Consider the following 109,985-nt stretch of genomic DNA (forward strand, 5'->3'; position numbering starts at 1 on the left):
TTTATACTGGAGTGATTTGATGCATATTGTTTTAGTTGAACCGGAGATACCGGGGAATACGGGGAATATAGCCAGATTGTGCGCGGCTACCGGTTGTGAGCTGCATTTGGTCAAACCACTGGGCTTTTCCGTGGATGACCGGTATCTTAAACGGGCCGGTCTGGATTACTGGCATTTGGTAACCATCCATTATTATGAAAGCTTTTCGGAAGTTGCCGCCCAATATGCCGGGCGTAATTTTTATTTTAACACCACAAAAACCAGGCAGCCTTATACTTCTGTGCAGTATACTGCTGATGATCTGTTGGTATTTGGCAAGGAAACTGCCGGACTGCCGGCGGAAATTCTGGATAGTAACCGGGCAAATTGCGTGCGCATTCCCATGCTGGATGACGCCAGATCGCTGAACCTGTCCAATGCGGCGGCCATTGTGGTGTATGAGGCGCTCCGGCAGGTTGGCTTTCCTGATTTAAGATAAATTATTGTAATAGAAGTTGGTGATTTGGTTAATGTCGGCAATATTTGGTCCGGCTGGCAATCCGGAAGCTTTCTATGAAAGCGGCAAAAAGGCATCGGTTGAGATGCCGGCCTGGCTGGCGGATTTAAACTTGTCCGCCTATGAGTATCAATGCAGCCGCGGGGTTCATGTCCGGGAAGAAACGGCCCGGGCCATTGGTCTTAAAGCAGCGCAATACGGCATAAGCTTAAGTATTCATGCGCCTTACTTTATCAGTCTGGCTACTGAGGATGAAAAAATTGCCGCCAATACACAAAATCATTTTTTGAAGGCGTTAACGGCTGCCAGCTGGATGGGCGCTGACCGGATTGTCTTTCATATCGGCGGTCCCGGCAAACAGGAGCGCAAAGCAGCGATGGCAAGGGCCCAGCGGGCATTTGCCGCTATTTTGGAGCTGGCTGAAAAGCGCGGCCTTACCGGTATTTATTTGCTGCCGGAAACAATGGGCAAACAAAATCAGCTGGGCAATCTAGCCGAGGTTCTGGCTATATGCAAGCTGTCTAAATGGGTGATACCGGCAATCGATTTTGGCCATTTACATGCCGTAACCGGCGGGGCTTATACCAGCCGCGCCGAATTTGCCGCAGTCTTTGAACAGGTGGGCGAGGAACTGGGCGCGGACGTTGCCGGGAATTTGCATATCCATTTTAGCAAAATTGAATTTACTAAGGCCGGTGAGCGCCGGCACTGGACTTTTGCCGATGTGTACGGCCCGCCGTATGAACCGCTGATGGAGGTTTGCGCCGAACAGGGCTATACACCGCGGGTGATTTGTGAGTCCGCCGGCACGCAGGCGCTTGACGCCAAAACCATGCAGGATTTCTATTGGTCGCTGCGGGGCGGCAGGGCTTAACCACGCGGCGGTCGGGCTCCATACTTTTAGTATTAAATTTGCACCAGCGGCATAGGATAATTGGTGAAATGCAGGCAGTTTTTAAAATATATGGTGACATTTTCACCAAAGGAATGAAATTTTTGCGAAAAAATAGCGAGTTTTTAACAAAAATTGAACAGGTAATTCCCCCGGAACGATTGCTGTTGGATGAACCGTTAGCCAATCATACCACGTTTTGCATTGGCGGGCCGGCGGATTACTTTGTACTGCCGGAAACGACAGCTGAAGTAACTGCGGTATTTAAACTGGCGAAACTGTATGACATACCGGTTACCGTACTGGGCAACGGCTCTAATGTTTTGGTGCTCGATAACGGCATTCGCGGACTGGTTTTAAAATTCGGCGAACAAATGTCCCGCTTAAGCCATGCCGGCAACCGGGTCGCAGCCGGCGCCGGCGCCCTGCTGCGGGATGTATCGCGGTATGCCGCCGAGCAGGGACTGTCCGGCATGGAATTTGCTATTGGCATTCCCGGTAGTATTGGCGGGGCTGTTTTTATGAATGCCGGAGCCTATGAAGGCGAGATGAGCCATATCGTGACGGCGGTGACCGCCGTTTGCCCGGATGGCGCGGTAAAACGGTTTACAAAACCGGAGCTTAAGTTTTCTTACCGGCACAGCGTTTTTCAAGAAAACCACTGTACCATCTGTGAAGTTGAACTGATGTTTCAAAATGGCGAGCAGAATTTAATCAGAAGCAGGATGGGCGATTACACGACTAAGCGCGAGATCAAACAGCCGTTGGAAGTGCCCAGTGCAGGCAGTACCTTTAAGCGCCCGCCCGGACACTTTGCCGGAACGTTAATTGAACAGACCGGTTTAAAGGGCTTGACCATCGGCGGCGCTCAGGTTTCTCCCAAGCATGCCGGCTTTATTATTAACGCCGGCGGCGCGACCGCTAAAGATGTGCTGAATCTGATTAAAGAAGTGCAGCGGCGGGTTTATCGCCAGCATGGCGTTATGCTGTATCCGGAAGTGCGGACCCTGGGGGAGCAATAGTGACAGGCCAAGGGGATGTCTTTGTGCAAAGCAGGACGAAGACATCTCTTCAATTTTCCTGAATGAAACAAACAAGGGGGCGGTCCCCTTGTTTGTGCAGGTAAATGGCTGCAAATTGTGGAATATATCCACATAAACTGTCAAAGAATAACAGGGAGGGCTAGCTATGAGGTTAAGTTTTCTCGGAGCGGCCAGAATGGTCACCGGCTCATCCTTTTTACTGGAGACCGGGGCACACAAAATACTGGTGGATTGCGGCATGTTTCAGGGTTCTAAGCCGGTGCGGGCTTTGAATTACCGCGATTTTTCCTTTGACCCGGCCTCGCTGGACTGCGTTTTACTCACGCATGCCCATATCGATCATAGCGGCTTGCTGCCTAAATTATGCAAGCAGGGCTTTAAAGGACCTATTTATGCGACTAAAGTTACGGCGGAGCTATGTAATATTATGCTGCCCGACAGCGCGCATATCCAGGAGTTTGATGCCGAAATCGCCAACCGTAAGGGGCGGCGGGCCGGGAAAAAGGCTGTTGAACCATTATACACGGTTGCGGAGGCCTTCGCTAGCCTGCAGCAGTTTTCACCTGTTGCGTATGATCAGCAGCTGGATCTGGCTGACGAAATACGCGTCGTTTTTCATGACGCCGGCCATATCCTGGGTTCTTCCATCGTTGAGCTTAACGTCACCGAAGGAGCCGAAACAGTTAAACTGTTGTTTTCCGGTGATTTGGGCCAGCCCGATCAGCCGATCCTCAGAGACCCGACGTTTATTTCCAGGGCCGATTATATTATTACTGAGGCTACCTATGGCAACCGGACCCATGAGCAATATGACAAAGAGGAAAAACTGGCTGAAATTATCAATGCCACGGTAGACCGGGGCGGCAATATTATTATTCCGTCTTTTGCCGTAGGACGCACCCAGGCTTTGCTTTACCATTTGCACAGCTTGCTGAAAGCCGGAAAAATCCCTGATATCCCAGTGATTATTGACAGCCCGCTGGCCATTTCGGCCACTGATATATTCCTGCATAATACCCAGGAGTATGACAGTGAGGCTTATGCAATGATCCTGCAGTATCAACAAAATCCTTTGAAGCTGCCGCAGCTGAAATTTACCAAAACGGCGGAAGAATCAAAGGCGCTGAATTATCTGGATACTCCGGCAATTATTATATCGGCCAGCGGGATGGCTGACGCCGGGCGGATTTTGCATCATTTAAAGCATAATCTCTGGCGGCCGGAGAGCAGTGTGCTGTTTGTCGGCTATCAGGCGGAAGGGAGTCTGGGGCGGCGTTTAATTGAAGGCGTTAAGCGGGTAAAAATCATGGGTGAGGAAATTGGCGTAAAAGCAGCCATTTATAATCTGGACGGTTTTTCCGCGCATGCCGACCAGGCCCAGCTGCTGGAATGGTTAAAGTACTTTGCCGAGCCCAAGCCGGCCAATATATTTCTGGTGCATGGCGAATCAACGGCCGCTGAGCCGTTAGCCGCGCTGATTCGGGAACAGCTGGAGCTGTCGAGCTATATTCCGCGTTATGGCGAGGTTGCGGTTATTACCGGCCGTAAGTGGCATATTGAGCAGACGGAGCTGGCGGCTTTGGTGCCGGAGGTTAAAGAACTGGAAGACTATTTAAATCAGGCTGAGGCCGATTACCAGCTGCAGCGCCGGCAGTTGATCGAGCTAGTGGCCGAACACCCCGGCAAATTGTCCGAGGCAATCATTCGAATGGAAAAAGTGTTGAAATACCTAAAAAAATTAGTCAAAGATTTATAAAAAACTGTTGTTTATAATTGACAGTCAGCCGGTAGTATAATATAGTGGTCTGTATATGTACACTAAAAAGGATGTATGTAAAAACGACGACATCCTTTTTCTTATTTATTTAGGAGGGCTTATGAAACGGGACGATTTACGAAATATAGCAATTATTGCTCATGTTGACCACGGCAAGACTACCTTAGTTGATGCAATGCTCAGGCAAAGCGGTATATTCCGCGCCAATGAGCTGGTAGCTGAACGGGTGATGGACTCAAATGACCTGGAGCGCGAGCGCGGGATAACCATTTTATCAAAAAATACGGCGGTGATGTACGGCGATGTCAAAATTAATATTGTTGACACTCCGGGACACGCCGATTTTGGCGGTGAAGTGGAACGGGTGCTCAATATGGTGGATGGCGTTTTGCTGCTGGTAGATGCTTTTGAGGGGCCGATGCCGCAGACGAAATACGTGCTGCGTAAAGCCTTGGAGCAAAAGTTAAAACCCATTGTGGTTATTAATAAAATAGACCGGCCTGACGAGCGGGTGGAAGATGTCGCAGATGAGGTTCTGGAACTGTTTATTGAGCTGGAAGCCGATGACGACCAGCTGGATTTTCCGGTGGTGTATGCCGCCGCCCGTGACGGGTACGCTAAGCTGAACATGGCGGATGAAGCAACGGATTTAAAACCTTTGTTTGATTTATTGATCAAAGAAATTCCAGCGCCGGAAGGCGACTTGGATGGCCCGCTGCAAATTATGGTGACTACGCTGGATTACGATGACTATGTGGGCCGGATCGCGATCGGCCGGATTATTCGCGGCCGGGTTTTTAACGGACAAAATGTGCTGGTATTAAACGGCGATTTGGAAACCAGGGCTAAAATCGGCCGGCTCTACGGTTATCAGGGTTTAAAGCGGGTAGAAGTAAAAGAGGCCGGCCTGGGTGATATTATTGCCGTAACCGGCCTGGATAATGTCAGTATCGGTCAGACCATTGCGGACACTGAGCACCCTGAAGCGCTGCCCGCCATTAATATCGACGAACCGACGCTGGCCATGACTTTTGGCGTCAACACCAGCCCGTTTGCCGGCCGTGAGGGTACTCTGGTTACTTCCAGGCATGTACGGGACCGTTTGTTTAAGGAAGTTGAAACAAATGTCAGCTTAAGGGTTGAGGAAACCGACAATGCCGATACCTTTAAAGTGTCAGGCCGGGGTGAACTGCATTTATCCATATTAATTGAGACCATGCGACGGGAAGGGTTTGAACTGCAGGTCGGCAAGCCTGAGGTTATTTACAAAACTATTAACGGTCAGCGTTGTGAGCCGATGGAGGCTTTAACCATTGATGTTCCGCAGGAATTCATGGGGGCGGTGATGGAATCCCTGGGAACCCGCAAAGCCGAATTGGTCAATATGACCGAACTGGCCGGCTATCTGCGCATGGAATTTGTCATTCCGGCCCGGGGGTTGATCGGTTTCAGATCCGAATTTCTGACCAATACCAAGGGCAATGGCATTATGCATCATATTTTTCATGGCTATGTACCGTTTAAAGGTGAGATTCCGGGCCGCAGCCGCGGGGTGCTCATCGCCTTTGAGGATGGAGAAACAACGGCTTATGGCATCAATACTGTTCAGGACCGCGGCGTTATGTTCGTCGTACCGGGTCAGGCTGTCTATACCGGTATGATTGTCGGGGAAAATGCCCGGGAACTGGATATGGATGTAAATCCCTGCAAGAAAAAGCATGTGACCAATATGCGGTCCAGCGCCTCCGATGATTCGATCCGTTTGACTCCGCCGCGCATTCTCAGTCTGGAGCAGGCGCTGGAGTATATTAATAAGGATGAATTGGTAGAAGTAACGCCGCACAGTATCCGTTTGCGCAAAACCATTCTGGATCGCGCCGCCCGTAACCGAGACCGGAAGAACAACCAATAGCTTAAGCAGTAGGTTAACACTGTCACTATACTGCAAGGCAACTGCACGGGGCCGGACCGGGCATGAAGGAGGCTTTTTCTATGCTTTCACCGGAAGCTTCGGCGATTCTCAAAGCCCGCTATTTGCTGGACGGGGAAACGCCGACGGAAATGTTTATGCGGGCGGCAAAACATGTTGCTCAGGCTGAAACGCTGTATGGGGCCGACGCTCAGGCTGCAGCCAAAGCGTATTATCAGTTGATGGCGAATCTGGAGTTTTTACCGAATTCCCCAACGCTGATAAATGCCGGAAAACCAGGCGCGCAATTGGCGGCCTGCTTTGTCCTGCCCATTGAGGATTCACTGGCCGGCATTTTTGAGACGCTGAAGGAGGCCGCTTTGATTCAGCAAAGCGGCGGCGGCACCGGGTTTTCCTTTTCGCGTCTCAGACCCAGGGGCGATCTGGTAGCGGCAACCGGCAATTCGGCCGGCGGGCCGGTTTCGTTTATGCAAGTATATAATGCGGCGACAGAGGCGGTAAAACAGGGGGCTGTCCGCAGCGGCGCCAATATGGCGGTACTGCGGGTGGATCATCCTGATATCCGGGAGTTCATTGAAGTCAAGCGGCAGCGGGATGTTCTGAACAATTTTAATTTATCGGTGGCTATTACCGATAAATTTATGGCTGCCGTGGCTGACGGCGGCCTCTTTGACCTGATTAATCCCCGTACCGGGGTCGTTGCGGCAACCGTGGAGGCCCGGGAGATTTATGGACGTCTGGTTGCAATGGCCTGGGAAAACGGCGAGCCGGGCTTGTTTTTCATTGACACCGTCAACAAAGCCAACCCCACGCCTGCATTAGGAAGCTTCGAAAGCCCTAACCCCTGCGCCGAGCAGCCGTTACTGCCTTATGAGTCCTGCAATTTGGGGTCAATTAACCTGGCCCGGATGGTCAGAGTTATGGCAAAACAGCGCATCAGTCTGGATTATGATAAACTGCGCCAGGTTGTGCGAACAGCCGTCCGGTTTTTAGATAATGTAATCGATGTCAATCATTTTCCGCTGCCGGCGGTTGGCTGTCAAACCGGGCTGACCCGTAAGATCGGGCTGGGTATTATGGGACTGGCTGATTTATTGATCCTGCTTGATCTGCCTTATGCCAGCAAAGAGGCAGTACGGCTGACGGCGGGGGTGATGGAGTTTGTCACTGCGGAAGCCCGGCAAATGTCGCTGGAACTGGGCGTTCAGCGAGGCAGTTTTCCAGCGTTTGACGCCAGTATTTATGCCGGGCGCTATACGGCAATGCGCAATGCCACCGTAACCACCATTGCCCCTACCGGCGGCATCAGCTTAATCGGCCAGTGCTCGAGCGGCATTGAGCCGCTGTTTGCCCTGGCGGTAACGCGCCGGGTGCTGGACGGCCGGATGCTTACCGGCGCCAATCCTGTCGTCTGGCGGTATTTGGCTGCCCGGGGTCTGCTAAATGATGCGAATGCCGCCGTGAAAAATTCCGGCAGCGTAGCGGCCGCCGATTTGCCGGCAGAGATCAAAGCCGTGCTGGCTACCGCTCATGAAATTGAACCGCGCTGGCATGTCGCCCATCTGGCGGCAGCTCAGCGGCATACCGACAATGGCGTATCAAAAACGGTTAATTTGCCCCGGAATACGCCTCTGGAAACTGTTGACAGGATTTTTTGGGAAGCTTATCAGGCCGGCTGCAAAGGGGTAACTGTATACCGCGATGCCAGCAGAAGCGGCCAGGTTCTGACCCATGGTACGACAGAGTGTGCTAAGTGTGAGCAATAAAGTGAAATTATTTTTCCGCGCCTGCAGGAATAAAGCTTAAATTGTCGAATATTTACCAAAAAATGGTGACTAAAATGAAGCATGTAATGGAGGCGAAAAAAATGACTGGCGGCCTAATTTATAAGCTGACGAATTTTTTGATGCCAGTGGAAGAAGCTGAAGAACATAAAACTGAACTGCCGCGCCCTAATCTTACTGTTCACAGCAGTACTGCCACCGAGTTAAAGCTGTTGATTGCCATACCGCATAGTTTTGATGATGTCCGGGACTTTGCCGATCATTTAAAAGCAAAAGAGGCAATTATTGTCAATTTTGAGCATGTTGATCAGGATACCAGGCAGCGCATTGGCGATTTTCTTAATGGAGTCTGCTATACCTTAGCCGGAGCAGTGCAAAAACTGACCGAAACAAGCATGATCTATGTACCGGAAAATGTCGATATCAGCAAAGAGTTATATGCCTACGCCATTCCTACCTATATCAAACAATAACCGGCAGGCCGATCAGAGTCCGGCAGTTCTAACCGGCATACAGTTAGAACTGTTTTTTTGCGCGGCAACAGTTTTTGACATTGCTTCAACTTTACTAAGACCGGTGTCAGCCTTACAGCGAAATTTCCGGCGGCAAAACACCTTGACAAATGGAAAAAAAGATGTTTTAATAACGATAAATAATTTCATTGAGCTGATCAGAAAACCTGAAGGCTAAAAGTTTTTTTCTTAAATTTTAAGAAAAAGCTTTTAGCCTTTTTTCAAGCTGACTGGTATAACCAGAGGCCGGCATGTCATCATTTTATTGGTAGGCATAGTCCGGCTATTTTTATTTAAAAAAACTTACTGGTTGTTCCCGAAGAAACCGAATCCTATTAAAGCAGAGGGGGATGAAAATGTCAGTAATGCTAGTTGGTGCGGATCATTTGGGAAATATCGAAAAAAATTTACAATTGCTGGGCATCAATGCTGTTGAACATGTTACCGGGCGCAAAGCCGCCAACCGGAGAAAAACGAAAATACCAATTTCCATTGCTTTAATTGTGGTATTCATCGATTATGTCAATCATATTACAACAAACAATATCAAGCAGGTTGCTAAAGCCCAGGGAGTACCGCTGATTTTTGCCAATCGCTCCTGGAGTTCATTGCAAGAGAAGCTGGCGAATTATCATTTCAAGGAGCGGGGTGATTGCAGGCTGCAGTAGAAGAGCGGTTTCGCACCGTAAGCCGCTGGCTGCACTGACTGCTGTCAGCCTTGTGTCATAAAAGGACACAGCAAACAGAATCAGGTAGCTGGCTGATCAGTAAACACTGAAGGCAAAGGGGTTCCCGGTGAACTAGTCCTTTGCCATTTTTTGATTTTGAGAAAGGATGATACCGATGACAGAAGTTTTTGCGGCAAGCAAGAAAACCGCAGCGGCAATCCGCGGACGGAACGAGAGCAGAGTAAGCCAAATCAGGCCGGTACCGCTGCAGGTATTGGATATTATTATTCATTTTCTACATACCGTTAAAAACGGCTATTTAATATTAACCATTCAGGATGGGCATGTGGTCAAAATTGAAAAAACGGAAAAATTCATTATTTCGGCTAAGACCAGGGAAGCAGGCTGTATCAGTTATGATAAACCGCAGAAAAAGCACCCGCTGCAAGGCAAAATTACAGCTGAACTACAAGCAATTCAATATGGTCAGCTGGTTATCCGGCTGGATAACGGCCAAGTGGAACAAATTGAAAAGACAGAAAAGCGCCGTGTGCATGAACTGGAAGGAATTCACGGAGATGGTATATAAAATAAATTGTTTTAGGCTTTGTACTTATCTTGTTCATCATAAACGGTGTAGATAGTGATCCGGTTTGGCCTGCGCCGTTACCGGCGGGCGTATTTTGTCTTTAAGTACCATTGACAGATGAAAGGTCATACAGTATCATAGCAATAAAAATAATTGAGCTGATTAGGAAAACTAAAGGCTGGAACTCATTCTGCGGAATGGTTCCGGCTTTATTATTTCCCGGCAATAGCAAGGCTGGGCAGGAGCTCAAATATTTGACCGTTGCAGGCGGCTGCGGTGATAAACAGCTTTGCTGGTATGCTGTTAGTGCCTGTACTAATGAGGCATCAAATTAAGGAGGGTCTGAAATGACAATTTATAAATTTTTACTGGCGGCGCTGCTGTTCTTTTTTCTTGGCACTGCGGTGCTTTATGCCGGGGCAAACCGGGCGCCGTTCAAAGCTGCGCCGTCTGAGCATAAACATCATTCCGGAACAAGTTTGGGGCGGCCGGGGATTCAGGCTTGCCCGGTGAGTGATGTTTTTAAGGAGGTGGCACTGTGAATCTAAATAAAGGAATCGCCTGGTTTGCCGTAATCATCAGTATCAGTCTCTTGTTTTTACCGCGTCTTGTTCCGATTTGCACAGGACACGCCAAGGTGGGCGGGCAATCGCTGCCAATGGCCTGCCACTATGCTTATCAGGCCGAATTTATCATTGGGCTGCTGGCGGTAATTGTTGCGGCAAGCTTATTTGTATTGCGTACTGCTGAGGGGAAACTGTTCGCCAGTCTGCTGATTTTACTGCTGGGACTTGTTGTTGTCATTATTCCGCAGCCTTGGGTGATCGGCATCTGCCCGGAAGGGGGCTGCCAGAAAACGACCTTTTTCGTAACCATTGGCGGTATTTTATACAGTCTGGCCGGTTTGAGCAATATCTGGCTGATTCGCCGGGCGGAACAGGGGGAGGCGGAATGACTTTTCTGGTCTGGAAAAGTATTTTGCACCGTAAGCTGCCCAGCCTGGCGATTGTTGTCACCATTGCCATCGGGGTTGCAATTGTTTTTTGCGCGGCCAATATTTATCGCGGCGTGTCTTCCGGAATCGAAATAGCCAGACAACGCCTGGGCGCTGACATCGTCGTTGTTCCCGATACGGTTACGCTGGAGCCCAGTCTGGTATTGTTTGGCGGGGCTACAACCCATACTTATATGCCGCAAAGCCTGCTTGGCGAGGTCCTGGCCATACCCGGCGTACACCGGGCTACGCCGCAGTTTTTTACTCAATCGTTAAGCGCTGATTGCCATGATATCGGTACGCAGAACCGGATGCTGGGCTATGACCCGCAAAGCGACTGGATCATTACTCCGTGGCTGAAGAAACTTCAGAAAGACGTTCTTAAGGATGATGAAGTTATTCTTGGCGCTAAAATTCCAATCTGGAATCAAAACAGAATTTCGATCCTGGGCAAGTGGTATAATATTGTAGCCATTGCCGAGGAAACAGGTACAACGCTTGATTATTCCTTGTTTGTCAGCATGGAGGAGGCGCGCCGTGTTGCGGCTAAAGATGTTCTACTGGGCGACGTATGGGCTGAGCAGGGGCCGCCGGACGGACTTATTTCAGCAATCTTGATCCAGACAGGAGAAACTGCCCGGGTTGAGATGATTGCGGGCGATATACAGCGTCTGGGCGGTGTGAGGGCCATTGTGGCCGCAGATATTAAAAACCGGATTAACAGTCAGTTTACCGTACTGCTGCTCTTGCTGGGCGGTATCGGTTTGCTGACTGTCCTGGCCTCACTGCTGCAGCTGTTCGCCCGGTTTTATAGCTTGACCTGGGAGCGTCAGGCTGAGTGGGGCCTGTATTTGGCCCTGGGCGCTTCAGGCCGTGATATTGCTTTTATCATTCTGGGCGAAACCGTGGCGGTATCGCTGGCCGGATCGGTCGCCGGCCTGATCCTGGGCGGTATTCTTTATTGGCTTACGCTGCTGCTTCTGACCGCAAATCAGTCCTTTCCCTTTATTGCGCCAGGTTGGCCGTATCGGATCGTATTGTCGCTGGCGCTGATCGCCTCCTTCACCAGTCTGGGCGCTTTAGCCGCCTGGCTGCCGGCCCGTCAGGGCAGTAAGACCGATCCGGGCACTGTGATGACCAGAGGCGAATTTGACTGACAGGAGGATGAGCATGTCCAATTTATTGGAGTTAATCAGCATTAGTAAATATTACGAAAAGCAGTTGATTTTATCGGAAATATCGCTGACGTTAGAGGCGGGAACGGCTGTAGCCGTTACCGGCAATTCCGGCGGCGGTAAAACCACCCTGTTATCGATTGTCGGCTTGCTGCAGTCGGCAACCTCAGGGCAAATTCTGGTTGATGACGTTAATGTCACTGCGTTTAATCGGCAGCAGCAGGCGGCAATAAGAGGCAGATCTTTTGGTTTTGTTTTTCAACGGGCCAGGCTGATCAATTCGCTTACTGTTCTGGAGAATGTTATCCTGCCTGCTATATTTTCCCGGCCTAAGCAAGAAGCATCCAAACGGGCCCAAGCTCTGCTGACTGACTTCGGTTTGGCGGAGCGGCTCGATTATAAGCCGCAGCAGCTCAGTCTGGGTCAACTGCGCAGAGTGTCGCTGGCCAGGGCTTTGCTGCTTAAGCCCCCGATATTGCTGGCAGATGAGCCGACAAATGATCTTGATCCCGCCTTGGCCCGAACTGTGGTTGACGCTTTGTTTCAGGCCAGGAATGAAGGGGCCGGCGTTATTATTGTCACCCATGATCCGGCTCTGGCCAGACAGGCGGATATAGCTTTCCGTCTGGAGAGCGGCCGGCTGATCAGACAATAAAAATATCTTTTCCAAAATCACTTGCACGATTATACTACCTGGAGTATAATGCTAAATAAGACATTTCAATAGGTGGCTGATTAGTGAACAAACTAAAGGCCGGAGATTTTTTCAACTGAAAAAATCCCCGGCCTTTTCGTCTATCATTTTAAAATTTCAATAGATGATAGGCTCAGCAATGTGAGCATAGGCATTATCGTAAAAATTTTACGAAACAATTTCAGGAGGGGTTATACGATGAGTAAAAAAATCAAGCAAATCGCCATTTACGGCAAAGGCGGAATTGGCAAGTCAACGACGACCTCAAATATCAGCGCCGCTCTATCCCAGCAAGGGTATAAGGTCATGCAGTTCGGCTGTGATCCCAAAGCCGATTCCACCAATACGCTGCGGGACGGCACTTATATTCCGACGGTTTTAGATACCTTGCGGGAAAAAAGTCAGGTTAAGCCGGAGGATGTCATTTTTAAAGGCTTTAACGGAATTTATTGCGTGGAAGCCGGCGGACCGGCGCCAGGCGTTGGCTGCGCCGGGCGCGGCATTATTACCGCCGTTCAGCTGTTAAAACAGCTGAAAGTGTATGATGAGCTGGATATTGATGTAGTCATCTACGATGTATTGGGCGATGTTGTGTGCGGCGGGTTTGCCGTACCGATCCGGGAAGGCATTGCGGAACATGTTTTTACCGTTTCTTCCGCTGACTTTATGGCTGTATATGCCGCCAATAACCTGTTCAAGGGCATTCAGAAATACTCTAATTCAGGCGGGGCGCTGCTGGGCGGCTTGATTGCCAATTCCATCAACGCGCCATATGCCAAGGATATTGTTGATGATTTTGTCGCCAGGACGAAAACCAGAGTTGTGGAATATGTTCCCCGTTCGGTAACGGTTACCCAATCCGAACTGCAGGGCAAAACCTCGGTGGAAGCGGCGCCCACCTCAGAGCAGGCGAAAATTTACGCCAAACTGGCTACCAAAGTCATTGAGACTACTGAATCGAAAGTTCCCTCACCTCTGACTACCTCCGAATTAAGAGAATGGGCCGCCCAGTGGGCCGATCATTTGCTGGCGATGGAAACCGGTGAAGTTCGCAGCCAGGCTGCGGCGATTTAATTATCTTACATTATCCTGTTATTAAGCTGATCAGGTAAAAGCTGAAGGCTGCAGAAGTTTTTTTCTGCAGCCTTTGCTTATTTCATACCGCTAATGTTAAGGCGAGAGAGAAGAGGTGAGGATGATGAGCAATTTTTGCCCTGGCAGCATACCTGCTCACATTTTAGAACAAACCCGCAAGCATCCCTGTTATTCAGTTGAAGTGCACCATCAGTTTGCCCGCATGCATTTGCCGGTGGCGCCCGGCTGTAATATCCAGTGCAATTACTGCAACCGTAAATTTGACTGCGTAAACGAGAGTCGTCCGGGGGTGACGAGTGAAGTGTTAACCCCGGCGCTGGCTTTTGAAAAGTTCCGCTGGGTTAAGGAGAAAATCGGGGAATTAACGGTAGTTGGAATAGCCGGACCCGGAGACGCGCTGGCTGACTGGCAATATACCAGGCAGACAATTGAGCGAATTAAGGCTGTGGATGACAGCATTGTGTTCTGCTTATCCACCAATGGTTTGCTCTTGCCCGAGTACGCTCAGGAAATTGTCGATGTAGGCATCCATCATGTTACGGTTACCATGAATGCGCTGGATCCTGAAATCGGGGCTCAAATATACAAGTTTGTTTCTTATCAGGGCAAGCGCTATCAAGGCGTTGCAGCGGCTGAACTGCTTTGCCGGAATCAACTGGCCGGCATTCAATATTTAACTGAGCGCAATGTGCTGGTTAAAGTCAATATTGTTATGGTTAAAGGCATTAACGACCGCCATATCCCGGATGTAGTCAAAAAAGTTAAAGCACTGGGGGTGTTTATTACCAATATCATGCCCCTCATTCCGGCTCCGGGCAGCGCATTTGAGCATTTTGCGCAAACCAGCATGAAGGAAATCAACGAAATGCGTAATTTATGCGAGCTGGATATTCAGCAGATGCGGCATTGTAAACAATGCCGGGCTGATGCTGTTGGATTGCTGAATGAAGACCGCTCTTCTGAGTTTAGAATGTGCAACAATCCGGACAATCAAGCCCCGGAGCCGCCAGTGCCCCGCCGGCAGTACCGGATTGCCGTAACCTCCAAATATGGCAGGCTGGTTGATCAGCATTTCGGGCATGCCGCCGAATTTATCATTTATCAGGGCGATGGCCGTGAATTTAAATTATTGGAACGACGGTCGGTACATAAGTATTGTTCGGGTATGGAAGAATGCGGCGAAGAAGAAGCCAAGCGGGAAAGCACGATTCGTACGGTCAAGGATTGTCAGGCTGTGCTGACGATGAGGATTGGCCAGCATGCAAAAGAAAAGCTGGCCGAGCAGGGAACCCAGAGTATTGAATATTGCGACAGTGTGGAAAATGGCTTGCGGCAGGCGGTAAAAACGCTGGTGGAACAGGACGCTGCCGTCAGGAAAGGAGAGAAGGCGGGATGAGAGCATATGTGGATGATTTCTTCGGGCGGCTGATTAATATTTCCGGTTTGGTTACTTTATTTCTGTTATGGGAGATTTTACCGCGTACAGGAATCATTAACGGCCAATTTATTCCGCCTTTATCAGTGGTGTGCTGGGAAATTGCCAAAATGGCCAATGACGGTTCCTTGTTTCTGCATGTCACCGCAAGCCTGCAAAGAACCATTGTGGGACTATTATTGGCAGTCGGTCTGGCTGTGCCGATGGGATTTCTGCTGGGCGGCGTTTTTCCAGCTTTGTCCAAGCAGCTGAGACCTTTATTTCGGCTATTCGGTCAAATCAATGCCTTCTCGCTGTTCCCGATTTTTATCCTGTTTTTCGGTATTGGTGAGATTGCTAAGCTGGCCATTATTTTTTGGTCAACCGTTTGGCCGGTACTGTTTACCACCATTGTCGGAGTGAGAAATATCGACCCGCTTTATATTAAAAGCGCCCGCTCAATGGGCGCGGATAAAGCGACCATTTTCAATAAAGTTGTGCTGCCAGGCGCTGCGCCTGTTATTTTTACCGGCGTGCGTACCGGGGCGTCACATGCTTTCCTGATGCTGATTGCCGCTGAGATGATTGGCGCGCATGCCGGGCTGGGCTGGGTCATTCATAATTCGGAAGTGAATGCAATTATGCCCAGATTGTTTGCCGGAATGATCATTATTGCGATTCTGGGGACTGCGTTGAATTATGTGCTGTATATGCTTGAGGAAAGTCTTGTTGACTGGAAACAGGCGGTTGAACGGATTGAATAAATTACACTGCCAGATGAAGGTGATCAAAAGGAGGGGGTTTCAATGGAGGCGTTATTCAAAAAAGCGTCAAGCGGCAATGTCGGAGAAAATACCGTCCGTCAACAGCGGGCAGCGGGCAATGTCATTAAGCAACTGGCTGGGATCGTGTTTGACCGCGTGGCAATCATTATTTTCCTGGCGCTCTGGGAGCTTGCGCCAAGAGCTGGCTGGGTTCCCCAGACATTTATCTCTCCCCCGTCGCTCATACTGGAGACGCTGGTTGATTTAATCCTTAGCGGTGTGTTATTTGTTCATATTAAAACCAGTTTGCTGAGATCGGTTTTTGGCTTTATTTTGGCGGTTATGATTGGCATTCCTCTGGGACTGTTTCTGGGCGGGTGGTTTCCGCTGTTTGAGCGGGTGATGAACCCGGTACTGCGTTTGTTGTCGGCAATTAACCCTTTTTCGCTGTTTCCGGTTTTTATTTTGATTTTTGGCATTGGGGAAGTATCCAAGGTGGCCATGATATTTTGGGTATGCCTCTGGCCGGTGGTGATTAATACAACTACAGGCATCCAAAGTGTGGATGGCCTGCTGATTAAATCGGCAAGGTCAATGGGGGTCGTCGGTTCGAACCTGTTTATTAAAGTGATTTTCCCGGCATCTTTGCCAAATATATTTCACGGCTTGAGAACTGCCTGCAGTGTGGCCTTCTTTATGCTGATCGCTGCAGAAATGGTCGGCGCAAGCAGCGGCCTGGGCTGGCTGGTGTTTAATGCTCAAAATAATTATCAAATACCCAAATTGTTTGCCACTACGTTTACGATAGCGGCGCTGGGGCTTTCGCTTAACGGGCTGTTTGGCCTGTTGGAGCGCCGGTTGCTTAACTGGAAAGAGACGACAGCAGACTATTAGATAATAATAAATTGATTTTGTAGGGGAGATGTTTTATGGCTAGTAAGGCAAATGTAAAAAAAATTGTCACCGGTATCATTGCGGTAGCAGTGGTGGCTGCTATCGGCTATGGCGCAAGCTTAAGCAGTAAACAGGTAGGCGACGAAGCCGCCAAAGTAAGCGGCGAAGGCTTGATCCCGATTAAAACCTGGTCGCAGACGGCCTGCAGCTCCACGCCTTGGGTTGTGGCCGATCAGAAAGGCTTTTTTAAAGAAGAGGGCCTGCAAATTGTGTATACCGGCGATACCCAGCCCAATCAGCGAATTCCGTCGGTGCTCAACGGCAATAATGACGTGGGCGACGTTCATCCCAACGGCTTGGCTGTGGCCATTGCCGCCGGAGCCAATATTAAAGGGGTGGTGAAGGCCGGAATTGATCCGCTGCCCGAACAGGACCCGAAACTGCGCCACATGAACTGGTACGTCAATCCCCAGGAACATCCTGACATTAAGTCTTTTGCCGATCTGAACAAAATTGCCGGTAAAATCAAGTTTTCTATTATTACAAATAATCAATGCTCTGATTTTCTGGCGAACACGATTGCCGACAGACAGGGGGTCGGACGGGATAAAATAGAATGGGTAACCATGCCTGATATTCAGGCTGTGCAGGCCCTGAAAAAAGGTTTAGTTACCGTATCCGGGGTTCATCCGCCTTTTTATAAATCAATGGAGGACGCCGGTATGGTGAAGATTGCCGATAGTCTGGACGCCGGGCTGGGCCAGGGCGGCGGGATAGGTTATTACTATTTCACCACCGACTATATTCAAAAAAATCCTGAGACTATCGCAAAGTTTTCTCAAGCAATCATAAAAGCGCAAAAATGGGCGAATGAAAATCCGGAAGAAGCCAGAAAGCTAACAGAAGACTGGATTAAGGTGCCGGTGAATGCAACCCACTATTACGCGGCCGATACAGCGATAAGCGCCGATCTAATTACTCCCTGGATTGAAGATTTGGAGAAAGCAGGGGTTATTCCCAAAGGCAAAGTAACAGCATCCGATCTTGTGATTTCAGAAAACGTTAATAGTTCAAAAACTCGCTAGACCGGACGTTTAGCGCGCGGATGCTTGACGATAAAAAGGGGTGCAAATGATTTGCTGATAAGCGAAAGTTTGATGCCAAAGAGATTTCCCTCTACAAATTAACTTTTGGAAGGTGGGTTATGTATGGCTGATAAACAGGCAATCAAGAAAATCATTGCAGGCGTGGTAACGGTAGCGATACTCGCGGTAGTAGGCTATGGCGCAAGCTTAAGCAGTAAACAGGTAGGCGGTGAAGCCACCAAAGCAAGCGGCGAAGGATTAATCCCGATCAAAACCTGGTCGCAGACGGCCTGCAGCTCCACGCCTTGGGTTGTGGCCGATCAGAAAGGCTTTTTTAAAGAAGAGGGCCTGCAAATTGTGTATACCGGCGATACCCAGCCCGGTCAGCAAATCCCGTCGGTGCTTAACGGCAACAACGATGTGGGCAGTGTTCATCCCAACGGCTTGGCTGTGGCCATTGCCGCCGGAGCCAATATTAAAGGGGTAGTGAAGGCCGGGATTGATCCGCTGCCCGAACAGGACCCGAAGCTGCGGCACATGAACTGGTATGTCAATCCCCAGGAGCATCCTGACATTAAGTCTTTTGCCGATCTGAACAAAATTGCCGGTAAAATCAAGTTTTCCATTATTACAAATAATCAGTGCTCTGATTTTCTGGCCAACACGATTGCTGACAGACAGGGGGTCGGACGGGATAAAATAGAATGGGTGACCATGCCTGATATTCAGGCTGTGCAGGCCCTGAAAAAAGGTTTAGTTACCGTATCCGGGGTTCATCCGCCTTTTTATAAATCAATGGAGGATGCCGGTATGGTGAAGATTGCCGATAGTCTGGACGCCGGGCTGGGCCAGGGCGGCGGGATTGGTTATTACTATTTCACCACCGACTATATTCAAAAAAATCCTGAAATTATCACGAAGTTTTCTCAAGCAATTATTAAAGCGCAAAAATGGGCGAATGAAAATCCGGAAGAAGCCAGAAAGCTGACAGAAGACTGGATTAAGGTGCCGGTAAATGCAGTCCACTATTATGCGGCCGATACGACGATAAGCGCCGACCTGGTTACTCCCTGGATTGCAGATCTGGAAAAAGCAGGGGTTATTCCCAAAGGCAAAGTAACAGCAGCTGATTTGGTGATTTCTGAAAATGTTAATAGCCAAAAAATTCGCTAGACCGGATATTTAGCGCGCGGATGCTTGAAGTGAAAAGGTCTGCAAATGGTGTAGCGTCTGATCTGGTAATTTCAGATCGCGCGAATAGCTGAGTGCGGCATAAATCCAATAAAGGAATTTAAGACAAAAAAGGTTTTTCGGCGAACCGCTCTTATGCTTCCAGCTTTTTTTAGGGGAGACTGAGGGCGGTTAAGTCCTTGGAAAGCAATCATATCCTGCGAAAGGGGTTTAAGTGAAATGTCCATTAATTTTAATCATTCGGAAGCCGCCATCCGGGAAAACAGGCTGGGTTCTGTTACCGGTTACCAGGGAACAATTAAGGGGCTGGTTGCCCAGGTTTCAGCCTGCACTTTAAAAAATAAAGAAAGGTGCTTCAGCCAGGCCAGCGCCTGCAGTTCAGGCTGTGCGCAAAGCTATCTTTCCCGGATTGTTGATGCGGTAATGGTCGTTCATGCCCCGGTGGGCTGCGCGGCCGACAGTGTTTACAGCAATACCCAGAATAAGTGGGGCGAAAAAGTACGCAGCTGGAAGCACCGCAACATTAGTGTGGTAAACACCAACATGGTTGAGGAAGATACGGTGTTCGGGGCGGTCAATAAACTGCGGGAGACCATCAGGGAAGCTTACCGGCGGTTTCATCCCAACGCTATTTTTGTAACTACTTCCTGTGTTTCCGGCATTATTGGCGAAGATATTCAAAGTGTGCTGGATGAACTGCAGGAAGAACTGCCCATTCCCCTGGCGCCGGTATTTTGCGAAGGGTTTAAGTCGAAAATATGGGCATCAGGTTTTGATGCGGCCTTTCATGCAATATTAACCAAAATTGTAAAGCCGCCGGAACAAAAAACCAATAAAATTAATATGATCAATTTTAGCGGCAGCGCCCGCAATCAAATTGTCGAGACGCTGGCCCGGTTTGACCTTGAACCGGTATTTGTCGCTCCCTACAGTACGATCGACCAGTTGTCAAGAATGTCGGAGGCAGCTGCGACCATCAGTATTTGCGGCACGCTCGGCAGTTATATCGGCAATGGTTTGGAGCAGAAATTCGGCGTTCCCTATGTTAAAACTCTGCAACCGCACGGCATTGCCGGCATGGACAGCTGGCTGCGGGGATTGGGGGCTGCGGTCGGCAAAGAGCGGGCGGTGGAGGAGTATATTACTGAGCAAAAAGCCCTTATTGCCGATGAACTGGCCGAGATCAAGGCAAAGCTTACCGGTTACCGGGCCGTTGTCGGTATGGGACCAAGCTTTGGACATAATTACATCCGTACACTGCAAGAACTGGGCATTGAAGTTGTCTGGGGGGCAACCTGGCATTTTGATCCGCAATACGATAACGGCGAAGCGCCTGCATCTATTGAAAATCTGGCGCAAGCCGAACGCGATATTCCAATGAGTGTGGGCGATCAACAGAATTATGAGCTGCTGAATTTGTTAAATCGTCTCAAACCGGACTTATATGTGGCCCGTCATGGCGGCTCCACAGTCTGGGCGACCAAACTGGGTATTCCCTCGGTGATGGTTGTGGATGAGTATAGCGCCTTTGGCTATCAGGGCTTAATTGATTTTGGCCATCGGTTAAATGATGCAGTAACCAACCGCAGTTTAGCCAGAAATCTGGCAAAGAGAATTAAGCTGCCTTACACTGACTGGTGGATGCAGCAGAACACGTTTGCGTTTTTGGCAGAAGAGGTGGTATAAATGTCGCAGTATATTGAACAAATCAGACATGTTTGCTCGCTGGGCGCATTGCAGTCGGTTCTGGCGATTGACCGCGCAATTCCCATTCTGCATGCCGGACCGGGGTGCGGCCAGAAGCTGTGGGGGGCGCTGGGATTTCAGAATGGCTGCCAGGGCTCTGGTTACGCCGGAGGGCATACCGTTCCTTGTACCAATATTGGCGAGAAGGAAGTTATTTTTGGCGGTGATGAAAGGCTGCGGGGCATTGTCGGCCATTCTCTTAACGTACTTGATGCCGACTTATTTGTCATTCTTACCGGTTGTACTTCCGACATTGTCGGCGACGATGTCGGAGAGGTCGCCCGCCGGTTTCAGGAAAAGGGCAAGCCGGTCATCTACGCTGAAACCGGCGGCTTTAAAGGCACGAATTTATTCGGTCATGAGCTGGTTATCGATTCGATTATTGATCAGTATTTGCGGCCGGCCGACCATCAGGAGAAAGGTTTGGTCAATATCTGGTCGGTTGTGCCGTTTCATGATCCATTTTGGGTGGGAACGTTTAACGCAATTGAACGCCTGGTTGCCGAGCTGGGACTTCGTCCCAACATTATTTTTGGCCCCGGCAAGGGACTGGATGCGCTCAACAAGGTGCCGGCGGCCCAGTTCAATCTGCTTATCTCGCCATGGGTTGGTCTGAAAAACGTACAGCACTTGGAAGAAAAATTCGGCACACCCTATTTACACTACCCCGTTCTGCCGATAGGCCCGACGGAAACAGCCAAATTTCTCCGCACCGTCGGCGCATATGCCGGTCTGGAGGAAAAGCGGCTTGATAAAATCATTGACCGGCATGAGGCCGATTATTATTACTATATCGAACGTTCAGCCGATGTGCTGCTGGAAACCAGGCTCTTACCCCGGCGGTTTATCACCATTGCCGACAGTTTTTACAGTCTGGGCATAGCGAAGTTTTTAATCAATGACCTGGGGCTGCTGCCTGAAACCCAGTATATCACCGACGGGGTGGCCGAAGAATATCAAGCCGGTATCGCTGCGGAGTTCAACAGCTTTGTTGACGGCATTACTGCTAAGGCCGTCTTCACCAGCGATGGCGGCGCGGTGCACGAGGATATACGGAAATTCAAATTTCGCAGCCGGCCACTGATCCTGGGCAGCGCCTGGGACCGGGTGCTGACCGAAGAAGTTAACGGCTATCCGGTATCGGTGTCGATGCCAGTCAGCGACCGGTTGGTGCTCGACCGCTCCTATGTAGGTTATGAAGGCGCTTTGCGGCTGGTAGAGGACATTTATTCCGTCATCCTGGCTGATTTTCAATAAATCGGTCCTGGCAAGACTGCCTTGGGGTTTGGTAAGCAGCCTTGCGTTTAAACGGGGACACAGGGGGAAAACATATTGACAAATCAATGCTATGATATTATGATAAATAACAAGAAAATATAGCTGTGATGTTAGCTGGTCAGATAAACTGAAGGCTAAAGCGCTGTTCCCTGCCGGGGATGCGCTTTGGCCTTTTTCTTATTCAGCTGACAATATGGATGCTGCTTGACTGATCGGCAAACCTGCCGAAGGCAAAGAAAGCTCTTAAGCGGAGCAATCTTTGCTTTTTTGTTTACTTCAGATCAGGCCTGAACCGTTCAGCCGGAGGGGGAAAGATGCAATGAGGATATTTCGCGATGAGATGACGCCCAAGGAGCGAATAACAGCTGTGCTGGCCGGAAAACCGTATGACCGGGTGCCTTGCAGCATTTATATTACCGGCCAGGCCGGAAAAGCCGCCGGAATTTCTCCCTGGGACTGTTATTATTCAGCTGCTAAAATAGCTCAGATTCAAATTGAAGCTCACCGGATTTTTGGGGTGGAAGCTGTCACAAGCGGCCCGGGCCTGCCAGGAATTGCTGAAGCAATCGGCAGTACGGTATACTACCCCGGTCAGGAAAATACGCCATATATTACTGACTTTGCCGTAAAAGCCTATGCAGATATCCACCGTCTTGAGATACCTGATCCGGGGAAAAAGGGACGTTTGCCCATTCATTTAGAGGCTTTGGAAATTTTAGTAGAACGCTTTCATGATACTGTACCGGTGAATAGCAATATTGCCGGCCCCTTTACCACTGCCGCCAATGTCAGGGGTACGGAGAGCTTTTTACGCGATATTTATCGCAATCCGGAATTTGTCCACCAGTTGCTACGCCTTAGCTTAAACAGTACGTTGTCCTATGTTAAGGCCGCAGCCGGAATCGGGGCTAACATAACGATAGCCGATCCGACAGCCTCGTCGACGCTGATTAGTCCCAGTCAGTTTCGTGAATTTGCTTTGCCTTATTTGCAGGAATTGGCGACAGGCATAGCGGAACTGACCGGCAGCGCTCCGTCCTTACATATTTGCGGCAATACCACGAAGATCTGGCCGGATATGGCCCGGAGCGGCGCCGGCATTCTGAGCCTGGATGATACCGTTGATCTGGAGGCGGCTAAGCTCACGGTAGGAAATCAGGTTGCTTTATTGGGCAATGTAAAACCTACGGCCACTATGTATTTGGGTACGCCGGCAGATGTGACGGCGGAGGTTAAGGAATGCCTGCGAAAGGCTCATGATAATCCTAAAGGCTATATTCTGGCGTTAGGCTGCGGCTTACCCCTTGGAGCTCCGGCTGACAATATTCATGCCTTGTTTGCAGCAGCAAGAGAGTTTGGCAAATATCCTATTGATTCTGAAAGACTGAACTGATTTGCGATAGATGATACGGAGGAAAAATCCATGAACAAATTTATTGAAAGACCCCGCTATCTATGTTCGATGGGGGGAGCGGTAGCTACCCTGAAAGCCCTGCCCAGGGCAATTTCCATTATTCATGCAGCCGCCGGCTGCGGCGGGAATTTCGGCAATGCATTAAACGGTGCAACCGGTTATCTGGGCAGCGGCTATTGCGCCGGCCAAGCTTTGCCCAGCTCCAATGTCTATGAAAGGGATATTGTTTTTGGCGGGGAAGAGCGCCTGGAAGAGCAAATCGCCAATACCCTGGAAATCGTTGACGGCGATTTATATTTTGTCGTCACCGGGTGTATGGTTGATATTATCGGCGATGATGCGGTTGCTGTGGCCAGACGGTTCAAAGACAGCAAAAAACCTGTTCTGGCGGTTGAAACCGGCGGCTTTAAGGGCAATTCTTTCAAAGGATATGATCTGGTTCTGGGTAAGTTGTTTACTGACTTTGTGGAAAAACAAGCGGTTAAAGATAAACAGACGGTTAATATATTCGGCCTTGTGCCCATTCAGGATGTGTTTTGGAAAGGCAATTTAAAGCTATTAAAAGACCTGATTCAAAAGCTGGGCTATCAAGCGAATACTTTCTTTGCCGAAGGCGAAACCATTGAAAATTTAAGGCAGGCCGGCGCGGCCGGTTTAAATATTGTGGTATCCGATGTTTATGGGATTGAACCGGCTAAACTATTTGAGGAAACGCATGGCGTGCCCTATATTACGGCTCCGTTGCCAATTGGCCCCGCCAGTACCCAGGACTTTCTGCGGCAGGTGGGTGCAGCGCTTGCGGTTGACAATAAGCTGGTGGAAGCAGTAATTGCCGCCGAAAAACAGCATTATTACGGTTTTGTGGAACGGTTGGGCGATGTGTATAATGATTTGGATCTTCAGCGGTACAGTATAGTGGTGGCTGACGCCAATTACGGACCGGCGTTAACCCGTTTTCTGGCCGACGACTTAGGCTGGCTGCCTGAGCTGGTAGTCATTACCGACGTTCTAACAGACCAGGAGCAGCAGTTGGTGGCTGCCCGGTTTAACGGTTTTGTCTCGGGAATTCAGCCGAAAGTGGTATTTGACACTGACACCAATAATGTTGGCAAGCATTTTACCAAAGTCTGGCCGCGCAACAACAACGCCCGCTATTTCGACTCGTTCAGTCCGGCCTTTGTATTGGGCAGCAGCCTGGACCGGGATTTTGCCGAAAGCCTGAGTGCGCCGCATTTAAGTGTGACCTATCCCATTTCCAACAGGGTGGTGCTGGACCGGGGCTATCTGGGCTTTGACGGCTCGTTGCGATTAATTGAAGATATATTCGGTTTGCTGGTTGGCAGCCGTTAGGGGGAAATATATAATGGATTATATCAGTGAAAAAACGCCGCCGGTGCGCGAGGAACGGTTACGGGCTTGCAATGCCTATGGCGGTTCCTCCGATAAGCTTGTGGAAAAATCGAAAAAGGGCTGCCTCAACGGGATTAAAAGAAAATTCTCGCAGACGCAGGGATGCCAGCTGAATTTAAGCCTGGCAATTATCAATACCATTCGCGATGCGGTGGTGATTGTTCACGGGCCGATCGGCTGCGGCGGCGGCAGCCTGTCCCAGGCCGGCGTCAACAAAGGCTTCAAGCAATTGCGGGACAGCGGCTCCAAGGGGCTGTTATGGGTAAATACCAATCTAGGTGAAAATGAAGTAATCAACGGCGGCGAAGCCAACTTACGGGAGGCTATTCTCTATGCTGAAAAAGAATTTCGCCCCAGTGCTATTGTCATTGTCAATAGCTGCGTTCCGGCAATTATCGGCGATGATGTGGACAGTGTGGTCGAACAGGCGCAGCAGGAAGTATCCGCCCGGATTGTGCCGGTTCATTGTGAAGGATTTAAAACCAAAATCCAGGCCAGCGCGTATGACGCAGTGTATCACGGCATTTTGCGCAATTTGATGGATAACCGTGAACGGGAAGTACGCAGTGAGGAAGATGAACTGGAATTGCTTAAAGAAAAGTACCGCGCCAGCCGGACGGTTAACGTTTTGAATGTTTCTTCCATGAGCCGGATTGATGAATATGAGCTTGTCCGTATTTTAAAGGCACTGGACCTGAATTTAAATATTTTGCCCTGTTACGCTCACCCCGACGATTTTTATCAGGCTACCCAGGCGGCGCTGAATGTCAGTATTTGTGCAACCCATGATGATTATTTTGTTGAGCATTTAAAAGAAAAGCACAATATCCCGTTCATTTTACGGACCATTCCCATCGGCGTTAAGTACACCAATCGCTGGGTAATGGATATTGCCCGGTTTTTTGGCATCGAAGAGGAAGCCCAGCGTTTTATTGATCAGGAAGTCAAGCTGCTGGAAGAGGCATTGGAGCCTTACCGGGAAATCTTTAAAGGCAAAAAGGTGCTGATCGGCGGCGGTGAGATCCGCGTGGTCGCCAATGCCGAACTTTTGACTTATTTAGGTCTTGAGGTGGTCGGGCTAAGAGCTTACCACTATGATCAGTTTGGTGATGAAATGCTGGGCGAGCAGGAAGTTGTGCAGCAGGTTCCGTTTAATGTGGCTACCGGTCAGCCGTTTGAGCAGGCCAATTTAAACGCCAATCTCAAACCTGATCTGTATATGGGGCATGTCGGAACGAATGTCTGGGCCGCCAAGCAGGGCATCCCGGTGCTGCCATTATTTCAGCCAAGTCAGTTGTTTTTGGGCTATACCGGCATCTTTGAGGTGGCGCGCCGTTTAGCGCGGATTTTGCGCAATCCTTCCTTCAACCGGAATCTGGGGGCCAATGTTAAACTGCCATATTTTGAAAGCTGGTATGAAAAAGACGCCTTTTCTTATATCGATGAAGGAAACGCCTGATCAATGAATTTATAACGGGGAGTGGTTTATATGTCTAAAATTGCCAATAGTATAACCGATTTAATTGGCGGCACCCCTTTGCTCAAGCTGAGCAGAGTCAATGAGGCTGGAAAAGCGAATGTTGTTGTTAAGCTGGAATTGTTTAATCCCGGCGGCAGTGTAAAAGACAGGATTGGCTTTAGCATGATCAAGGCGGCTGAGGAACAGGGCTTAATCGGCAAAGATACGGTCCTAATTGAACCAACCAGCGGCAATACCGGAATCGCTTTGGCTTTTATTGCCGCCGCCCGCGGTTACCGGCTGATTTTGACAATGCCTGATACCATGAGTGTTGAACGGCGCAGTTTGCTGAAAGTATATGGCGCGGAACTGGTACTGACGCCAGGGGCCGAAGGAATGAAAGGCGCTGTACGCAAAGCCGAGGAGCTTGCGGCGCAAACCCCTAATTCATTTATTCCCCAGCAGTTTAATAACGCCGCTAATCCGGCAATTCATCGCGCTACCACTGCCGAGGAAATCTGGGAGGATACCAATGGGCAGGTCGATCTTGTCGTTGGCGGAGTTGGAACGGGAGGAACAATTACCGGAATCGGGGAAATTCTTAAAAGCCGCAATCCGGATATTCAGATTGTTGCGGTCGAGCCGTTTAGCTCGCCGGTGCTTTCAGGCGGACAGCCGGGACCGCATAAGATTCAAGGCATTGGCGCCGGGTTTGTTCCTAATGTGCTGAATTTGGCTATTGTTGATGAAATATTTAAAGTGAAAAATGAAGAAGCAGTGGAAACTGCCCAGCGGCTGGCCAGGGAAGAAGGCATTCTGGTTGGCATTTCGTCCGGGGCGGCGGCTTTTGCAGCACTGCAGATCGCCAAGCGTCCTGAAAATGACGGTAAGCTGATTGTGGCTGTATTGCCTGACACCGGCGAACGCTATATCAGTACGGTTTTATTTCAGGATCATTAATTACCGGGGCAGGTTTCATGAACGCTGAGGCCTGAGCATAAAAAAACAGGAGGTTTTTGGTATGGCTAATCATTCATCTGAGGTTTCGGCAGTGCAGGAAAAAGTGAAAATTGTTGCCCGCAATATCCGCCAGACTTACAAGATAAAACAAACTGACGGCAGCGGCTTTACTGAATTTGTGGCGCTCAAGCAATTTGACTTAACCGTAAGACAAGGTGAGTTTCTGGCAATTGTCGGTCCCAGCGGTTGTGGAAAATCTACTTTTTTGGATATGGTCGCCGGGCTGACCAAGCCGAATGCCGGTGAGATTCTGATTGATGGTAAACTCATTACCGGCCCGGCTTTAGACCGGGGTATTGTTATGCAGGGTTATGCTTTATTTCCCTGGCGGACAGTACAGAAGAATGTCGAGTTCGGTCTGGAAATAAAAAAAATTCCCGCCAGGGAACGAAAGGAAATTAGCAGGCGCTACATTGAATTGGTCGGACTGGAAAAATTTGCCGAACGCTACCCGCATGAGTTATCCGGCGGGATGAAACAGCGGGTAGCAATTGCCCGGGCTCTGGCCTATGATCCGGAGGTGCTGTTGATGGATGAACCCTTTGCCGCTCTTGATGCCCAAACCAGGGAAATACTGCAGGAAGAATTGCTGCGAATCTGGGGTAAAACGGATAAGACGGTAATTTTTGTTACTCATGGAATTGATGAAGCTGTATTTTTAGCGGACAGGGTAGCGGTAATGACCGCTAATCCCGGAACACTTAAGGAGATTGTGGAGATCGACCTGCCGCGGCCCCGGGACAACAGTGTGCGTTCTTCGGCGGAATTCGGCTGGTTCAGGCATAAAATATGGGAATTGCTGCAAGGCGAGCAAATTGTGACAAAGCCTCCCGCCACCGGGGGGAACGTTGCCGATCATATTTCTGCTTCAGCCCAGCTCTGATCTCAAAAGGGAAGATATAAGCACATGTTTTTCAGCCAGTATGAAAAAACATGTTTATCCGTCAGCTGAAGTAATTGCATTGCTGCAAAGGAATTTGTAAACTTCCGGCCGAAAATAAAGAGGAGCCGGAGCGATGAAAAATGTTAACAGGCCATTTGGCGGGCGGCAGACCATTTATCATTTATTGGCATTGCTTTACCGCGGGAAATAGCCAGCGGATTGAATATTTTGCAGGAGTCTGCCTTTTGCTGCCGCTACGTACCGGTGGCTGTTGGCAGAGACGGAGAATTTTGCGTGTCCGTCCGGCAAGCAAAAGAATAACGGCGGTGATCCCGCTGTAAACAAGACAGGCACAGCGGGATGTCCGGCAGCTGAGAGCCAAGTTAATTTAAAGGGGATTTGAGTATTCGTATGAAAGTAACACAGGTTTTCTCCGAGTATAGTTTTGACAACAAGCACTCTGGCAATTTATTTACTTATTGTCCGATGTGCAGGACAAAATGTACTGAAAAAACTGAAGGCGGCCAATTGCGGCCGGTATGTCCGAGATGCGGTTTTGTACAGTACAAAAACCCGTCGCCGGCTGTTTCTGTGCTGATTGTCAATAATAAGCAGGTGCTGCTGGGGCAGCGGGCGGCGAAGGCGCTTAAGGGGGGGTTGTGGTGCCTGCCGGGTGGTTTTATTGAGTTTAATGAAGATTTTCTTACTGCCGCCCGGCGTGAGGTCAGGGAGGAAACCGGGCTGGTTGTCTCCATCCGGGGTATTCTTAGTGTAATCACTAATTTTTTACTGCCTGATTTACATACGCTGGTTATTGTATTACTGGCCGAAATAACCGGAGGAGAATTATGTCCTGGCGACGATATTGCGGCTGTAAGCTGGTTTTCTTTGGCCGGGCCGCTGCCGGAAATGGCCTTTCCGGCGGATAAAGGCATTATTGAACATTATGCTGCAACCGGTTTTACCGGTGCGCCGGTGGAGATGAGCACGCCGCCTCCGGCAAAGCGGGCATAACGGGGGTAACCGGGAAAAATAAACAAAAGTCAGCCGTTTTGCTCATTGCTTAATGGCTGATTTTTTCATTTAGTTGCCTGCCAGGCCATGCTGATACGCAAAAGCAATCAATTGCATCCGGTTTTGCAGATGCAGTTTATCCAGGATATTACGCAGATGGTTTTTAACCGTGCTTTCACTGATGTATAATTTTTCACTGATTTCTTTGTTGCCAAGCCCCTGGCTGATTAGCTGCAAGACCTCTTTTTCCCGTTCAGACAGCCTGCTGTCAAACTCAGCTGCTTTTTGCACCGAAAACTCCTGCAGAATTTTGGCCGCCAGTACCCGCGAAATCGGAGCTTCGCCCTGGGCGATACTGAGGATGTAATCCAGCCAGTATTCCGGCTCCATATTTTTGAGCAAATAGCCCTGTGCCCCCCGTTTGATTGCTTCAAAAAAGTCCTGAACATCATCCGAGACGCTGAGAATAATTATTTTAATATGCGGCATGGCGCTTTTAATCAGACGGGTAGCTTCCAGTCCGTCACCGCCTGGCATGCGAATATCCATGAGGATGAGATCAGGCATCAGGGATTTGGCTTTTTCCAGCGCTTCCGCTCCGCTGGTAGCTTCCCCGGCAATTTCAAAGAGGGCGTTGGCGGAGAGAATACTGGCTATTCCTTTGCGTGACAAAAGGTGGTCGTCAACGATGAGTACTTTGATTGTCATACTATCACCTCACTTCTGCTGTCTTGGAGCAGGACAGTTACTGTGGTTCCAGTTCCCGGAACGCTTGTAAGCTTAAGGTCAGCGCCAATTGACTGTATATCCTGTTCTAAAATTTTGTAACCAAACGATGACTTTTTTTGCTGCAGGTTTTCCGCGGCAAATCCTTTGCCGTTATCGGCAATTTCCATTGAAAATCCTTGGTCATTTTCCTTTAAGCTGATACTTACCTGAGTAGCCTCGGCATGCTTACGGATGTTGAATAACAGTTCCTGAAAGATATGAAAAAGCTGCCGGCGTTCGTAAGGACTGAATTTAGCCAGGCTGCTGCAGTTTTTTGTTAATTTTGTTGTTGCGCCGGTCTGCGCTTCGTATTGCTGTAAATGAACTTGTATGGCTGCTGCAAGATCAAAATTATCATTGGGCTGTGTCACTGCCTGCAAGGAAAAAATATGCTGCCGGATTTCGGTATCGGTCAGTTTAATCGCTTCCTGCAATTCTTTAATTGCCGGCAGAAGCTCCTGACGGTTCTGGCAGGCGGCTGCGATTTCGATGGTTTTGACGTTCATAAAGAATAAAGCCTGGGCTATACTGTCGTGCAAATTCCGGGCGATCCGGTAACGCTCCTGCAAAACCGCTGTCTCTCGTTTTTCCTGCTGCAGTTTTCCGTACAGGTTTTCCATCAAGGCAAAAATACCGTGGGAAAACAGCACAAACAGTAAGCCGGTTAAAGCCGCAACCAGAACATTGCCCCATTCCATTGAAACAACGTGCAAAAATTCATGCCTGGCAAATTCAAACAGGCCGATGCATATTGCCGGGACTAAAGCCGCCAGCCATTTCATTCTGGTGATATTCATTCCCTTTCCCCCCTGACAGGTCAAGCTGATTAATCAATATGACTGTAATATTAAATGGGCGATTTGTCAATATTGATGAATTCGCTGAATAGCAGATGAAGCATAGAGAGCGTTTTAACAGTACTTTGAGCCAGCTAAAATAGTACTGTGAGACGATAGACAAAAAGTTGTTAAATATTGATAATAAGAAGCAGAAATTCTATTCAATTGTCGTAAGGTCAGTTTCGTTAAAAATAGCCAATTTGAATCAGGCTGGTTAGGCAGCTCCCCTAAAGGCCAATATTTCTCTGTTTTTTGAAGTAGAAGAAATATTGGCCTTTTCTTTTTATTTGTTATAAAAATAATAAGGATGATGATCTGATGAATCAAGTACGAACATTTGTTGTTTCCTCGTTAATTCTGTTATCGGCGGCAACAACCGGCGCTCAGTCAGCCTTGGCGGCAGAGGATGAGGACAAGATTACCTTTTGGCTGGACGAAATTGTTGTTACTGCCCCGGTGGTCAGTGAGCCTTTGACGGTGGAAACCGATCCTAAGTCGCCCAGGCTGCCTGTCCCGGCGGCTGACGGCGGCGGGTATTTGAAAAATATTCCCGGGTTTTCAGCAGCGAGGCAGGGGGGAACAGGCGGCGATCCGGTTTTCCGGGGACTGGGTGGAACGCGGCTTAATGTTTTGTTGAATGGCGCGTATCAGTTTGGCGCCTGCCCGGGCCGGATGGACCCGACAACGTCTTATGTTTTTCCTGAGGCTTACAACCGGATTACCGTTCTGAAAGGGCCGGAGACAGTGAAATACGGCGGGGGCAATGTCGCCGGAACAATCTATTTTGCCAGAGACACTCCGCTTTTTGATCAGCCTGAAGTCAGGGTAAGCAGCAGCGTGCTATTAGGCAGCGCCGGCCGTGATGATGAATTGCTGGATGTTACGGCCGGCGATCCCAGGGGTTATGTGCGGATCATCAAAACGAGGTCAAACGCCCATGATTATAATGACGGTAACGGCAATAAGGTTCATTCCTTTTATACAAGGCAAAGCTTGACCGGTATTTTCGGCTGGACGCCTGAACCCGGCACGCTATATGAATTTACCGCAGACACCAGTGATGCCGAAGCTGCTTATAGCGGAAGAGCAATGGACGGCCCCAAATTTGACCGTAACGATTATACCTTTAAATTCAGCAAGAAGAATATATCCCCATTGATTAGCAATTTAGAGTTTCAAGCCTTTCATAATTATGTCGATCATGTGATGGATAACTATTCATTGCGACCTAACTCATCCATGATGAATATGGCAATGGAAGTTGACCGGACAACAAACGGCGGGCGTTTGGCCGCAGATTTAGCTTTAGGAGAAGCGACTACGGCAACGGTCGGAATTGATTATCAGAGAAATAAACACGCCGGACGAATGGCCATGGCGATGATGGGAAAGCCGGCTTATACGGCAGGAATGGCCCGTGATCTAACCTTCACCAATGAAGGGGTGTTCGGCGAGTTTAAACGCCGGTTGGACACCAGCAGCCGGCTGCTGGCGGGAGTAAGAACCGATAGCCTAAGGGTAAAGAATGAAAAAACGGCGGAAAAGGGGCATGACCGGACGTATGGCGCCTTTCTGCGTTATGAATATGATTATGCCAATGCACCGGTTACCTCGTATATCGGCCTAGGGCATGCGCAAAGGCCGGCTGATTATTGGGAACGGAGAGTCAATTTCTATCTGAAACCGGAAAAGAACACCCAGCTTGACACCGGGCTTATTTATCGCTCCGGCAGACTTAGCGCCAGCTTGGCGTTGTTTTACGCCAATATTAATGACTTTATCTTATTTAAAAATCAAAAATCAACGGCGCAAAATATTGATGCATCACTTTATGGGGGAGAAGTCGAGCTGATTTATCCGCTGGATCATCGCTGGACGGCTACAGCTTCACTTGCCTATGTTCGCGGCAATAACCAGACCGAACATAAGCCCTTAGCCCAAATTCCGCCGCTGGAAGGGAGGCTGGGCTTAAAATACAAGCATGAAAAGGTGGAAGCCGGTCTGCTATGGCGCGGCGTTCAGGCGCAAAACCGTTACGACTTAAACAGCGGCAGTGAGATTGGGTATGATCTTGGTGCAAGCAGCGGCTTCGGCATTCTTTCCGCCAGTATTGCTTATCAGGCTGCCAGCCGGGTAACAGTTGCCGCCGGGGTGGACAATATCTTTGATAAAAATTACGCCGAATTTATTAGCCGCTCAGGGGTGGCAATACCGGCGCTGGACATTGCTTCTTCGTTTAGAATTAACGAGCCAGGCCGTACGGTATGGATAAAAGCCAGCTATAATTATTAGGGAGACAGGGCATGTTCATGAAAAAAGCTGAGGATTAAAAAGAACGGATTCCATATAATCGAAATCCAAAGAACAACGGTAGTACTAATTATTGATGATTCGATGTACGAACGTAACCGTAGCAAAAAGGTAGAGATGCTGGCTCGATTTCATGACCATGCACGAAATTGCTTCTATAAGGCGTATCAGACCAAATCGATAAACGAACCTGCGGCTATCGTCGTCGCAAAGAAGCGTTCCTGCCGGCTCCGACTGTGATCGACCGCGCGCTTGCTGCAGGTGTTGAGGCTTCGTATATCCTGATGGATGCTGGTTTACTCATGCTCCGCTGATCAACGCGATTTGTGATCGGGGGCTACATGTCATCGGTATGGTGAAAGCGGGGCGTCAGCGCTATGAATTTGGTGAGCACCGCGTGATCTACACACTCTCTATCAGCAGGCAAAACCCGTTCGCGGCGAATGCAAAGATATTCTCCGCCTATATCCCAGCTTTAGCCGTTTTTTCAAATAGTCATCTTCGTGGAACAAAACTAATTTATAAAAAGCCGGGCGTGTAAGCGCCTGGCTTTTTGCAATGCTTAAATTACAGCAGCCAAGAAATTGACAAAAAGAAGATTTCCTTACTACAGCAATTGATTAGTAATACTAAAGAAAAAAATTATTATTTAATTAATATTTACAATTGTTAGATATTTCATAAACAGTAAATTGTTATAAGTTGGAAAGTATAGTAAATTTGAGTAAGGAAGTAAACAACAGATGATAGAAAGGTTGTTTTTTATCGTCTGTACTTTTGTAAAGCTAAAGGAGGCGAAAATGAGTGAGCCGGCACAAGAAACAGTTTAAACTTATTTGGTTCAGATTCTGCGATGTTGCTGTGGGAGGATGTTTAAGTCGGCGCAGGGTTGAAATTAGGCTTATGTGGAAGTGTTTTTGTTTCAAAAAGCAAGAGTGTCTTATTTTTCATAACTCAACAGTATCACCACTCACTTAGTTCCTGGTATTCGTATAAAATTCGTCTTCGTCAGGCGGCGCGGCACAAAGAAAGAGTGGTTAGCCCTTACTATCAACTGACTGGACATTCAGCGAGGATGAAATCATTTGTATTTATGGGATGCGATGGGAGATCGAGACGTTTTTAAGTGCGCCAAGTCTCTGCTGTGTCTGCAAAAAGAGTTTCAAGGACGTTCTTACGACTTGCTGATAGCCATACCACCATTGTCTTCACCCCCGCTACATCATCCTACTGGCTTGGCAACATTGTCAGAGTACAGACCCGCGATGGTTAGGAGAACTGTTCTTTACTACCTGTGATGAAGTATGTTGCCTTGATTGGACGATTGCCTTGCGGCAGCTACTTACGATTGTCAATAGCGCGTTGAAGTCGGCGAAAGCCTCTCTTGCCAAACTAATAAAAAGTCAACTGACTCACTGGTTTGCAGCTTTGCCCAGTTATATCAGGGCTTTACTGCCTCCTTTGAACTGCGAAAGTTGAGTGAATAATAACAAAGGATGGTGTTGTATTTGACTGCTTCTAGACAACTGGATATGTACCAAAGCAGTAATTTATTCATGTATCTTCTGATGGTGGTTGCGTTGGCAATTTTTGCTAAAGGGGTATATGACCGTTACCGGTTTTGGCAGCTCGGTGTGCCTGAGGATCGGCTAAAACACGGCAAACGCGGACTGATTCGCTTTTTTCTTCAAACCTTTGGCCACCTGCGCATTTTACGGGATACGTATCCCGGAGTCATGCACTGGTTTTTCTTTTGGTCATTTGCTGCGTTTACGCTCGGAACGTTGTCGATTGCGGTTACGACAGATTTAAACATTCCGTTGTTTCAGGGCGCGTATTATCTTTTGCTGTCTTTAATCATGGATTTACTCGGATTGGGCGCGATGATCGCTATCGGCATGGCACTTTGGCGCCGCTATGGCAATAAACCGGAAGGAATCGACAATACGCCTGATGATCTCATCTCATTACTGCTGATTGGCGCCATTTTTGTAACCGGTTTCCTGCTGGAAGGTCTGCGGATTGCCTTTGCCGGCGATCCCTGGCTGGTCTGGAACCCTGTCGGCGCAGCTGTTGCCGCCTTATTTTCCGGTTCAGATGCAGCAGGTCTGCGTACAGCTCACCGCCTTGTCTGGTGGATTCACTTGCTGCTGAGCTTCGGTATGATCGCCTATATTCCTTATTCTAAACTATTTCATCTGATCACCGGTCCGCTGAATCAGATCCTCGCTAAAGGGCGAGCGGCGCAAAGTCTGAGTCCGCTTGACATGGAAGACGAAACTGCGGAACAGTTTGGCGTTAATGAGATTCAGCAATTTACCTGGAAGCAGCTTTTAGATGGCGATGCCTGTATTCGCTGCGGCCGTTGCCAGGACCGCTGTCCCGCCTATCTAACCGGCAAGGCGTTATCACCCAAGAAATTTACCCAAGATCTGAAGAAACATCTTGATGCCAAAGGCCGTCTTTTGTTAAAGGGAGGCGAACAGGATGCAGCGGCGCTGAGTCAGCCGATTGTGCCTGAGGTCATTGCTGAAGAGACGGTATGGGCTTGTACGACCTGCGGCTCTTGCGAGGAACAGTGTCCGGTGTTTGTCGAGCATGTACCGAAAATTGTTGATCTGCGGCGTAATTTGGTGATGCTGGAAAGTAATTTCCCGCATGAACTCGCGTTGACCTTTCGCGGCATGGAAACTAACGGCAATCCCTGGAACATCAGCCGGTCGGCCCGGGCTGACTGGGCCAAGGGGCTGGATGTACCAACCTTAGCGAACAGCGAGCCTGTAGAATACCTGTACTGGCCTGGTTGCAGCGGCGCCTTTGATGAAAGAAATAAAAAGATTTCTATAGTCATTGTCAAGCTGCTGCAAAAAGCCGGTGCTTCATTTGCTATTCTGGGAACAGAAGAAACTTGCTGCGGCGATTCCGCCCGGCGTTTGGGCAACGAATATCTCTACCAGACGTTGGCTGCGCAGAATATCGAGACGATGAATAGCTATGGAGTGAAGAAGATTATCACTGCCTGTCCGCATTGCTTTAATACGTTTAAAAATGAATATCCTCAATTCGGCGGCAACTATGAGGTTATCCACCATTCTGCTTTAATGGCATCACTGGTTCAAGCCGGCAAGCTGAAGCCAGAGACGCCGATTGCCGGCAGCTATACCTACCACGACTCCTGTTATTTGGGGAGATATAACGACATTTATGCTGAACCCCGGGCCGTGCTGGCGGCAATCCCCGGCCTGCAGGGCAAAGAGATGATTGAGAGTAAAGTCAACGGTTTCTGTTGCGGCGGCGGCGGCGGCCGGATGTGGATGGAAGAGGAACCCAACCAGCGCGTCAATGTCAAACGGACCGAACAGGCCATAGCAACCGGAGCGAATTTATTTGTCACTGCTTGTCCCTACTGCCTGACCATGCTGGAAGATGGGACTAAATTGAAAGATGTTGATGAAACCATTAAAACCCAAGATATTGCTGAGATACTTTGGGATAGTGTGAAGTAACAAGAAGGGGCTGTCGCGCTAAGATAGCTCCTTTCTTTTTTTAACTGTTATAAACAATGCAGACAGGTTTCATTGACAGATTAAGCCATCTTTGATAAAATTAAATTGGTTTTAACAACGGAATCAATATTGAGCGGCAGTAGCAATACTCCGCTGGCTGACCAAGTGTACCGGAGGCCAATGTTTTCCATTTATTATGGAAAACATTGGCCTTTTTTTGTACCCATGAAAAGTGTTCGGTATACATTACGAAGCCAGTGCCGTTTTCCGGTTTTGGCAAGCCGTGACTTCCGGCGACGGTACTCAATTTGCTTTTTCGAATCAGGAAGGAACAGGGGGAAGATGAATGAAGATAAACCTTGATACACCGGTGGTGGAAAGCCGTGAGCAGCGTTTAGGTACAATTATTGCCTGGGACGGCAAGGCGTCCGACTTATCCCGGCAATCGGCCTACGCCCGGGCTGAGGGCTGCGGGGCGGGCTGCGGCGATAAAGCCCGCCGGATCTGTGAACTGCAGGGTCCGTTTACGCAGGGGTCGGTTTGCAGCGAGCAAATGGTGGAATGCCAGGCCGGGCATGTAAGGGATGCGGTGCTCATACAGCACTCGCCCATCGGCTGCGGGGCCGGACAGGTAATCTATAATTCCATTTATCGCAATGGACTGGCTATGCGGAATTTACCGGTGGAAAATTTGCATATGATCAATACCAATTTGAAGGAAGAAGATATGATTTTTGGCGGTGAGCAAAAGCTGGAACAGTCGATCCGGGATGCCTGGGAGCGGCACCGCCCCAAAGCGATTTTTATCGGCACTTCCTGTGCAACCGGCATTATCGGCGATGATGTTGACAGTATAGCCGGGCAGCTGACTGCCGAACTGAACATTCCAGTCATTCCGCTGCATTGTGAAGGGTTTAAGTCCAAACACTGGAGCACCGGTTTTGACGCAACCCAGCATGGGATCCTGCGGCAGATTGTCGACCGGCGGCCCCAAAGGCAGGAAGACCTGGTAAATGTGATCAATTTATGGGGAACTGACGTATTTACGCCAATGCTGGCCGAACTGGGGCTGAGGGTAAACTATGTGGTGGATTTGGCTACCGTGGAAGACCTGGCGAAGATGTCCTCAGCCGCGGCCACCGTGGGATTCTGCTATACATTGTCTTCTTATCTGGGCGCGGCCTTGGAGCAGGAGTTTGACGTTCCTGAAATCAAAGCGCCGCAGCCTTATGGCTTTGCCGGAACGGACGCCTGGCTGCGGGAACTGGCCAGAGTTACCGGACGCGAGGAACAGGCGGAAAGCTATATTGCCAGGGAGCATGCCCGGATTGCGCCGCGTCTGGCCGAATTGCGCCAATTGCTGAAAGGCAAAAAAGGCTACGTGGCTACCGGATCGGCTTATGCGCACGGGCTGATTGCCGTATTGCGGGAACTGGGCATTGAAGTAAACGGGTCGCTAGTTTTTCATCATGATCCGGTGTATGACAGTCAGGATACCAAACAGGACTCGCTGGCCTACCTGGTGGACAATTATGGCGATGTGCCTTCGTTCAGTGTAAGCAACCGTCAGCAGTATCAGTTTTACGGTCTGCTGCAAAGAGTCCAGCCCGATTTTATTCTCATTCGCCACAACGGTCTGGCGCCGCTGGCGTCCCGCCTGGGTATTCCGGCAGCGCCGCTGGGTGACGAGCATCATGCGTTAGGCTATCAGGGAATGGTGAATCTCGGTGAATCCATTCTCGATATTCTGGCCCACAAAAAATTTCACCAGAATCTGGCGGCTCATGTCAAGCTGCCGTATAAGAAAGAGTGGCTGGAGTTACAAGATCCCTTTGCCCTGGCCAGGCGGCAACCAGAGTCCGGAGAGGAGAAGCGTTATGCCTGAACAAAATTTCTCAACAACCGCCGCACCGGAGGGTGAATCAGTCAAAACCAATTCCATTCAGCAGATTCGGTATGTTTGCTCCATTGCCGCTATGCACAGCGCCTCGGCCATTCCCGGGGTAATTCCCATTACGCATTGCGGTCCTGGCTGTGCGGATAAGCAATTCATGAATATCGCCTTTTATAACGGCTTTCAGGGCGGCGGATATGGCGGCGGATCGGTCGTGCCAAGCACAAACGCCACCGAGCGCGAGGTGGTGTTCGGCGGCGCTGACCGGCTGCGGGAGCTGATTGAGTCTACCCTTAAAATTCTTGATGCCGATTTGTTTGTTGTCCTGACCGGCTGTATTTCCGACCTGGTAGGCGATGACGTCGGTTCGGTGGTCAGCGAGTTTCGGAGCAAGGGCGTGCCGGTTGTGTATGCTGAAACAGGCGGGTTTAAAGGCAATAATTTTACCGGTCATGAGCTGGTTGCCAGGGCAATTATCGACCAGTATGTCGGCAGTTATGAAGGGCCGTCCGAGCCTGGATTAATCAATGTCTGGTCGCTGCTGCCTTACCACAATACCTTCTGGCGGGGTGATCTTACAGAAATAAAACGGATCTTGGAAGGAGTGGGGTTTAAAGTAAATATATTATTTGGCCCTGAGTCGCAGGGCGTTTCCGAATGGAAAGCTATCCCCAGGGCGCAGTTTAATCTGGTGCTGTCGCCCTGGCTGGGCCTTCAAACGGCGCAGCACCTGGAAGAAAAATATGGACAGCCCTTTTTGCATGTTCCGGTAATTCCAATCGGAGCCATGGAAACCAGCGCTTTTTTGCGCCGGGTCGTTGCATTCGCCGGACTTGACCCTATGGTTGCTGAAGCTTTTATTGCCAGGGAGGAAGCTTCCTATTATCGCTATCTGGAAGATTTCTCTGATTTTTATGCGGAATACTGGTGGGGTCTGCCAGCTAAGTTCAGCGTAATCGGCGACAGCGCCTATAACCTTGCTTTAACAAAATTTTTGGTAAACCAGCTTGGCCTGATTCCCAGCCGACAAATAATTACGGAGAATCCGCCGGAGGAATACCGTCAGCAGATTGCGCTGCAATACCAAAATATTGCGGAGGATGTTTCCGCCAGTGTGGGGTTTGAGGAAGATAGTTACCGCATTCATCAAATCATACGCAATACCAGTTTTGGTCATAAGCCGCCAATTATCTTCGGGACTACCTGGGAACGGGATTTGGCTAAAGAATTAAAAGGAGCGATTGTTGAAGTTGGGTTTCCATCCTCCTATGAAGTGGTTTTATCGCGGGCCTATGTCGGGTATCGCGGCGCGCTTACTCTGTTGGAGAAAATCTACACAACAACCGTAGGGGCCAGTGCGTAATGAAGGTGCTGCCGGGAGCGCCCATCCCGCCAGATGTTGGTATACGATGATAAAAATACTGCTTTTGTGCTGGCTGGTTGAAAAACTGGAGGCTGTATCCCGGTCCGGGATACAGCCTCTTTTTGTCTAAAATTTACCTATAATAAATGGACACAGGAGGAACGATGACATGAGTGAGCAGACAGGTAGAAAACTTGGTTTTGATACATTGGCCTTACATGCCGGGCAGGAGCCTGATCCGGCAACCGGAGCCAGGGCAGTGCCTATTTATCAGACGACTTCTTTTGTCCTGGGCGATACCGATAGAGCGGCAAGACTATTTGCGCTGGATGAGCTCGGTTATGCTTATACCAGGATGATTAATCCGACCCAGTCGGTTTTTGAGGAACGCATTGCCGCGTTGGAAGGCGGCGTCGGCGCATTGGCGGTGGCTTCCGGCCAGGCTGCCATTACTTATTCCATCCTGACCATTGCCCAGGCCGGCGATGAAATTGTTTCATCCTCGACCTTGTACGGCGGCACTTATAATTTGTTTCATCATACCCTGCCCAAGCTGGGGATAAAGGTTCATTTTGTTGATCCGGAAGATCCCGGAAATTTCCGGAAAGCAATTACTCCGGCGACCAAGGCGGTCTATGCGGAAATTATCGGCAACCCCAAAATTGATATTCTGGATGTCGAGGAGGTAGCCAAAGCAGCCCACGAAAATGGTATCCCGCTCATTGTGGACAGCACGTTTGCCACACCTTATTTACACCGTCCATTTGCCTGGGGCGCCGATATTGTGGTTCATTCGGCGACCAAATTTCTGGGGGGACATGGAACCTCAATCGGCGGCGTAATTGTTGATTCAGGGAATTTCAGCTGGGATAACGGCAAGTTTCCCGGACTGGCAGCGCCTGATCCAAGTTATCATGGCCTGTCTTATACCGAAAAATTCGGCAATGCGGCCTACATCTTTAAAGTTCGGGTTAGTCTGCTGCGCGATACCGGGGCTGCAATCAGCCCGTTCAATGCTTTTTTATTTTTGCAGGGACTGGAGACTCTGTCGGTACGCCTGGAACGCCATGTTGCAAATGCCCGGAAAGTCGCCGTATTTTTAGAAAATCATCCCTATGTCAACTGGGTGAACTATCCGGGTTTGGAAAGCAGTCCTTCCTATGCCAAAGCCCGGAAATATTTCGCCAAGGGCGAGGGCGCCATTCTCACCTTTGGTATAAAGGGCGGCTTAAAAGCAGGCGTCAGCTTCATCAATCATCTATCGCTGTTCTCCCACTTAGCCAATGTCGGCGATGCCAAATCGCTGGTTATTCATCCGGCCAGCACCACCCATCAGCAGTTAACGCCTGACGAACAATTGCTGAGCGGCGTTACGGAGGATTTAGTACGGTTATCCATTGGTCTGGAAGATATTGATGATCTTTTATATTATTTGGATCAGGCACTGACGGCAAGTCAGAACTAGTACGGTACCAGGCGTTTTTCCGGACTGGCAGTCTAGAATGAAGCTGCATCCCAGGACACTGACTATATACCGGCGCATATCGCCCTGTATTTGCAGCGGTCTTGGGAAGCTGTCATTTTCCGGGTAAAACGCATATTGACAATGTCAATTCACTCGTGTAGTATATATACAAAATAGTAGTATGCTGCTGACTGATAAAAAATCAGAGGCTGTATTTTCCTATAGCGCTGTCCCTTGCGCTGTAGAAAAATGCAGCCTTTTTTAGTTAGGGCAGTAATGACTGGCGTGAGGAGGGAGGCGTCATTTGGATGGCAGTATTATGCTGCCGGTAGCCGGGCAGGTTGTCCGTCCGGGTTAAAAGCGGGCAGCCGCAGGCAAAAGCGGTTTTAATGATCAGGAAAGAGGGTAAATCGTCATGAGGAAACTAGTTATAACCTGGTTGCCGGTATTATCGGCTATATTTGCCATTGCCGTCGATGTGATTGCCGTTAATGCCGGCAAGCATCCTGCCGCCAAACAGCCATATTTTATTTATCTGCTGGCGATTATTCTGGTGGTTTTTACAGTTGGCGCGGCAGCATCTTACTTCAACGCCAGAGCAAAAGCCTGGATTGAAGAAAAGAGCTTGTTTGTTGCCGTAACGGTTTTATTTCTTAATTTATTGAACCTTGTAACAAAGAAGCTGGCTTTATTGCCGGTCATTTATTTTCCTTCACTTGATAAAGTGATTGGCGTTATTGTTGAGGACCGGGCCTTTCTGGCCCTTTGTCTGGCATCTTCGGGCAAGCTGTTGTTTACCGGTTATGTTTTTGGGGTAATTACCGGAATTGCCACCGGAATTGCCGTAGGCTTCAGCAAAGGGGCCGCTTATTGGATCAACCCGCTGATCCGCACGCTGGGCCCTATTCCTCCCACGGCCTGGATTCCGCTGGTGCTGATTAGTTTTCCCACGACTTTTTCAGCAAGCGCCTTTCTCATTGCCCTGGCCGTATGGTTTCCCACCGCCGTTTTGACCAGCAGCGGCATTTTAAATGTGCAAAATGCCTATTTCGAAGTGTCCAGCACGCTGGGGGCGGGAAAATATTATCAAATTTTCAGAGTTGGCGTACCCGCAGCGATGCCGCATATGTTCATTGGCCTGTTTAACGGTACCTGCGCTTCGTTTATCACTTTAATGACGGCGGAAATGCTGGGCGTGAAAAACGGTATTGGCTGGTATATCAACTGGCAGAAGGAAATGATGGCCTACGCGAACGTATATGCCGGCCTGATTATTATTGCCATTACTTTCTCCGTACTGATTTCATTATTATTTAAAGTGCGCGATCAGCTGCTTGTATGGCAGAAGGGTGTGATCAAATGGTAGGGGAAATAAAAGTTGAGGGAGTGGTTAAACGTTTTCCCCAGCAGGACGCACCGGATGTTGTCGCGCTCAGCGGCATTGACCTCAACATTGCCGCCGGCGAGTTTGTTTCGCTTATTGGCCCTTCCGGCTGCGGAAAATCGACGCTGCTGCGGCTGATTGCCGGCCTGAACGGGGCGGATGAAGGGAAATTGTACATCGATGGCGAGGAAATCCACCAGCCGTCTTATGAGCGGGGCCTGGTGTTTCAAAATCCGATGCTCTTTCCCTGGCTGAATGTCCATGATAATGTTGCTTTTGGTCTGAGAGCGCGCAGTATTTATAAAGACAACAAGCAGGAGGTGGATAAATTTATTGATTTGGTGGGTTTGGCGGCTTTTCACAAGTCGTATCCTCATCAGCTTTCCGGCGGCATGGCCCAGCGCGCATCTCTGGCGCGCGCCCTTGTCAATCATCCCAAAGTGCTGCTGTTGGATGAACCGCTTGGCGCACTTGATGCTTTCACCCGGATGAACATGCAGGATGAATTGATCCGCATCTGGCAGGAACGGCGGACAACCATGATTATGGTGACCCATGATGTTGATGAAGCTATTTATCTGTCAGACCGGGTGATTGTGATGACGCCAAGGCCGGCCAAAATTGAAAGCCACATTGAAGTCAGGCTTTCCAGACCCAGGGCGCGCAACAATCCCGAGTTTCTGGGTTTGCGTTCAAAAATTTTAGAAATCCTGAATTTTGCCGGAAGCGTTAAGGAACCGAATTATTATTTGTAGTGATTAGTTGATTAATGGGGGAGAAGTAAGATGAATTTAAAAAAGAAAATGTCTATTGTTGCCATGACGGTAATAGCTGCCTTGTTACTGACCGCCTGCGGACAAAAGCCGGTAGCCAAGACGGAAGATTATGTCGTGAAAATCGGTTATACCGGCAGCTTGTGCGAAGCTCCGGTCCATATCGCAGTGGAAAAAGGCTTTTTTGCCGAAGAAGGGTTGAAGGTTGATATACTTAAACTGGCGCCGGGAACTGTTTTTGAAGCAATCACTGCCGGAAAGGTCGACGCAAGCTTTGGTCTGCTGGCCAGCCTGATCCAGCCGCTTTCCAACGGCTTGCCCATTAAGGTGACCACCGGGCTGCACACCGGTTGCGACAAAGTGCTTGTGCCCAAAGATTCCGGCATCAGTAAGCTTACCGATTTAAAAGGCAAACGGATTGGCGTGCCCAGCATGACCAGCAGTCCGATTATTTTCGCCAAACGCGCTTTGGCTGACGCCGGTGTCGGCGTGAGCGAAAAAAATATGGAAGTGGAATTCGCTGTATTCAGCGCCAGCGACCTTCCCATTGCTTTACAGAATGGTTCAATTGATGCTATCGCCATGAATGACCCGACTGCGGCTGTGGCTCAAAGAGAATATAATTTAACTAATCTGATCGATTCCGCAGTGGATGAACCATACAAACATCAATATTGCTGCTCAGCTTATGTAAGTGATGCTTTGGCCCAGGAACATCCTGAACTTGCCGCCAAATACACCCGTGCGATGCAAAAGGCCAGTGCCTGGATTCAAAAAAACCAGGACGAAACAGCCAAAATTCAGGTTGAGAAAAAATGGGTTGCCGGCGAGGCCGAGTTTAATGCCGAAATTTTAAAAACATATAACTATATCCCCTCGGTCAAAGGAGCTTACGAGGCGTTTGGCATAACGGCCAAGCAGCTGCAAACAGTTGGTATGCTGGATAGTGGCGTTGATACGGAAGCTTTGCATAAAAACAGCTTTATTTTCCTGGAAAACGTCCAGGATTCGGTTCAATAAATTTGTCGTAAGCCCGAGAGGCGCCTTTAAATGCCATGTGCATTTAAAGGCGCCTTTTTGTGCGCTAAGCCTGCCTGCGCCCGGCGGCAGGAAATCCACCGCTGCGGCTGCGCCCCGCCGAAACAAGTTTGCGGGGTTATTTTCCTTTGACGGTCATTTGGGCTAATGAAGGCATAGGATATGGCGCAAGCCTGATTTACAAACCGAATGAGTACCGGAAGGATGGTTTTGTATGACCCAAAAGATTATGACTGTTTGCGGTCCGATTGAGGGGGATCAACTGGGGGTTACTTCAATGCACGAGCATGTTTTGTCCGATTGTTCAATGTTTCGCAGCCGTCCAAGAAAAGCTTTTATTTCCGCCGGAAGAAGTACGGTAAAGCCGGAAGACAAGCTTACTTTGGCCAACCGGTCTGCGGTACGTCACAATATTGCTCTGTCTCTGGATAATTTAAAGCTGGATGATGAAACGGTGATGAAGAAAGAGGTAGAGTATTTTAAGGATAGCGGCGGCAATGCCATTGTTGAAGTAAGTGCTCCCGGCATTCGAAGTTCGGCGGCTGATTTGACGGCGATTCGACGAATCAGTGAGCAGACAGGCGTTCATATTATCGCTTCTACCGGACTTTATGCCGAATATACCTGGCCGGATGATTTCCGGCAGATGAATTTCACTGCTTTTGTAAAGTTTTTGCGCGACGAAATTGATACCGGCATTGGGGAAAGCGGAATACTGCCCGGGCATATCAAGGCAGCTTATGAGGTTAATAAACAACCGCTGGAGGAATACTTACGGGCGGCAGCCTGTGTTTCGAGGGAAACAGGCTTGTCGCTGCAGGTCCACCTGGGGCCGGATGTTACGCCGGAAGAAGTATGGCGCAATGTAATCCGGCCTTTGCTGGCGGGAGGCTGTATACCTGAAAAAACAATTCTCTGCCATGTTCAATTGCTGATGGGCGTACTTTCCCTGGAGCGCCTGATCAATGCGCCGGGCCAGATACCATTTGATCTCAGCCTGCACCGCCAATTGCTTAAACAGGGATTTATTCTTTCATTTACTCCGTTTGGGCTTGAGGCTGATGATGAACCGCTGGGTATAGCCCATTATTCAGACTGGTATATTTTGTCCGGACTGGCTGCTTTGATCAGGGAAGGTTATGCCGGGCAGCTGGTGATCGGCAATGATGTGTTCACTAAGCTGGCGACCTGTCACGGCGGTGGTGAAGGCTATTGCCGGCTTACGGGATTTGTAGCGCCGACGCTGAAAAAATGCGGAATTTCCGAACAGGATATTGAACAGCTAACCGTACATAATCCCCGGAAAATACTGGCTTATTGATTCAGCGGCTTTTTTAAAAGTTCCGCCAGGGGTATTTCTTGACGCGTTTCGGTTTAAATGCTAAAGTTTAATTAACATTAAACTCAGCCGGTAATTTGGCTGGCCGAATCCGACCGGAGGCTGTTTCTCATTTATGGTGGGAGACAGCTTTTTGTATCATCAGCACGATGATTTTACTGGCGACTGGCCGGAGTGAAGCCTGCATGGCAGTTTCTTTTAAAACCTGTGAAAAGGAGTTGGGAATATTAAAATCGAAACAAAAGCCGTCCATTTGGGGCATGCGGTTGATGCGCCTACGGGAGCCATTGCGCCGCCCATCTATCTTAGCACCACTTATGAGCGGGAAGCAGACGGCTCTTATCCCCGGGGATATAGCTACAGCCGCGCTGATAACCCCAACCGTCATAGTCTGGAACGGGTGTTTGCCGGCCTCGAAGGCGGAGCAGCCGCAGCGGCGTTTTCCTCAGGCCTGGCCGCTATTGGTGCGGTTTTTCAAGCACTGGTTCCAGGAGATCATGTAATTGCGCCGAATGTGTTGTATCATGGAACAACTAGGCTGCTAAATGATATTTTTACGCCTTGGAACTTACAGACGTCCTATGTTGATACGAGCGATTTAGCGGAAATTAGGGCAGCGGTCAGACCAAATACCAGGATCATCTTTGTGGAGACTCCGGCAAATCCCACGCTGGCCATTGCCGATATCAGCGCAGTTGCGCAAATCGCCGAGACCGCCGGCGCCAAGTGTGTATGTGACAATACCTGGGCGACGCCGGTGTTGCAGCAACCCCTGGCATTAGGCGCGGATTTGGTTGTCCATTCTACGACCAAGTATTTTGGCGGCCACAGCGATGTATTGGGCGGCGCTGTGGTGAGTAAACATGCTGACGCCTTCTTTGACCGTATCCGTCATATTCAGCAAATTGGCGGCGCGGTGCCATCGCCGTTTGATTGCTGGCTGTTATTGAGAGGGGCGCAAACGCTGCCCTGCAGAATTCGCAATCACTCCGAAAGCGCTTTTAAACTTGCGGTTTTTTTGTCAGAGCATCCCCTGGTGGAGCGCGTTTATTATCCAGGCCTTGCCGCTCATCCCGGGTATGAAATTGCCTGCAGGCAAATGAAGTCATTTGGCGGAATGCTGTCTTTCGCGGTAAAGGGGGGAAAGCAGGAGGCCCTGGCTGTAACTGGCAAATTAAACATCATTATCCGGGGAACAAGTTTGGGCGGGGTAGAAAGCTTAATTGAGCATAGAGCTTCAATTGAAGGTCCGGACAGCAAAACGCCGGACAATTTGTTGCGATTGTCGGCAGGACTGGAAAATGTTGAGGATCTGATTGCCGATTTACAACAAGCCCTCGGATAATGCAATAGCGGATAGCGTTGAACATTTCGACCTATAACTGACCCTGCAATTTGGCGTCGGTTTTGTAAAAATATCGAAAAAAATGTCGAATTGACAGACGGTAGAATTAATAGTATACTAAATTTCATTAAGATTATGTGAAAACTCTATACTGCAACACAGCGCCCCAAAATCCATTTGGTTGATCAGTAAATAAACTGAAGGCTAAAGATGTTTTGACATCTTTAGCCTTTTCTTTTTGCCGGAGGGCGTGTTGTGTCGGACAGGGCGTTTTCACAGAAAAATGGTAGGAGATGATAAAATGATCAAGGTTAAATGTAAGGCGCTCAGTGTATTTGCCATCATTTTTAGTGTGATGATTGCCGGGTGCGGCGGCGGTACGGACAAGCAGACTGCACAACAAACCGGGAAGCAGGTAGTGGAATTCAAGTATCCGGAACTGGTTTATTATGATTTTATTTATCTGGCCGATGAACTGGGTTATTTTAAGGATGCCGGGGTGCGCCCCAAATATATTGGCAAACTGGCTACCGGTCAGGTCATTCCCTCGCTGGTTAACGGATCGATTGACATTGCTACCCGCCATACACCGGTCGTCATTGCCGCGATAGCGAGCGGGGCGGATATAAAGATTTTTGCCGCAGGCAGCCAGTCTACCAAGCAATGGCCTCATATGAAGTATTTTGTGAAAGCAGATTCAGAGATTAAGTCCATTAAAGATTTTGCCGGAAAAACGATTGGTTTGAACAGCTTTGGCGCTTGCTCGGAATATGTAACCAAGAAGTACCTGCAGGAAAACGGCGCTGACCCGGCCAGCATCAATTTTAAGACTGCACCGGAAGATCAGCAGGAAGTTCCGCTGCTGCGCGGCGATACCGATATTGCCATTATCCACCCGCCGGCGTCTGGCCGTACTTCAGCCAATACGGCGCAGTTTAGATTGTTATTCAGTGATTACGATATCGACCAGGGGTTGAGCGGCATGTGCCCGTATTCGGTTAATGGCGATTTTGCCAGAGCACATCCGGAAGCGGTAAAAGAATTAACGGAAATTCTGATCAAAACCGCCAAATGGAATAACGAGCATCAGGAAGAAGCCCGGGCCATCATGGCCAGGAGATTTAATATAGACGTCAATCAGGCGGAAATGTATGAGTTTTATCCGGATCAGCTTGTGCCGGAAGAGGGTGTAAAATACTGGATTGACAGGCTGGTTGCCGCAAATAAGCTTGCGCCGGGCCAGGTGACGCCTGAACAGATTTATACCAACGAATACAATCCCACGCAGAAATAAACCGGAAGGGAGCCGCTTTTATTATGATTAAGATACAGGCCAGTCAGGTTCGCCGCGAATTTCAGGTAAAAAGCAATACAGGGAAAAAAGAAAAATTACTGGTGATGGACAATTTCAATTTACAGGTTCGTGAAGGGGAGTTTCTGTCCATCCTGGGACCGAGCGGCTGCGGGAAATCCACCTTTTTGAATATATTGGCCGGTTTGGATCAGCATGACGGCGGAGAAATACTGGTTGACGGTCTGCCGGTAAAAGACCGGAGCTTTGATCGCGGGCTGGTGTTTCAGGGCTATGCGTTATTGCCATGGCGGACGGTGCTGGAGAATTTGGAAATTGGTCTGGAAATTCGCAAAATCGGCAAAAAAGAACGCAAAGCCATTGCCCGGCAGTATTTGGATTTAGTGGGATTAGCGGCGTTTGCCAATCAATATCCTCATCAATTGTCAGGCGGTATGCGCCAGCGTGTTGCCATTGCCCGGGTTCTGGCTTACCAGCCGAATCTTTTATTGATGGATGAGCCTTTTGCAGCGCTGGATGCACAGACGCGGGAAACCCTGCAGATTGAATTAATTAAAATTTGGGAAGCGGATAAAAAAACCATTGTGTTTATTACCCATAGCATCGATGAAGCGATTTTGCTGTCAGACCGGGTAGCGGTTATGACGGCAAGACCGGGAACGATTAAGGATATCATTGAAGTGCCCTTATCACGGCCAAGAACGGAGGAAATCCGCAACTCAGCCGAATTTGTCCGGCTCAGGCAGTATGCCTGGGAGCTTATTAAGGATGAAGTAAGCAAAGCGCAGAGGTTGCAAACCGGGGCGAAAGAGAGTGAAGACCATGAAAAAACTGGCTGACCTATTCAGCAGTTCCTTTGAAAAGACAGCCGGTCTTATTCTGTTTCTGGCATTGTGGGAAATAGCGCCGCAGGCCGGCTGGGTAAACTCTACTTATTTAAGCCCTCCTTCGGCGGTATACAAGGCGATGATCGGGCTTTTTCAAAGTGGAGAGCTGAGCAAGCACCTGCTGATTAGCCTGCAGCGTGTGCTGATTGGAATGGCGGTATCGGTGATTGTCGGTACGGTATTCGGATTATTTATCGGGTACTTTAAAAGAATCGAAAGATTTTTGGACGCCTTGTTCCAATCTTTCCGGCAGATGTCGGCCTTTGCCCTTTTTCCGGTGTTTATTCTGCTGTTTGGCGTAGGCGAGTTATCCAAAACGATCATTATTTTCTGGGCGTCACTTTGGCCGGTTTTGCTTAATACCAGCCATGGCGTAAAGCACGTTGACTGGCTTGTCGTTCAATCGGTTAAATCCATGGGGGCGTCGCGGGGCTTTATCTTTTTGAAAGTTATTCTGCCGGCGGCTGCGCCTGATATTTTTACCGGTATCAGGCTGGGCGGATCGTATTGCGTCATGGCGCTGGTAGCGGCTGAAATGATTGGCGCCACGGCAGGACTGGGATACCTTATTATGTATTCACAGGAAACCTTTAATATCCCGGAAATGTATGCCGGTATTGTCAGCCTGGCGATCATGGGACTGGGCATCAATTATGCGTTAAAGCTGATTGAAAAGTTTTTTACCAATTGGAAACAGGACGTTTCTGTTGGTGAATAATAAACTGAACAAGCCTGTTCTCACTGAGTTTGCGGACGGGACAACGAATTTATTCCTGTGTATGGCAATTTTACCGGCAGGAAAAGGAGTTTACTATGGCGATCACTAAGCAGCAAATTAGCAAATATGCCCGGACTCTTGGGGCCAACCTGATCGGGTTTGCTCCGGCCTCGCGCTGGGATGAATATGATGAAGTAGAAGCCGATTACCGGCCGGCGGCTATCTGGCCTGAGACCAACACGGTGATTGTCCTGGGTGTGCCGGTATTGCTGCCGGTCATTGAGACAACACCGTCAATTAACTATGTTGAATTATATGACACCACCAATACCCTGCTTGATCAGATTGCTTACCGTCTGGCGGTGTATCTGACGGAAAAAGGCTATGGATCGATATTTATGCCCCGTGATGCCTATGGGGATATTCAGGTGCTGGTGGACAAGCCGGTGGCGGCGTTTAGCCATGTGTTTGCCGGCAAATATGCGGGACTGGGTACTATCGGCTACAGCCACGTGCTGCTTAACCGGCAGTACGGGCCAAGGGTGCGGTATGTTTCCGTTTTTACCCGGCTGAAAATTGCGCCAGATAATGTTCTGGAAACTGATTTGTGTACAAAATGCCGGGTATGTCAGAGGCTGTGCCCGACACAGGCTTTTACAACCCGGGACGACCGAATTATCGCGCTGATGGATAAGCATGCCTGTGCGCGCCACCACGCCCAATTGCGTCAGGAGCACCGCTATCCGTGCGGCATTTGCGTCAAGGTCTGCCCGGTGGGTGAGGACCGGCAGGTGTTTAACAGCAATGATATTGGTTTGTATTTGCAGGAAAAAGAGAGCATTCGTAAAAATCCGGATGATCCCCGGTATAAAAGATGGGTGCATATGCGCCGGCATGGCTCGAACGGTGAACGATTATTTTAATCTCCATATATCAGCAGGATTATTCGTGAAAACAAAACTGAAATACGGTATAATAGTAAGCATGTTGTTTAATTCTTGCAGCTGCTTTGCGCTACCTATGTTGAGAGCTGGTACGCTATAAAGGAGAAGCCGTTAACATGAAGCACCGTTTCATTGGGTTATTGTCTGCCGCCCATTTATGTACTGATCTCAACCAAGGCGCATTACCGGCCATTTTGCCGTTTCTAATGAGCAGCCACAGCCTCAATTATGCGCAGGCGGCAGGCCTGGTTTTTGCCGCCAGTTTTGTTTCTTCCATTATCCAGCCGCTATTTGGTTATTTTGCCGATAAAATTTCCAAGCCCTGGTTAATGCCGGGCGGTCTTTTTTTAGCCGGCGCCGGTTTAGCCTGTATTGGGTTTTTATCCAGTTATTGGGCTGTTTTTTTTGCTGTTGCCGTCAGCGGCATCGGCATCGCCGCCTTTCATCCCGAGGCGGCCCGTATTGCAAATCAGGTTTCCGGTGAAAAGAAAGGCACAGGGGTAAGTATTTTTTCCGTGGGTGGCAATGGCGGCTTTGCTTTGGGACCTGTGATCGCCACTGCGGCGCTTTTGGTCTGGGGAATCAAAGGAACGTTTGTCCTTTTGATTCCCTGCGTACTTATGTCGGTGTATTTGTTCGCGCAAATCCCCAGGCTGCAAGTTGAGCAGGCTGTAGCGCAGGTGAAAACCTCTACTTCGCCAGCGCCGGCAAATCAATGGATACCGTTTTACAAGCTCACTTTCGTTGTGTTTTGCCGGTCCATTATTTTTTATGGTTTAAATACCTTTCTACCATTATACTGGATTGGTTTCTTTCATCAGTCGGCGGCTGTCAGCGGCACAGTGTTGACCATTCTGTTTAGCGCCGGGGTAGTTGGCACTCTGTTGGGCGGCCGGATGGCAGACAAATTTGGTTACCATAAAGTAATCCAGTTTGGTTTTGTCCTGCTTTGGCCGTTGCTATTATTTTTTTTGGCTACTGAAAATCTTATGCTGGCGACTTTCCTGCTGGTACCGATCGGATTCGCGCTTTTTGCCTCAGCAAGTCCACTGGTGGTCTTGGGCCAGAAATATTTGCCCAATCGCATGGGCTTCGCGTCAGGGATTACTCTGGGGTTAGCCGTAAGTGTCGGCGGAATAGCCACACCGCTTTTGGGCTGGCTTGCCGATCATTACGGTTTACGGTCCGCTTTTTATCTTTTGGCCGCCTTGCCGTTGCTGGCTTTACTCCAGTCTTTTGCCTTGCCTGTGCCGGAACTGGACAGAGACAGGGCCTGAATGTGGCGAGGCTATTACGGGCAGCGGTTAGCTTGCAAGCATTAAAAAGGCGGCTACAGACCTAATTGACAGATCTGGGATTTTATGCTACTTTTAACTAAAGCATATTCATATACTGTACCGGACAGTTGGTTGATTAGTAACAGCTAAAGGCCAGGAACTTTCTTCGAGAAGTTTCTGGCTTCTTTATTCGTTCAGGGAGTATTCCGGACATTCGCAATGCTTGTGGTTGACGCAAGGTACGAATGACCCGGGGACCTGGCGCAAGGACCAGGTGGCCAACGGGGAGCGCTAAGGTTCGGAAAATAGAAAAATTCAAAAGGAGACGGCCAATGTTAACGTTTAAAACGCAAATACAAGCCCGGCAAGAAGAAATGATTGCAATAACCCGGCGTTTAATCCAGTTTAATACAGTAGAATCGGCAGCGGCGGCGAACGCGCCTTTTGGGCAGGGAAACAGGGATGCGCTGGATTTTGTCCTGCAGTTAGGACATAAATGGGGGTTTACGGTTAAGGACCTGGACGGGTATGCGGGCTATCTGGAATTTGGCGCAGGTCAGGAAGTTATCGCCATTATTCCGCACCTGGATGTTGTTCCGGCCGGCGACGGCTGGGATTATCCTCCGTTTGGCGGTAAGCTGGCCGGCGGCAGAATATACGGCCGTGGCGCAGCAGATAACAAAGGGCCTGCCGTTGCCGCGTTGTATGCCTTCAAATTAGTCCGGGACAGTGGTTTGCCGGTAAATAAACGGATTAGGCTGGTTTTTGGCTGTGATGAGGAAAGCGGGTTTGAATGCGTCAAATATTACATTCAGGCCGAAGGCCTGCCGACCGCGGGTTTTACGCCAGACGGCTGCTTTCCGGTAGTTAACGCTGAAAAGGGCATAATCACAGGAACCTTTGCGGCAGCGCTGCCTGCCGGAACTCCAAACCTGCGATTTACGGGGGGGACAGCGGGCAATGTGGTGCCTCACTATGCAAAGGCGGTATTTGACGGAGCAGTCTATGAAGCAACCGGTGTTGCAGCGCATGCCTCTACTCCGGAACTCGGCGACAATGCGATCCTTAAGCTGGCAAGGCAATTAAAGTCAGTGACTGCCCATCCGGTATTGGATTTTTTGACGATTGCTTCAGCTGCCGGTACTTTGGGAATTGCGGCTGAGGACGCAATTTCCGGGAAACTGACTTATAACCTGGGCGTTATTGATGTGGACGAAAACACCGCCAGGCTGTCGGTCAACATTCGCTATCCTGTTACCGCCAAGGCTGGCGGAATCATCAGTAAATTACAGCAGGCCGGGGCAGCGTATGGTTTCTTTTTTGAAGACTATACCGATTCTCCGTCCCATTATGTGCCGGAAGATGCAGCATTGATAAAGACCTTGCTGCAGGTATATTCCCAGGTAACCGGACTGAGCGGCAGGCCGTTGTCGATGGGCGGCGGGACGTATGCCCGCGCGCTCGGCAATTTTGTGGCCTTTGGCGCGAGATTCCCCGGGGAGCCGAGCACTGCCCACCAAAAAAACGAGTTTATTACTGTGGAGGCCTTGCTGAAAGCAACAGAAATCTATGCCAGCGCTATTTATCAGCTGGCTGGGGAGCAGTAACCCTGCTCCTGGCAGGAACAGGAGGTTAACAATGAGAAAAAGCTTTATTCAGGAATTGTTTGCACAACGCATTGGCGGTGATTTATTTGGCGGCGATACGGTGTTATATAAATTTGAAAGAATTAAACAGGCCAAAAGAACGGCCATAAAAAATAACCCGGAAATCAACTTAATTGACCTGGGGGTAGGGGAGCCGGATTGGATGGCTGAGCCGGCAGTTGTGGATATTTTGTTTGAGCAAGCCGGGTTAAAAGAAAATAGAGGCTATACCGATAATGGCGTACAGGAATTTAAAGATGCTGCTGTCAAATATATGGAATCTGTTTATCAGGTAAAGGGCTTGAACCCGTTTTCTGAGGTTAATCACGGGATTGGTTCCAAATCAATTTTAGTGCAGTTGCCGTTGGCTTTTATTAACCCTGGGGATATCACCATTATGACAGTACCGGGCTATCCGGTTTTGGGCACGATGACCAAAGCTTTGCAGGGCGAAGTAGTTAATCTGCCGTTGCTGGAAAAAAATAAATTTTGGCCTGATTTGAATTCTCTTACCCAGGAGCAGCGGCGTAAAGCCAAGCTATTGTATATCAACTATCCCAATAACCCAACCGGAGCGACTGCGACCAGCCAGTTTTATGAACGCGTTGTGCGTTTTGCCCGGGAAAACAACATGATTGTTGTAGCTGATGCCGCCTATGCCGCTCTTACTTTTGACGGTAACAAGCCGTTCAGCTTCTTGTCGGTAAGCGGAGCCAAGGAAGTCGGAGTGGAAATTCATTCCCTGTCCAAAGCGTTCAATATGACAGGCTGGAGGTTAGCGTTTATTTGCGGCAATGAACTGGTTATTAAAGCGTTTGCCGCGGTGAAAGACAACAATGATTCCGGACAGTTTGCCGCCATCCAAAAAGCCGGAATATATTGCTTGCAGCATCCTGAGATAACAGAAAAAACTGCGCTGAAATATTCGCGGCGTCACAATTTACTGGTAGATGTTTTTCGCAAAGCCGGTTTTACGGTGAAAAAACCCAAAGCTTCGTTCTATCTTTATGTACAAATTCCTAAAGGAATGAAAAATGGCCGGAGCTTTTTATCGGCTGAAGACTTTTCCCAATACTTAATTGCCGAAAAGCTGATTTCCACCGTTCCGTGGGATGATGCCGGTTCCTATATTCGGCTTTCCGTGACTTTTGAAGCCGGGGATGAAGCCGCGGAAATACAAATAGCAAAAGAGATAGAGCATCGCCTGGCTGACGCTGATTTTATTTTTTGAGGCAGTACCCTTAATATTCAGTTGCTATGACGAACAGCAACGGGAAGGATCAGGCTGCATTTGCTGCTGATTTTGATGTAACACAGGTAAAAATCTTGTTGTTTTTTAAAAAAAAGGTATAATTAAATTAAAATGTCAATGTGGATTGAATGATGTAATAAGGCTGGACGGCGTTTCCGCGCGGGACCCGCTTCGGTTTTTTACTTAAAGGGGTTTGCCATGATTTATTTGGATAATGCGGCCACTTCCTGGCCTAAACCGGAAGCTGTTTATCAAACGGTGGACAAGGTGATGCGCCAAGCCGGGGCTAACCCGGGGCGGTCAGGGCATACGATGGCTTTAGCGGCCGACCGGGTCATTCAGGAAACCCGGCGACTGACCGCTCAGTTGTTTTCCGTCCCGGATCCATCCCGGATTATTTTTACGCTAAATGCCACTGATGCTTTAAATCTGGCCTTAAAAGGATTATTACAGGCCGGTGATCATGTCATTACCGGCTCAATGGAGCATAACGCGCTGGCCCGGCCGCTGGAGGCGCTGTGCAAAACGGGGGTGGAGGTCAGCAAGGTTGCAACTTCGCCGTTCTCGGGCCTGGCGGCTGCCGACATCCGGACAGCCCTCAGGCCCAATACAAAACTGATTGCCGTTAGTCATGCCTCCAATGTAACCGGCACGCTTAACCCCATTGTGGATATTGCCCGGGTGGCAAAAGCCGCGGGGGTGTTGTTGCTGGTTGACTGCGCTCAGACGGCGGGGCTTTTTCCGATTGATGTGGGTAAAATGGGCATTGATTTACTGGCGTTTCCCGGTCATAAGGCGCTTTTTGGCTGCCAGGGGGTAGGCGGCCTGTATATTGGCAGGGGCATATCTTTAAAACCATTGCGGGAGGGGGGGACCGGCAGCAGATCAGAATCCCTGGAGCAGCCTGAGGAGTGCCCTGACCGTTATGAGAGCGGTACGCTCAATACGCCGGGGATTGCCGGATTGGGCGCCGGCATCCGGTTTATTCTTGAAACCGGGCAGGATATTGTCCGCCGGAGGGAAGAGGTATTAACCAATATGCTGCTGACTGGCCTGGAAAAAATCCGTCCGGTTGTTTTATATGGGCCATCTGCCGGCAAAACCCGCGCCGCCGTTGTATCATTTGGTGTTCCCGGAATTGATCCGGCGGAAATAAGCCTGATTTTGGATCAGTCTTTTCAAATTGCTTCAAGGGCGGGCTTGCATTGTGCGCCAGACGCCCATCTGACGCTGGGAACAAGCCGGGGCGGCACTGTCCGGTTAAGTCCCGGATATTTCACGACCGAGGCGGAAATTGAACAGTGTCTGCAGGCCGTTGCCGCCGTTATCGCTGAATTATGTTAATAGGAGTTCTGTTATGACAATGTTTGAAGAAAGATATTCACGGCAAGCCATATTTCCAGGAATCGGGCCAACCGGGCAGGAAAAACTGGCGCACAGCCGGGTGGCAATTCTTGGCGTCGGCGCTTTGGGGTCGGTTATTGCTAATAATTTAGCCCGGGCCGGGGTTGGTTATTTGCAGTTAATTGACCGTGACTTTGTGGAGTTGAGTAATTTACAGCGGCAATGCATCTTCACGGAGTCTGATGTTCAGGCCGGACTGCCCAAAGCGATTGCCGCCGCCCGCTATCTGCAATCGGTAAATTCAGGCATTGAGCTGGAGCCGGTAATCAGTGATTTGAATGCGGGCAATGTGGAGTTATTATTGAGCGGCGTTGATCTTGTTGTGGATGGCACGGATAATTTTGAAACCAGATTCATTCTGAATGACGCCTGTGTGAAGCATGCTATTCCCTGGATTCATGGCGCGGTGTTGGGAAGCTATGGGCTGACCATGAACATTATTCCCGGTAAGACTCCCTGCTATCGCTGCCTGATGCCCAATATACCGGAAACGCCGGGCGAAACGTGCAGCTCTGCCGGGGTGCTCAATATGATCACGGGAATCATTGCCTGCTATCAATCGGCGGAGGCTGTAAAAATTCTGCTGGATAGCCCGGCAATCAGGACGGAAGCATTGTTTATTGATGTGTGGACGCATTCGATGCAAGGCAGGACACTGCCGGTTAATGCTGAATGCCCCACCTGCGTCAGGCATGAGTATAGCTATTTAACCGCCCGGCAGGCAACCTATACAACCGCTCTGTGCGGGCAGAACGCCGTACAGGTAGTGCCGGGGACAGCGAAACAGATAAATTTTGCTGATCTGGCTGAACGGCTCCAGCCTTTGGGCCGGCTGGAGTATAACCGGTTTACGCTGCGCTTTGCCGCCGGTGAAGTGGAAATGACGCTGTTTACCGACGGGCGGGCGATCATCAAGAATATTGACAATGAAAATAAGGCGAAAGCTTTGTATGCCGAATATTTCGGCCTTTAACCGCGAGGCTGGTACCTTGACATATGACGAAAATTCGGCTTATAATTAGAGTATCATTTTTGCTGATTTTTTACAGTTGCCCATATCGTTTAGCCACCGGCTATATGCAGGGCGCATAGGGGCAACAATAATTGAATAGGACTGTTGCTGCTGATTAGTTTAAAATGCTAAAGGCTAGTGAAACTTATGTTTCACTGGCTTTTTTATTATTTATTTTGAAATCCAAACGTTAATAAGAAAAATTTAGGAGGTATATTATGGCGATCAATCTAAACATCACTTCAGCCGGTACCCGGGAGAGCCGGTTAGGATCAATTACCGGTTACTCCGGTGACTTGCATGATCTGGTGCATAAGAGTAAATGCGGGACACTACAGGAAAAGGAGCGTTGTTTCAGTCAGTCCAGCTCCTGTGACGCCGGCTGCGCTCTGGCCCAGCTTGCCAGCATCAGGGACGTTGCCGTTATCAATCATGCGCCGTCCGGTTGTACGGCAATGTCGGCCAATACGATTGTTCACTATACCCAGCTTGCCGCCAAGCGCGGCGTGGAGTATGAGACTGTTTTTCTGGGGACGGATATGGATGAGTCTGATACCATTTTTGGCGCCACCGCCGACCTGCGGCAAATCATCATTGAAACTTACCACCGCTATCACCCTAAAGCCATATTTGTAGGAACCTCGTGCGTTTCTGGCATCATCGGCGAAGATGTTGACAGCGTGGTTGCCGAACTAAGAGCAGAATTACCGGTTCCGCTGGCTCCTGTGCATTGTGAAGGGTTTAAATCCCGGGTTTGGGCATCCGGCTTTGATGCTGCCGACCATGCAGTGCTTACCAATATTGTCAAACCACCGGAAAGAAAGACCAATATCATTAATTTTAAGAATTTCAATGAAAGCGCCCGCCAGGAGATTATTGATATTTTTGCCAATTTTGATGTTGCGCCGTTTTTTCTATACGCCAATTCGACGGTGCAAGAGCTTTCGCGCCTTTCGGAAGCGCTGGCAACGGTGTCAATTTGCGGCACTTTAGGAACGTATTTGGGCAATGGCCTGGAACAGGAGTACGGGGTGCCGTATATCAAGAGCATCAATCCGTTAGGGATTGCCGGATTTGAAGCATGGCTGCGGGAAATCGGACTGGTTATTCACAAGGAAGCCGAGGTAGAGGCATACATTGAGCGGGAGCGGGCCTTCTATCTGCCTAAAATTGAAGAGGTCAAACAGCAGCTCAAGGGACTGAGGGCCGTACTGGGCATGGGAGCAAGTTACGCTTTTCAGGTGTCGCGGGTATTGCAGGAACTGGGGCTTGAAGTGGTGTGGGTTGCATCCTGGCACTATGACACCCGCTATGATAATGGCGAGATTCCGCCGCACTTGGAATATTTGGAACAGAACAGTCCTTATAACTTCAAAGTAAGTGTCAGCGATCAGCAGAATTTTGAAATTCTTAATATCCTCAACCGTCACAAACCGGATATATATCTGGCCAGGCATCCGGGAACTACGGTATGGGCGATTAAACAAGGCATTGCGGCCTTCTTTTTAGGTGATGAGTATAAGACGTTTGGCTATCGCGGCACACTGGATTTTGCCAATACGATCCTGGATACAATCAGGAACCGGAGTTTTGAAAAAAATCTGGCAGCCAGAATTACCCTTCCCTACACTGCATGGTGGTATAAACAAGACACTGCAGCATTCCTTAAGGAGGATTAAAAGTAAATGCCCAAGATATTAGATCAACCCCGATATAAATGCGCCCTGGCCGCAATGCAGACGGTTCAGGCAATCACCAAGGCGCTGCCTATTCTGCATTCGGGGCCTGGCTGCGCTGATAAATTACAGGGCAACCACGGCGGTTCGGGCCATTTTGCCCCCAGGGTTTTCCCCTGCACAAACCTTAATGAAAAAGATGTTATTTTCGGAGGAACCGAACGCTTACAGGAAACGATTGAAAACGCGCTGAAGGTGATCAATGCCGATATGTATGTCGTCCTGAGCAGCTGTTCTTCCGAGATCATCGGCGATGATATGGAAGAGGTTGTCCGTTCGTTTCGGGATGCCGAAAAGCCGGTAATCTTTGCGTCAACAGCAGGATTTAAAGGAAACAATTTTTTAGGCCATGAGTGGGTGGTGCAGGCCATTATTGAACAATACTTAAAGCCGCCGGCGCAAAAGACCAAAGGACTTGTAAATATATGGGCCAGTATTCCGCAGCATGACCCCTTCTGGTATGGCAATTTATTTGAGCTGGAGCGGCTTGTGGCTCAGCTTGGCTTAATTCCCAATACAATTTTCGGCTATGACCGCGGCATAAAAAACATTGATAAACTGCCTGCAGCAGAATTTAATCTGCTGGTATCTCCATGGGTGGGATTAAATAATGTAAAGCTGCTGCAGGAAAAATTTGCTACTCCTTATTTACATTGGCCGACACTGCCGGTGGGCGCGTCCGAAACCAGTAAGTTCCTGCGGGCAGTCGGCGGGTTTGCCGGGGTGGATAAGCGAAAAACAGAAAACCTGATTAAAGAAAACGAAAATAAGTATTATTATTTTATTGAACGGTTTGCTGATGTGTTTTTAGAGACCCGCGTGATGTCCAAGCGTTTCGTCGTGGTTTCCGATGCCCAGTATTCATTGGCGTTAACGAAGTTTCTGGTCAATGATGTCGGTTTGTTTCCGTCCAAGCAATACATCACGGATAATACACCGCCTGAATATCAGGAGCAGATAAAATCAGAATTCAGCAATCTGAATTATGGAATTGAGGCCGAAGTGGAGTTCTTATCAGACGGCTATGTTATCCAGGATGAGATCAAAAACACCTATTTTACCGGATATCCGCTAATTATTGGCAGCGGCTGGGAAAAGAAGGTGGCGCAAAAAACACAGGCGCACTATTTGCCGGTTTCCTGGCCGGTAAACGAACGCCTGATCATCAATAGTTCTTATGTAGGATATGAGGGCGGACTGAAGTTGCTGGAGGATATTTACTCGGTAGTGCTTACCAGATTTAACTAGTGCCTTGTCAGCTCTAAACGGCAGGATAATGGCGAGGCTGTTTTTCGCAAGATAAGGCGGAGGAGGGAGGCCTATCGGATGTATGCCGTTACGGCCACGAAGCAGGGAGGAAAAGACTTATTTTATTCTATACCAGTACTGGTACAGTTCCGTAAATCCCATACCGGAGTACAGCTTAACCGCCGGGTAATTATTGGACATAACCTGGAGGTAGGCTTTTTTTGCTCCTGCGCTTCTTCCCAGCCGGAGAAGGCCGGAGACTAGTTTTTGGCCATAGCCCTGATTGCGGTAAGCGCTGTCAATGACGATATCATACAGACCGATAAATTCTCCTTGCAGCACGCCAACACCACCGCCGATGGCAGAGCTGCCGGCTTTTAAGGATACAATATATTTATTGGGAATAATATTTTTCAGCATGTATTTTAATACCGGCTTATTTTTATTTGAAACACTGCTGAAACGGCAAAAATCAGTCAGCCATTCTTCGGTTAGCTGCTGGCTGGCAGTCATTTGTTCATCGAATGACGGCGTCAGCCCGGTTAAATCAAGCACTTGTACGCTGGCCGGGGAATCGCGGCGATACCCTTGCTCCGCCAATATGGCATCTAACGCCGGTGGCAACGCCGCCGGCGTTATTTTAAAAACTGCCGACAGGTTTTTGGCGGCGTAGAATTGTTCACAATTCCTGATTTTGGCGAGCGGAGGCTCGGTGGAAGGATATAACGGGTTAACCGAATTGGCGCGTTTGGAGTAACCGCCGGCAAAGCGCAGAACCCAGCCGTCGTATATCATGGTCTGCAGGGCCGGCAGAGCGTTGAGTGAATATTCTTCGATTGTTCTTATCATAGGTAATCCTCTTTGTTAGAAAAATTTTACAGCACAGGTTTAAAATGCTGATGAAAGCTTGTAGTCTCTATTATGCACCTGTGCGGCAATGCTGGCAAGCATATGGGGCCAAACATTATTTATTCAATAGTCTGAAAATAATCGATTGACAAAAGATGTAAAATTGAATACAATTTAAACAGATACGTGAAACTGACTAGTCAATTGCTAGAGGCTGTATTCCAGAGGCGGAGTACAGCCTTTTTATATCCGGAAGGAAGTGGGAAAATGGGGTGCAGTTAAGCAGGCGCTGTCTGTCGTTGAGTAGAGATATAAGCTTTCAAAGGAGAGGGAATGGTATGGCAAAAGTAAGTATTTTTTCCTGGTTTGGTTTTCCAATACCGATGGATAAACGTTTTAAAATGATAAAAGCCGCCGGATTTGACGGAGTACTGTTGTGGTGGAGTGACGAGCATGCAGCCGTTGATGGCGACAAAGCGGTACAGCCGGCGCTGGCAAGAGAAAACGGTCTTTGTGTTGAAAATATCCATGCGCCTTTTGAAGGAATTAATTGTTTGTGGACAGATGGGCGGCAGGGGGATGAATTCGAGCAAGTTCTGGCAAATTGTATCAATGAAAGTGCAGTTCATGAAATTCCAACAGTGGTGATGCATCTTTCGGCTGGCGAGCATCTCCAAAAGACCAATCAGACCGGGTTGGACAGAATAAAACGGCTGGTAGAATTAGCGGAGCGGAAAAATGTTAATATTGCGCTGGAAAACCTCCGCCGGCTGGAATATCTGCATTTTATTTTGGACAACATCCAGTCTGACAGGTTAGGCTTTTGTTACGATTCAGGACATGAGTACTGTTACAACAGGGAAGCTGATTTGCTTACGCAATACGGGGCAAGGCTGATGGCTGTGCATATCCATGATAACGACGGGGTTCATGACTTGCATAAAGTGCCTGGTGAAGGATCGGTTGACTGGAAAGCGGTGGTTGCCAAACTGAAAAAGTCGGTTTATCGCGGCGCTGTTGCCTTGGAGGTAACCAACAAGTTTTCTAAGTATGGTGATACCGAAACCCCTGAATGGTTCTTGCGGAGAGCCTTTCAGTCGGCCAAAAAGCTATATGAATTTCTGTACGGGGATTCGCTCAGTCCTTCAAAACGCTAGTTTTAAGCCTGGGCCTGGCTACCGTGCGTTTGGATAACAGGCGAAAAATCATAGGGCGGCAATGGTCTATTTATATTAAAGGGGCGCCTAAATGCAAAAGCATTTCAGACACCCCTTTTTATAATCAGCCTGCCGGCTGACCGAGTATAATCGGTTGAACAAACAATAAAATTGTTTCGCCGCTGGCTATTGATGTACAGCGGCGGGTCTTGTCAGGAAAAAGCGGGATTGGTTGTTACGCCAATTCCTGCTCTATACTGACCAACTGAATGCACAGGGTCAGCAACTGCATGGCCTTTTTCAGTTCCGGCAAAGACGGGAAGGTAGGCGAAAGCCGGATGTTTTTATCTTCAGGGTCCCGGCCGTAAGGAAAAGTAGCTCCGGCCGGGGTCAGTACGACGCCAGCAGCAGCCGCTTTGGCGACGACTTGTTTTGCACAGCCGGGCAGCGTGTCAAGACTGATAAAATAACCGCCCTGGGGATTGCTCCAGGAAGCCAGGCTTTTTCCGGCTAATTCAGCGGTCAAAGTGGTCAGCACCAAATCAAATTTAGGCTTGATGATTGCTGCATGTTTTTGCATGTGAGCCTCAATCCCGGCCCGGTTCCGGAAGAAGCGAACCTGGCGCAACTGATTCAGTTTATCAGGCCCGATGGTCTGGATGCCGATTTTTTTCTTTAGCCAATTAAGGTTGGCGTCACTGCTGGCAAGCATAGCAATACCAGCCCCCGGAAAAGTCATTTTGGAAGTTGAACCGAAAACGAAAACGCGATCAGGATGACCAGCCTGCTTACAGGCGTCCAGAATGTTTAACAGCCTGGCCGGAGTGGCGGTGAGATGATGGACATTATAAGCGTTATCATAAAAGATGCGAAAATCACCGGCTTTGGCCGGCAGGGCGGCTAACCGCCGGATGACCGTATCGCTATAAGTAATGCCCAGGGGATTGCTGTATTTCGGTACGCACCAGATGCCTTTAATTGCCGGGTCAGCGGCGACTAAAGCTTCAATTTGATCCATATCAGGACCATCCTGCCGGTAATTGACGGGAATCATTTCAATTCCCAAATGTTCACAGATGGCAAAGTGCCGGTCATAACCGGGGCTGGGGCAGAGAAATTTAACCGCCGGCAGTTTGCCCCAGGCGCGGCTGCCGCCGGGCAGAGGGTAAAACATGGCATGGGCGATGAGATCAAACATCAGGTTTAAGCTGGAATTTCCTCCGACAAGCACCTGTTGCGGGTCTGTTTCCAAAAGCTCGGCGCAAAGCTCCCGGACTTCGGGAATGCCTTCAATGCCGCCATAATTCCGGCAGTCAACGCCATTGCCTGTTTTGTAATCGCCGGGGCCGGTACAATCAAAGAGTCCGTTGGACAGGTCCAACTGCTCTTGGCAGGGGATACCGCGCGCCATATTTAGTTTTAGCTTTTGCGCCTGGAATTTTTCATAACTGCGGACTAAGAAAGTATATTGGTCACGCAGTGTTAATTCATTGGTTTGGGCCAACTGAGTCATTATACATCGCTCCTTTATATACTCTACTATTATACAAAACTTGATAAATTCCCGACAGTAGTTTAGACGGCTAATAAACATGTATTCATGAATACATGAAGATCACTGGGAAATAAAACCTGTTATTGCTACCTTTTTACAAGGCAAAAAAGCAGGACCCAGCTTTTTTAAAAAGCTGGGTCCTGAAATGACAGGGTCTGCCATTGATAAAAACAAACCGTTTTATTTTACTGTTTAGCCCAGTACCGAGGCCAGAATAAGTGTCCCGATCAGTCCGACAACCGCAGCGATGGTGGTTGAAGCAGTGTAGATAGAGAACATCTTGTTCATCGGAATTCCTAAAGCTTCTTTAACAAACCAGAAGCCAGGATCGGTTACGTGAGATGCGCCGATTGCGCCCGAACCAATGGCAATGGCTACCAACGCCGGATCCAAGGAGGGATAAGCGGTAAGCACAGGCATGATAAAACCGGCGGAGGTCATCATGGCAACAGTGGCGCTGCCGATGGCAAAGCGCATAATAATGGCAATTACCCAGGCCATGACCAGCGGGCTTACCTGAATGGTTGTTAAAACCTGTTTGAGAACTTCACCGATGCCGCTATCCAGGATAACCCGGTTGAAAGCGCCGGCGGCGCCAATGACCAGGATGATGGTCGCCATCGGACCCATCGCGGCTTCAGTGCGTTTGGCGAGATCGCCAAGGGTATGGCCGCGTTTAATGCCCATCACATAATAGGATAAGATGGCGGCAATAAACAGGGCGGTAATTGGATTGCCCAGAAAATTAATGAACGGCAGATAAGAAGCGTCTTTAGCCGAATTTAATTCAATGACGGTTTTACCAATCATCATCAGCAACGGAAGCAGGATGGTAAAAATGGTAATACCGAAAGCCGGCAGCTTTTCGTCAGGCGTTGGCTGAACATTGCGGTATTGTTCAGGCGGTTCAAAGTTATTGGATTTAGAGATAAACTGCCCGAAAATAGGACCGGCAATCGCTGTGGCCGGCAGGCCGACCAGCAGGCCGTAGAAAATAACTTTGCCAATATCGGCATTTAGCGCCAAAGTAATGGCAGTAGCGGCCGGATGAGGAGGAACAATGCAATGTACGACAGTCAAAGCGGTGGTCATGGACAAAGCGACTTTAACCAGCGGCTGCTTTGATTCCTGGACCACATGGAATAAGATCGGTGTAAGTAAAACGATACCGACTTGCAAAAATACCGGAATCCCGCAAATGTAGGCAACAATCATCATTGCCCAGGCGGCGCGGTTTTTCCCAATGATGTTGATTAAGGTTCGCGCTAATTTCTCGGCGCCGCCGGAAATTTCCATCATTTTGCCGATAATGGCGCCTAAAGCTAAGATTGGCGCGAGAAAGCCGAGCGTGCCGCCCATGCCGGTTTCAATTGATTTGCCGATTGTTTCCAAAGGCATCCCGGTAGCGAAAGCAATTAAAAAGCAAGCGCCCAATAAGGAGATAAAAGCATGAATTTTAAATTTAATACTCAAAACGATAATCATTACAATAGCTAATCCTAGCACAGCAAGCATCGCTGTAGACTGATCCATATAAGTTTTTCACTCTCTTTCCGCTTATTTTAGGATATTGATTCATCTATCTGGAAGCTTCAATCGGGCAACCTATCCGGAAATGATAAACAGGCACTGAGTCAAAAAAATACAATGCATTTGGCGGATTACCGCACCATGCTGCCTAGGCAGAGCGTGACCGGTTTCCCGGATGGGTTGGTCCCGGCTTCCGGCGCAATGTGCCGGAAGCCGGGACTTATTGCAGCTATGATTTTACTGCCGGTTAAAGCTGGGCGCATATAGGGCCGCAAGCTTAATGGCTTCGACCATGCTGACTTCACTTACTTTACCGGTTCCGGCAATGTCAAAGGCGGTGCCGTGATCGACAGAGGTGCGCAGGAAGGGCATATTATTCGTAATGGAAATTGTCCGTTCGAAATCGACCATTTTAGTCGCGATATGTCCCTGGTCATGGTATAAGGATAATACTGCGTCATATTTGCCTTTTAATGCAAAATGGAATACCGAGTCAGCCGGTACAGGGCCAAGGACATTGATGCCGTCAGCTTTGGCTTTGGCAATAGCAGGTTCGATTTCGCGGACTTCCTCGTCGCCAAACAGACCGTGTTCACCACTATGGGGATTTAGGCCGGCAACCGCCAGCTTGGGATTTTTCACCCCTAAAACTTCCAGCGCCTTGACACAACGCTGAATAAATTCGTAAATACTGTCGGCGGTGATTAAAGCGCAAGCCCGTCGCAGGGATACGTGGCGGGTGAGAAAAAATACCCGTAAATCAAAGACCTGAAACATGGTTAGGGGATTTTTGGTCTGGGTCAGATCCTCCAGTATTTCAGTATGCCCAATATAGTTTACCTTAGCAGCTTTCAGCGATTCTTTGTTGATCGGCGTGGTGGCCATCGCATCAATTTCTTTGGCAAGCGCCAGTTCGGTGGTTTTTTTGATATAATCAAAGGCGGCTTGTCCGCCCATAGCCTGAACTTTGCCGATCTGCAGCCGGGCCGTGTCAACATTGGCCAGATCAATGACATCAATGGAACCGAAGGTATATTTACCCTCAGCCGGAGCGGCTATTTTATTGACTGCGAGTTTGACGCCGCAAAACTTCATGGCCTGTTCCAATACTGCAACATCACCAATGACGACAGGACGGCAAAGCTCGTAAATTTCGGCAATATTTAAAGATTTCACAATGATTTCCGGTCCTACACCGGCTGGATCGCCCAATGGAAGTCCAATGACAGGTCTGTTCATAGATAACATCTCCTCGGATTTATAGTTTCTTGGCGTAGCTTTCATTTGATAATTTAATCAATAAATAGTCTACACATTTGCTAATTGCAGTATCGTCGCCAATCAGGCCGCCTTTGGTGATAATCGGGCGGTTATGGAAAACGCCCTGATGAATGCGGCCATATACAGCCAGCGGTAAAACTTCATCTTTGATTTCAATGCTTACCGCTTTCAATTCAGCGCAGACCGCCACTGTGACGTCGCCGCCGCTGGTGAATAAACCGCCAATCACAGGTCCCAGCTCCTGGATCATCTTCCGGGTAATGGCGGCGAGACCCTGGGCAATTTGTTGCGAGACGGCGTCTTCCGTAGTGTTTCTCTCCCGGGCCAGCTTGCTTAAGTCAAGCACGTCGCATTCCCAGCAGGTTGTTGTAACGCCTAAAACCTCATATTGATCGGCAGTGGCCGCCAGGGTTTGAACGACTCGACTGATTTCCTGATCACGCTGTCCGGCGTCAATGAGTTTCAAGACATCCACATTGACGATATGATGCGAATATTTTAAGCGGATGTCTTCCATTTGGCGCCTGGTCGCGTCACTTACACTGCCCACCGTCAGCAGCACTTTTTGCCCTTTGCCGGTAGGCGGGGCTTCGATTAATTCCATAGCCATCGCTCCGGTAAAAGGACCCGGATCTACGGCAACCAGCCGAAGCTTCGTCGCTTTTGCGGCTTTGGCGATATCTTTTACATTGTCGTCGGTAGTGGCATCGACAACAATTACCCGGCAACCGGCGCTGTGCTGCTCAATAATAGATTTGGCTATGGCCTGCTCGCCCTGCAGTACTGTGCTTAATTCGATAAAGCCAACCTGTTCCTGCATTTGTCCGGCAATCAGCGGGACTACCTTGGAGGTAGTGATGGGATTTTTGGGATCTTTGGCGACAATGGTTTTTTCCAGCGGTACCTGATGCACCATCAAGTAGCCGCCGATGCAGACCCGGCCTGATGCCGGAAAGACCGGAACAACCAGGGCCAGTGTGCCGGCCGGCAGGTTATCCAGTATTCCCTTTAGTTCTGCGCCGATATTTCCTCTGAGTGTGCTGTCCATACGTTTATTGACAAGCTTGACCCCGTCGTCATAAACGGCTTTCATGGCCCGGTCAACCCTCCGGTAGGCCGTATCGGCATCAATGCTGCGGCTGTCGGTGCTAATGACCACTGTGTCAAGATGCTGGTTTTCACCGGCGTCATAAGTGTCCAGATCAAAAAAGGTTGCACAGGTTAATCCCTGCCGGGCCAATAAAACAGCGCTGGCATTCACGCCGGTCATATCGTCGCCGATAATTAAAACTTTAGGCATAAAAAGTTCCTCCTTATTATTGACATAAGCTGTAGGTATTATTTTATACAAGCTGCAGTTTTACATCTGTTTCGCGCAAGCTGTCGGCAACCTGGGCATCTAAGCCCTTATCGCATATAATGAGTGAAATGTCCTTTAAACTGCAGATCTTGTTAATACTTCTGCGATTGAACTTGCTGTTGTCCGCCACCAGGATGACTTGTTCGGCGGACAAAATCATTTCTTTTTTTAGTTCCGCTTTCTCAAACGTCGGACCGCTGACGCCGAGTGCGGCGTCGATGGAGCTGGCGCCAATAAAAGCAATATCAGCATAAATTTGTTTCAAAAACTGAATTGCCCGCGACCCCATGCAGGAACCGGTACGATTTTGCACGCGGTCACCGGTGCAATAGATTTCAAAATTACTGGAAACCACCAGGTGGGCGGCAATGAGCACATCGTTGGTAATGACCGTTAAATTTTTTAGCCTGGTCAGCTGTTTGGCAATTTCCATGGTCGTAGTTCCGGCGTCCAGCAGGACTGTTTGTCCTTCCCGGACCAACGCTGCGGCGGCAAGCGCAATGCGTTCTTTTTCCTGCTGATTATGCATTGCTTTTTCCTGACGCGGCAGTTCGAGCGTAAGTTTTGACTTCAGAACAGCGCCTCCGAAAGTACGGCTGATTACCTGGACGCTTTCCAGGTATTTGAGATCGCGGCGGATCGTCATTGCGGTTACATTAAGGAGTTTTGCCAATTCTTCCACTGTTACCCTTGGTTTTTCCTCGAGAATTCTAACAATTTTTTCCTGCCTTTCCACTTGAAACAATGTTAGTTCCTCCGTTTTCTATTCATTTTGGCTCTAACTGCATTAAAATTTTAAATACAGGCGGTTGAGGTCAGCGGCAATTTTAAACCAGACAAAATGTTCGAATGTGTTCATTTGAGTTTAAGTATATTCTTTTGTAAAAATAAATGCAAGCATAAATTTTCTGTTAATTGCTTAAAAAATGAGTAGCGGCAAGCTCCGTTTATTGCCGGGCAGGGGAATAGGACAGCAAAATTAAGCATCTAGGGACGGAAATTAATAAACCCTCCGGCTCGCCGGAGGGTTTATTGATGATACGGAAAGTATCGTTCCTGTTAATCTAGTGGGCATTGGAGTTGATCTTTTTGAAGCAAGGTTAAAGTTTAACTGTCCGGGAATCGCCCTGGAGCGTGCTGAACGTGGCTTCCGCAGCCGCAATGTAAAAAATTTCAAAAATAGAGTCCTCCACTTTGTATCGCTTACTGAGAAATGGAGCGGCTGTCAAGGCAGCCTGTTTGGATTCCCTGCTGGTAATAAAAACAGCCTTGCCTTTCAGGCGCAGCCACTCGCCGCTTTTCGCCGTTGTAGAAATTTCAAACTGGGGATTGGCCTGGAGCTGCTTGTAAACATTTTTTTGATTGCTGGTGCAGAAGCACAGCTTATTATCAAATTTCATAACAAATCCAAAAGGCCGTACTTTGGGACTGGCGCCATCAATGGTGGCAAGGTAAAATGTTGAATTTTCCGTTAGAAATTGAAAAACTTCATCCAATTTATTCACGCTCCTTAAAATTTTTGAATATACTATTATTATACGCGAAACAAGACAGGAAACAAGTGGAAAAAACGTAAACTGCCCCGAAAAACTTATGTTTTTCCGGGATACGCTGGATACGCAATTCAACAGGGCAGGACTGGTTTTTGCACAGCCGGAGGCAGCCGGTATTCTGATGCAGAGGAATTGAAGCAAGTTTTAACTGAGATATTGACAGGAATATGCCGCAGAAGTACAATAACAGTAATAGGCAATACATAGTTCAAACTGTATTTCATGCAGTGCTGTTTCACCGAAGGCCTGTTTCCCTTAATACAATAGATTTGTATAGAGTTGACCAGACATACTGGAGGCTTGGTTTCGTCCTATTAATGAAATAGTGCGGATCCAGGCTTTTTAAATGCAGGAGGAGATTTCAAGATGTTAATTCGCCATTCAGGAGATTACCGCTGGGAAAACGTGCCGGTTTTAGCCTATAAAGAAGCCGGCAACAACTTTAAAAATATTACCAGGCAGGTTTTGTTGGAGGGACAGACCGATTTGCCCTGCCAGGTCAGATACTTTGAAATTGCGTCCGGTGGGCATTCGACATTGGAGCAGCACCGGCACGTGCATTATGTGGTGATTGCCCGCGGTCAAGGGGAAGCCCTGGTTGGCAGGGATATTCATCAAGTCCGTGAAAACGATGTTATTATGATTCCCTCCTCAACGTGGCATCAATTCCGGGCTACTGCCGGTCAGCCGCTGGGATTTTTGTGCATGGTAAACATTGACAGGGATAAAGCGCAGCTGCCAACAGAGGAGGACCTGGCGCTTTTGAACAGCGATCCCAATATTGCCGGCTTTATCCGCTGCTAACAGGCTGACAGGGCACTAGAGTAATTAAGGAGTTGAACAGATGAAGTCAGAGCGCAATTTTGGCTTTGAAACAAAAATGGTACATGCCGGTCACATTCCGGATACCCAGCACGGCGCCAGAGCCGTACCTATCTACCAAACCTCGTCCTATGTTTTTTATGACGCCGATCATGCCGCCGAATTATTTGATTTAAAACAATACGGGCATATTTATTCCCGGATCAGCAATCCGACGGTTGCGGTTTTTGAAGAACGGATGGCGGCATTGGAAGGCGCAACCGGCGCGGTTGCCACGGCCAGCGGCATGGCGGCCCAGTTGGCGGCCTTTATGACGCTGCTACAGCCGGGCGATGAACTGGCGGCCTCCTCCCACCTGTATGGCGGCAGCATAACGCAAATCACCCATACACTTAAACGGCTGGGCGTTACCGTTACTTACGTCGATCCTACCGATAGTAAAGCCTGGGAGCGGGCGATTACGCCGAAAACCAGAGCGCTGTACGGTGAGCTTATTGGTAATCCGCGGGGCAGTATCCTTGATTTGGAAGCAGTGGCTGCTTTGGCTGAGCACCATCATATTCCGCTGATTATTGATAATACGATAGCCACGCCTTATTTATGCCGGCCGATGGATTTCGGCGCTGCCATCACGGTTTATTCGGCGACTAAATTTATTGGCGGACACGGCAATTCCCTGGGCGGCGTGGTGCTGGATTCAGGCAAATTTGATTACTCAGGTTTTCCGTCGATTGCCGATCCTTCGCCGCAATACCACAATTTGCGTTTTTATGATACGTTCGGCCATTACGGATTTTTAATGAAAGCCAGGGTGGAAACGCTGCGCGATACTGGCGGCAGCCTTTCTCCCATGAATGCTTTCCTGCTGCTGCAGGGGGTTGAGACTTTATCACTCAGGCTGGATCGCCAGGTGGATAATGCTTTACAAATTGCCCGGTTTCTGGAACAGCACCCTCAAGTGGCCTGGGTGGCCTATGCAGGCCTTGCCAGCCATCCCCAGCACCTGCTTGCCGTAAAATACCTGCCCAAAGGCGCCGGGGCCGTACTGTCGTTTGGTTTGAAAAAGCAAGCCTGCGAGGATGTCCGGCAGACAGGCAAGCGGTTTATTGAGCACCTCAAGTTATTCAGCCATCTGGCTAACATTGGCGATGTACGCAGCCTGGTTATCCATCCGGGCTCGACCACCCATCAACAGCTTACCGATGAGGAGTTGCGGGATTGCGGCGTTGGCCCGGAATTAATCCGCTTATCTGTCGGAATAGAAAATTTGGAGGATCTAATATGGGATCTGGATCAGGCGTTTCAAACCCTAGCGTAATGAATTCTTTGCTGACTGGTGAACAGCAGGCGCTTTATCAAAAATCCGATGTTATACAAAAAATTCTTTATCACAGCCGGACAATTGCGATTGTCGGTTTGTCTACCGAACGGCAAAAGGCCAGTTATTTTGTAGCGACTTACCTGCGCTCGGCCGGGTACCGGGTAATACCGGTAAATCCCCGGGCTGAAACGATTCTCGGTGAGCGGTGCTATCCTAATCTGGCCAGTATTCCCGAGCCGGTAGATTTGGTGGATATCTTCCGTCCGGCGGCCGACTGCCTGCCCATTGTGGAAGATGCCATTGCCTGTCAGGCCAAAGCGGTATGGCTGCAACTGAAAATTGTTAACCAGGAGGCGGCGGAGCGCGCCAGACAGGCCGGTTTGCTGACGGTAATGGATTTATGCGTTAAGATGGAGCATGGGCGTTATAGCGGCGGACTGCACGAAGCGGGGATGAACACCGGTATTATTTCGGCCCGCAGGGTGCACCGCTATATCTAGCGGTTCCTTTTCCTAACCCAGCCTTTAAAATGAGTTAAGTAGGTGAAAAGATGCCCGTAAATGGTTTCGCTGATCTGGTATTGATTCATGGCGTGGTTTATACTGCCGATGATCGGGATACGGTTGGTGAAGCCGTAGCGGCAAGGGGCGGCCGGTTTGTATTTGTCGGCGATAACGCCGGAGTTTTGTGTTATATAGGACCGTCCACGAAGGTGGTGGATTTGCAGGGCAAGATGGTCATTCCAGGCCTGCTTGACACCCATATGCATCCGCCGGGACTATCCTTGTCTGAACTATATGAAGTTCAATTGTCCAATATCAGCAGCCTGGAAGGCTATTTGCAAGCCGTAACCGAGTTTGTGAACCGATATCCTGACAGCAAATCGGTATATGGACGGGGCTGGTCCTGGGGCGCTTTTAGCGGCGAGGAATTAGGCAAAGGGCCGCGCAAAGAATATCTGGATGCAATCAGGGCCGATATTCCCATTATTCTGCGGGCAAACGACGGTCATAGTTTGTGGGTCAACTCCGAGGCTTTGGCGGTTAACGGCATAAATGAAGCCACAGTGGCTCCGGAAGGCGGAGTAATTGAAAAAGATCAGGCGAGCGGAGCGCTGTGGGGAGTGCTGAAAGAAAGCGCAATGCGGCTTGTGGACCTGCCGGAGTATACGTTAAGTCAATATCAAACGGCAATGCTGGAATTTCAGGCTAAAATGCACCGGTTTGGCATTACGGGGCTATTATGTATTGCCGGCTATTTCGCGCCCAGTGTCCTGCAGGCGTTAGAACAATTGGATCACGACGGTAAGCTGACGCTTCGAATACGGGCAGCGGTCGCCATTCGCGCAGAAGGCGATTTAGCCGGGCAGTTCGCCGTTCTTGACGAACTGCGCAGTCGTTGCCAATCGCCTTATTTGCAGATCACAACAGCCAAATTTTTTACCGACGGGGTGGTCGAAGGCGGAACAAGCCATCTATTGGCTCCCTATACCCGTGAGACCGGGAAAGGGGACAATTATTACGGTGTGTTTCTGTGGCCTGAAGACAAGCTTCGGCAGGCCTTTATTATGGCCAACCGGCGGAATCTGCAAATTTATGTTCACTCCACCGGGGATGCCTCAACCAGGAAGGTTTTAAATGCCCTGGCCGATACCCGGGCAAATGTCCCGGCCGGCGATTACCGCAACACGATCACCCATCTGCAGCTTGTTGATCCGGCTGATGTGCCGCGATTCAAAGAGTTGCAGGTGATTGCCAGTGTGCAGCCGTATTGGCATTTTAAAGGGCCCCACTGGTGGGAAAGTGTTGATTACCGGATTTTGGGCGAACGGGCCAAGGCGGAATATCCGCTAGGCAGTTTGTTTGCGAGCGGGGTGACGGTGACTTCTTCTTCGGACTATCCTGTTACCAATATCCCTAATCCAATGCGGGCGATTGAGATCGGCGTTACCCGGAATATGGATGATGGCAGGCATTACGGTGTTGAGGACATTACCAGTATGGAGGATGAACGTTATCTGCTCAATCCCCGGGAACGGGCTACCGTAAAGCAAATGCTGAGAAGTTTTACCATTCAGGCGGCTTACGCCATGTTTATGGAGTCTGAAACCGGTTCAATTGAAGTTGGAAAACTGGCCGATATGGCGGTACTGGATCAGGATGTGTTGTCAGTTAAGGCGACCGATATTGATAAAACCAAAGTTGTCATGACGTTTATTGACGGGAAGGTAGTATTGCACCAGCCCTGAATTCTGCAGTTACTAACGGACGATTTTCCGTAATACTTCGTTGTCGTCAATCGGCATACGTTCGGTATGCCTCATTCCTCCGCCTTGTCTTACGAAGAATCGCCTCGTCATTAACTTGCAGTTTTAAGATTGGTGCAATACTAGTATTTAAAGCTGCTGAAAGGCGTGATAGAAAATGAAAGACCATGTTTGGATACCCAGTCGTAATAAGCGCTTATCAGCAATGGTGCATGTACCGGCCGTATTTCATGAGCAAACACCGCTGATCGTTTGCTGCCATGGGTTTACCGGCGATAAAGTCGGCTACAACCAACTGACGGCCAATTTGGCGAAAGCGCTGGAAGCCGGCGGTTACGGCATTATCAGGTTTGACTATCTGGGCTCAGGCGACAGCGACGGTGATTTTGCCAGCGATACCAGTGTGTCGGGCTGGCAGGAAGATTTAAACAGTGTGCTGGAGTGGGTAAATGCTCAGCCGCGTTTTGCCGGTCAGCCGTTATTGCTATATGGCCATAGCCTGGGCGGCCTGATTGTATTGACTTATCCGGATGACCAGCGGCGGATTGCAGGGCGGCTGGTATTTGCGCCGGTTACCAGCCCGATCGATAATTTCCGGGAAATCATACTCGGTCCCCAGTTATGGCAAAAGGCGTTAAACGGGGAGCAAATCAGCCGTTTTTATGGCAAAGGCTTTAAGCTTAACCGGCAATTTGTCGAAGATTTGGTTAGGCATCATTATAACCCCGGCCAGGTCATGGCGAAGGTAGCCGCGCCGCTGCTGCTGGTGCATGGCCTGCAGGATGCGGTTGCTCCCATCCGGCATTCCCGGGATTTTTACGCCGGCTATCAAGGGCCCAAAGAACTCAAAGAACTGGAGCTTGAGCATAGCGCTGAAAATAATCAGGAGCTTCTACAAACAACCATACTGGAGTGGCTGAAACACCGTTTTCCGGTTTAGGAAACGTTTGACATTAGCAGTGAACAGTGATATAATTTACAAAATTTATTTCTTGTTTTTGCGGGCTGACTGTAAAAAGGCAGAGGCTCCGGGTAACCTTTTACCTGGAGTTTCTGCTTTTTTTATGGTTATCGAGATTGGATAAGAAGGGAGCCGGTTAGGCCTGGGGATTCCAGTTCTGACGTCAGTTCAGCCCAGCGGCTGAAAGCACCGGCGTAACCAGCGTTTTCAGGAGGTAAGTATGCATACAATCAACATCAAAGAAGCTGAGGTCCGCACCAGGGAGGCCAGGCTGGGGTCCATCACCGGTTTTGCCGGAACAGCGGCGGAACTGACCGGCTGTTCCCGCGCCGGAACTTTAAAAGACAGTGACCGCAGTTTCAGCCAATGTATGGGCTGCAGCTCCGGCAACGCCTTTTGCCAGTTATCCATGATTACCGATGCCTGTGTGGTTAATCATGCACCAATCGGCTGCGCCGGAGATTTTTTCACTTTTAATTTTGTATACCGGGTTGGTCAGATGGAAAGAGGCTTGCCGCCGGCCATTGGACGGTATTTTAATACCAATATTGAAGAAAATGACACTATTTTTGGCGCTGTCCGGAAGCTGGAGGATACCATTCGTACGGCAGCCCGGAAAGTGCAGCCCAAGGCAATTTTTATTACTACCTCCTGCGCCTCGGGAATTATCGGCGATGATGTCGAAGGGGTGGCCAATGAGCTGTCAGATGAGCTGGGCATACCGGTAGTAGCCTGCTTTTGTGAGGGCTTTAAGTCGAAAATCTGGACGACAGGTTTTGACGCCGCTTATCATGCCGTTGTGCGCAGGATTGTAAAACCGCCGGAAAAAAAGTCGAATAAAATCAACATTATTAATTTCTGGGGCAGTCATATTTTTGATGAGTTACTTCAGGAATTGGGGTATGAAGCCGAATATATCATGCCTTTTTCAACCGTAGCCCAGCTGGAGCGCATCGCCGAGGCGGCTGCGACCATTCAGATCTGCCCTACACTGGGCACTTATCTGGGGGCGGCGCTGGAACAGGTTTATGGTGTGCCGGAAATTAAATCGCCGCCCGCCTACGGAATAGCCGGCACCGATCAATGGCTGAGGGAGTTGGGACGGGTGCTGGGCCGTGAAGCTGCGGTCGAAAAAATCATTCGGCGGGAGCGTGAGCGGATAATGCCTGCACTTGAAGCCTACCGGGAAAAACTGCAGGGCAAGACGGCTTATCTGACGGCCGGCGCCGCGCACGGGCATTCCTTAATTGCTTTGCTGCGGGAGTTGAGGATGGAAGTGCAGGGAGCGGCAATCTTTCATCATGATCCTATTTATGACAACGGGGAACCCGGTTCGGACGCTTTGGCGCAGGCGGTGCAGACTTACGGTGATGTGCCGAATTACAATGTATGCAATAAACAGGCTTATGAGCTTGTCAATATCCTAAACAGGGTCAGGCCGGATATCATGATTGCCCGGCACGGCGGAATGACACTTTGGGGCGCCAAGCTGGGCATTCCCACCTTGCTTATCGGGGACGAACAATTTAGTTTTGGTTACCAGGGATTGCTGAATTATGCCGAACGGATTTTAGAAACCCTTGACAATAGAGAGTTTGTCACAAATTTAGCCAGGCGCAGCACTATGCCTTATACCAAATGGTGGCTGGCGCAAAATCCATTTTCATTTCTTAGGAGTGACTTAAATGTCAAGGTTTATTGAACAGCCGCGCTATTCCTGCGCGTTGGGAGCGCAACAATCGGTTGTTGCCATTAAACGGGCTGTGCCTGTTTTACATGCCGGGCCAGGCTGCGGCGATAAAATCAACCGCCTGTTGGGCCAGGGGGAAGGTTATGCCGGCGGGAACACTGTACCGTGTACCAATGCCAGCGAAACTGAGATTGTGTTTGGCGGCGAGGCTAGATTAAAGGACGTTATAGCCGGGGCTTTGCAGGTCATTGACGCCGATTTGTTTGTTGTCCTTACCGGCTGTACCTCGGATATTATCGGCGATGATGTGGGGCAGGTCGCCGGCGCTTACCAGGACCAGGGCCATCCTGTTGTTTATGTGGAAACCGGCGGGTTTAAAAGCAATAATTACCGCAGCCACGAAACGGTGGTAACTGCTATCATCGATCAGTATGTGGATAAATTCAAAACAGGAAGAGGCGTAATTAAAGGGCTGGTTAATGTATTTGCGGCCATTCCCTACCAGGACCCTTTCTGGAGTGGAAATCTGGAGGAAATAAAAAGGATTCTGGAAGGCATTGGTCTCACAGTGAATATTTTGTTTGGGGCTGGTTCCCAGGGCATTGAGGAGTGGAAAAGCATTCCCCAGGCCGAGTTCAACATTGTGGTTAACACCTGGGCCGGATTAGGTATCGCCCGGCATTTGGAGGGAAAATATCATACGCCTTACGTTCATTTTCCCTATCTGCCGGTCGGTGGCTTGGAAACGACCAGGTTTTTGCGCCAGGTGGCGGAGTTCGGCGGCCTGGACAATGAGCAGGCTGAATTCTTTATTCAACAAGAAGAAGAACGGTTTTACATGCATATTGAAAGAACCGCCAGTTTTATGCTGGAGTTCCGGTATGGGCTGCCCCGTCGCTTCTATACCATTTTGGATGCCGGTTATGCGATTGGCCTGTCCAAATTTTTGCTGAATGAGCTGGGCCTTATTCCGGCCAAACAGTATATTGTCGACGACACGCCGGAGGAGTATTATGACCTGATTAAACAGCAGTTCCGGCAAATATCCGAATACCGTTCGGCGGAAGTTGCCTTTGTGATTGATGCGGGAGCGGTGCAGGCTGAAATACGAAAGGATAGCCATAAGCACCGTTCACTCATTGTCGGCAGCGCCTGGGAACGGGATTTGGCCGGGGAAATCGGGGCAGACTTGTTAATTGTCAGTGTGCCGGTTCAGTACCGGCTGGTTTTAAACTGCGGCTATGCCGGCTATAATGGCGGTCTGAGGCTGATTGAAGACATTTACGGCAAAGTGCTGGATACCTATCGCTGATGAAAGCGGAAACGTTAACCCGTTCCCCTATTTTACAAAAATGACAAGGAGCTGAGTATTATGGCAAAGGTGGCTGTGGTCAGTACGGATGGAGTGGTGATTAATGAACATTTTGGCAAAGCCAGGGAATTTTTCATCTACGAAGTGCAGGAAAACGGAGAATACCAGCTGATTGAACAGCGGGCAAGTATTGCCGGCTGCTCCGGCGGGGGTGGAGGACATCAGCAAAGAGCCGCCGAATTACTAGCAGATGTTGAAGTTGTGCTGGCGGCCCAAATTGGTCCCGGCGCTGAGCAGCAGCTGCGCAATTATGGTGTTATTGCCCTTACGGTAGCCAGCTCAATTGATAAAGCTCTACAGGCTTACGGCAAAAGAGGGCGGTTTATCAGAAACAGTGTGCTGCGCTCAGCCGGGGCCGGTTGTTCCGGTAGCGGCGGCTCCTGCCGCTCCGGCTGCTGCCGCTGATCGCCGGGAGCAATATTAGCATTAGAGGTGAGTTGATTGATTCAGTATCAGCCAATCGGCATTATCCATTCGCCCTTTACCGAGCCCAAAGGCACGCCGATTCAGCCGACTGCCGCCAGCGGCATTCCTGGCAGTATTGAGCTTGAGTCCCGTTACGCCGAAGGACTAAAGGATCTGGCGGGGTTTTCCCATTTGATTCTGATTTATCATTTGCATTTGATTAGCGCGGCAGGCGCATTATTGGTAAAACCCTTTTTGGATGATGAACTGCACGGGATTTTTGCCACTCGTGCGCCAGGCCGCCCTAATCCCATTGGCTTTTCCGTGGTACGGCTGACCAAAGTAGCCGGCAGCCGCCTGGAGATTTGTGATGTGGATATGATTGACGGTACTCCGCTGCTGGATATCAAACCCTATGTTCCGGCGTTTGATGACCGGCAGCCGGCCCGAATCGGCTGGTTTGGGAAAAATATTCACAAATTGGCTGACACTAAGGATGACGGACGGTTTGTTTAGTATTGCGGTAAGCTGAAAGCCGGGCTTGTTGACGGGACTAATTTATGGCGGAAACAGGAACCGACGGCTGATTCCTAAACCAACGGGAAGGGAGATTGCTATTGACAAAGGCCGGCGGGCGGTGTATTATTACATCAAAATATTTTGGGCTGATCAGGAGATAAACTGAAGGCTAAGAAAATTCCTTGTACGGATATTCTTGGACTTCAGTTTTTTGTATTGAACAACGGCAGCGCACGGAGTTGCTGTTGTCCAGGAGGGTAAAGGCCAGTCTATATTGCGTTAAGAAATCTGGTTTTGGCGAAGGACCGGCTGCCGGCTCAGGTCAAAAGGTGGTTGCAGCAACGAACGAAAGAAGTTGGCTGATCAGAAAACTGAAGGCTAAGAAAAATCTTGAAGCAGATTTTTCTTAGCCTATTCTTATGCAAAATATCAACTGGAGGTATGAACATGTCGCAAACCGAGGAACTGTTAATTAAGCAATTATCAGATGCAGTCGTGGATATGGATGAGGAAAAGACCGTGGCGCTTGCCCGGGAAATCGTGGAGCGGAATATTGATGCTTATCTGGCGATTGATCAAGGATTGTCGGACGGAATGAGCAGAGCCGGGCAGCTGTTTGAGGATGAGGAATATTTTATTCCTGAACTGTTGATGTGTTCCGATGCCATGTACGCCGGACTTGAGATATTAAAGCCTCATTTGAAAATACAAAATAAAGGCGAAAAACAAATTGTTGTTATTGGCGTAGTTGAAGGAGATACCCACGATATTGGCAAAAATTTAGTCAAAATTATGCTGGAAACTTCAGGCTACAATGTGATAGACCTGGGCCGCGATATTCCACCCCGGCGGTTTGTAGATGTTGCCCAGGAAGAAAAAGCACACATTATTGCGATGTCAACGCTGATGACAACAACGATGGACGGTATGGCCGAGGTCATCAGATTGCTTGATGCCGAGCAACTGAGGACTAAGTTTAAAGTAATGATTGGCGGCGGGCCGATATCGCAGGCCTTTGCAGATAAAATTGGCGCTGATGCTTATGCTTCCAATGCCGCCGAAGCTGTAAGGATTGCCCGTAAACTGGCCGGTGGCGCCGCGTAATGGCAGCTGACCGGATAGACATTAATTGAACGCTTCAATAACTACAGCAAAATCAACCGCTGGACAGATTGCCGTGTGTTCCCGTTGTGGGAAATACCGCTGCATTATCCCCCGGATTTAACAACGATTGGTTAGGAGTGTCTAAAGTGAGCGTACTGAGTCCAGAGGAAAGATTAACCAGGGTCCTGGCAAAGCAGAGTACGGACCGCCCGCCGGTGATTTGCACAGGCGGAATGATGAATGCCGCCATTGTGGAAGTAATGAGCGCTACCGGCCATAGTTTGCCGGAAGCCCACAGTGACGCCGGCTTAATGGCTGAACTGGCTCTTGCCGTTTCGCGTCATACGGGCTTTGAAAATCTTGGCATTCCCTTTTGCATGACAGTAGAAGCTGAAGTGCTGGGCAGTGAAGTTACCTATGGCACGCTGGCTTGCGAACCCAAGATTGTCCGGGAAATCTATGCTTCAGTAAATGATGTAACTCTTAAGAATATCCCTGCTATGCTGGAGGCGGGACGGATGGAAACGGTAATTCAGGCAACTTATCTGCTGTCAAAACAGCAGCCTGATTATCCGGTGATTGGCAACCTGACAGGGCCAATCAGCACAGCAGCTTCCCTGGTCGATCCGGTGCCGTTTTTGAAAGAGCTGCGCAAAAGCCGGGACGGCGCCCACCGTGTTCTGGATTATGTCAGTGATTTATTGATTGGTTTTGCCAAAGAGCTGATTGACCAGGGGGCAACCGCTATTTCCATCGGCGATCCTACGGCAACCGGCGAGATTTTAGGACCAAAAATGTTTGAAGAGTACGCAGTAAGATATATCAATAAAATAATTTCAGCCGTTCATGCGCAGGGCGCGCCAGTGATTGTTCATATTTGCGGCAATATGCGCTCGGTGTGGCAGTTAATCCCGGAAATCAAGGCGAATGCCATTAGCACGGATGCAATTGTCGACTTGCAGCGGCTAAAATGCGATTTTCCCAGCCTTACGACAATGGGTAATTTAAGTACTTATTTGCTGGAATACGGGCCAACCGAAAAGGTGGCTGAACGGGCCCGTATCCTGGTTGGAAACGGCGTGGATATTATTTCACCGGCTTGCGGCCTGAGCACTTCGACCAGGCTGGCGCATATTCAGGCAATGACCGCAGCCGTTAGGGAGGAATAGGATGCCTGACGTTACATTTTTCCGGGAGGATACGACGGTATCGTTGACCATAGAATCAGGCGCGTCGCTGCTGGAAGCGGCGCGGCAGGGGGGAATGCTGGTGGAATCGCCGTGTAATGGAACGGGAACCTGCGGTAAATGCAAAGTGCGGATTGTACAGCCGGAAAGCCTGATTCAGCCCGCCGGAGCATCTTCCCAGATTAGCGCTGAAGAGCGGCGGCAAAGGATTGTACTGGCTTGTACCACCATAGTGGACAGAGACCTTACCGTTGAAGTTTCTTCCAGGCAGGATAGCCGCAATGTCCGGATTATTCAGCATGGCGTCAGCCGGGCTATTGAGATTGACAGTGCCGTCAGCAAGCGCTACGACACCGTCCGGGACAGTACTGAAGTATGGGCCGGCGGCCGGCTGCTGGGCTTGGAGGCTGCTGATACTGCCAGGGAGTGCTATGGACTGGTTGTTGATATCGGCACAACAACTCTGGTGGCCGCACTGTTTGATTTGATTAGCGGGCGGGAACTGGGAACTGTTTCCAGCCTCAATCCGCAGAGTCACCAGGCGCAGGATGTATTATCCCGGATAAAGTTTGCTTCAACTGCACAAGGGCTGGCGGTTATGCATACTGACTTTATTGGCGTACTTAACCGACTGATTGCTGATTTGACATTGCAAACCAATATAGCAGCCAGCCGGATTTATGAGATTATATTTAGCGGCAATACCTGCATGCTGCATTTGGCTCTAGGCGTCAGTCCGGCGTCATTGGGTAAATATCCTTATACTCCGGAATTCAGGGGCGGCAGTCAGCATTTGGCCGGGGATTATGAAATTTCGGTCAGCCCCTTGGCCCGGATCTATGTACCGCCAATCATGTCAGCTTATGTCGGGGCAGATATTACATCGGGAATTTTGGCTGCCCGTCTTCAACAGCAGCAGGGGGTGACTTTATTTGTTGATGTTGGCACAAATGGCGAAATGGTGCTGGCCAATAATGGGAAGCTCATTGCCACCTCTACCGCCGCTGGCCCGGCTTTTGAAGGAATGAACATTGGGAACGGGATGCGGGCGGCGCCGGGGGCTGTTGAACGGTTTGCCATTACCGGTAACGGTGCGGTTGAACTGAAAACGATCGGCGGGCAAAAACCCATTGGCATCTGCGGCAGTGGACTGCTGGATATTGTTGGTGAGCTGGTTAAGCATGGTTGTATTCAAAAAAATGGTAAGCTGCAGCCTTCGCCAAGCAGGCCGGAGCTTGCCGGGCAGCTGTTGAAAAAAGAAGGAAAAACGGTATTTCAGGTTGCTGACGGTGTTTTTTTATCGCAAAAGGATATCCGGCAGGTCCAGTTGGCTAAAGGGGCAATCAGAGCCGGCATTGAGGCTTTGCTGGCAAAAAACGGGGTTAGGCCGGAAATGGTTGACCGGGTATACATTGCGGGATCGTTCGGCTATCATCTAAATCCGGAAAGCTTAATCAATATCGGCATGCTGCCGCCGGATTTTCATCATAAAATCGAGTTTCAGGGCAACACTTCCAAAACCGGCGGTCAGGCGTTTTTATTAAATTATCCGTCCAGGCGGGAAATTAGTGAGGTTGTAGCTGCGGTTGAAGTGCTTGAACTGGCCACGATTGAGGACTTCGATAAATTATTCGTAAGTTGTTTGAGCTTCTAACCGACGGCGCAGAAGATACTATCATCGTCAAGAGGAGGGCCATGATGAAAGCAAAGGAAATTATTCTCCGGGCCATTAAAGGCAGCGGCCGCCCCCCAAGCCGTCCGGCGGCGGCGCTATTGTCAGGAGCCACCTGGACATTTAGACAGCGGAACCTGACATTGAAAGAAGCGCTGGATCAGCCTGAACTGGCGGCAGGAATCATATGCGAAATAAACCGGACTGTAAAGTCTGATATCGTTTGGCCCGGATCGGGGTTTCACAACCTGCTGGTTCATATTTTCGGCGGAAAAATTAAATTCCGCCCTCAGGGCAATATTGATGTGGATGAACCGGCGTTTGGCAGTATTAGCGATCTGGATCATGTTGACCTGGCTAGAATTGATGCCCATGAATGGATTGTCCATATCAGGTCGATCATTGGTGCAGTAAGTCAGCGGATTGGCAGTGATTATCTGATCGGTACCTCCTGCTGGGGACCATTTACGCTGGCCGGGCAATTTTATGGCGTAGAGCGGTTAATGTCCGGGCTGTATAAAGATAAACAGGGAATTCGGGCGTTAATGGAAGTTATGACCGAGGTTTGTTTCCGCTATCTGGCACCGGCGGTTGAGCGGGGTGCGGCGATGTTGTCAATCGCCGAGCCGACGGCTTCAGGTGATTTAATATCACTCAAACATTTTGAAGAGTTTGTCGCCCCTTATCTTCAGAAAGTAATAACCAGGCTAAAGGAGCAGGATGCCTTCATAACGCTGCATATTTGCGGCAATATTGGCGACAGGCTGTATTTAGCCCCGCAGTTGGGCGTGGATTTATTATCTGTTGACTATAAGGTGGATCTGGCGCAGGCCCGGCGGGTTTTGCAAGGCAAAATAGCGCTGGCCGGCAATGTCAATCCTGTGTTGCTGAAGGACGGGTCAGCGGCCCAAGTACGGGCGGCGGCGCTAAAATGTCTGGAGGCGGCTTATGATGATCGTTTTGTCTTAATGCCGGGGTGTGACATTCCGCCGGCTGTGCCGTTGGAAAACGTCGTTGCATTTATCAACTGCGGGGCAGGCAGGCCGTTTTAGTATAAAACATGCAGAATGGTTGGAAACAGGAGGTTATGTTGTAATGAATTTTTTTGATCAGAAAGAACCGCCGCGGCGCGAAGCGCGGCTGAACGCCTGCATTGCCTGCGGCGGTACTCTGGATAAGCTGGCAAACCGTAAAATGAGTTGCTGTCTGCCGGATGGCGAACGGTCTTTTACCCAGAATTCGATTTGCCTGCTGTTGCCGGCCTTAGGCATGATGAACAGCATTCCCAATAGTGTGGTATTAATGCATGGAGCTATCGGCTGCGGCTCATCCTCACACGGCGGCAATGCTGGCGTGCGTTCAGGCAATACCCACCGCTGGGGCGTGGTTAAGGATGCCAGCTGGATTTCCACCGCGCTGTCGGAACCGGATGTCATTGGCGGCGGCGAGGAAAAACTGGCCGGGGCTATCCGGGAGATCGACGAACGGTATAATCCGCAAATTATCTTTGTTGTCGGCAGCTGTGTCCCTGGAATTATCGGTGATGATATTGACGGGGTGGCGCAGCAACTACAGCCTGAAATTAAAGCGCATATTCTGCCGGTGCATTGCGAAGGCTTCAAAACTAAAATCTGGGCTACCGCCTATGATGCCGTTTACCATGCCATTGGGCGGGCTTTTTTGCAGGACCCGGCTGAGGAAAGTCAGGCCGGACAGTCCGAAAGACCGGCAGTTAATCTGATGAATGTGTCTTCCATGGGACGGGTGGACGAAATCGAACTGGAACGGCTGCTGAATGCGCTGGGATTTGACGTAAATGTTTTTCCGGTGTTTGCCCGGCCTGACCAAATGACGGCGATTACCAAGGCCCGGCTTTCGGTTAGCACCTGTCCCACCCATGACGATTATTTGTTGCAATACCTTGAGGAAAAGTACGGTATTCCCTATGTGTTGCGCCATATGCCAATTGGCATAGAAAATACCGGTTTATGGCTGCGGGATATTGCCGCCCATTTCGGTAAGGCGCAGCAAGCGGAAGAATTAATCGCTGCTGAAGAACAGGAGTTAACAGCGGCCCTGACCGAATTCAGATCGTTGTTTGCTGGTAAAAAGGCCTTTGTCAGCGCCGGTGAGTTCCGGGCGTTATCGACTGCGATATTATTGGCTGAGCTTGGCTTTGAAGTGGTGGCAGTGCGTTCTTTTCATCATGATGAGTTTGCCGACAGCGAATATGAGAAACTGATTAGGGTCACTGCCAAAGAAATACCCTTAAATATCGCCAATTGCCAGCCGTTTGAAGAAGCCAATTTATTGCGGCGTATCAAGCCGGATATCTTTTTGGGCCATATGAACGGCAATGCCACCGCCGCGAAGTCAGGGGTGGCAACCCACGTAATCTATAATGTCGGTTTGCAGTATATCGGATATAAAGGCGTCTATGAGCTGGCGCGCCGTTTGTACCGTCAATTGCAAAACCCGGTATTCAACCGGAAACTTAGCGAGTGGACGCGCCTTCCTTATCGCAGCAAATGGTATGAGCAGGATCCGTTTAGCTATATCCGGCAGGCGGAGGTGGAATAAGATGCGTAATTATATTGAACGGCCCCGTTATACCTGTGCGCTGGGCGGGGCGATTGCCACAGTCCAGGCTTTACCGCGTACCATACCGATTTTGCATGCCCCGCCCGGCTGCGCCGGCAATGCAACCTGGACGCAGTCAGGCGGCTGCGGACTGCAGGTTGGCGGCTACTGCGGCGGACTGAGCATGCCGGGATCCAATGTTCAGGAACGCGAAGTGGTATTTGGCGGCACTGATCGTCTCGAAGAGCAGGTGCGCAATTCACTGGATGTCATGGATGGGGATTTATATTTTATTCTCACAAGCTGTGTTACTGAAGTCATTGGCGATGATATCGGCGCGGTGGTCAATCAATTCCGGGCGGACGGTGTGTCAATCGTTTCAGCCGAAACTGGCGGGTTTAAGGGCAATTCCTATACCGGTTATGATCTGGTGCTGGAAAGCATTTGGAAATACTATGCGCCGGTTGCGGCCCGGACGGTAAAAGGCAAAGTGAATTTATGGGGTGTACCGCCGTTTTACGATGTATTCTGGCGGGGGAATTTAACCGCTTTGCGCGAACTGTTACTGCAGCTGGGGCTGGAGGTCAACACCTTCTTTACGGCGGAGGATTCGCTTGAAAATATTAAACAGGCCGGTCTGGCTGAATTAAATATTGTCGTATCCGAGGTCTATGGCCTGGCGGCGGCGGAATATGCCCGGCAAACTCATGGTATACCCTATATTTCTTTGCCGCTGCCGGTCGGACCTTCAGCCAGCAGTGCTTTCATTCAGGCGGTAGGGCAAGCACTGCAGCTTGACCGGATCAAGGTTGAGGCTGTTATTGATCATGCCGGGCAGCGCTACTACCGGCTGCTTGATCCGCTTACCGACTGTTTTAATGATATGGATTTACAGCGTTATGCCGCGGTCATTGGCGACGCCAATTACGCCCCTGCCATCAATCGCTTTTTGATTGAGGATTTGGGCTGGCTGCCGCAGGTGGTGGTTTTCACTGACGCTTTTATTCCTGAGCAGCAGGAACAACTGGCGGCAAGTATTGTTTCCCTGCCGTCCGGCCTGCCGCCTGAAATTATCTTTTCCACCGATACCAATGACATTAGACGCCAGGTAAAAGAGTACTGGAATAACCGGCAAGGCGGCTGCGGCAAATATCGCAATTCCTTATCGCCGTCTTTCGTCATCGGCAGCGCCCTGGATCGGGAATTGGCTAAAGATATTGGCGCAGCCCATTTAAGCGTCAGCTTTCCTGTCGCTAACCGGGCCGTTATCGAACGCGGTTATGCCGGGTTTAACGGCGGTTTGCGGTTGATTGAAGACCTGATCAGTACGATCATTATTGGCAGGTAAAGCAACGGTTTATTGCAAGCTGGCCTAAAGGAAACGCTATTAAACCAGGCTGTCGTGGCACAGGTAAAATACCTATGCTGCAACAGTCCTTTTCTTTTGGATCAGGGCTAAGCGGATGGCCAGAGCCGCTGCTCCCGCGGCCAAGCCGGCAATAAACCCGATCCAGTAGCCATAAGCCCCATAGGAAGAGTATTCGGCAAGCAGGTAGCCGGCCGGCAGGCCGATTCCCCAGTAAGAAACTACCGCAATGAGAAAGGCGGCCGTAACATCCTTATAACCCCGCAAGGCTCCCTGGATAGGCGCGGCAATGGCGTCGGAGAGCTGAAAAAAGATAGCGTAGCCTAAAAAATTCCCGATCAGCGTCAGCATCTGACGGTCAGCAGAATATAATCCGGCGATCTCGTTTTTATAAACCGACAGGACGGCGGCAAAAGCAAGGCTGACGGCAATTGCCATGCCAAGTCCCAAGTAAGAATATTGCCTGGCCGCCTCATGCCGGCCGGCCCCGACTTCAAAGCCAACGCAGATGGTCAGGGCAATGCCGATGCTCAGCGGCACCATGTAGATCAGGGAAACAAAATTAATGGCAGCCTGGTGAGCGGCAATCGTCATTGTTCCAAAGTTAGCCATCAGCAGGGCGACAACGCCAAAAATACTCATTTCACAAAAGATGGCAAGGCCAATCGGCAGGCCGATGTTGAGCTGTTCTTTCCAGGCCGGGAAAGATATGCGGTAAAACCGGCGGAAAATATGATAGCTTTTAAACGGTTCCGCTTTATGGACAACGATGATAAGAATCAGGGCGATGCACCAATAGGTGATTGCCGAAGCATAACCTGCGCCCGCTCCGCCCAACCGGGGAAAACCAAAATTTCCGAAAATCAATAAGTAGTTAAGCAGTATATTAATGGGCAGGGCGCACAGGATAATCAGCATGGTTACTCTGGTATAGCCCAGGGAATCCAGGAAACTGCGCAATAGCGATGCGATAAAGAGGGGGAAGATGCCAAGCGCAATAGCCGCCAGGAAATCGTGGCCGATCCGATAAACCAGCGGATCAAAATTCACTAGGGTTAGTAGTGGTGTAAGCAGCAGCCCTCCGGCGGCAATCACTACAACAGACAATGCCGCGGCAAAATACAATCCTTGGACAACGACGAACGGGATATCGTTCTTTTTCCCGGCGCCATGCAATTGGGCCAGAATGGGCGTTATACCAATAATGACGCCATTTAAGCCGTTAAACAGCGGCTGCCAGATATTTACGCCGATAGCAACCCCGGCCAGGTCAACGGAACTGACCCTGCCGGACATGACGGTATCGACAAAGACAGCCGAAGCCAGAGAAAGCTGGGTAATCAGGATCGGGAACAGGATGCAGGCAAACTGTCCGGCCTTTTCTTGAATCGAAAATGTTTGTTTCATCTAGCGCTCCTTCGCTGCTCGTTCTGTTGCCGTTACCGGCTGCACTAAATCCTGCATTAATTCCGGTTGAAGTAAGCTGAACCCTGGCTCAACAGCAGCGGATAATCGTTGAAGCCACCTTGTCAGCACTAAAACGGAGGATAATGGCGAGGCTATTTTTCGCAACACAAGCTGGTAATATCCGGGCGAAAAGTTTCATATAATAGTGGCAGCGGGGGTTGCTGCCGATTTCACCGGATGGATGGGAGTGTCGTTATGAGACAATTGTTTAAAAATAAAGTCAGTAATTTCGGGTCATTCATCAGCTTGATCGCCATCACCGCAATGCTGACGATCTTTTCCATGGTTTTGCCTGATTTTGTTGTCCGGCCGGCCGGGCGGATTTTTGCCGCCGTTTGGGCTGTAGCTGCAATTATGGTCTTTGTCGCTCATGGAACGCGGCTGGGGGTAAGGCGCCAGTACTCCCTGACGCATTTTGTCGGAAAAAAAGACGTACGCGCCAGTGTTAAACCGGCCCGTACGAAACGGATGATGCAGGGATAAATCAGCGGTTACAAACTGGAAAGCACATCATCGAGGTGATTGAGCAGATCGTCAAGATTGGCTTGTGTGATAACCAGCGGCGGTTGGAAGGCCAGGACATTCCGGTTGGGACCATTTTTCCCTACCAGAAAGCCCCGGTCTTTCATCTTTTCCAGAACAATATCGATTTCTTTGATTGCCGGCGTTTGATCAGCTAAAACCAGCTCTGCTCCCAGCATTAATCCCAGACCGCGCACATCTCCGATGAACGGGTGTTTTTCCTGGAGCCGGAGCAGCCCGTTTTTGAGGTGCTGGCCCAGCTCGGCCGCCCGGGCCGGCAGGTTCTGGCCGGTGATAACGTCAAGTGTGGCCAGCGCGGCGGCGGCGGTTACCGGATTGCCGCCCAGTGTAGAGGCGCCGGGACGGGTATATTTGTCGGCAATTTCCGGACGGGCAGTAAACGCCCCTACCGGCGTGCCGTTGGCTAAAGCTTTGGCCATCGTCATAATGTCAGGTTCAACCTCATAATGCTCAATAGCGAACATTTTACCGGTACGGCCAAAACCGGTTTGAACCTCGTCAATGATCAGCAAAATATTGTACTTATCCAGAATTTCCTTCATCCGCTTAAAGTAGCCGGGCGGTGGGGTGATGATCCCGCCGTTGCCCTGGATTGGCTCCGCAATCAGGGCGGCTACCTGGCCGGACGTAGCTGTCTGGATGACGGTTTCGATCTCATTGGCGCAGGCCAGGTCGCATTCCGGGTAACGTTTGTGCATTGGACAGCGGTAACAGTAAGCATTGGGGGCAAAGCTGATGCCGCCCATCGGATTGGTGTCTGTGCGCCAGAAGCTCAGGCCGGTTAGATTCATGGTTAATTTGGTGCGGCCGTGCAGGCCCTGGCGCATGCTGATAAATTCATGCTTGCCGGTATAAATGGAAGCCAGCAGGGCTGCTCCTTCATTCGCCTCAGTACCGCTGGCGCAGAAAAAGGATTTTTGCAGCCGGCCAGGCGTCAAGCCGGCTAAGCGTTCCGCCAAATTCACGATGGTTTCGGTCAGGTAGATGGTAGTGGTATGCTGCAGGGTATTGACCTGCTCACAGATCGCCTTGGTGATTTGTGGATTGCAGTGTCCGCAGTTGACGACTGAGACTCCGGCGAAACAATCCAGATATTGTTTGCCGGTCTGGTCATAGAGATATTGCATTTGGCCGCGGACCAATTGCATAGGCTGCTGATAAAAGTGATAAACACAGGGAATCAGATATTTCCGCTTTTTATTTAAAATTTCTGCCGGACCAATGTAGCTGGCCATACGATCACCTCATAACGTTGGTTTTTGAACAAACCGGGGTTTCTAGCGGGAAATCCGGTAGCGGAAGGCGCCGATTCCCAGCTCCCGGGGGCTGGCGGCGGCAATTTGCTCAAGTCGGCCGGCTGTATAATCAGGTTCAGGTGCATGCAGCCTGTTCAACTGCTCACGATAAGCGCCGGTCAATAATCCCACCAGCTCAGGGGCATAATGCTGACCTTCAATCCGGCAGGAAGCAAGGCCGTTCAGGCCCGGCAAATAGGCCAGCAGGCAAAGGTCTTTGGCAAATAACACATGATTGCGGCCATACTGGTCAATTTTTATCGGATGTTTCTGTCCGGCTGTATCTAACAGTTCAAACTGTCTGTGATAAGCAGCCGGACTGGTATCAAAGTCGAAACCGATGACGGCGGAAGGGATGCAATGATCCATCACCATTGCTTCAAGCGGGCCATGAACAATAAGTTCAAGCGGCAGGGCGGACCGGGCAATCAGCGCCTTGATTTGATCATAAGTTGCTTCCGGTGAAATGGCGGCCTGGACGGCGCCGTTATTTTTCAGCAATTGAGCGCTGAGATGGTTAAAGATATTGAAGGAAAAATCGGTGTACAGCGGAAGGTCAGTGTAGTTGCGGGCCAGATTCAACATACCGATGTTGCTGACCATCAGCCCATGGGGCTGAATGTCATTTAGTCCTGTGAACAGCTGTTCAAGCTCGCTGCTTTCCCGCTCCATGGTTATCCGGGGCGTGGTTACGATTAATTTGACGTTACATTCAGCAGCCACCGCCACCGCCCGGGCAATTTGGCCGAGTGACCATGGTTTCGCCGGTTGAAAGGCTTCGCCGCCGACGTAAACAATGTCTGCGCCGCTTTGGCAAGCGGCTGTCAGGCCGTCCAGGTCGGCGACGCGAACTGACAGGCCGGGGCTGGCGGCAGCCTTGGCCGCCGGCTTGGCGTCGATGCCGGCCGGGGTGTTCAGCCCGGCTTCGGTAACGGCCTGACTAAAGAAGCGCGGTTCACGTTCTCCGGTATAGCCAATGGCCGAGGCTCCGGGATTGCCCAGGGCATAGCAGGTGGAAAAGTCGCGGGACCGATTTTCCTGCAGGTCGTCCCAGTCGCGCTGGTCGATATGATAGCCTGCGGGATTGGCGATGTAGTTGTCAATGGCTTTACGGTAAATGGTCACAATGTGTTTGACAAAATCCGCTGTCCGCATCCGTCCCTCAATCTTAAATGAACAAACTCCGGACTGAATCAATTCCGGCAAGTGACGGTACATACACATATCTTTCTGCGCCAGTTTATAAGGACCCGGGTCGGCGTCGCCGACCGCCTGTCCGGTTGCACCATCGATCAACTGATAAGGCCAGCGGCAGGGCTTTAAGCAGCGGCCGCGGTTGGAGCTTTGGCCGAATACCACGCCTGAATGCAGGCATTGGCCGCTTTGCGCCACACACATATCGCCATGTACGAAATATTCAATTTCAATGCCGGTACGCTCTTTGAGCAAAGTCAGTTGAGCCAAACTCATTTCCCGGCTGGCGACAACCCTGGTAATTCCATATTCCTGCAGCTTGCGGACGGCGTATTCATTGTGCGTATTCATCATTACCGAGGCGTGCAGCGGCACTGGCAAATCCAATTCCCTGGCCAGCTCCAGAATGGCAAGATCCTGGACAATCAAGGCATCCGGCCGGATTTGGCCAAGCAGTTTTAAATAGTCGCGCATACTGTCAAGTTCGCGGTCGCTGATTAAGTTATTGACGGTTACATACAGTTTTACATTGTGTCTATGGGCGTAATTGATGGCCTCTGCCAGTGCTTTGTCATCAAAATTGGTATCGGTGCGATGCATACGCATATTAAAGCGCTTACCGCCTAAATAAACGGCATCGGCTCCGGCGTCAATTGCTGCTTCCAGAACTTCCCGCGACCCGGCGGGAGCTAACAATTCGACCGATTGACGTGATAACAACATAGCTTCATCTCCTTGACGATCATAGCATTTAGCGTATACTAATGCCGGGGTTATTCGTAAACTTCCTGAGCTGCCGCGAGCAGAACGGCGGGCAGCTCGATGCCCAGGCTGTCGGCTGAAAACTGATTGAGCAATATTTCAGGATTTTCTACTATGCCTACAGGTATAGCCGCAGGTGAAGCGCCTTGCAGAATCTGCACCGCCTGCGCCGAACAGGCCCGGCCCAGGCTCTGGTGATTGGCGGTTAAAGCGCCCAGGGCGCCGGCCGGAACGTTCGGGGCATGTGAGGCGATGATCGGCAGGCTTCGTGCATCGGTATAATAAACGATGCTGGCAAAGTTCTCCTCGATGACCCGGCCAATGGGAATGAACAATCCGTCTAACCCCGGCGGCAGAATATTCTCCAGCAGGGAAAGCTCCTCCGGTGTGTGCACAGGCAGTTCGGTTAGTTCAAAAAAGCCGGCGGCAGCGGTGCGGAAGTTTTCAGTTTCCAGCAGCGAATTGGCGTCGGTTGTATGATAGAGGATACCAATTTTTTGGGCGGCCGGCAGCAACTGTTGGATAAACTCTACCTTGGCGGCTGCTTTCACCATGCCCGCCATGCCGGTAGCTTTGCCGCCCGGCTTGCTCATGGACCGGACAAGCCCGGCCCCGACGGGGTCAAATACCGGCGTAAAGACTACCGGTATTGGCGCGGCTAACCCGGCAGCGGCTTTGGCGGCCGGCGTTGAGCAGGCAAAAATCAGGTCGACTTCCAGACCGGCCAGCTCTTCGGCCAGCTTTGGCAGCTCAGCCAGGTTGCCATCGGCGTTCAAATAATGAAATTCAGCTGAAATGCCGGCGTCATTCAATCCTTGCTTAAATCCTCTGACGGCATCGTCCAGGTTTTGCGTAAGTTGTAAAATCCCGATTCTATACAAAGCGGCAACACCTCTTTAATTAAATGTAACCAAACTTTATTCCACAAATATCGCGTGAATACCTGCCGGGACTCTGATTTTCAAGCAATATTTATCCGATCTGCCAGGAAGGCTTGGAGCGCTAAGGTGTTTTTTTATCATTGCAGGGCGTTAAGTTAACGTAGTCTTAATGGTTGGGCGAAGGATTTTATCAGTATTCTGTCGAAGTAGTTTAATATTTTATTTTGAGCTCTGTTTCCCCAAGTTTTTTGATGAGAGGTATCGCCTGAAATGAATGTTGTCCATTCTAATCAAAATTTTGTCCATCTTCATGTTCATACCGAATATAGTCTGCTGGACGGCGCCAGCAGAATCGAGCACCTGATCATCAGGGCCAAGGAGCTGGGCATGCCGGCAATTGCCATAACCGACCATGGTTCCATGTATGGGGTGATTGATTTTTATAAGCAGGCCCAAAAACATGGCATCAATCCGGTGATTGGCTGCGAAGTTTATGTAGCGCCGCGTTCCCGGCTGGAAAAAAGCGCGGTTGAGGGCGAGGCCTATTATCATTTGGTGCTGCTGGCCGAAAACAATACCGGTTATAAGAATCTGGTGGAAATTGTATCGCGCGGTTATACCGAGGGTTTTTATTATAAGCCCCGGATTGACCGGGAATTGCTGCGTCAATACAGTGAAGGCCTGATTTGTTTGAGCGCCTGCATTGCCGGAGAAATCCCAGCCTATTTTTTAAAGGGGGATAAAATAGCTGCGGAAAAGGTGGCCGCCGAATACAAGGAAATTTTCGGCGACGGCAATTTCTTTCTGGAATTGCAGGATCATGGGATTCCGGAACAAAAAAAGGTTAACGCGTTTTTGGTTGAACTGGCCCGGAAACTGGATATCGGACTGGTAGCGACCAATGATTTGCACTATATCAACAAGGCGGACGGCGAATGCCATGATGTGCTGCTTTGCATCCAAATGGGCAAAACGGTTGACGACCAGTCCCGTCTGAAATTTCCCAGCAATGAATTCTACTTAAAAAGCGCTCAGGAAATGGCCGGCTTGTTTAGCGGTCACGACGAGGCTTTAGCCAATACAGTGAAGATTGCTGAACGCTGCAAGGTGGAATTTGAATTCGGCAAGCTTCATTTACCGGAATTTCCGGTACCGGCCGGCTTAACGGCCGATGCCTACCTGCGCCAGCTTTGTGAGCAAAACCTGGTGAGGCGGTTTCCGGAAATAACGGCGGAAGTTACGGAACGGCTTGACTTTGAGTTGTCGGTGATTGGCAAGATGGACTATGCCAGTTATTTCTTAATTGTCTGGGATTTTATCAATTATGCCAGACAGAATGAAATTCCGGTAGGCCCGGGCCGCGGTTCGGCGGCCGGCAGTATTGTGGCCTACCTGCTGGGCATAACCAATATTGATCCTCTACAGTACGGGCTGCTGTTTGAACGGTTTTTGAATCCTGAACGGGTTACCATGCCTGATATTGACATTGACTTTTGTTATGTAAAGCGGGCTAAGGTTATTGACTATGTGGCCGAACGGTATGGCGCCGACCATGTGGCGCAAATTATTACGTTTGGCACCATGGCGGCTAAAGCCGCCATTCGCGATGTTGGCCGGGCCCTTAACATGACCTATGGCGAAGTTGACCGGATCGCTAAGATGATTCCCAATGAGCTGGGAATCACCCTGGATAAGGCCTTAAAGAATAATCAGGATTTAAAGCAAGCTTACCATAATGAACCTGCTGTGCAAAAACTGGTTGATTTGGCCATGGCGGTTGAAGGGCTGCCCCGCCATGCCTCCACTCATGCTGCCGGTCTGGTCATTTCGAAGGAGCCTTTAACTGCCTATGTACCGCTGCAGAATTCTGCCGAAGGTTTTGTCACCACGCAGTATGATAAAGACCGGGTTGAGGAAATCGGCCTGCTAAAAATGGATTTACTGGGCCTCAGGACCCTGACGGTCATTGGCGATGCGCTGGAATTGATCCGGAGCAACCGGGGGATCCATTTGGATATGGAAGCGATTCCCCTCAAGGATGATAAAGTGGCCGAAATGCTGGCCGGGGGAGATACCGCCGGCGTATTTCAGATGGAATCAAGCGGCATGACCAGTCTGGTCAAGGAGCTTAAGCCGGAGGGCTTTGCCGATTTAATCCCATTGGTGGCGCTATACCGGCCAGGCCCTCTGGGCAGCGGTATGGTGGCCGATTTCATAAACGGGCGTCATGGCCGTAAAACAGTGACATATCTGCATCCTCTGCTTGAGCCCATTTTAAAGGAGACCTTCGGAGTAATTCTTTATCAGGAGCAGGTCATGCAGATTGCCTCAGTACTGGCGGGATTTACATTGGGGCAGGCTGATTTGCTGCGCCGGGCTATGGGGAAGAAAAAGCATTCGGTACTGGACGCGCAGCGGGACAACTTTCTGCGCGGCGCCAGGGAGCGGTCGCTTGAGCCCGGACTGGCGGCGGAGATTTTTGACCTGATGGCCCATTTCGCCGATTACGGCTTTAATAAGTCCCACAGTGCGGCCTATGCCCTGGTGGCTTATCAGACTGCTTATCTAAAGGCCCATTACCCGCAGGAGTTTATGGCTGCCCTGTTGTCCAGCGTGATGGGGGCGAATGAAAAAGTCGGCTTTTATATTGAAGAATGCCGGCGCATGGGGATTGCCGTGTTGCCGCCGGATATCGACGCCAGCAAGGCGGCCTTTAGCGTTGACGGGGATTCCATTCGTTTTGGCCTGGCGGCAGTAAAAAATGTTGGTGAAAATGCCATTCATCATTTGATTGCCGCCCGCAATGACCAGGAAAAGTTCAAATCGCTGATTGACTTTTGTACCCGGGTTGATATGCGGATTGTAAATAAACGGGTGATTGAGAGTTTAATCAAATGCGGCGCTTTCGATTCGCTGGGCGCCCGCCGTTCTCAATTGCTGGCGGTTTTAGAGCGGTCGGTGGAAGCGGCCGCCTGCCGGCAGCGGGATAAGGCCAGCGGTCAGATCGGGTTGTTTTGCGAAGACGCCATGGACAGCGCCGATGAAATTATTCTGCCTGATATTGAGGAGATTCCCCAGGAGCAAATTCTCGCGCTGGAGAAAGAAATGACCGGCTTTTATATTACCGGTCACCCGCTGGATAAGTACCGCGATAAAATGAGCGGTTATACGCCGATTGACCGCCTGGACGGCGGCGAGCTTACTGAAGGAAAGCTGCTCAGAATAGCCGGATTGATCAGCAGCTCCAAACGCATTGTAACCAAGAGAGGTGAAACAATGTGCTTTCTGGATGTTGAGGATTTTACCAGCCGGGTGGAAGTGGTTGTTTTCCCGCGGATTTTCGATAAAACACACCAACTGCTCATTCCTGACAGCCCGGTAGTGATTTTGGGGCGGCTGAACATTAGCGATGACAGCGTTAAAATGATTGCCGAGGACATCACTACCATTGATCAGTGTCAGCCGGAGGTACGTTTACGGGTTTACAAAAACCAGGAAACAGGCGAGGTGTTTGATTCACTAAAGAAGATTTTTTCCCGTTACCACGGTGATGCCGTCGTATATCTTCATTTGGTAAACAGCCGGCGAGTGATTAAAACCGAAGAAAAATTTTGGATCGATCCGGGTACTGAAGTTGTAGCGCATTTAGAAAATATTCTTGGTAAAGGGGCTGTACAAGTAATTTAATCAGTTGATTTATTCAATACTAATACCAACTGATTTTACTGGTTTTATTTCCTTTTATGCCGTATTCTAGCAGGAATACTGCTAAAAGTAGAGAAACCCATGTATAATATTACAGCTTATAACAGTTAAATTGTTTACCAGGAGGCAGCAGCAGTAATGTGGACAGTCATCTATATTGCGTCAAACCGGGCCCAGGCTGAAATGCTGAAAAATCTGTTATGCAGTGAGGGACTTCTCGCCAATACCCGGCCGGCCGGCGTGGCTTCACTGCTGGGGGACGGGATTTATGAAATTTTGGTTTTGGAATCAGAAGCTGATGAAGCACATGCCATTCTTTGTCAACATGCGGTAAAATAGCGACAATGAATCAGGCAGTAGCGATACAAGGAGGATTTTTTATGAAAAAGACTAAGATTATTTGTACAGTTGGTCCAAGCACCGACAAACCTGGCGTTTTAGAGGCGATGATTGAAGCCGGCATGAATGTCGCCCGCTTTAATTTTTCTCATGGCAATCATCAGGATCATGCCGCGCGGATTGCTTTAGTGCGGGCTGCAGCTGAAAAAGCGGGTAAACCGGTGGCCTTGTTGCTGGATACCAAGGGACCGGAAATGCGGATCGGCAAATTTGCCGAAGGCAAGGTTCATTTACAGGAAGGCCAGAAGTTTATCCTGACAACCAGGGAGATTACCGGTACGAAAGACGAGGTATCGGTTAATCATAAATTATTGCCGACCGAGGTCTCGCCCGGCGATAAAATCTTGTTGTCCGACGGGCTGATCGGCCTTCAGGTGCAAGCTGTTGAAGGGCAGGATATCCTTACGACGGTATTAAACGGCGGGCAAATCAGCAATCTTAAAAGGGTAGCTGCACCTGGCGTAGCAGTTAACCTGCCGTTTTTGTCCGAGCAGGATATTGCCGATATTCTCTTTGGCGCCAGCCATGATATGGATTTCGTAGCTGCTTCCTTTGTCCAGCGGGGCGCTGATGTACTGGCTATTCGCCGCGTTCTTGAGGAAGCCGGCGCAACTATGGATATTATTGCTAAAATTGAAAATGCCGAAGGTGTTCATAATATTGATGAGATATTAAAGGTTGTCGACGGCTTAATGGTGGCCAGAGGCGATTTAGGCGTGGAAATACCAACGGAAGAAGTACCGATTGTCCAAAAAGACTTAATTGAAAAATGCAACCGGGCCGGCAAACCGGTGATAACGGCTACGCAAATGCTGGAGTCGATGGTGACCAACCCACGGCCGACCCGGGCTGAGGCCAGCGATATAGCCAATGCGATCATGGACGGCACGGATGTCATTATGCTGAGCGGTGAAACAGCATCAGGACAATACCCGGTTGAAGCCGTTCAAATGATGGCGAAAATTGCCATCAGGACGGAAGCAGCCTTAAGTTACGGATCGCTGTTGCTGTCCCAGGGGATTTCCCTGCAACGAAGCAGCACTGATGCAATCAGCCATGCCACCGTACAAGTGGCCCATGAACTGCATGCCGCGGCGATTGTGACTTCGAGCGAGCGCGGCTATACGCCGCGGATGGTTTCCAAGTATCGTCCGCAGGCGCCAATTGTCGCTGTTACGCCACATGCCAAGACGGTTCGGCGGATGCAGTTGTTGTGGGGCGTTGAAGCCGTTCTGGGCGTTCAGTCTCATAATAGTGATGATATGGTAACAAACTCAGTGAACAGTGCTTTACAGGCCGGGGCAATTAAAGAAGGCGATCTTATTGTGCTGACAGCCGGCGTGCCTGTCGGACTGACCGGTACTACCAACATGCTGCGGGTGTACATTGTCGGCAATGTTTTGCTCAAAGGCACCGGCGTTGGCCAGAAAGTAGTAAGCGGCAAAGTTTGTGTGGCCAATTCGTCGAAAGATGTTCAGCAAAAATATCGACCCGGCGATGTTCTGGTGATCAACGCCATTGATGATGAAACAGCAAAATATGCAGCTACTGCGGCAGCGATCATTGCTGAAGAAGGAGGCTTAACCTCACATGCCGCCATTGTGGGGATAAGTTATGGCATGCCTGTCATTGTCGGAGCGGAAGGGGCAATCAGCCGGCTGAGTGATGGTATGATCGTAACCGTGGATGCGGTTCGCGGTTCAGTGTATCAGGGTGAAATAAACGCCCGGTAATTGAGTTAGACTTAAGCCGCTCTCATTCTCTCACAATCTATTCCAGGTGGGAGAACGGAGCGGCTTAGTGCTTTGCAGCCTTAAAACGATCGGATAATGGCTGACAAGGTACATGCGGTTGTAAATTAGGACGGAGGGCGCTGTATGCAACTTTTGGGCGGATTGTTAAGTCTACTCGGGATAACTCTGTTGGTCAGATGGTATTTCTTGCGGCGTTTAGACTGGCGAATCAGGCTGTTAGCTGTGCGGTTGAGCAGAATTAACGGTCACAGCCCGGGTAAAGCGTACGCCGGCCGTTTGTTAAAGGAGCTTTATCTTTGCATTAATTTGGCCATAGCCAAGGCTGACCAGCCAATCGCTTATCAGGCGGTTGACTTATTGAAGCTGGCGTTCGGGGAAGGTTTGGTCCGCAAGAATGAAGCAATGCGGCTGATGGCTCTGGCGGTGGCTGCCCTGCGCACCGGGCAGGCTGATATCGCCGGCTATGTCCTGGATGCCTATAAGCCTTTGCTGCGCAACCTTAAGGATGCTGAGCAGGTGGCTGCCATCGAGCAGCAAACCCTGATTGCCATGGTAGCTTTTAAAGCCAGACACAGTTTCATGCTGGCCAAAATTGCCGATCAGATTTTCTCAATGCTAGAACAACCGGAGAATCAAGCAAAAAGACGTTTGACTTCAGCGGGCCTGCGGGCGTTGAAGATCCTTGGTCTGATGGCGCTCCGGCGTCGTGATGAAGCATTGTTCCGGGAAATCAGCGGCAGAGTGGGCAATCTGGATTTGGCTGATCAGGCGATTGCCGAAGAGGTTGCCGGAGTATTAAGCGAGTGGCTGCACCGGGTGATTAAGGCCGATGATCATGTGCTGTTTGCCAGTGTATTATCTTTAGGACGGCGGTATGCAAAAGAGCAAGCGGCGCCCAAGCCGGCTTTGGCCTTATTCATTGCCGAGTGGCAGAATCTGGCCGGAACGGCTGCCCTTAATCCTCGTTCCAACATGGCTGCGGAACTTATTGACTTTTTGTTTACCGTGGCTGAAAAACGGTCTGATGAACAGCTATGGCTGCTGGTAATTTCAGCCGCTGCCCAAACAGCACGGCTGGCTGTTTCCCAACACGGGCTGGAAGAAGGTTTTACTGCGCTGTATCCGTTGCTGGACGCCGGGCGGCGTCTGCTGGCCGCTGAATTGAAATTTCGGCATACGACGGACGGGCTGCGGCAGAAAGCACTGTTTGTCATTATCAAAGAGTGCGTAATGCTGGCTACATTAATTGCCAGGAAGGAATTGACAAGTTCACCTGCTGAAATCATCGCCCGGATTTATGCTTGCTGGGCCGAATATCCGGGCGTGAGAGGCAATCCGAAATCATTAAAAAAGTTCTGCCAAATTTTACTGTTATACTGGCTGAAAACCAAACAACGCAAATCCAGACAGGAAATACCCGGTCCTTTTGATTTTTCCGAACCGGCGCTGATTACACAGTCAGAGCGGGACCGGCTGGGGTTAACCTAATGAGTGCGTTTTACCAACAGGCTGCTTAATTTTTGCTTTACCTAAACTGCCGGTGAGCAAAAGGCTGATGAGCGGAATAAACTGGCCGGTCTTTTCCAGCAGCACCGCACAGGCCATGCTAACCGCGATCGTAAGCGTGAAGAAAGCGATAGTCACCGGAGCGGTCATTAGTTTCCCGGACCGGGCAATGCCGTCAATCAGATGGTACATCACCAAGGGATGAACCAGATAAACCGGATAAGAGTGCCGGCCTAAAGCCGACAGAAATTTTTTCAGCCCTGTAGGCAGGGCGGTAAAGGTAAATTCCGAACACAGATAGAGTGTTGCCGTTAACGTGTAAATAACGCCGATCGGGCTGAGCTGATGGGCGGTGTTTACCGCCTGCTCCGGCGAATAGCCTCTGGAATACAGCAGAAAGTAGTAGTAGCCCAGCATACCGGTTACGGACAAGAGCAACGACCACCGGATGGCTGGGCGATTGTTTTTCAGGTAATGGAGAAATTGCCGGTAGTGTACGGCGCAGACAGCGCCGAGGATAAAGATAAACAGGTAGTGAACAACCCAATAGCTTAGTCGGTGTTTAATCGCAACATTGATATAGTAATTGGAGAAATTTGGCGTCAGAATATAACTTGAGTAATAATTAACCGCTATTTGCAAAAGCAGCAGGAGACAAAGACTCCGCAGGGGATTGGCGGATATTCGCCGTACGGCTACCCGCCAGAGCGGCATCAGGGAATAAAACCATAGCAGTATGACCAGAAAATATAATTGGTAGGAAGCAAGCCCAAAGGCGATATACTGTAATAAAAGCTGGGGCTTCCAGATGGCTGCATCGCCGCTGATCCAGGTATAATGAAGCATATACAACAGTGACCATACCAGGTACGGAAGGAGGACTGCCCGGAGACGCCGGCTCATAAATTGGCGGTAGTCGAATTTTCCTGATAAGTCCTGCTTGTGAAATAGGCCAAAGGCCGAGACAAAAAAGAAAATGGGGACGCTGAATCTGGTCAAAATTTCAAAACAGGCAAACAAATGGACATTTACCAACGGATTTGCTAAAGAATATGCGCCGGTATGGATGCCAATAACACCGAGCATTGCTATGCCGCGAATGTATTCAATGGCCTGAATTCGTTGCTTTGACATAAAATGACCCCTAACTATAGCGGTTTGATGATGGTAAACAAGTATTTACAGGGATTTAGAATGTGGATGATTAATTTCTTGCTATTCTACATTTATTTTATTTTGTCCTGTATCGCGATGAATAAATTGCAATCACGCTATTTTCGCGGGATGCCGTAAAAACGCTGAACTGCGTCCTGCTGTGCAGCTCTGGCATCGCAGATTGTTGATTAAATTGACTTAATCAGTGGGCAAATGTTAGGATAATGGTATAATGATTAAATGTTGGGAGGTTTGCGATAGTGAATCAAATTTGGCTGCAAGTATTTGCGGTTATGATCGGCGGCAGTTTATTAAAGTATGTGTTTGCAAATCCGCTGGTGTGGGTTATTATTGATTTTGCCGTATTAATATCCGCCTATCTATTACTGAAACGTCATCCTTATATTGATCTTAAAAAGAGCATGTCGTATCTGGGGGTTTTGACGGCAATATCAGTGCTGGTAGATCTGGGAGTAGTCGGCGGTGAAGTCGGCAACATAGCCGTGCTGGGGTTGCTGGCCTGGATGATTTTTGGCGGAGGTTTCGGAGGCGGACGCCGGCCTCGCAGGAGATAACAAAGCAAGCGGAATCTCATAAATACATCTTCACGGCAAAAACAGGCTGTGCTGAGTGAAAAATCAGCGCAGCCTTTATTATGCGATGGTTGTTAAGACCATGAATTCGGTTACGGCCCGGAATTTTACAATGGCCGGGACAGTAGGGCGCCATTTTGTTTAAGCCAATTCCGGCGTTCTTTAAAATCAGGCAAATATGCGCCAACCAGCCGCCAGAAATCAGCCGAGTGATTGGGCACTCTCAGATGGCATAACTCGTGGACAACAAGGTAATCAATGACGGAGGCAGGGGCCATAATGATGCGCCAGTTGTAATTAATATTTCCCAAAGAAGAACAACTGCCCCATCTGGTTTGCTGTTCTTTGATGACAATGCGGTTCGGCTGAACGCCAAGCTTTCCGCTCCATTCGGCTGTCCGGCCGGGCAGCAGGGCTGCCGCCTGGTTAATGTACCAGGCCTTAAGTAGTCCGGGCACTGCGGCGGCGGTATTACCGGCTGTGGTTACTGTTATGACATCCTCCGACAGCTCGACGAGTGAGTGCTGGGCGGCGAGGTGAATGCTGATGGTATACGGTTTGCCCATAAACAACAGCGCTGCCCCGTGATGCCAGGAGGCGTTTACCGGGTTGGCCGCCAATTGCCGGTAGTAAAGCATTTTTTTCGTTATCCAGCCCGCCTTTGTCCGGATGATGCGGTCTAGTTCCGCCAGTGAAGTATTGGGGGGCGCGCTGACCGCTAACTGATCGGCTCCGATGATTTTAAGCTGGATGGTTTTCCGGTTTTTATAGTTGATCGTGTAGCTGATATTCCGGCCGGCTATTGTGATCATTGGCATACTGTTCATTCCTTTAATCAGGCGACGGCAAGCAATGCTGCTTTGGCAACGGCTTCCGGCAGAGTTGCAGCCCTGGCTGTGGCAGCGGTCTTACCTGATTTGGAAAATCCGACAATATAAACGGTATTGCCGCTGGCAACTGTCGTTTCGGTACTATATTGAAAGCCAAGCTCAGCCATTTTAGCCGTTATTTTTGCTGATTCGTCCGCCGCAGTGGAATAAGCGGGAACGCTTTCGGCAAAGTTTTCCCGGTATTTGAGCGCCTGGAAATCTTCCGGTTTGACAGCTTTAAACACGCCGCCGGCTTCGGCAAGTTCCTGCTGTGTACCCAGCCATTTGACCGCCAGTTCAGCGCTAAACTGCAGCCAGTGGGTGATCCAGAGATAACCCATTACATCCAAGGCCAGCTTTACATCCAGATCGCGTCCCGGCTGCATTGACAGTATTTCATGATTAGACATCGAATACCTCCCAGAAATTCAGCTAACCTATCGGTATTTAAGGATCTGACCAGTTTCACTTTAACACATCCCGGCAGAGCTTGTAAAGTAGGCAGGACTGGCCGGTATCGGAGCCTCCCCTCGCGGGATATAGGTAAGCGGCGACAATGCCGGCTGAGCGGAAACTTCAGAGCTGTACAGAGAGCACCGGCTTCCCTTTAGCTGGTTGGAAATAAGCCCTAGATGAGCAAAAGTGAAGAATATTCATTCTTTTATAGAATGCGATTCATTCGTAAAAAGAATAATGATCTTAAAATGTCATTCGAAAATTTCATATTTTAAGAATATTTACAATATACATACAATTAGCATATAATTAAGTTAGCTTAAAAGGAAAGGGGCTGCTGATTATGACACCTGAAATGAAACCACAAACATCTTTGCTGGACGGACTAAAATACTTTGCTTTTATGGCGGTATCGTTGATTGTATTTGGAGGAATATTACACATCTTCAGACCCTGATGGTAATCAAAAGCTTCTGTTTCAGAAAAATAAATGGTAGACCCACACAAGGGCTGTCTCAATTTTGAGACAGCTCTTTTTTTTCTAAAATCCAAGAGCGCTCTTTTTTACGGTTGAAAATTGTAAATAGTGTTAGCCGGATTGATAATAAATGATATAATAAAAGCAGCATGGTTTTTAATTTAAAAGAGGAGAGTGTAGCTAATGTTTGCACTTAATTTTCAATCGCATAATCACGAAAAGTTGTTAATCGCCCGTCAAAAGAACTGTACTGTCCGGTTAGGAGATGTCAGAGATAAATATCATGATAATTCCATTGTTTGGATCACTGTCGGGAAAAAATTTGAACAAAAGAGAAAACTCTACCCGGCAATTATTGACCGGATTCTCATAAAAAAAATTGTTGACCTGACAACACAGGATTTAGACCATCAAAATCCGGAGATAAAAACAATTGAGGAGCTGATTGCTTTCTTCGAGCAAATATATCAGAAAACAATAACCCTGGAGGATACGGTCTCGGTCATTTACTTTTCCGAGATTATTGAGTAACAGGGAGAGAAACGCAATGCTCTGAAGCAAGGCTTCGGTTAATCATCAGATTTTTTATTTACCTTCACCAGTTTTTCACATTTGCTGTGTATAATAAAAGCACTTCAATAAGGATGGTGAGTAAATAATGATGATGACAAATTACATGGAGCTACTGGCAGTGAATCAGCCATGGAATCTTATCCTATACATGGTTATACCGGTAGGGCTGGCTGAAGCGCTGGTAGCGACCGAATTTTTCACAGTATTCTACCGCAATTCCGGCCCCGGCGGCTGGCGAACCTGGAATAAATGGATTGGCATTGTTCTGGGGTTTTATTTCCTCGGGATATTCTTAAATCTAATGATTACAACCGTTCCCCATATTCAGTGGCGTGGTATTGCTGATGTGCTGGCGGTAGGCGCCTATCTCAGCGGTGTGGTGCCGCTGTTTGGAATCGCGCTGTTGGAGCTGGGGGTCATTGGCAAGGATAAATCCAGTGATGATAAAACCAAGCTGCATTTTATTCTGTTAACGGTCTTTCTTGTGGTCGCCCATATTGCGATGATCTTTGGTATGGTTGACCCGACGATTATGGGCTGGGATCCTGGTGCGGCCGGCGGGCATATGCATCATGGGCGCTAATGGCTAGCGCCAAGACAATTGGATTTAAACCAATCGCCTTCAGGGGCGACAAAGCCGGGAAACTTTACTTAGTTTCCCGGCTTTGTTTTTAGGCGCGGATGATAATTATAAAAGTACGGTATGAAAAATAAATAAGGCCAGTTCAATCGTATTTGGTGGTGTTTAACATTTTTCCATTTGAGCCTATTAAAATTGCGCCCAGTTTTATCTGCTTTTTTTCTTGCAGCAAGGGGATTTCTACAGTGATCCGCTGTTCCCGGCGGGAATAGTTTTTGATCATTTTTTCAAACCCTAATAATGGTCCGTTAATAATTTCAATTTGATTGTTAGTCTGTTTGACCCTGCTAATTCCGACGATTCCTTCATTATCCATTAATGTTTGAATTAATTGTTTTTCTTGAGAAGATATAGGTAGCAGAGAGCCTGCACTGTAAACCAGCCAACCAATATTCATTCTATGCTTTTGCAGCAGATAATGAAACTCTTTAATGTTCTCATTGGTTGTTGAAACAAATAAATAACCTTCAAACAGCGGTCTTATTAAAGTGATAACGCGGCCTTTTTTTCGCCAAGGAATTTTTTTCTTTGGATTAATAATTTCGCAGCTTGGATTCAGCTTCCGGCAAATTAATTGAATTATTTTCTCCTTTCCACAGGTGATATGTAAAACATACCATTCTTTCACAATTTACTTCCCTCCCCAAAAATAATATTGAAATTGTATTTTATCGGTATACTCTTTTTTAATTCCATAAAATTACTAAATTACCTTTTTTTAGAATACATTAACCTGTTTTCTATTTGTCAGGAGAGACTAACTTTAGCCATTGTTTTCGCTTTAGTAATCAGCGCTATACTTGGCACAACCCTTTTTAAAAGCGAAGGAGTCTTTCGTGAAATAACCCACAAATAAATTGACAAATTTTATAATATATGGTATTGTTTTACTATAAAGTATCTGAAAATTTAGAATAGCAAGGCAATGGTAAATTTTTTTCAGATTGCATCTGCGGAGGCGTAGAGCAAACGCTGGGGAAAAGTCATATGTTAGGAAGTGGGGTGCTGTCTTAGTTCCTCAAAGTCGTTATGATTCTTTAGGGAATCGGGATTTGTGGGCAGCACTTGAGAGCTATGCGCCGTGAAAGTAAATCTCCCTTCAACAAAACCATTTATTGTTATTAGAAATTATAGAACCCGCTGCTAAGGTCAAGCTTAAGCAGCGGGTTCCTCGATTTGTGGCAATGGCCAAGCCGGTGTAACTTTTATAAAATTGCACCGGATTATTTTGAGCTTTGCACATTCTGACTGATATACCAGAAATTTAATCATCAGTTCACCTTATTCAATGTTTAAAACTACACACAAATTTAGGATGGTGGTAATAATTTTATAAATGTAAATGAAAAATGAAGGATTGTAAAGGGCTCTAAATAAAGGGGGGATACATTGAAGTAAACTGCCGCTTTTATGTTTTCGATCAGGAATTTAATATTACCATATGAGTAAAGAACTCTATCATCAAAATGCCGTATTTAGATTGGATGTCAAAAGTTAATCGACAGCGTATATCAAAATAGCGGCATTTTCATTATTGATGACATTTACAATTATCGAAAAAGGGGGGCTGATCAGTTTAAGTGCAATTTTATGGTGAAATATTCTTTGGCGCGCATGTTACTTGAAACTAGATTGAGCCGGGCTATGTATTGTGGAAAGTCACCGTCTAATCAGATGCGATTATGATTTGCTAGGCAGTAGTTCAAAATGGAAGTAAAAATGAACCGAGGAAACCAGAAAGGAGATATTATGAAAGAGAGCAGACACCAATCTGATGAGGAAAAGTATAGAAAAGGGATTGAGAAGATCGTTCAGGACAAGCAACAGGATATAGCCATTATCGGTATGGCGTGCCGATTTCCAGGAGCTGCAGATTATGAGGGGTTTTGGCAAAACATTAAACAGGGACATTCAAGCATTCAGGAAATTCCTCATAATCGTTGGGATTGGAAAGATTTTTGGGGAGACCCTAAAAGTCAATTAAATAAGAGTAATAGTAAGTGGGGAGGATTTATTGATGATGTTGATGCTTTTGACGCCGAATTTTTTAGTCTTTCTCCCCGTGAAGTCGAAGCGCTGGATCCACAGCAGAGAATCATGTTAGAACTTAGTTGGGCTTGTTTGGAGGATGCAGGGATTTGTCCTTCCCAGGTATCGGGGGAAAAAGTTGGTGTTTACACCGGGTCATTTAATTTTGATTATAAGGAATTGCAAGAAAGAGAATGTAATATAATTGAAACTCATTATTCTACAGGCACTTCGGCAGCCTTAATTGCTAATCGTATTTCCTATTATTTGAATTTAAAAGGACCAAGTCTTTCTGTAGATAGTGCTTGTTCTAGTTCGCTTAATGCCATTCATTCAGCCATTCAATCTTTATTTTTAGGAGAGTGTAACATGGCGCTGGTTGGGGGAATTAGCATATTACTGACTCCTACTCGCTTTATTTCACTTTCCCAAACCGGTTTGTTATCGCCAACAGGTTCTTGTAAAACTTTTGATGAAAGTGCCGACGGCTATGTACGCGGCGAAGGCGCAGGTGTGATTTTGCTCAAGTTTTTAGAACAAGCTCTAGCGGATGGTGATTTTATTCATGGCATTTTAAAGGGAAGCGCGGTGAATCATAATGGGAAAACCCATACCTTAACCTATCCTAGTTCCGATGCCCAAGCAGATGTGATTGTAGCAGCGCATAGACAAGCGAGGGTTGCACCTGAGAGCATCAGCTATATCGAGGCTCACGGAACTGGTACTCCCAAGGGAGATCCCATTGAGTTTCAGGGATTACAAAAAGCATTCGCCAGCCTTACTACGCAACAGGGACAAACATTAGGAAAAAACTATTGCGGTTTGGGGTCTGTCAAAACCAATATCGGTCATTTGGAACCTGCAGCGGGAATTGCCGGGGTAATCAAAGTGTTATTGTGCATGAAACATAAACAGTTACCCGGGCTGCAAAATTTCAAACAGTTAAATCATCGCATTATAAGTGAAAACAGTCCATTTTATTTTGTAGATCAGTTAAAAGAATGGATTCCCCCAGTAGATAAAAACAATGAAGCTTTTCCCCGACGAGCAGGCGTAAGTTCCTTTGGATTTGGAGGTACAAATGCCCATGTGGTTCTGGAAGAAGCACCTGTTACTACCAGTCATCCCAGGTCTAAACTTCCTTATTATTTAATTTGTTTATCCGCCAAAAGCGAAGCAGCATTGCGACAGAAGGAACAGGATCTGCAACGTTGGCTGGAGAATAAAGGACAGGAAACTGATCTCATGGATATTAGTGCAACCTCGCTTTGTGGCAGGGAGCATTTTGCAATAAGGTCTGTTTTGGTGATAAAGGATGTACAAGAACTCCAGGATAAATTAAAGCAAGTTTTGGAAACAGGAAAAGCCGGAGGATATTTTACAGAGAGTAATATAGAGAAAGACAGACAGAGACAGCCTCTTTTTTCAGAGTTGGGTCAAAATATTATTAAAGAGTTGCAGGCAAATGCGTTGAAGGATAGCCAGGAATATTGCAATAAGCTTATGGCTTTGGCTGAACTGTATGTTAATGGGCATAACTTCAATTGGAAGATGATTTTCCCGGATGGCAAGATACAACGGGCCAATCTTCCAACTTATCCTTTTGCCAGGAAGCGTTTTTGGCTATTTAACAGTATCGCGGAGAAGTCTAATATCCTAACAGGATCGGGCGAACTAAATTTCGTCCATCCGTTACTACATCAAAACACATCGAATTTTTCTGAACAACGTAGCAGTTCAACGTTTACAGGCCAGGAATTTTTCCTGACTGATCATGTTGTGCAGGGTCAGAAAGTGTTACCCGGAGTGGCTTATCTTGAGATGGCCCGGGCGGCAGTGCAACAGGCAACAGGCGAATTGAAAGATGAACAAATAGGAATCCTGCTCAAAAATATTGTTTGGCCCAGGCCAATTGTCGTGGGAGATCAACCGATTCAGGTGCATATTGGACTCTTTCCTGAAAAGAGCGGAGAGATTACTTTTGAAATCTATAGTGAGCCTCAAATTGGCACAGAGCCTATCGTATACAGTCAGGGAATCGCTATGCTGAGCTTGGCTGGCGAAGTTCCAACACTGGATTTGTACGCTTTGCAGGCTCAGTGCAGTCAAGGCAGTCTTAGCTCCAGCCAATGCTACGAAGCATTCAGCTTGATAGGACTCGATTATGGTCCCGGACATCAGGGGATTGAAAAAATATATATGGGAGCGGGGCAGATAGTGGCTAAGCTGTCCCTGCCATCGTCAGTTTCTAATACACGTGACCAATTCGGCTTGCATCCAAGTTTGCTGGATTCGGCATTACAGGCATCACTGTGTTTAAAGATGGACACAGATAAACTTAAGTTATTTCTGCCTTTTGCCCTTGATAAACTTGAAATAATTGAAAAATGCACTGCTGTGATGTGGTGCTGGGTCCGCTATAGTGAGGGCAGCAAATCCGGAGATAAGATGCAGAA

General features: G+C 49.1%; 91 protein-coding genes. 74 read left to right on the forward strand and 17 right to left on the reverse strand.

The features are described from left to right. The first annotated feature begins 19 nt into the window (after window positions 1-19). The 27 genes from trmL to BLR06_RS09005 all read left to right on the forward strand — a co-directional run bounded on the left by trmL (window position 20) and on the right by BLR06_RS09005 (window position 29,221). Complete coding sequence (gene trmL, locus BLR06_RS08870) at window positions 20-478, forward strand: tRNA (uridine(34)/cytosine(34)/5-carboxymethylaminomethyluridine(34)-2'-O)-methyltransferase TrmL (RefSeq protein WP_092071579.1); 459 nt, start codon at window positions 20-22, stop codon at window positions 476-478. A gap of 31 nt (window positions 479-509) precedes the next feature. Continuing rightward, window positions 510-1,370, forward strand: a complete 861-nt coding sequence (locus tag BLR06_RS08875) for a TIM barrel protein (protein ID WP_092071582.1) — start codon at window positions 510-512, stop codon at window positions 1,368-1,370. A gap of 113 nt (window positions 1,371-1,483) precedes the next feature. Next, on the forward strand, window positions 1,484-2,410 hold the full coding sequence (gene murB / locus BLR06_RS08880) for a UDP-N-acetylmuramate dehydrogenase (protein ID WP_092071931.1): 927 nt from the start codon (window positions 1,484-1,486) through the stop codon (window positions 2,408-2,410). Between the two features lie 166 nt (window positions 2,411-2,576). Then, a complete protein-coding gene (locus BLR06_RS08885; RefSeq protein ID WP_092071585.1) occupies window positions 2,577-4,187 on the forward strand; it encodes an MBL fold metallo-hydrolase RNA specificity domain-containing protein in 1,611 nt (536 codons plus the stop codon). Between the two features lie 121 nt (window positions 4,188-4,308). Further along, window positions 4,309-6,120 (forward strand): translational GTPase TypA, encoded by a 1,812-nt coding sequence (gene typA, locus BLR06_RS08890; RefSeq protein WP_092071588.1) that lies wholly within the window; start codon window positions 4,309-4,311, stop codon window positions 6,118-6,120. Between the two features lie 80 nt (window positions 6,121-6,200). Continuing rightward, the gene (locus BLR06_RS08895) at window positions 6,201-7,904 is read left to right on the forward strand and encodes an adenosylcobalamin-dependent ribonucleoside-diphosphate reductase (RefSeq protein ID WP_092071591.1); all 1,704 of its coding nucleotides are present in this window, start codon (window positions 6,201-6,203) and stop codon (window positions 7,902-7,904) included. Between the two features lie 101 nt (window positions 7,905-8,005). Then, window positions 8,006-8,395, forward strand: a complete 390-nt coding sequence (locus tag BLR06_RS08900; RefSeq protein ID WP_173812997.1) for a cell division protein SepF — start codon at window positions 8,006-8,008, stop codon at window positions 8,393-8,395. 395 nt (window positions 8,396-8,790) lie between these two features. Next, complete coding sequence (locus BLR06_RS08905) at window positions 8,791-9,102, forward strand: DUF2325 domain-containing protein (RefSeq protein ID WP_092071597.1); 312 nt, start codon at window positions 8,791-8,793, stop codon at window positions 9,100-9,102. Between the two features lie 175 nt (window positions 9,103-9,277). Then, on the forward strand, window positions 9,278-9,691 hold the full coding sequence (locus BLR06_RS08910; protein WP_092071600.1) for a DUF2292 domain-containing protein: 414 nt from the start codon (window positions 9,278-9,280) through the stop codon (window positions 9,689-9,691). A 347-nt stretch (window positions 9,692-10,038) separates the two neighbouring features. Continuing rightward, on the forward strand, window positions 10,039-10,233 hold the full coding sequence (locus BLR06_RS08915; protein WP_092071603.1) for a hypothetical protein: 195 nt from the start codon (window positions 10,039-10,041) through the stop codon (window positions 10,231-10,233). Next, window positions 10,230-10,646, forward strand: coding sequence for a DUF4418 family protein (locus BLR06_RS08920; protein ID WP_092071606.1), 417 nt, complete (start codon window positions 10,230-10,232; stop codon window positions 10,644-10,646). Before BLR06_RS08915 ends, BLR06_RS08920 begins: the two co-directional genes overlap by 4 nt. Continuing rightward, on the forward strand, window positions 10,643-11,842 hold the full coding sequence (locus BLR06_RS08925) for an ABC transporter permease (protein WP_092071609.1): 1,200 nt from the start codon (window positions 10,643-10,645) through the stop codon (window positions 11,840-11,842). The genes BLR06_RS08920 and BLR06_RS08925 overlap by 4 nt, the downstream gene beginning before the upstream one ends. 13 nt (window positions 11,843-11,855) lie before the next feature. Beyond that, on the forward strand, window positions 11,856-12,515 hold the full coding sequence (locus tag BLR06_RS08930; RefSeq protein WP_092071612.1) for an ABC transporter ATP-binding protein: 660 nt from the start codon (window positions 11,856-11,858) through the stop codon (window positions 12,513-12,515). Window positions 12,516-12,752: 237 nt separating this feature from the next. Continuing rightward, window positions 12,753-13,628, forward strand: coding sequence for a nitrogenase iron protein (nifH, locus tag BLR06_RS08935; protein ID WP_092071615.1), 876 nt, complete (start codon window positions 12,753-12,755; stop codon window positions 13,626-13,628). Between the two features lie 124 nt (window positions 13,629-13,752). Next, a complete protein-coding gene (nifB, locus tag BLR06_RS08940) occupies window positions 13,753-15,045 on the forward strand; it encodes a nitrogenase cofactor biosynthesis protein NifB (RefSeq protein ID WP_092071618.1) in 1,293 nt (430 codons plus the stop codon). Further along, the gene (locus tag BLR06_RS08945) at window positions 15,042-15,827 is read left to right on the forward strand and encodes an ABC transporter permease (RefSeq protein ID WP_092071621.1); all 786 of its coding nucleotides are present in this window, start codon (window positions 15,042-15,044) and stop codon (window positions 15,825-15,827) included. Before nifB ends, BLR06_RS08945 begins: the two co-directional genes overlap by 4 nt. Window positions 15,828-15,869: 42 nt before the next feature. Further along, window positions 15,870-16,721 (forward strand): ABC transporter permease, encoded by an 852-nt coding sequence (locus tag BLR06_RS08950; protein WP_092071624.1) that lies wholly within the window; start codon window positions 15,870-15,872, stop codon window positions 16,719-16,721. A 35-nt stretch (window positions 16,722-16,756) separates the two neighbouring features. Then, window positions 16,757-17,806: an ABC transporter substrate-binding protein gene (locus tag BLR06_RS08955; protein WP_092071626.1), complete on the forward strand. Its 1,050-nt coding sequence runs from the start codon at window positions 16,757-16,759 to the stop codon at window positions 17,804-17,806. Window positions 17,807-17,929: 123 nt separating this feature from the next. Further along, a complete protein-coding gene (locus BLR06_RS08960) occupies window positions 17,930-18,979 on the forward strand; it encodes an ABC transporter substrate-binding protein (RefSeq protein ID WP_092071629.1) in 1,050 nt (349 codons plus the stop codon). A 237-nt stretch (window positions 18,980-19,216) separates the two neighbouring features. After that, window positions 19,217-20,683 carry a nitrogenase component 1 gene (locus tag BLR06_RS08965; RefSeq protein WP_092071632.1) on the forward strand — a complete coding sequence of 489 codons (1,467 nt, stop codon included), beginning with the start codon at window positions 19,217-19,219 and terminating at the stop codon, window positions 20,681-20,683. Then, complete coding sequence (locus BLR06_RS08970; protein WP_092071635.1) at window positions 20,684-22,000, forward strand: nitrogenase component 1; 1,317 nt, start codon at window positions 20,684-20,686, stop codon at window positions 21,998-22,000. Window positions 22,001-22,340: 340 nt separating this feature from the next. Next, the gene (locus BLR06_RS08975; protein ID WP_092071638.1) at window positions 22,341-23,414 is read left to right on the forward strand and encodes a uroporphyrinogen decarboxylase family protein; all 1,074 of its coding nucleotides are present in this window, start codon (window positions 22,341-22,343) and stop codon (window positions 23,412-23,414) included. Window positions 23,415-23,444: 30 nt separating this feature from the next. After that, a complete protein-coding gene (locus tag BLR06_RS08980; RefSeq protein ID WP_092071641.1) occupies window positions 23,445-24,785 on the forward strand; it encodes a nitrogenase component 1 in 1,341 nt (446 codons plus the stop codon). 13 nt (window positions 24,786-24,798) lie between these two features. Next, window positions 24,799-26,304, forward strand: a complete 1,506-nt coding sequence (locus BLR06_RS08985; protein WP_092071644.1) for a nitrogenase component 1 — start codon at window positions 24,799-24,801, stop codon at window positions 26,302-26,304. A gap of 30 nt (window positions 26,305-26,334) precedes the next feature. Continuing rightward, window positions 26,335-27,264: a cysteine synthase A gene (gene cysK / locus BLR06_RS08990; RefSeq protein WP_092071647.1), complete on the forward strand. Its 930-nt coding sequence runs from the start codon at window positions 26,335-26,337 to the stop codon at window positions 27,262-27,264. Window positions 27,265-27,325: 61 nt separating this feature from the next. Continuing rightward, a complete protein-coding gene (locus BLR06_RS08995; RefSeq protein ID WP_092071650.1) occupies window positions 27,326-28,207 on the forward strand; it encodes an ABC transporter ATP-binding protein in 882 nt (293 codons plus the stop codon). A gap of 411 nt (window positions 28,208-28,618) precedes the next feature. Beyond that, window positions 28,619-29,221 (forward strand): NUDIX hydrolase, encoded by a 603-nt coding sequence (locus BLR06_RS09005; RefSeq protein ID WP_092071656.1) that lies wholly within the window; start codon window positions 28,619-28,621, stop codon window positions 29,219-29,221. Window positions 29,222-29,290: 69 nt separating this feature from the next. Here BLR06_RS09005 and BLR06_RS09010 read toward each other — a convergent pair whose 3' ends face one another. Continuing rightward, window positions 29,291-29,929, reverse strand: coding sequence for a response regulator (locus BLR06_RS09010; protein WP_092071659.1), 639 nt, complete (start codon window positions 29,927-29,929; stop codon window positions 29,291-29,293). Continuing rightward, a complete protein-coding gene (locus BLR06_RS09015) occupies window positions 29,926-30,786 on the reverse strand; it encodes a sensor histidine kinase (protein ID WP_092071661.1) in 861 nt (286 codons plus the stop codon). The genes BLR06_RS09010 and BLR06_RS09015 overlap by 4 nt, the downstream gene beginning before the upstream one ends. 360 nt (window positions 30,787-31,146) lie before the next feature. Between BLR06_RS09015 and BLR06_RS09020 the strand changes: the two genes are divergently transcribed. The 22 genes from BLR06_RS09020 to BLR06_RS09120 all read left to right on the forward strand — a co-directional run bounded on the left by BLR06_RS09020 (window position 31,147) and on the right by BLR06_RS09120 (window position 60,681). Next, the gene (locus tag BLR06_RS09020) at window positions 31,147-33,120 is read left to right on the forward strand and encodes a TonB-dependent copper receptor (protein ID WP_092071664.1); all 1,974 of its coding nucleotides are present in this window, start codon (window positions 31,147-31,149) and stop codon (window positions 33,118-33,120) included. A 370-nt stretch (window positions 33,121-33,490) separates the two neighbouring features. Next, window positions 33,491-33,679, forward strand: coding sequence for a hypothetical protein (locus BLR06_RS19230; protein WP_139164474.1), 189 nt, complete (start codon window positions 33,491-33,493; stop codon window positions 33,677-33,679). A 967-nt stretch (window positions 33,680-34,646) separates the two neighbouring features. Further along, complete coding sequence (locus BLR06_RS09025) at window positions 34,647-36,644, forward strand: heterodisulfide reductase-related iron-sulfur binding cluster (RefSeq protein WP_217636869.1); 1,998 nt, start codon at window positions 34,647-34,649, stop codon at window positions 36,642-36,644. A gap of 346 nt (window positions 36,645-36,990) precedes the next feature. Then, the gene (locus BLR06_RS09030) at window positions 36,991-38,529 is read left to right on the forward strand and encodes a nitrogenase component 1 (RefSeq protein ID WP_092071670.1); all 1,539 of its coding nucleotides are present in this window, start codon (window positions 36,991-36,993) and stop codon (window positions 38,527-38,529) included. Next, window positions 38,522-39,901 carry a nitrogenase component 1 gene (locus BLR06_RS09035; protein ID WP_092071673.1) on the forward strand — a complete coding sequence of 460 codons (1,380 nt, stop codon included), beginning with the start codon at window positions 38,522-38,524 and terminating at the stop codon, window positions 39,899-39,901. Before BLR06_RS09030 ends, BLR06_RS09035 begins: the two co-directional genes overlap by 8 nt. Window positions 39,902-40,070: 169 nt before the next feature. Further along, a complete protein-coding gene (locus tag BLR06_RS09040; protein ID WP_092071676.1) occupies window positions 40,071-41,366 on the forward strand; it encodes an O-acetylhomoserine aminocarboxypropyltransferase/cysteine synthase family protein in 1,296 nt (431 codons plus the stop codon). 415 nt (window positions 41,367-41,781) lie between these two features. After that, window positions 41,782-42,732: an ABC transporter permease gene (locus BLR06_RS09045; protein ID WP_092071679.1), complete on the forward strand. Its 951-nt coding sequence runs from the start codon at window positions 41,782-41,784 to the stop codon at window positions 42,730-42,732. After that, a complete protein-coding gene (locus tag BLR06_RS09050) occupies window positions 42,726-43,505 on the forward strand; it encodes an ABC transporter ATP-binding protein (RefSeq protein ID WP_092071682.1) in 780 nt (259 codons plus the stop codon). Before BLR06_RS09045 ends, BLR06_RS09050 begins: the two co-directional genes overlap by 7 nt. 30 nt (window positions 43,506-43,535) lie before the next feature. Further along, on the forward strand, window positions 43,536-44,543 hold the full coding sequence (locus BLR06_RS09055) for an ABC transporter substrate-binding protein (protein WP_092071685.1): 1,008 nt from the start codon (window positions 43,536-43,538) through the stop codon (window positions 44,541-44,543). Window positions 44,544-44,775: 232 nt separating this feature from the next. After that, complete coding sequence (locus tag BLR06_RS09060; RefSeq protein ID WP_092071687.1) at window positions 44,776-45,882, forward strand: phosphotriesterase family protein; 1,107 nt, start codon at window positions 44,776-44,778, stop codon at window positions 45,880-45,882. Between the two features lie 250 nt (window positions 45,883-46,132). Next, window positions 46,133-47,245, forward strand: a complete 1,113-nt coding sequence (locus BLR06_RS09065) for a trans-sulfuration enzyme family protein (RefSeq protein WP_281242278.1) — start codon at window positions 46,133-46,135, stop codon at window positions 47,243-47,245. 301 nt (window positions 47,246-47,546) lie between these two features. Next, window positions 47,547-48,539: an ABC transporter substrate-binding protein gene (locus tag BLR06_RS09070; RefSeq protein WP_092071693.1), complete on the forward strand. Its 993-nt coding sequence runs from the start codon at window positions 47,547-47,549 to the stop codon at window positions 48,537-48,539. Between the two features lie 23 nt (window positions 48,540-48,562). Then, a complete protein-coding gene (locus BLR06_RS09075; RefSeq protein WP_092071696.1) occupies window positions 48,563-49,396 on the forward strand; it encodes an ABC transporter ATP-binding protein in 834 nt (277 codons plus the stop codon). Next, on the forward strand, window positions 49,380-50,162 hold the full coding sequence (locus tag BLR06_RS09080) for an ABC transporter permease (RefSeq protein ID WP_092071699.1): 783 nt from the start codon (window positions 49,380-49,382) through the stop codon (window positions 50,160-50,162). Before BLR06_RS09075 ends, BLR06_RS09080 begins: the two co-directional genes overlap by 17 nt. A 95-nt stretch (window positions 50,163-50,257) precedes the next feature. Further along, complete coding sequence (locus BLR06_RS09085) at window positions 50,258-51,085, forward strand: epoxyqueuosine reductase (RefSeq protein ID WP_092071702.1); 828 nt, start codon at window positions 50,258-50,260, stop codon at window positions 51,083-51,085. Between the two features lie 137 nt (window positions 51,086-51,222). Next, window positions 51,223-52,383 (forward strand): MFS transporter, encoded by a 1,161-nt coding sequence (locus BLR06_RS09090; protein ID WP_092071705.1) that lies wholly within the window; start codon window positions 51,223-51,225, stop codon window positions 52,381-52,383. Window positions 52,384-52,715: 332 nt separating this feature from the next. After that, window positions 52,716-53,990 carry a Sapep family Mn(2+)-dependent dipeptidase gene (locus BLR06_RS09095; protein WP_173812993.1) on the forward strand — a complete coding sequence of 425 codons (1,275 nt, stop codon included), beginning with the start codon at window positions 52,716-52,718 and terminating at the stop codon, window positions 53,988-53,990. Window positions 53,991-54,021: 31 nt separating this feature from the next. Continuing rightward, window positions 54,022-55,260, forward strand: coding sequence for an LL-diaminopimelate aminotransferase (locus BLR06_RS09100; RefSeq protein WP_092071711.1), 1,239 nt, complete (start codon window positions 54,022-54,024; stop codon window positions 55,258-55,260). A 219-nt stretch (window positions 55,261-55,479) separates the two neighbouring features. Continuing rightward, window positions 55,480-56,625 (forward strand): aminotransferase class V-fold PLP-dependent enzyme, encoded by a 1,146-nt coding sequence (locus tag BLR06_RS09105; protein WP_092071715.1) that lies wholly within the window; start codon window positions 55,480-55,482, stop codon window positions 56,623-56,625. Between the two features lie 13 nt (window positions 56,626-56,638). Beyond that, window positions 56,639-57,658 (forward strand): ThiF family adenylyltransferase, encoded by a 1,020-nt coding sequence (locus BLR06_RS09110; RefSeq protein WP_092071718.1) that lies wholly within the window; start codon window positions 56,639-56,641, stop codon window positions 57,656-57,658. A gap of 257 nt (window positions 57,659-57,915) precedes the next feature. Beyond that, a complete protein-coding gene (locus tag BLR06_RS09115) occupies window positions 57,916-59,376 on the forward strand; it encodes a nitrogenase component 1 (protein ID WP_092071721.1) in 1,461 nt (486 codons plus the stop codon). Window positions 59,377-59,382: 6 nt separating this feature from the next. Then, window positions 59,383-60,681, forward strand: coding sequence for a nitrogenase component 1 (locus BLR06_RS09120; RefSeq protein WP_092071724.1), 1,299 nt, complete (start codon window positions 59,383-59,385; stop codon window positions 60,679-60,681). Window positions 60,682-60,798: 117 nt separating this feature from the next. Here BLR06_RS09120 and BLR06_RS09125 read toward each other — a convergent pair whose 3' ends face one another. After that, entirely contained in the window at window positions 60,799-61,530 is a 732-nt protein-coding gene (locus tag BLR06_RS09125) for a GNAT family N-acetyltransferase (protein ID WP_092071727.1), read from the reverse strand. Window positions 61,531-61,868: 338 nt separating this feature from the next. Here BLR06_RS09125 and BLR06_RS09130 point away from each other — a divergent pair, with 338 nt between their 5' ends. Continuing rightward, window positions 61,869-62,687: a sugar phosphate isomerase/epimerase family protein gene (locus BLR06_RS09130; RefSeq protein WP_092071730.1), complete on the forward strand. Its 819-nt coding sequence runs from the start codon at window positions 61,869-61,871 to the stop codon at window positions 62,685-62,687. A gap of 235 nt (window positions 62,688-62,922) precedes the next feature. Here the strand turns inward: BLR06_RS09130 and BLR06_RS09135 are convergent, their stop codons facing one another. From BLR06_RS09135 to BLR06_RS09160, 6 genes are all read right to left on the reverse strand, one after another. Further along, window positions 62,923-64,200 (reverse strand): aspartate aminotransferase type Ic, encoded by a 1,278-nt coding sequence (locus BLR06_RS09135; protein WP_092071733.1) that lies wholly within the window; start codon window positions 64,198-64,200, stop codon window positions 62,923-62,925. Between the two features lie 234 nt (window positions 64,201-64,434). Next, window positions 64,435-65,775, reverse strand: a complete 1,341-nt coding sequence (locus BLR06_RS09140) for a GntT/GntP/DsdX family permease (protein ID WP_092071736.1) — start codon at window positions 65,773-65,775, stop codon at window positions 64,435-64,437. A gap of 234 nt (window positions 65,776-66,009) precedes the next feature. Then, window positions 66,010-67,011, reverse strand: a complete 1,002-nt coding sequence (gene pdxA / locus BLR06_RS09145; protein WP_092071739.1) for a 4-hydroxythreonine-4-phosphate dehydrogenase PdxA — start codon at window positions 67,009-67,011, stop codon at window positions 66,010-66,012. A gap of 19 nt (window positions 67,012-67,030) precedes the next feature. Continuing rightward, the gene (locus BLR06_RS09150; protein WP_092071742.1) at window positions 67,031-68,353 is read right to left on the reverse strand and encodes a four-carbon acid sugar kinase family protein; all 1,323 of its coding nucleotides are present in this window, start codon (window positions 68,351-68,353) and stop codon (window positions 67,031-67,033) included. Between the two features lie 43 nt (window positions 68,354-68,396). Further along, window positions 68,397-69,149 carry a DeoR/GlpR family DNA-binding transcription regulator gene (locus BLR06_RS09155; RefSeq protein WP_245698098.1) on the reverse strand — a complete coding sequence of 251 codons (753 nt, stop codon included), beginning with the start codon at window positions 69,147-69,149 and terminating at the stop codon, window positions 68,397-68,399. 364 nt (window positions 69,150-69,513) lie between these two features. Further along, window positions 69,514-69,909, reverse strand: coding sequence for a pyridoxamine 5'-phosphate oxidase family protein (locus tag BLR06_RS09160; RefSeq protein WP_092071821.1), 396 nt, complete (start codon window positions 69,907-69,909; stop codon window positions 69,514-69,516). Window positions 69,910-70,332: 423 nt separating this feature from the next. Between BLR06_RS09160 and BLR06_RS09165 the strand changes: the two genes are divergently transcribed. The 15 genes from BLR06_RS09165 to BLR06_RS09240 all read left to right on the forward strand — a co-directional run bounded on the left by BLR06_RS09165 (window position 70,333) and on the right by BLR06_RS09240 (window position 87,213). Continuing rightward, window positions 70,333-70,770 carry a cupin domain-containing protein gene (locus tag BLR06_RS09165; protein WP_092071823.1) on the forward strand — a complete coding sequence of 146 codons (438 nt, stop codon included), beginning with the start codon at window positions 70,333-70,335 and terminating at the stop codon, window positions 70,768-70,770. 40 nt (window positions 70,771-70,810) lie between these two features. Further along, window positions 70,811-72,106: an O-acetylhomoserine aminocarboxypropyltransferase/cysteine synthase family protein gene (locus BLR06_RS09170; RefSeq protein WP_092071826.1), complete on the forward strand. Its 1,296-nt coding sequence runs from the start codon at window positions 70,811-70,813 to the stop codon at window positions 72,104-72,106. After that, on the forward strand, window positions 72,070-72,609 hold the full coding sequence (locus tag BLR06_RS09175; protein WP_245698090.1) for a CoA-binding protein: 540 nt from the start codon (window positions 72,070-72,072) through the stop codon (window positions 72,607-72,609). The genes BLR06_RS09170 and BLR06_RS09175 overlap by 37 nt, the downstream gene beginning before the upstream one ends. Window positions 72,610-72,659: 50 nt before the next feature. Then, entirely contained in the window at window positions 72,660-74,357 is a 1,698-nt protein-coding gene (locus tag BLR06_RS09180) for an amidohydrolase (protein ID WP_092071832.1), read from the forward strand. Between the two features lie 175 nt (window positions 74,358-74,532). Then, window positions 74,533-75,315, forward strand: a complete 783-nt coding sequence (locus BLR06_RS09185; protein ID WP_092071834.1) for an alpha/beta hydrolase — start codon at window positions 74,533-74,535, stop codon at window positions 75,313-75,315. 241 nt (window positions 75,316-75,556) lie between these two features. Next, window positions 75,557-77,038: a nitrogenase component 1 gene (locus tag BLR06_RS09190; RefSeq protein WP_092071837.1), complete on the forward strand. Its 1,482-nt coding sequence runs from the start codon at window positions 75,557-75,559 to the stop codon at window positions 77,036-77,038. Continuing rightward, the gene (locus BLR06_RS09195; RefSeq protein WP_092071840.1) at window positions 77,022-78,338 is read left to right on the forward strand and encodes a nitrogenase component 1; all 1,317 of its coding nucleotides are present in this window, start codon (window positions 77,022-77,024) and stop codon (window positions 78,336-78,338) included. Before BLR06_RS09190 ends, BLR06_RS09195 begins: the two co-directional genes overlap by 17 nt. Before the next feature lie 60 nt (window positions 78,339-78,398). Then, window positions 78,399-78,803, forward strand: a complete 405-nt coding sequence (locus BLR06_RS09200; RefSeq protein ID WP_092071843.1) for a NifB/NifX family molybdenum-iron cluster-binding protein — start codon at window positions 78,399-78,401, stop codon at window positions 78,801-78,803. A gap of 36 nt (window positions 78,804-78,839) precedes the next feature. Further along, window positions 78,840-79,319 (forward strand): tRNA (N6-threonylcarbamoyladenosine(37)-N6)-methyltransferase TrmO, encoded by a 480-nt coding sequence (gene tsaA, locus BLR06_RS09205; protein WP_092071846.1) that lies wholly within the window; start codon window positions 78,840-78,842, stop codon window positions 79,317-79,319. Window positions 79,320-79,769: 450 nt separating this feature from the next. Next, window positions 79,770-80,426, forward strand: a complete 657-nt coding sequence (locus BLR06_RS09215; RefSeq protein WP_092071851.1) for a corrinoid protein — start codon at window positions 79,770-79,772, stop codon at window positions 80,424-80,426. A 146-nt stretch (window positions 80,427-80,572) separates the two neighbouring features. Further along, entirely contained in the window at window positions 80,573-81,595 is a 1,023-nt protein-coding gene (locus tag BLR06_RS09220; protein WP_092071854.1) for a uroporphyrinogen decarboxylase family protein, read from the forward strand. A 1-nt stretch (window position 81,596) separates the two neighbouring features. Next, window positions 81,597-83,267, forward strand: a complete 1,671-nt coding sequence (locus tag BLR06_RS09225) for an ASKHA domain-containing protein (protein ID WP_092071857.1) — start codon at window positions 81,597-81,599, stop codon at window positions 83,265-83,267. Between the two features lie 41 nt (window positions 83,268-83,308). Next, complete coding sequence (locus BLR06_RS09230; protein WP_245698091.1) at window positions 83,309-84,337, forward strand: uroporphyrinogen decarboxylase family protein; 1,029 nt, start codon at window positions 83,309-83,311, stop codon at window positions 84,335-84,337. 43 nt (window positions 84,338-84,380) lie between these two features. After that, entirely contained in the window at window positions 84,381-85,865 is a 1,485-nt protein-coding gene (locus tag BLR06_RS09235) for a nitrogenase component 1 (RefSeq protein ID WP_092071863.1), read from the forward strand. Window position 85,866: 1 nt separating this feature from the next. Continuing rightward, window positions 85,867-87,213: a nitrogenase component 1 gene (locus tag BLR06_RS09240; protein WP_092071866.1), complete on the forward strand. Its 1,347-nt coding sequence runs from the start codon at window positions 85,867-85,869 to the stop codon at window positions 87,211-87,213. 72 nt (window positions 87,214-87,285) lie between these two features. On the opposite strand, the gene BLR06_RS09245 is transcribed toward BLR06_RS09240, so the two are convergent. Beyond that, a complete protein-coding gene (locus BLR06_RS09245) occupies window positions 87,286-88,638 on the reverse strand; it encodes an MATE family efflux transporter (RefSeq protein ID WP_092071869.1) in 1,353 nt (450 codons plus the stop codon). A gap of 255 nt (window positions 88,639-88,893) precedes the next feature. Between BLR06_RS09245 and BLR06_RS09250 the strand changes: the two genes are divergently transcribed. Continuing rightward, the gene (locus tag BLR06_RS09250) at window positions 88,894-89,181 is read left to right on the forward strand and encodes a hypothetical protein (RefSeq protein ID WP_092071872.1); all 288 of its coding nucleotides are present in this window, start codon (window positions 88,894-88,896) and stop codon (window positions 89,179-89,181) included. An 8-nt stretch (window positions 89,182-89,189) separates the two neighbouring features. On the opposite strand, the gene BLR06_RS09255 is transcribed toward BLR06_RS09250, so the two are convergent. Genes BLR06_RS09255 through BLR06_RS09265 form a run of 3 tightly spaced genes read right to left on the reverse strand, consistent with a single transcriptional unit; the run spans window position 89,190 to window position 93,373 of the window. Beyond that, window positions 89,190-90,476 carry an aspartate aminotransferase family protein gene (locus BLR06_RS09255; protein WP_092071875.1) on the reverse strand — a complete coding sequence of 429 codons (1,287 nt, stop codon included), beginning with the start codon at window positions 90,474-90,476 and terminating at the stop codon, window positions 89,190-89,192. A 42-nt stretch (window positions 90,477-90,518) separates the two neighbouring features. Continuing rightward, window positions 90,519-92,453, reverse strand: a complete 1,935-nt coding sequence (locus BLR06_RS09260) for a peptidase U32 family protein (RefSeq protein WP_092071878.1) — start codon at window positions 92,451-92,453, stop codon at window positions 90,519-90,521. Between the two features lie 50 nt (window positions 92,454-92,503). Continuing rightward, window positions 92,504-93,373 carry an ABC transporter substrate-binding protein gene (locus BLR06_RS09265; RefSeq protein WP_092071881.1) on the reverse strand — a complete coding sequence of 290 codons (870 nt, stop codon included), beginning with the start codon at window positions 93,371-93,373 and terminating at the stop codon, window positions 92,504-92,506. A 270-nt stretch (window positions 93,374-93,643) separates the two neighbouring features. On the opposite strand from BLR06_RS09265, the gene BLR06_RS09270 reads away from it, so the two are divergent. From BLR06_RS09270 to BLR06_RS09285, 4 genes are all read left to right on the forward strand, one after another. Further along, window positions 93,644-97,060, forward strand: a complete 3,417-nt coding sequence (locus BLR06_RS09270; RefSeq protein WP_092071884.1) for a DNA polymerase III subunit alpha — start codon at window positions 93,644-93,646, stop codon at window positions 97,058-97,060. 156 nt (window positions 97,061-97,216) lie between these two features. After that, on the forward strand, window positions 97,217-97,417 hold the full coding sequence (locus tag BLR06_RS09275; protein ID WP_092071886.1) for a putative signal transducing protein: 201 nt from the start codon (window positions 97,217-97,219) through the stop codon (window positions 97,415-97,417). A gap of 41 nt (window positions 97,418-97,458) precedes the next feature. Further along, the gene (pyk, locus tag BLR06_RS09280) at window positions 97,459-99,210 is read left to right on the forward strand and encodes a pyruvate kinase (protein ID WP_092071889.1); all 1,752 of its coding nucleotides are present in this window, start codon (window positions 97,459-97,461) and stop codon (window positions 99,208-99,210) included. 144 nt (window positions 99,211-99,354) lie between these two features. Next, a complete protein-coding gene (locus BLR06_RS09285; RefSeq protein ID WP_092071892.1) occupies window positions 99,355-100,719 on the forward strand; it encodes a hypothetical protein in 1,365 nt (454 codons plus the stop codon). Here the strand turns inward: BLR06_RS09285 and BLR06_RS09290 are convergent. Next, complete coding sequence (locus BLR06_RS09290) at window positions 100,711-101,871, reverse strand: acyltransferase (RefSeq protein WP_092071895.1); 1,161 nt, start codon at window positions 101,869-101,871, stop codon at window positions 100,711-100,713. The genes BLR06_RS09285 and BLR06_RS09290 overlap by 9 nt on opposite strands. A 281-nt stretch (window positions 101,872-102,152) precedes the next feature. On the opposite strand from BLR06_RS09290, the gene BLR06_RS09295 reads away from it, so the two are divergent. Then, a complete protein-coding gene (locus tag BLR06_RS09295; RefSeq protein ID WP_092071898.1) occupies window positions 102,153-102,467 on the forward strand; it encodes a hypothetical protein in 315 nt (104 codons plus the stop codon). A gap of 125 nt (window positions 102,468-102,592) precedes the next feature. On the opposite strand, the gene BLR06_RS09300 is transcribed toward BLR06_RS09295, so the two are convergent. Both BLR06_RS09300 and BLR06_RS09305 read right to left on the reverse strand, forming a co-directional pair. Beyond that, on the reverse strand, window positions 102,593-103,303 hold the full coding sequence (locus BLR06_RS09300) for a M48 family metallopeptidase (RefSeq protein WP_217636870.1): 711 nt from the start codon (window positions 103,301-103,303) through the stop codon (window positions 102,593-102,595). A 17-nt stretch (window positions 103,304-103,320) separates the two neighbouring features. Further along, window positions 103,321-103,764 (reverse strand): hypothetical protein, encoded by a 444-nt coding sequence (locus BLR06_RS09305; RefSeq protein WP_092071901.1) that lies wholly within the window; start codon window positions 103,762-103,764, stop codon window positions 103,321-103,323. 707 nt (window positions 103,765-104,471) lie between these two features. Here BLR06_RS09305 and BLR06_RS09310 point away from each other — a divergent pair. Beyond that, window positions 104,472-104,819 carry an ASCH domain-containing protein gene (locus BLR06_RS09310; protein WP_092071904.1) on the forward strand — a complete coding sequence of 116 codons (348 nt, stop codon included), beginning with the start codon at window positions 104,472-104,474 and terminating at the stop codon, window positions 104,817-104,819. A 127-nt stretch (window positions 104,820-104,946) separates the two neighbouring features. Continuing rightward, the gene (locus tag BLR06_RS09315; protein WP_092071907.1) at window positions 104,947-105,444 is read left to right on the forward strand and encodes a DUF6803 family protein; all 498 of its coding nucleotides are present in this window, start codon (window positions 104,947-104,949) and stop codon (window positions 105,442-105,444) included. A gap of 142 nt (window positions 105,445-105,586) precedes the next feature. Here the strand turns inward: BLR06_RS09315 and BLR06_RS09320 are convergent, their stop codons facing one another. Then, window positions 105,587-106,129, reverse strand: coding sequence for a transcription termination/antitermination NusG family protein (locus BLR06_RS09320; protein ID WP_092071910.1), 543 nt, complete (start codon window positions 106,127-106,129; stop codon window positions 105,587-105,589). Between the two features lie 1,079 nt (window positions 106,130-107,208). Between BLR06_RS09320 and BLR06_RS09325 the strand changes: the two genes are divergently transcribed. Beyond that, window positions 107,209-109,985 (forward strand): type I polyketide synthase (locus tag BLR06_RS09325; protein ID WP_139164475.1); only part of this gene is annotated, 2,777 nt, incomplete at its 3' end.

This window comes from Dendrosporobacter quercicolus (assembly GCF_900104455.1).
Classification (GTDB): domain Bacteria; phylum Bacillota; class Negativicutes; order DSM-1736; family Dendrosporobacteraceae; genus Dendrosporobacter; species Dendrosporobacter quercicolus.

Coding starts and splice junctions, on each gene's coding strand:
- trmL (WP_092071579.1), top strand. CDS start 20: ATGCATATTGTTTTAGTTGAACCGGAGATACCGGGGAATACGGGGAAT.
- BLR06_RS08875 (WP_092071582.1), top strand. CDS start 510: ATGTCGGCAATATTTGGTCCGGCTGGCAATCCGGAAGCTTTCTATGAA.
- murB (WP_092071931.1), top strand. CDS start 1,484: ATGAAATTTTTGCGAAAAAATAGCGAGTTTTTAACAAAAATTGAACAG.
- BLR06_RS08885 (WP_092071585.1), top strand. CDS start 2,577: ATGAGGTTAAGTTTTCTCGGAGCGGCCAGAATGGTCACCGGCTCATCC.
- typA (WP_092071588.1), top strand. CDS start 4,309: ATGAAACGGGACGATTTACGAAATATAGCAATTATTGCTCATGTTGAC.
- BLR06_RS08895 (WP_092071591.1), top strand. CDS start 6,201: ATGCTTTCACCGGAAGCTTCGGCGATTCTCAAAGCCCGCTATTTGCTG.
- BLR06_RS08900 (WP_173812997.1), top strand. CDS start 8,006: ATGACTGGCGGCCTAATTTATAAGCTGACGAATTTTTTGATGCCAGTG.
- BLR06_RS08905 (WP_092071597.1), top strand. CDS start 8,791: ATGTCAGTAATGCTAGTTGGTGCGGATCATTTGGGAAATATCGAAAAA.
- BLR06_RS08910 (WP_092071600.1), top strand. CDS start 9,278: ATGACAGAAGTTTTTGCGGCAAGCAAGAAAACCGCAGCGGCAATCCGC.
- BLR06_RS08915 (WP_092071603.1), top strand. CDS start 10,039: ATGACAATTTATAAATTTTTACTGGCGGCGCTGCTGTTCTTTTTTCTT.
- BLR06_RS08925 (WP_092071609.1), top strand. CDS start 10,643: ATGACTTTTCTGGTCTGGAAAAGTATTTTGCACCGTAAGCTGCCCAGC.
- BLR06_RS08930 (WP_092071612.1), top strand. CDS start 11,856: ATGTCCAATTTATTGGAGTTAATCAGCATTAGTAAATATTACGAAAAG.
- nifH (WP_092071615.1), top strand. CDS start 12,753: ATGAGTAAAAAAATCAAGCAAATCGCCATTTACGGCAAAGGCGGAATT.
- nifB (WP_092071618.1), top strand. CDS start 13,753: ATGAGCAATTTTTGCCCTGGCAGCATACCTGCTCACATTTTAGAACAA.
- BLR06_RS08945 (WP_092071621.1), top strand. CDS start 15,042: ATGAGAGCATATGTGGATGATTTCTTCGGGCGGCTGATTAATATTTCC.
- BLR06_RS08950 (WP_092071624.1), top strand. CDS start 15,870: ATGGAGGCGTTATTCAAAAAAGCGTCAAGCGGCAATGTCGGAGAAAAT.
- BLR06_RS08955 (WP_092071626.1), top strand. CDS start 16,757: ATGGCTAGTAAGGCAAATGTAAAAAAAATTGTCACCGGTATCATTGCG.
- BLR06_RS08960 (WP_092071629.1), top strand. CDS start 17,930: ATGGCTGATAAACAGGCAATCAAGAAAATCATTGCAGGCGTGGTAACG.
- BLR06_RS08965 (WP_092071632.1), top strand. CDS start 19,217: ATGTCCATTAATTTTAATCATTCGGAAGCCGCCATCCGGGAAAACAGG.
- BLR06_RS08970 (WP_092071635.1), top strand. CDS start 20,684: ATGTCGCAGTATATTGAACAAATCAGACATGTTTGCTCGCTGGGCGCA.
- BLR06_RS08975 (WP_092071638.1), top strand. CDS start 22,341: ATGAGGATATTTCGCGATGAGATGACGCCCAAGGAGCGAATAACAGCT.
- BLR06_RS08980 (WP_092071641.1), top strand. CDS start 23,445: ATGAACAAATTTATTGAAAGACCCCGCTATCTATGTTCGATGGGGGGA.
- BLR06_RS08985 (WP_092071644.1), top strand. CDS start 24,799: ATGGATTATATCAGTGAAAAAACGCCGCCGGTGCGCGAGGAACGGTTA.
- cysK (WP_092071647.1), top strand. CDS start 26,335: ATGTCTAAAATTGCCAATAGTATAACCGATTTAATTGGCGGCACCCCT.
- BLR06_RS08995 (WP_092071650.1), top strand. CDS start 27,326: ATGGCTAATCATTCATCTGAGGTTTCGGCAGTGCAGGAAAAAGTGAAA.
- BLR06_RS09005 (WP_092071656.1), top strand. CDS start 28,619: ATGAAAGTAACACAGGTTTTCTCCGAGTATAGTTTTGACAACAAGCAC.
- BLR06_RS09010 (WP_092071659.1), bottom strand. CDS start 29,929: ATGACAATCAAAGTACTCATCGTTGACGACCACCTTTTGTCACGCAAA.
- BLR06_RS09015 (WP_092071661.1), bottom strand. CDS start 30,786: ATGAATATCACCAGAATGAAATGGCTGGCGGCTTTAGTCCCGGCAATA.
- BLR06_RS09020 (WP_092071664.1), top strand. CDS start 31,147: ATGAATCAAGTACGAACATTTGTTGTTTCCTCGTTAATTCTGTTATCG.
- BLR06_RS19230 (WP_139164474.1), top strand. CDS start 33,491: ATGGTGAAAGCGGGGCGTCAGCGCTATGAATTTGGTGAGCACCGCGTG.
- BLR06_RS09030 (WP_092071670.1), top strand. CDS start 36,991: ATGAAGATAAACCTTGATACACCGGTGGTGGAAAGCCGTGAGCAGCGT.
- BLR06_RS09035 (WP_092071673.1), top strand. CDS start 38,522: ATGCCTGAACAAAATTTCTCAACAACCGCCGCACCGGAGGGTGAATCA.
- BLR06_RS09040 (WP_092071676.1), top strand. CDS start 40,071: ATGAGTGAGCAGACAGGTAGAAAACTTGGTTTTGATACATTGGCCTTA.
- BLR06_RS09045 (WP_092071679.1), top strand. CDS start 41,782: ATGAGGAAACTAGTTATAACCTGGTTGCCGGTATTATCGGCTATATTT.
- BLR06_RS09050 (WP_092071682.1), top strand. CDS start 42,726: ATGGTAGGGGAAATAAAAGTTGAGGGAGTGGTTAAACGTTTTCCCCAG.
- BLR06_RS09055 (WP_092071685.1), top strand. CDS start 43,536: ATGAATTTAAAAAAGAAAATGTCTATTGTTGCCATGACGGTAATAGCT.
- BLR06_RS09060 (WP_092071687.1), top strand. CDS start 44,776: ATGACCCAAAAGATTATGACTGTTTGCGGTCCGATTGAGGGGGATCAA.
- BLR06_RS09070 (WP_092071693.1), top strand. CDS start 47,547: ATGATCAAGGTTAAATGTAAGGCGCTCAGTGTATTTGCCATCATTTTT.
- BLR06_RS09075 (WP_092071696.1), top strand. CDS start 48,563: ATGATTAAGATACAGGCCAGTCAGGTTCGCCGCGAATTTCAGGTAAAA.
- BLR06_RS09080 (WP_092071699.1), top strand. CDS start 49,380: ATGAAAAAACTGGCTGACCTATTCAGCAGTTCCTTTGAAAAGACAGCC.
- BLR06_RS09085 (WP_092071702.1), top strand. CDS start 50,258: ATGGCGATCACTAAGCAGCAAATTAGCAAATATGCCCGGACTCTTGGG.
- BLR06_RS09090 (WP_092071705.1), top strand. CDS start 51,223: ATGAAGCACCGTTTCATTGGGTTATTGTCTGCCGCCCATTTATGTACT.
- BLR06_RS09095 (WP_173812993.1), top strand. CDS start 52,716: ATGTTAACGTTTAAAACGCAAATACAAGCCCGGCAAGAAGAAATGATT.
- BLR06_RS09100 (WP_092071711.1), top strand. CDS start 54,022: ATGAGAAAAAGCTTTATTCAGGAATTGTTTGCACAACGCATTGGCGGT.
- BLR06_RS09105 (WP_092071715.1), top strand. CDS start 55,480: ATGATTTATTTGGATAATGCGGCCACTTCCTGGCCTAAACCGGAAGCT.
- BLR06_RS09110 (WP_092071718.1), top strand. CDS start 56,639: ATGACAATGTTTGAAGAAAGATATTCACGGCAAGCCATATTTCCAGGA.
- BLR06_RS09115 (WP_092071721.1), top strand. CDS start 57,916: ATGGCGATCAATCTAAACATCACTTCAGCCGGTACCCGGGAGAGCCGG.
- BLR06_RS09120 (WP_092071724.1), top strand. CDS start 59,383: ATGCCCAAGATATTAGATCAACCCCGATATAAATGCGCCCTGGCCGCA.
- BLR06_RS09125 (WP_092071727.1), bottom strand. CDS start 61,530: ATGATAAGAACAATCGAAGAATATTCACTCAACGCTCTGCCGGCCCTG.
- BLR06_RS09130 (WP_092071730.1), top strand. CDS start 61,869: ATGGCAAAAGTAAGTATTTTTTCCTGGTTTGGTTTTCCAATACCGATG.
- BLR06_RS09135 (WP_092071733.1), bottom strand. CDS start 64,200: ATGACTCAGTTGGCCCAAACCAATGAATTAACACTGCGTGACCAATAT.
- BLR06_RS09140 (WP_092071736.1), bottom strand. CDS start 65,775: ATGGATCAGTCTACAGCGATGCTTGCTGTGCTAGGATTAGCTATTGTA.
- pdxA (WP_092071739.1), bottom strand. CDS start 67,011: ATGAACAGACCTGTCATTGGACTTCCATTGGGCGATCCAGCCGGTGTA.
- BLR06_RS09150 (WP_092071742.1), bottom strand. CDS start 68,353: ATGCCTAAAGTTTTAATTATCGGCGACGATATGACCGGCGTGAATGCC.
- BLR06_RS09165 (WP_092071823.1), top strand. CDS start 70,333: ATGTTAATTCGCCATTCAGGAGATTACCGCTGGGAAAACGTGCCGGTT.
- BLR06_RS09170 (WP_092071826.1), top strand. CDS start 70,811: ATGAAGTCAGAGCGCAATTTTGGCTTTGAAACAAAAATGGTACATGCC.
- BLR06_RS09175 (WP_245698090.1), top strand. CDS start 72,070: ATGGGATCTGGATCAGGCGTTTCAAACCCTAGCGTAATGAATTCTTTG.
- BLR06_RS09180 (WP_092071832.1), top strand. CDS start 72,660: ATGCCCGTAAATGGTTTCGCTGATCTGGTATTGATTCATGGCGTGGTT.
- BLR06_RS09185 (WP_092071834.1), top strand. CDS start 74,533: ATGAAAGACCATGTTTGGATACCCAGTCGTAATAAGCGCTTATCAGCA.
- BLR06_RS09190 (WP_092071837.1), top strand. CDS start 75,557: ATGCATACAATCAACATCAAAGAAGCTGAGGTCCGCACCAGGGAGGCC.
- BLR06_RS09195 (WP_092071840.1), top strand. CDS start 77,022: ATGTCAAGGTTTATTGAACAGCCGCGCTATTCCTGCGCGTTGGGAGCG.
- BLR06_RS09200 (WP_092071843.1), top strand. CDS start 78,399: ATGGCAAAGGTGGCTGTGGTCAGTACGGATGGAGTGGTGATTAATGAA.
- BLR06_RS09215 (WP_092071851.1), top strand. CDS start 79,770: ATGTCGCAAACCGAGGAACTGTTAATTAAGCAATTATCAGATGCAGTC.
- BLR06_RS09225 (WP_092071857.1), top strand. CDS start 81,597: ATGCCTGACGTTACATTTTTCCGGGAGGATACGACGGTATCGTTGACC.
- BLR06_RS09230 (WP_245698091.1), top strand. CDS start 83,309: ATGATGAAAGCAAAGGAAATTATTCTCCGGGCCATTAAAGGCAGCGGC.
- BLR06_RS09235 (WP_092071863.1), top strand. CDS start 84,381: ATGAATTTTTTTGATCAGAAAGAACCGCCGCGGCGCGAAGCGCGGCTG.
- BLR06_RS09240 (WP_092071866.1), top strand. CDS start 85,867: ATGCGTAATTATATTGAACGGCCCCGTTATACCTGTGCGCTGGGCGGG.
- BLR06_RS09245 (WP_092071869.1), bottom strand. CDS start 88,638: ATGAAACAAACATTTTCGATTCAAGAAAAGGCCGGACAGTTTGCCTGC.
- BLR06_RS09250 (WP_092071872.1), top strand. CDS start 88,894: ATGAGACAATTGTTTAAAAATAAAGTCAGTAATTTCGGGTCATTCATC.
- BLR06_RS09255 (WP_092071875.1), bottom strand. CDS start 90,476: ATGGCCAGCTACATTGGTCCGGCAGAAATTTTAAATAAAAAGCGGAAA.
- BLR06_RS09260 (WP_092071878.1), bottom strand. CDS start 92,453: ATGTTGTTATCACGTCAATCGGTCGAATTGTTAGCTCCCGCCGGGTCG.
- BLR06_RS09270 (WP_092071884.1), top strand. CDS start 93,644: ATGAATGTTGTCCATTCTAATCAAAATTTTGTCCATCTTCATGTTCAT.
- BLR06_RS09275 (WP_092071886.1), top strand. CDS start 97,217: ATGTGGACAGTCATCTATATTGCGTCAAACCGGGCCCAGGCTGAAATG.
- pyk (WP_092071889.1), top strand. CDS start 97,459: ATGAAAAAGACTAAGATTATTTGTACAGTTGGTCCAAGCACCGACAAA.
- BLR06_RS09285 (WP_092071892.1), top strand. CDS start 99,355: ATGCAACTTTTGGGCGGATTGTTAAGTCTACTCGGGATAACTCTGTTG.
- BLR06_RS09290 (WP_092071895.1), bottom strand. CDS start 101,871: ATGTCAAAGCAACGAATTCAGGCCATTGAATACATTCGCGGCATAGCA.
- BLR06_RS09300 (WP_217636870.1), bottom strand. CDS start 103,303: ATGCCAATGATCACAATAGCCGGCCGGAATATCAGCTACACGATCAAC.
- BLR06_RS09305 (WP_092071901.1), bottom strand. CDS start 103,764: ATGTCTAATCATGAAATACTGTCAATGCAGCCGGGACGCGATCTGGAT.
- BLR06_RS09310 (WP_092071904.1), top strand. CDS start 104,472: ATGTTTGCACTTAATTTTCAATCGCATAATCACGAAAAGTTGTTAATC.
- BLR06_RS09315 (WP_092071907.1), top strand. CDS start 104,947: ATGATGATGACAAATTACATGGAGCTACTGGCAGTGAATCAGCCATGG.